The organism is Hungatella sp. SL.1.14 (genome assembly GCF_024460495.1).
Classification (GTDB): Bacteria; Bacillota; Clostridia; order Lachnospirales; family Lachnospiraceae; genus Hungatella; species Hungatella hathewayi.
Window position 1 is genome coordinate 57,672 of sequence record NZ_JANFYJ010000003.1, and the last position, 115,343, is coordinate 173,014.

97 protein-coding genes (2 of these 97 cut by a window edge) are annotated in these 115,343 nt (G+C 49.1%); 77 read left to right on the forward strand and 20 right to left on the reverse strand.

Translation table 11 applies throughout. The features are described from left to right. On the reverse strand, positions 1–848 hold the 5' portion of the coding sequence (locus tag NE473_RS04225) for a sensor histidine kinase (protein ID WP_055649267.1). 571 nt of this gene lie to the left of the window's left edge; 848 of the gene's 1,419 nt are visible here — the first part of the coding sequence; the start codon lies at positions 846–848; the stop codon falls past the left edge of the window. Then, positions 849–1,556 carry a response regulator transcription factor gene (locus tag NE473_RS04230; protein ID WP_055649268.1) on the reverse strand — a complete coding sequence of 236 codons (708 nt, stop codon included), beginning with the start codon at positions 1,554–1,556 and terminating at the stop codon, positions 849–851. 192 nt (positions 1,557–1,748) lie between these two features. On the opposite strand from NE473_RS04230, the gene NE473_RS04235 reads away from it, so the two are divergent. The 9 genes from NE473_RS04235 (at position 1,749) to NE473_RS04275 (ending at position 16,265) form a co-directional block, all read left to right on the forward strand. Further along, positions 1,749–3,023 (forward strand): ABC transporter substrate-binding protein, encoded by a 1,275-nt coding sequence (locus NE473_RS04235; RefSeq protein ID WP_055649269.1) that lies wholly within the window; start codon positions 1,749–1,751, stop codon positions 3,021–3,023. Continuing rightward, positions 3,020–6,370, forward strand: a complete 3,351-nt coding sequence (locus tag NE473_RS04240; RefSeq protein ID WP_055649270.1) for a response regulator — start codon at positions 3,020–3,022, stop codon at positions 6,368–6,370. The genes NE473_RS04235 and NE473_RS04240 overlap by 4 nt, the downstream gene beginning before the upstream one ends. A 28-nt stretch (positions 6,371–6,398) precedes the next feature. Beyond that, positions 6,399–8,096: a methyl-accepting chemotaxis protein gene (locus NE473_RS04245; RefSeq protein WP_243138589.1), complete on the forward strand. Its 1,698-nt coding sequence runs from the start codon at positions 6,399–6,401 to the stop codon at positions 8,094–8,096. 254 nt (positions 8,097–8,350) lie between these two features. Continuing rightward, positions 8,351–11,509, forward strand: a complete 3,159-nt coding sequence (locus NE473_RS04250) for a response regulator (RefSeq protein ID WP_055649271.1) — start codon at positions 8,351–8,353, stop codon at positions 11,507–11,509. Positions 11,510–11,605: 96 nt separating this feature from the next. Next, positions 11,606–11,833 (forward strand): hypothetical protein, encoded by a 228-nt coding sequence (locus NE473_RS04255; protein ID WP_055649272.1) that lies wholly within the window; start codon positions 11,606–11,608, stop codon positions 11,831–11,833. A 268-nt stretch (positions 11,834–12,101) separates the two neighbouring features. Then, the gene (locus tag NE473_RS04260; protein ID WP_055649273.1) at positions 12,102–13,436 is read left to right on the forward strand and encodes an ABC transporter substrate-binding protein; all 1,335 of its coding nucleotides are present in this window, start codon (positions 12,102–12,104) and stop codon (positions 13,434–13,436) included. Positions 13,437–13,512: 76 nt separating this feature from the next. Next, on the forward strand, positions 13,513–14,421 hold the full coding sequence (locus NE473_RS04265) for a carbohydrate ABC transporter permease (RefSeq protein WP_006774472.1): 909 nt from the start codon (positions 13,513–13,515) through the stop codon (positions 14,419–14,421). After that, positions 14,411–15,256 (forward strand): carbohydrate ABC transporter permease, encoded by an 846-nt coding sequence (locus NE473_RS04270; RefSeq protein ID WP_006774471.1) that lies wholly within the window; start codon positions 14,411–14,413, stop codon positions 15,254–15,256. The genes NE473_RS04265 and NE473_RS04270 overlap by 11 nt, the downstream gene beginning before the upstream one ends. A gap of 82 nt (positions 15,257–15,338) precedes the next feature. Further along, positions 15,339–16,265 (forward strand): nucleoside hydrolase, encoded by a 927-nt coding sequence (locus NE473_RS04275; RefSeq protein WP_055649274.1) that lies wholly within the window; start codon positions 15,339–15,341, stop codon positions 16,263–16,265. Between the two features lie 137 nt (positions 16,266–16,402). Here NE473_RS04275 and NE473_RS04280 read toward each other — a convergent pair whose 3' ends face one another. Both NE473_RS04280 and NE473_RS04285 read right to left on the reverse strand, forming a co-directional pair. Then, entirely contained in the window at positions 16,403–17,320 is a 918-nt protein-coding gene (locus NE473_RS04280; RefSeq protein ID WP_055649275.1) for an alpha/beta fold hydrolase, read from the reverse strand. 201 nt (positions 17,321–17,521) lie between these two features. Further along, positions 17,522–18,532: a LacI family DNA-binding transcriptional regulator gene (locus NE473_RS04285; RefSeq protein WP_006774468.1), complete on the reverse strand. Its 1,011-nt coding sequence runs from the start codon at positions 18,530–18,532 to the stop codon at positions 17,522–17,524. Between the two features lie 228 nt (positions 18,533–18,760). On the opposite strand from NE473_RS04285, the gene NE473_RS04290 reads away from it, so the two are divergent. From NE473_RS04290 to NE473_RS04315, 6 genes are all read left to right on the forward strand, one after another. Further along, positions 18,761–20,170 carry an L-fucose/L-arabinose isomerase family protein gene (locus NE473_RS04290; protein WP_006774467.1) on the forward strand — a complete coding sequence of 470 codons (1,410 nt, stop codon included), beginning with the start codon at positions 18,761–18,763 and terminating at the stop codon, positions 20,168–20,170. Positions 20,171–20,261: 91 nt separating this feature from the next. Next, positions 20,262–21,128 (forward strand): transketolase, encoded by an 867-nt coding sequence (locus NE473_RS04295; RefSeq protein WP_055649276.1) that lies wholly within the window; start codon positions 20,262–20,264, stop codon positions 21,126–21,128. Further along, complete coding sequence (locus NE473_RS04300) at positions 21,121–22,053, forward strand: transketolase family protein (protein WP_055649277.1); 933 nt, start codon at positions 21,121–21,123, stop codon at positions 22,051–22,053. The genes NE473_RS04295 and NE473_RS04300 overlap by 8 nt, the downstream gene beginning before the upstream one ends. After that, positions 22,050–23,567 carry an FGGY-family carbohydrate kinase gene (locus NE473_RS04305; protein ID WP_055649278.1) on the forward strand — a complete coding sequence of 506 codons (1,518 nt, stop codon included), beginning with the start codon at positions 22,050–22,052 and terminating at the stop codon, positions 23,565–23,567. Before NE473_RS04300 ends, NE473_RS04305 begins: the two co-directional genes overlap by 4 nt. After that, positions 23,552–26,266: a family 78 glycoside hydrolase catalytic domain gene (locus NE473_RS04310; protein WP_055649279.1), complete on the forward strand. Its 2,715-nt coding sequence runs from the start codon at positions 23,552–23,554 to the stop codon at positions 26,264–26,266. Before NE473_RS04305 ends, NE473_RS04310 begins: the two co-directional genes overlap by 16 nt. 77 nt (positions 26,267–26,343) lie before the next feature. Then, positions 26,344–26,493 carry a hypothetical protein gene (locus NE473_RS04315; RefSeq protein ID WP_172682236.1) on the forward strand — a complete coding sequence of 50 codons (150 nt, stop codon included), beginning with the start codon at positions 26,344–26,346 and terminating at the stop codon, positions 26,491–26,493. 165 nt (positions 26,494–26,658) lie between these two features. Here NE473_RS04315 and NE473_RS04320 read toward each other — a convergent pair whose 3' ends face one another. Then, positions 26,659–28,551, reverse strand: coding sequence for a PfkB family carbohydrate kinase (locus NE473_RS04320; RefSeq protein WP_055649280.1), 1,893 nt, complete (start codon positions 28,549–28,551; stop codon positions 26,659–26,661). 262 nt (positions 28,552–28,813) lie between these two features. On the opposite strand from NE473_RS04320, the gene rbsK reads away from it, so the two are divergent. The 33 genes from rbsK (at position 28,814) to NE473_RS04485 (ending at position 66,335) form a co-directional block, all read left to right on the forward strand. Further along, entirely contained in the window at positions 28,814–29,746 is a 933-nt protein-coding gene (gene rbsK, locus NE473_RS04325; protein ID WP_055649281.1) for a ribokinase, read from the forward strand. A 19-nt stretch (positions 29,747–29,765) separates the two neighbouring features. Further along, on the forward strand, positions 29,766–30,734 hold the full coding sequence (locus tag NE473_RS04330) for a nucleoside hydrolase (RefSeq protein WP_055649282.1): 969 nt from the start codon (positions 29,766–29,768) through the stop codon (positions 30,732–30,734). 39 nt (positions 30,735–30,773) lie between these two features. Beyond that, positions 30,774–31,868, forward strand: a complete 1,095-nt coding sequence (locus NE473_RS04335; protein WP_050797768.1) for a BMP family ABC transporter substrate-binding protein — start codon at positions 30,774–30,776, stop codon at positions 31,866–31,868. 38 nt (positions 31,869–31,906) lie between these two features. Further along, entirely contained in the window at positions 31,907–33,430 is a 1,524-nt protein-coding gene (locus tag NE473_RS04340; protein WP_039891269.1) for an ABC transporter ATP-binding protein, read from the forward strand. A gap of 1 nt (position 33,431) precedes the next feature. After that, the gene (locus NE473_RS04345) at positions 33,432–34,556 is read left to right on the forward strand and encodes an ABC transporter permease (RefSeq protein WP_055649283.1); all 1,125 of its coding nucleotides are present in this window, start codon (positions 33,432–33,434) and stop codon (positions 34,554–34,556) included. Then, complete coding sequence (locus NE473_RS04350) at positions 34,540–35,457, forward strand: ABC transporter permease (protein WP_055649284.1); 918 nt, start codon at positions 34,540–34,542, stop codon at positions 35,455–35,457. The genes NE473_RS04345 and NE473_RS04350 overlap by 17 nt, the downstream gene beginning before the upstream one ends. A gap of 179 nt (positions 35,458–35,636) precedes the next feature. Next, positions 35,637–36,662 (forward strand): LacI family DNA-binding transcriptional regulator, encoded by a 1,026-nt coding sequence (locus tag NE473_RS04355; protein ID WP_243138588.1) that lies wholly within the window; start codon positions 35,637–35,639, stop codon positions 36,660–36,662. A 396-nt stretch (positions 36,663–37,058) separates the two neighbouring features. Then, positions 37,059–38,495, forward strand: coding sequence for an ABC transporter substrate-binding protein (locus NE473_RS04360; RefSeq protein WP_055649286.1), 1,437 nt, complete (start codon positions 37,059–37,061; stop codon positions 38,493–38,495). Positions 38,496–38,589: 94 nt separating this feature from the next. Further along, entirely contained in the window at positions 38,590–39,459 is an 870-nt protein-coding gene (locus NE473_RS04365; RefSeq protein WP_022031070.1) for a carbohydrate ABC transporter permease, read from the forward strand. 9 nt (positions 39,460–39,468) lie between these two features. After that, on the forward strand, positions 39,469–40,311 hold the full coding sequence (locus NE473_RS04370; RefSeq protein ID WP_022031069.1) for a carbohydrate ABC transporter permease: 843 nt from the start codon (positions 39,469–39,471) through the stop codon (positions 40,309–40,311). Positions 40,312–40,403: 92 nt separating this feature from the next. Next, positions 40,404–42,587 carry an ADP-ribosylglycohydrolase family protein gene (locus NE473_RS04375; protein ID WP_242866071.1) on the forward strand — a complete coding sequence of 728 codons (2,184 nt, stop codon included), beginning with the start codon at positions 40,404–40,406 and terminating at the stop codon, positions 42,585–42,587. 5 nt (positions 42,588–42,592) lie between these two features. Further along, on the forward strand, positions 42,593–44,701 hold the full coding sequence (locus NE473_RS04380) for an ADP-ribosylglycohydrolase family protein (RefSeq protein ID WP_055649288.1): 2,109 nt from the start codon (positions 42,593–42,595) through the stop codon (positions 44,699–44,701). A gap of 58 nt (positions 44,702–44,759) precedes the next feature. Then, positions 44,760–45,710, forward strand: a complete 951-nt coding sequence (locus tag NE473_RS04385) for a carbohydrate kinase family protein (protein ID WP_055649289.1) — start codon at positions 44,760–44,762, stop codon at positions 45,708–45,710. Next, positions 45,700–46,602: a nucleoside phosphorylase gene (locus NE473_RS04390; protein ID WP_055649290.1), complete on the forward strand. Its 903-nt coding sequence runs from the start codon at positions 45,700–45,702 to the stop codon at positions 46,600–46,602. Before NE473_RS04385 ends, NE473_RS04390 begins: the two co-directional genes overlap by 11 nt. A gap of 1 nt (position 46,603) precedes the next feature. Next, on the forward strand, positions 46,604–47,746 hold the full coding sequence (locus NE473_RS04395) for an SIS domain-containing protein (protein ID WP_055649291.1): 1,143 nt from the start codon (positions 46,604–46,606) through the stop codon (positions 47,744–47,746). A gap of 14 nt (positions 47,747–47,760) precedes the next feature. Then, positions 47,761–48,168, forward strand: a complete 408-nt coding sequence (locus NE473_RS04400; protein WP_006772596.1) for a secondary thiamine-phosphate synthase enzyme YjbQ — start codon at positions 47,761–47,763, stop codon at positions 48,166–48,168. 62 nt (positions 48,169–48,230) lie between these two features. After that, a complete protein-coding gene (locus NE473_RS04405; protein ID WP_006772595.1) occupies positions 48,231–49,184 on the forward strand; it encodes a nucleoside hydrolase in 954 nt (317 codons plus the stop codon). A 15-nt stretch (positions 49,185–49,199) separates the two neighbouring features. Further along, entirely contained in the window at positions 49,200–50,342 is a 1,143-nt protein-coding gene (locus NE473_RS04410; RefSeq protein WP_055649292.1) for a nucleoside 2-deoxyribosyltransferase, read from the forward strand. Between the two features lie 18 nt (positions 50,343–50,360). Next, a complete protein-coding gene (locus tag NE473_RS04415; protein ID WP_055649293.1) occupies positions 50,361–51,236 on the forward strand; it encodes a ribokinase in 876 nt (291 codons plus the stop codon). Between the two features lie 276 nt (positions 51,237–51,512). Further along, positions 51,513–52,805, forward strand: coding sequence for an alkaline phosphatase family protein (locus NE473_RS04420; protein ID WP_022031060.1), 1,293 nt, complete (start codon positions 51,513–51,515; stop codon positions 52,803–52,805). Positions 52,806–52,844: 39 nt separating this feature from the next. Next, the gene (locus tag NE473_RS04425) at positions 52,845–53,891 is read left to right on the forward strand and encodes an ABC transporter ATP-binding protein (protein WP_055649294.1); all 1,047 of its coding nucleotides are present in this window, start codon (positions 52,845–52,847) and stop codon (positions 53,889–53,891) included. Between the two features lie 5 nt (positions 53,892–53,896). Further along, entirely contained in the window at positions 53,897–54,838 is a 942-nt protein-coding gene (locus tag NE473_RS04430; protein WP_006772590.1) for a carbohydrate ABC transporter permease, read from the forward strand. A 3-nt stretch (positions 54,839–54,841) separates the two neighbouring features. Beyond that, the gene (locus NE473_RS04435) at positions 54,842–55,690 is read left to right on the forward strand and encodes a carbohydrate ABC transporter permease (protein WP_006772589.1); all 849 of its coding nucleotides are present in this window, start codon (positions 54,842–54,844) and stop codon (positions 55,688–55,690) included. Positions 55,691–55,715: 25 nt separating this feature from the next. Continuing rightward, on the forward strand, positions 55,716–57,059 hold the full coding sequence (locus tag NE473_RS04440) for an ABC transporter substrate-binding protein (protein ID WP_118042902.1): 1,344 nt from the start codon (positions 55,716–55,718) through the stop codon (positions 57,057–57,059). Positions 57,060–57,113: 54 nt separating this feature from the next. Next, positions 57,114–57,926, forward strand: coding sequence for an HAD family hydrolase (locus NE473_RS04445; protein ID WP_050797767.1), 813 nt, complete (start codon positions 57,114–57,116; stop codon positions 57,924–57,926). Positions 57,927–58,079: 153 nt separating this feature from the next. Continuing rightward, a complete protein-coding gene (locus tag NE473_RS04450; RefSeq protein ID WP_022031057.1) occupies positions 58,080–58,844 on the forward strand; it encodes a GntR family transcriptional regulator in 765 nt (254 codons plus the stop codon). 75 nt (positions 58,845–58,919) lie between these two features. Next, positions 58,920–59,732 carry an HAD family hydrolase gene (locus tag NE473_RS04455; RefSeq protein ID WP_039891252.1) on the forward strand — a complete coding sequence of 271 codons (813 nt, stop codon included), beginning with the start codon at positions 58,920–58,922 and terminating at the stop codon, positions 59,730–59,732. Positions 59,733–59,997: 265 nt separating this feature from the next. Beyond that, positions 59,998–60,996: a hypothetical protein gene (locus NE473_RS04460; protein ID WP_242866072.1), complete on the forward strand. Its 999-nt coding sequence runs from the start codon at positions 59,998–60,000 to the stop codon at positions 60,994–60,996. Between the two features lie 289 nt (positions 60,997–61,285). Then, on the forward strand, positions 61,286–62,722 hold the full coding sequence (locus NE473_RS04465) for an ABC transporter substrate-binding protein (RefSeq protein WP_118041290.1): 1,437 nt from the start codon (positions 61,286–61,288) through the stop codon (positions 62,720–62,722). 41 nt (positions 62,723–62,763) lie between these two features. After that, entirely contained in the window at positions 62,764–63,621 is an 858-nt protein-coding gene (locus tag NE473_RS04470; protein ID WP_022031053.1) for a carbohydrate ABC transporter permease, read from the forward strand. Continuing rightward, positions 63,621–64,448: a carbohydrate ABC transporter permease gene (locus NE473_RS04475; RefSeq protein WP_006772581.1), complete on the forward strand. Its 828-nt coding sequence runs from the start codon at positions 63,621–63,623 to the stop codon at positions 64,446–64,448. Before NE473_RS04470 ends, NE473_RS04475 begins: the two co-directional genes overlap by 1 nt. Before the next feature lie 16 nt (positions 64,449–64,464). Beyond that, positions 64,465–65,226 carry an SPL family radical SAM protein gene (locus NE473_RS04480; protein ID WP_138312937.1) on the forward strand — a complete coding sequence of 254 codons (762 nt, stop codon included), beginning with the start codon at positions 64,465–64,467 and terminating at the stop codon, positions 65,224–65,226. A 95-nt stretch (positions 65,227–65,321) separates the two neighbouring features. After that, positions 65,322–66,335, forward strand: coding sequence for a LacI family DNA-binding transcriptional regulator (locus NE473_RS04485; protein WP_022031050.1), 1,014 nt, complete (start codon positions 65,322–65,324; stop codon positions 66,333–66,335). 137 nt (positions 66,336–66,472) lie between these two features. Here the strand turns inward: NE473_RS04485 and NE473_RS04490 are convergent, their stop codons facing one another. Together NE473_RS04490 and NE473_RS04495 are read right to left on the reverse strand one after the other, a co-directional pair. Continuing rightward, entirely contained in the window at positions 66,473–67,120 is a 648-nt protein-coding gene (locus tag NE473_RS04490) for a hypothetical protein (protein WP_055649299.1), read from the reverse strand. 13 nt (positions 67,121–67,133) lie between these two features. Then, positions 67,134–67,514, reverse strand: a complete 381-nt coding sequence (locus tag NE473_RS04495; protein WP_242663941.1) for a hypothetical protein — start codon at positions 67,512–67,514, stop codon at positions 67,134–67,136. A 326-nt stretch (positions 67,515–67,840) separates the two neighbouring features. Between NE473_RS04495 and NE473_RS04500 the strand changes: the two genes are divergently transcribed. After that, a complete protein-coding gene (locus NE473_RS04500) occupies positions 67,841–69,190 on the forward strand; it encodes an amidohydrolase family protein (RefSeq protein WP_055649300.1) in 1,350 nt (449 codons plus the stop codon). Positions 69,191–69,260: 70 nt separating this feature from the next. Here NE473_RS04500 and NE473_RS04505 read toward each other — a convergent pair whose 3' ends face one another. Further along, the gene (locus NE473_RS04505) at positions 69,261–69,830 is read right to left on the reverse strand and encodes a nitroreductase family protein (RefSeq protein ID WP_055649301.1); all 570 of its coding nucleotides are present in this window, start codon (positions 69,828–69,830) and stop codon (positions 69,261–69,263) included. Positions 69,831–70,036: 206 nt separating this feature from the next. Between NE473_RS04505 and rfbD the strand changes: the two genes are divergently transcribed. The 5 genes from rfbD (at position 70,037) to NE473_RS04530 (ending at position 75,698) form a co-directional block, all read left to right on the forward strand. Next, positions 70,037–70,900, forward strand: a complete 864-nt coding sequence (gene rfbD, locus NE473_RS04510; protein WP_055649385.1) for a dTDP-4-dehydrorhamnose reductase — start codon at positions 70,037–70,039, stop codon at positions 70,898–70,900. Then, complete coding sequence (locus NE473_RS04515) at positions 70,890–72,173, forward strand: dicarboxylate/amino acid:cation symporter (RefSeq protein WP_055649302.1); 1,284 nt, start codon at positions 70,890–70,892, stop codon at positions 72,171–72,173. Before rfbD ends, NE473_RS04515 begins: the two co-directional genes overlap by 11 nt. Before the next feature lie 134 nt (positions 72,174–72,307). After that, positions 72,308–73,411 carry an ROK family transcriptional regulator gene (locus NE473_RS04520; protein WP_055649303.1) on the forward strand — a complete coding sequence of 368 codons (1,104 nt, stop codon included), beginning with the start codon at positions 72,308–72,310 and terminating at the stop codon, positions 73,409–73,411. Between the two features lie 287 nt (positions 73,412–73,698). After that, the gene (locus tag NE473_RS04525) at positions 73,699–74,844 is read left to right on the forward strand and encodes an MFS transporter (protein ID WP_055649305.1); all 1,146 of its coding nucleotides are present in this window, start codon (positions 73,699–73,701) and stop codon (positions 74,842–74,844) included. Positions 74,845–74,939: 95 nt separating this feature from the next. Beyond that, entirely contained in the window at positions 74,940–75,698 is a 759-nt protein-coding gene (locus tag NE473_RS04530) for an SH3 domain-containing protein (protein ID WP_055649306.1), read from the forward strand. Positions 75,699–75,785: 87 nt separating this feature from the next. On the opposite strand, the gene NE473_RS04535 is transcribed toward NE473_RS04530, so the two are convergent. Then, positions 75,786–77,369, reverse strand: a complete 1,584-nt coding sequence (locus tag NE473_RS04535) for a putative polysaccharide biosynthesis protein (RefSeq protein WP_022031037.1) — start codon at positions 77,367–77,369, stop codon at positions 75,786–75,788. Between the two features lie 224 nt (positions 77,370–77,593). Between NE473_RS04535 and nifS the strand changes: the two genes are divergently transcribed. The 4 genes from nifS to NE473_RS04555 all read left to right on the forward strand — a co-directional run bounded on the left by nifS (position 77,594) and on the right by NE473_RS04555 (position 81,672). Then, positions 77,594–78,778 carry a cysteine desulfurase NifS gene (nifS, locus tag NE473_RS04540; RefSeq protein ID WP_006775481.1) on the forward strand — a complete coding sequence of 395 codons (1,185 nt, stop codon included), beginning with the start codon at positions 77,594–77,596 and terminating at the stop codon, positions 78,776–78,778. 178 nt (positions 78,779–78,956) lie between these two features. Next, positions 78,957–79,394 carry a Fe-S cluster assembly scaffold protein NifU gene (gene nifU, locus NE473_RS04545; protein ID WP_006775479.1) on the forward strand — a complete coding sequence of 146 codons (438 nt, stop codon included), beginning with the start codon at positions 78,957–78,959 and terminating at the stop codon, positions 79,392–79,394. 47 nt (positions 79,395–79,441) lie between these two features. Beyond that, on the forward strand, positions 79,442–80,521 hold the full coding sequence (mnmA, locus tag NE473_RS04550) for a tRNA 2-thiouridine(34) synthase MnmA (protein ID WP_039892431.1): 1,080 nt from the start codon (positions 79,442–79,444) through the stop codon (positions 80,519–80,521). Continuing rightward, on the forward strand, positions 80,518–81,672 hold the full coding sequence (locus NE473_RS04555) for an N-acetylmuramoyl-L-alanine amidase family protein (RefSeq protein ID WP_155521562.1): 1,155 nt from the start codon (positions 80,518–80,520) through the stop codon (positions 81,670–81,672). Before mnmA ends, NE473_RS04555 begins: the two co-directional genes overlap by 4 nt. A gap of 80 nt (positions 81,673–81,752) precedes the next feature. Here NE473_RS04555 and NE473_RS04560 read toward each other — a convergent pair whose 3' ends face one another. The 4 genes from NE473_RS04560 to NE473_RS04575 form a co-directional block, all read right to left on the reverse strand. Next, positions 81,753–82,082, reverse strand: coding sequence for a type II toxin-antitoxin system RelE family toxin (locus NE473_RS04560; protein ID WP_055649307.1), 330 nt, complete (start codon positions 82,080–82,082; stop codon positions 81,753–81,755). Further along, complete coding sequence (locus NE473_RS04565) at positions 82,079–82,399, reverse strand: type II toxin-antitoxin system Phd/YefM family antitoxin (protein ID WP_070102758.1); 321 nt, start codon at positions 82,397–82,399, stop codon at positions 82,079–82,081. The genes NE473_RS04560 and NE473_RS04565 overlap by 4 nt, the downstream gene beginning before the upstream one ends. A 105-nt stretch (positions 82,400–82,504) precedes the next feature. Then, entirely contained in the window at positions 82,505–84,751 is a 2,247-nt protein-coding gene (locus NE473_RS04570; RefSeq protein ID WP_256265167.1) for a helix-turn-helix transcriptional regulator, read from the reverse strand. 13 nt (positions 84,752–84,764) lie between these two features. Then, the gene (locus NE473_RS04575; RefSeq protein WP_242866075.1) at positions 84,765–86,240 is read right to left on the reverse strand and encodes a sulfatase family protein; all 1,476 of its coding nucleotides are present in this window, start codon (positions 86,238–86,240) and stop codon (positions 84,765–84,767) included. Between the two features lie 302 nt (positions 86,241–86,542). On the opposite strand from NE473_RS04575, the gene NE473_RS04580 reads away from it, so the two are divergent. Genes NE473_RS04580 through NE473_RS04600 form a run of 5 tightly spaced genes read left to right on the forward strand, consistent with a single transcriptional unit; the run spans position 86,543 to position 92,626 of the window. After that, positions 86,543–87,478, forward strand: coding sequence for an ABC transporter permease (locus NE473_RS04580; protein ID WP_022031030.1), 936 nt, complete (start codon positions 86,543–86,545; stop codon positions 87,476–87,478). A gap of 11 nt (positions 87,479–87,489) precedes the next feature. Further along, the gene (locus NE473_RS04585) at positions 87,490–88,389 is read left to right on the forward strand and encodes a carbohydrate ABC transporter permease (protein WP_055649310.1); all 900 of its coding nucleotides are present in this window, start codon (positions 87,490–87,492) and stop codon (positions 88,387–88,389) included. A gap of 29 nt (positions 88,390–88,418) precedes the next feature. Next, complete coding sequence (locus NE473_RS04590) at positions 88,419–90,044, forward strand: extracellular solute-binding protein (protein ID WP_006775469.1); 1,626 nt, start codon at positions 88,419–88,421, stop codon at positions 90,042–90,044. After that, a complete protein-coding gene (locus tag NE473_RS04595; RefSeq protein WP_055649312.1) occupies positions 90,045–91,418 on the forward strand; it encodes a sulfatase family protein in 1,374 nt (457 codons plus the stop codon). Positions 91,419–91,447: 29 nt separating this feature from the next. Further along, entirely contained in the window at positions 91,448–92,626 is a 1,179-nt protein-coding gene (locus NE473_RS04600) for a glycoside hydrolase family 88 protein (RefSeq protein WP_055649313.1), read from the forward strand. Positions 92,627–92,722: 96 nt separating this feature from the next. Here NE473_RS04600 and NE473_RS04605 read toward each other — a convergent pair whose 3' ends face one another. From NE473_RS04605 to NE473_RS04615, 3 genes are all read right to left on the reverse strand, one after another. After that, positions 92,723–93,517 carry an Rpn family recombination-promoting nuclease/putative transposase gene (locus NE473_RS04605; RefSeq protein WP_050797853.1) on the reverse strand — a complete coding sequence of 265 codons (795 nt, stop codon included), beginning with the start codon at positions 93,515–93,517 and terminating at the stop codon, positions 92,723–92,725. Positions 93,518–93,582: 65 nt separating this feature from the next. Continuing rightward, positions 93,583–94,362, reverse strand: coding sequence for an NYN domain-containing protein (locus NE473_RS04610; RefSeq protein ID WP_006776192.1), 780 nt, complete (start codon positions 94,360–94,362; stop codon positions 93,583–93,585). A gap of 204 nt (positions 94,363–94,566) precedes the next feature. Further along, positions 94,567–95,148 carry a LysE family transporter gene (locus tag NE473_RS04615; protein ID WP_055649314.1) on the reverse strand — a complete coding sequence of 194 codons (582 nt, stop codon included), beginning with the start codon at positions 95,146–95,148 and terminating at the stop codon, positions 94,567–94,569. 149 nt (positions 95,149–95,297) lie between these two features. On the opposite strand from NE473_RS04615, the gene NE473_RS04620 reads away from it, so the two are divergent. Next, the gene (locus tag NE473_RS04620) at positions 95,298–95,849 is read left to right on the forward strand and encodes a helix-turn-helix domain-containing protein (RefSeq protein ID WP_022033615.1); all 552 of its coding nucleotides are present in this window, start codon (positions 95,298–95,300) and stop codon (positions 95,847–95,849) included. Between the two features lie 139 nt (positions 95,850–95,988). Here NE473_RS04620 and NE473_RS04625 read toward each other — a convergent pair whose 3' ends face one another. Then, positions 95,989–97,218 (reverse strand): argininosuccinate synthase, encoded by a 1,230-nt coding sequence (locus NE473_RS04625; RefSeq protein WP_006776197.1) that lies wholly within the window; start codon positions 97,216–97,218, stop codon positions 95,989–95,991. A gap of 342 nt (positions 97,219–97,560) precedes the next feature. Here NE473_RS04625 and argC point away from each other — a divergent pair, with 342 nt between their 5' ends. The 6 genes from argC to NE473_RS04655 are packed head-to-tail and all read left to right on the forward strand — an operon-like array spanning position 97,561 to position 102,880. Beyond that, positions 97,561–98,601 (forward strand): N-acetyl-gamma-glutamyl-phosphate reductase, encoded by a 1,041-nt coding sequence (argC, locus tag NE473_RS04630; RefSeq protein ID WP_055649315.1) that lies wholly within the window; start codon positions 97,561–97,563, stop codon positions 98,599–98,601. A gap of 48 nt (positions 98,602–98,649) precedes the next feature. Further along, positions 98,650–99,096, forward strand: coding sequence for a GNAT family N-acetyltransferase (locus NE473_RS04635; RefSeq protein ID WP_006776200.1), 447 nt, complete (start codon positions 98,650–98,652; stop codon positions 99,094–99,096). A gap of 20 nt (positions 99,097–99,116) precedes the next feature. Further along, the gene (argJ, locus tag NE473_RS04640; RefSeq protein ID WP_055649316.1) at positions 99,117–100,340 is read left to right on the forward strand and encodes a bifunctional glutamate N-acetyltransferase/amino-acid acetyltransferase ArgJ; all 1,224 of its coding nucleotides are present in this window, start codon (positions 99,117–99,119) and stop codon (positions 100,338–100,340) included. 44 nt (positions 100,341–100,384) lie between these two features. Further along, positions 100,385–100,756: a DUF6483 family protein gene (locus NE473_RS04645; protein WP_006776202.1), complete on the forward strand. Its 372-nt coding sequence runs from the start codon at positions 100,385–100,387 to the stop codon at positions 100,754–100,756. 17 nt (positions 100,757–100,773) lie between these two features. After that, positions 100,774–101,670 carry an acetylglutamate kinase gene (gene argB, locus NE473_RS04650; protein ID WP_006776300.1) on the forward strand — a complete coding sequence of 299 codons (897 nt, stop codon included), beginning with the start codon at positions 100,774–100,776 and terminating at the stop codon, positions 101,668–101,670. Then, the gene (locus tag NE473_RS04655; RefSeq protein WP_022033612.1) at positions 101,660–102,880 is read left to right on the forward strand and encodes an aspartate aminotransferase family protein; all 1,221 of its coding nucleotides are present in this window, start codon (positions 101,660–101,662) and stop codon (positions 102,878–102,880) included. The genes argB and NE473_RS04655 overlap by 11 nt, the downstream gene beginning before the upstream one ends. Before the next feature lie 59 nt (positions 102,881–102,939). Here the strand turns inward: NE473_RS04655 and NE473_RS04660 are convergent, their stop codons facing one another. Continuing rightward, positions 102,940–104,562 carry a SulP family inorganic anion transporter gene (locus tag NE473_RS04660; RefSeq protein WP_055649317.1) on the reverse strand — a complete coding sequence of 541 codons (1,623 nt, stop codon included), beginning with the start codon at positions 104,560–104,562 and terminating at the stop codon, positions 102,940–102,942. A 92-nt stretch (positions 104,563–104,654) separates the two neighbouring features. Between NE473_RS04660 and NE473_RS04665 the strand changes: the two genes are divergently transcribed. From NE473_RS04665 to NE473_RS04680, 4 genes are all read left to right on the forward strand, one after another. Then, positions 104,655–105,734 (forward strand): helix-turn-helix domain-containing protein, encoded by a 1,080-nt coding sequence (locus NE473_RS04665; RefSeq protein ID WP_242866076.1) that lies wholly within the window; start codon positions 104,655–104,657, stop codon positions 105,732–105,734. A 208-nt stretch (positions 105,735–105,942) separates the two neighbouring features. Continuing rightward, on the forward strand, positions 105,943–106,569 hold the full coding sequence (locus NE473_RS04670; protein ID WP_055649318.1) for a cyclodeaminase/cyclohydrolase family protein: 627 nt from the start codon (positions 105,943–105,945) through the stop codon (positions 106,567–106,569). A gap of 19 nt (positions 106,570–106,588) precedes the next feature. After that, a complete protein-coding gene (locus NE473_RS04675; RefSeq protein WP_055649319.1) occupies positions 106,589–107,428 on the forward strand; it encodes a bifunctional 5,10-methylenetetrahydrofolate dehydrogenase/5,10-methenyltetrahydrofolate cyclohydrolase in 840 nt (279 codons plus the stop codon). A 265-nt stretch (positions 107,429–107,693) separates the two neighbouring features. Beyond that, entirely contained in the window at positions 107,694–109,586 is a 1,893-nt protein-coding gene (locus tag NE473_RS04680) for a sensor domain-containing diguanylate cyclase (protein WP_055649320.1), read from the forward strand. Positions 109,587–109,696: 110 nt separating this feature from the next. On the opposite strand, the gene NE473_RS04685 is transcribed toward NE473_RS04680, so the two are convergent. Both NE473_RS04685 and NE473_RS04690 read right to left on the reverse strand, forming a co-directional pair. Continuing rightward, a complete protein-coding gene (locus tag NE473_RS04685) occupies positions 109,697–110,812 on the reverse strand; it encodes a glycoside hydrolase family 88/105 protein (protein WP_006776311.1) in 1,116 nt (371 codons plus the stop codon). A 24-nt stretch (positions 110,813–110,836) separates the two neighbouring features. Continuing rightward, positions 110,837–112,114, reverse strand: coding sequence for a metal-dependent hydrolase family protein (locus NE473_RS04690; RefSeq protein WP_055649321.1), 1,278 nt, complete (start codon positions 112,112–112,114; stop codon positions 110,837–110,839). A gap of 253 nt (positions 112,115–112,367) precedes the next feature. On the opposite strand from NE473_RS04690, the gene NE473_RS04695 reads away from it, so the two are divergent. The 3 genes in view from NE473_RS04695 to NE473_RS04705 are tightly spaced (at most 28 nt apart) and all read left to right on the forward strand, a layout consistent with a single transcriptional unit that may run on beyond the window. Continuing rightward, positions 112,368–113,723 (forward strand): ABC transporter substrate-binding protein, encoded by a 1,356-nt coding sequence (locus tag NE473_RS04695; protein ID WP_006774292.1) that lies wholly within the window; start codon positions 112,368–112,370, stop codon positions 113,721–113,723. A 28-nt stretch (positions 113,724–113,751) separates the two neighbouring features. After that, positions 113,752–114,681: a carbohydrate ABC transporter permease gene (locus NE473_RS04700; protein ID WP_006774293.1), complete on the forward strand. Its 930-nt coding sequence runs from the start codon at positions 113,752–113,754 to the stop codon at positions 114,679–114,681. Then, positions 114,681–115,343: the 5' portion of a carbohydrate ABC transporter permease gene (locus NE473_RS04705; protein ID WP_118076704.1), read on the forward strand. It continues 195 nt past the right edge of the window; only the first 663 of its 858 coding nucleotides appear in the window; it begins with the start codon at positions 114,681–114,683; the stop codon falls past the right edge of the window. The genes NE473_RS04700 and NE473_RS04705 overlap by 1 nt, the downstream gene beginning before the upstream one ends.

Consider the following 115,343-nt stretch of genomic DNA (forward strand, 5'->3'; position numbering starts at 1 on the left):
TCCTGCCCGGCGTTTCCATCCCGTATGATCTCCGCATAGCCTTTGATCGGGGAGAGAGGAGTCTTCAGATCGTGGGTGATATTGGTAATCCATTCTTCGCGCATTTTCTCCGTCTCTTCCCTCAGGCGGTCGCTGGCTCTGATCTCGGAATCCAGTGCATTTAAGCCGGCGTATAAATCCTCGAATGTGCCGCGGCGGTGATCGGGAAGATAACAGCGAAGCGAGATATCATGAATGGAGGCAGTCAGCCGTTTTAACTGTCTGGCAGTCCAGAAGCCATAGAGCGCGCCGGTGATGAGAATGACCGGGAGCAGCACGCATAAGAGCGTCAGAATGACGGTCCTGCCGCCCGAAAACCGTTCGCCGTTTAAGTACATGGTGACGGCGGAGATTCTCATGGGGAAGCAGAGAAGATAGACGTAGTCTTCCCCCGCGTTATGGGCCGTGCCGGCAAATACGGAGATGGTGCGCTGTCCGGCGGCAGGGAATCCGTCCCGGGTAAGTTTTAGCAGTTCTGCGGCGGTATAGGATTCGCGGGCAGAATCAGGCTTCCCATAGCTGTACGCTTCCCGGCCATCCGGGTTCAGAATCTGGAGACCTGCGCCGTTGTCCTGAAGCAGGGCAGTTCCGGCCTGTGTAACGCAAGGCACGCCGTTTTGGAAGATAATCTGTTCTGCAAAACGGTCTGTAAACGCTTTCGGCCAGTCACTTCGGATAGGAGATCCGTCCGGCTTCTGAACCGTGATCAGTAAGAAAAAGAGTGAAACAGCCGCCAGTATGGTGCCGAGCAGCGTCAGGAGAAAGATAAAATATATATGGAATGTGGTGCGGTAACCGGATTTTTTCATCTATTCGATCCTCTTTTTAAGCTTATAACCCAGGCCTTTTACGGTGATGAGCTGCTGCGGCTTCGAAGGATCTGCCTCTGTTTTTTCTCGGAGATGGCGGATATGTACCATGATCGTGTTGTCGCAGATACAGCTGCTTTCCCCCCAGACCTGCTCGTAGAGCCGTTCTTTGCTTATGATTTTGTCCGTATTTTCCATAAGATAGGAAAGCAGGAGGAATTCGCGTCCCGTAAGGCTGATCTCCCGGCCATTCTTCCAGACACGTCCGCTCTCCTGATCCAGGGAGAGCGGGCCTGCGGTTAAGACAGAGGACACAGCAGGAGAAGGCGCGTTCTGATAGCTCTGGCGGCGAAGCTGGGCTTTTACACGGAAAGCGACCTCACGCGGGCTGAAGGGTTTGGTAATATAATCGTCTCCCCCGGAGGAGAGACCAAGAATTTTATCGATATCATCATTTCTGGAGGAAAGAAACAGGATGGAGCAATAAGAAAACTCCCGGATCCGGCGGCAGACCTCCAGACCGTCCATATCCGGAAGCATGACATCTAAAATGACGGCATCCGGCTGAAATTCGCGGCAGAGCGTTACCGCTTCACTGCCTCTGTAAGCTCTTCGGATTTCCAGAAAGCCGTCCTGACGCAGAACTTCCTCCATGAGATCTACAATATCTTTTTCGTCGTCTACTAATAAAATTTTACTGTCTGTCATGGCCGCCTGCTTTCTGATGCGTGATTTATCTGTTACTGCCTTGCCGTTTCCTTATTATAACATGATTCTGCTGCCGGCAGCAACCGGAAGCGGAGGAATCGATTGCACTAAAAGTTCTGTTGTGGTAAAATCCAAATAGTATGTGTACAGAGGCGCCGCACCGAGGTGCTGCAAAAGACGGGAGAAATTACAATGCCTAAAAAATTACTCGCACTGTTCCTTGTTCTTACCTGCGCAGCATCGGCCATTACAGGCTGCAGCAGCAGTAAAAACAGAGTAGTGAATGAAGATAACCAGATTGATCAGGAGATCGTAACCATCACATTTTTCGGCAACAAATATGAGCCTGAGAATGTAATTGTAATCGAGCAGATTATATCGGATTTCATGAGGGAGAACCCGTCTGTCCGGGTGTCCTATGAAAGTCTGAAGGGGAATGATTATTTTGAGGCTTTGGAAAAGCGAATGGAGCATGGCAGAGGCGACGATATCTTTATGGTGAACCATGATGTACTTCTGAAACTGGAAGCGGACGGGCAGGTCGCGGATCTGTCAGGACTTTCCACACTGCCTGATTTTACGGATGAGATGAGGAGCCAGATGGGAGAGGGGAAAATCACCTGGGTTCCGACAACCGTATCGATCTTCGGCCTTTACTGCAATCTGGATTTACTGAAGGAACATAAACAGGAGGTTCCCGGGACACTGTCTGAATGGGAAGCCGTCTGCGAATATTTTGTAAACTGCGGGATTACACCGGTTATAGCCAATAACGATATCTCATTAAAGACACTGGCCATTGGCCGGGGCTTTTGGCAGGTATATCAGGATAAGCGCCAGACGGAGGTGTTTGGCCAGCTTAATCACGGCAGGGAGACACTGAGCGAATACTTAACAGACGGTTTTTCGATTGTGGAGACGTTTATCCGCAGGGGATATCTGGACGCGGAAAAGACGTTAAACACCAAAAAGACCTCCGACGATTTGAACGATTTTATCCGGGGAGAGTCCCCTTTTCTGTTAACCGGCGCCTGGGCGGCCGGGCGTGTGGCCGGTATGGAACCGGACTTCCGGTTTGAGGTGGCTCCGCTGCCGATTCTCGACGAGGGCAGTATGCTGGTGATTAATCCCGATACCCGTCTGAGCATCAATGCGCAGAGCGATCATTTTGATGCTGCCATGAAGTTTGTGGAGTATTTTACAAAAGCCGAAAATATACAGAAGTTTGCCGACCAGCAGTCTTCCTTCAGTCCGCTGAAAGGGGGGAGCCCCTCCTCCGTTTTAGAGATTCAGCCCCTGATTGCCTGCTATGAATCAGGACAGACGGTGATTGGAACCGACGATCTGCTGAAATTACCCATATGGGAGCTGACGGCGGAAGTCTCACGGAAGCTGCTGGCAGGGGAAGAACTGGAATCTGCCATGAGCTGGATGGATCAGCAGGCTCAGGAAAGGATTGTACCATGATAAAGCAGCAGGAGGGAAAAGCAAGGATAAAAATAGCCATGGTAGCGCTTCTCGTCAGTGCGCTCATTGCATTCATCAGTGTCTTTTTTGTGAGCGCAGTGCGCGAGCAGCTCTGGCAGCAGTCTGTCGGTACCATTCGGGAGAGTACCCAGCAGGGAATGAATACACTGCGGGTTCAGCTGCAGGAAGAGTATGGGGAAATGGAATCCATGGCCGGTTATCTGAACCAGTACGACGCCGGCCAGCAGGAGGAGCTGAACGTGCTGATCAGCAGTTATGACCGTGTGGACGGCAGAATTTCATTCTATCTGGAAGACGGCCGTATTTTTCCGGAAGGGAATCCCGGTGACACGGCAGCTGCGGAGTTTCTGGCCAGTGCTTCCGGGGAACAGGGGATTATTGATCCCCATATCTGCAGTGCCAACGGGGTCAACGAGTTTAACCTGTACAGAAAAGCAGTGCTTAAGGATGGAACCGCAGGGTATCTTTTAAAGTCCTACGATGTGGGAGAGATTGTGGACAGCTTTACCGTCTCATTCTATCACGACGCGGGCTTTTCCTACGTGGTGGACATGGATGGGAATGTGCTGATCCGTCCGCCGCATCCGGGCAGCAACAAGACGGTGCAGAACCTGTTTGACATGCTTCCGGACTCTCAGAATGATTCTGATAAACTGGCGCAGTTTGCGCAGTCCCTGATCGATAAGCGGACAGGCTGGGCTACCTTTACCTATCAGGGGGAAGACACGGTATTCTGCTATATACCGCTGGGACTGAATTCGGACTGGTATCTGATTTCGATTATTCCCCAGGATGTGGTGGAAGCGCAGACGAATCAGATTTTAATCCGCACCTTTATTCTGATTGCGTTTATTCTGATCGGACTGGCTGTGCTGGTGACTGTTTACTTACGGTACGTCAATCAGATGAACCGGAAGCTCAGGAGCCAGGCCGGTTATATCGCGCATCTTTACAATGCGATACCGGAAGGGATCGCGCTGATGTCAGTGGAGGCGCCTTACCGCCTGCTGCAGCTGAACCGGGAAGGAATGCGGCTGCTGCATGTTCAGGAGGAGAACTCCAATGGAAAGCAGCTGATCGATTTCGTCCATCCGGACGATTATCCGATGGCTGCAGATATCTTCCGGGCGGCGGCCGGAGATGACAGGAAGCACTCCTTTGAGAACCGTGTCGTGAGGGAAGACGGGAGCTTTTTCTGGTCAGGCGGCCTGGTGGAGAAAACGCTGAACGAAGACGGAACGCCGATCCTGATCGCCACGTTTCATGACATTACCATGGAAAAGCTGGCGGAAGAAGAGGCGGAACGGGAGAAGCTTCAGGAGCGCAGGATGCTGATCAGTGCGATCTCCAACGTGTTCCCCGTCATTATCAGTCTGAATTTAACCAGCGATACTTTAAACTTTATCTATCTTCAGCCCGGCCTGCTGGCTGAAATGGGCGGACAGGAATCCTTCAGCAGACTGTACCAGGATTTCATGGAGGCGGTACATCCGGACTTCCAGGAGGATTTCCGGAATCGTCTGTCACCGGAAAATCTGAAAAAAACACTGGGCAGCAGCCGGCAGGAAGTGTTTTTGGAGGCCAGGATTTTATTGACGGATGGCCGGTATCACTGGACCTCCACCCAGATTATCTACGTGGAAAATCCTTATTCCGGCGACCAGCTGGCGATTCTTTTATCACGCCGGATTGATGAACAGAAGCATGAGGAGGAACAGCACCGCCAGGCGCTTCAGAGCGCTCTGGAGAGTGCAAAGGCGGCCAGTGTGGCAAAGAGCCGGTTCCTGTCTAATATGAGCCATGATATCAGAACGCCGATGAACGCCATTATGGGAATGACTGCGATCGCAGCCTCACATATGGACGATCAGGAGCGGGTGCGGGAGTGCCTGAGAAAGATTAATCTGTCGAGCAGCCATCTGCTCAGCCTGATCAATGATATTCTCGATATGTCTAAGATTGAGAGCGGAAAGATATCCCTGCGGGACGAACCGTTTAACTTTGCGGAGCTGGTGGCAGAGGTGGCGGAACTGATACGCCCTCAGGCTGACGCGGGTCACCTGGATATGAACCTCAGTCTGATGGATTTAAAAGATGAACTGGTAGCTGGAGATCCCCTCCGGGTCCGTCAGATCTGTTTTAATGTTCTGAGCAACGCCGTAAAATATACGCCGGAAGGCGGTCACATCAGCGTGAGGCTGTATCAGAGGGACAGCGGGCGAAGAGAGTATCAGAATTTTATATTTGAGTGCTCGGATACCGGCCTTGGCATGAGTCCGGAATTTCTGGATAAGCTTTTTCTGCCGTTTGAGCGGGTGCAGGATTCCACCCACAGCAGGGTAACCGGAACCGGCCTGGGTATGGCGATAACGAAGAATATTGTGGATATGATGGGCGGCGATATCCAGGTGGAGAGTGAACTGGGAGAAGGCTCTGCATTCACCGTGACGCTGCCGCTCCGTTTACAGAATGTTCCGCCGGAGGAGGTTTCTTCAAAATGGCTGGGCATTCACTGTCTGATTACGGATGACGACGTGCAGACCTGCAAAAGTGTCACGGAGCTTCTTGAGGATATCGGGATGCGTGCGGAATTTACGACAGAGGGAGTCACGGCGGTCAGCCTTGCGGCTCAGGCCATGGAACGTGAGGACCCGTTTGAGCTGATGATCATCGACTGGAAGATGCCGGATATGGATGGAGTGGAGATCACGAGGCGCATTCGAAAGACAGCGGGAGATGAAGTGCCGATCATCATTCTGACGGCATACGACTGGTCCGAGATTGAGGAAGAGGCCAGAGCGGCGGGAGTGACGGCTTTCCTGGCGAAACCGTTCTACCGCTCGAAGATCTGCTATCTCCTCCGGGAACTGGAGGAGAAAAAGAGTCCGGCGGATGATAAGGAGACTGCGGTCAGCCACGATTTTAGGGGCAGACGCGTCCTGCTGGCGGAAGACAATCTGCTGAACCGGGAGATTGCCCATACTCTCATTGAAGAGATGGGAGCATCTGTGGAAGATGCATGTGACGGTGCGGAGGCGGTTCGGAAGGTAGCCGCTTCGGAAGAGGGATACTACAGCCTGATTCTGATGGATGTGCAGATGCCTGTCATGAGCGGGTACGAGGCGACGAAAGCCATACGGAAGCTGGAACGCCGGGATGCCGGGAGGATTCCCATCGTTGCCATGACTGCCAATGCATTTGAGGATGACAGGCAGGAAGCGCTCCGTGCGGGGATGAACGCCCATTTTTCCAAGCCGATCGATGTCAAAGAGCTGGAGATGCTGCTGAGCCGGTATCTGGAGAGAACAGAAGAGAATGAGGAATGATAATTCAGGAAGCGGAGGCGGGGGCGCGATGAAGGATTTTAAAGTATCAAAGAAGCTATTTATCTCATATGCAGCCATCATGATCCTGTTTGTGGTAAGCTGTTTTGTGAGTATTACTGATTTTGTCAGTCTGGGGAAACAGATCGAGGCGTTCTATACCGGACCATTTACGGTAAATGAGAGCGCCAGTATCATCAACTCGAACTTTGAACGGATGCAGAAGGCTGTTTACAGATCCATTTCCAATACGGATCCTGAGATTACAAGCGAAGCGATTGCCAATGCCAGGGAATGCGCGGTTGCCATACAGGAACAGGTACCGGTTGTTAAGTCGCATTTTAAGGGCGATCAGCAGATCATAGACCGGCTGGAGGCTGCGCTGGAGAAACTGGAGCCGATGAGAGAGACGGTTCTTTCCCTTGCGGCAGAGAATAAAAACGCCGAGGCGGCGGACTATATGGAACACAACAACATCCTTGTGATTCATGAGGCACAGGAACAGCTGAATCAGTTAATAGAGAGCGGAAACCGGATGGGAGCGAGCCTGGTCTCCGGATTGAAAGAGAAACAGGCGCGGGCCGTGGTTAGCCTGATACTGCTGGGAAGTGCAAGTATGGCGGTCAGTATCGTCTTCGGGATCTATATAACACGCGGGATCACACGGCCGGTCAGGGAGCTGGAGCAGGCGGCTCTTGCCATGGCAAGGGGAGAGTTTTCTACTGTCCGTGTCGAATACGAATCCAAAGATGAACTGGGAAATCTTGCTTTCAGCATTCGCAGCATGGTGGATACTCTGGCGAATGTCCTTCAGAGCGAAACCCAGATGCTCAATGAGATGTCAGAAGGGAATTTCAGTGTCCGCAGCGGCAAAGACGAGTACTATATCGGGGAATTTGAGCGGCTTCTGTGTTCCATGCGCAAGATCAATCACGGATTAAGTGCGCTTCTGCTTCAGATCAGCCAGTCGGCAGACAGCGTGGCGGCCGGTTCAGAACAGGTATCCTCCAGTTCGCAGAATTTGGCCCAGGGAGCCACAGAACAGGCTGCTTCCGTAGAAGAACTGACCGGAATGATGAACGAAATATCGGATCAGGCGTACCGGAATTCCAGGGATGCACAGGAGGCCAGTGAAAAAACTCAGACTGTCAGAGACAATGCGGCGGAAAGCAGCCGCTGTATGCAGGAGATGCTGCATGCAATGGCAGAGATCAGTGATAAATCCGATGAGATCAGAAAAATCGTTAAGACGATTGAGGACTTTTCATTCCAGACCAACATCCTGTCGCTGAATGCGGCGGTGGAGGCTGCCCGTGCCGGGGACCGGGGCAAGGGTTTTTCCGTCGTGGCCAATGAGGTGAGGAGTCTGGCAAGCCAGTCGTCCGCTGCTTCCAGAAATACCGCAGCCCTGATTCAAAGTTCTCTCCAGGCGGTAGAGAACGGCAGAAAGATAGCCAATGAGACGAGTGAGGCGCTGACGGCAGTGGTCCAGGGGATTGAAACGGTGTCAGAGCTGCTGCACCAAATCACAGAGGCGTCATTAAAGCAGTCTGACGCGAACCGGCAGGTCACTGAGAATATCAATCTGATCTCCGATGTGGTTCAGACAAACTCATCCACGGCGGAAGAATGTGCCGCCGCAAGCGAGGAGCTGGCTTCCCAGGCACAGTTATTAAAGGAACTGGCCGGTAAGTTTCGATTAACGGATATCAATGATCGGAAGGTGTGAGAGATCGGGCAGAATATGGAACCCCGCCACCATTCCTATGCGTAACAGAAAACACCGGGGAAAGTCCGGCGGCTTTGAGTGAAGGCTCAAAGCCGCCGGACTTTTTGTGCTGCCGAAGCCCCTGCCGGAGGATACGGAAGCTGCCTGAAAGCTTCTCACTGTGAAGTATTGTGTTTTCTTTAAAACTGAATTATAATTGAAAGAGTCGTATATGAACAAGCTTTGTATCTGACAGATTATGGGGGATAAAACGGATGGAAGTGAATTTAAGCTATGACCAGTTGAATGATGAATACAGCATGCTGATGAGTGTGTTGGGAGCCAGTGTCAGCAAGCATCTGATCGATGAACACTATACCTGTATCTGGGCGAATGATTATTACTATGAATTAATCCATTATTCCAAGCCCGAATACGAAGCATTGTTTCAAAATCACTGTGATAAATATTTTTATAATAACCCGGAAGGCTGGAAGCTGCTCACGGAAAAGATTAACTCTGCGCTGGAGAAAAAGGAGAAGAGGTACACAATCTTTCTGCCCATGATTTATCCGGATGGAGAAAAATTCTGGGTCAAGCTGCAGTCGGTATTTACAGATGAGTGTATTGACGGATATCCCGTCGCCTACACTACGATGACGGATGTGACTGAGATGGTGCTGGCGCGCCAGGAGCAGGAGTATACGCAGCAGGTCGTCGAGAAAGTGACGCAGGAGCAGGAGATGTTAATGGGGGCGCTGAATGTCAGCGTCAGCAAGCATCTGATTGACGAACATTTTACGTGCGTCTGGGCCAACGAGCATTACTATAAACTGATCGGCTATCCGAAAGCAGAGTACGAGGCACTGTTTCACAATCATGCCGATGAATATTACAGAAATAATCCCGAGGGCTGGGAAATGCTTGCGAATAAGGTTCAGTCCGTTCTGGAAAGAGGAGAAGACCAGTATGAACTGATTATACCCATGAAATATAAGGATGGAACCGGATACTGGGTGAAGGTGTTCAGCTATTTCACAGACGAATATATCAACGGCATCCGCACATCCTATACCGTTATGACCGATGTGACGGAACTGGTACATATGAAGGATGAGCAGGAGATGCTGATGAAAACGATGAAGGTCAGCGTCAGCAGGCATCTGGTGGATGAACATTTTACCGTGCTTTGGGCCAATCATTTTTATTACGAACTGATTGGGTATTCGAAGCAGGAGTATGAAACATTGTTTCACAACCACTGCGATGAATATTTTCAGAACAATCAGGACAGCTGGAACGCGATTCACCGCAAGATTAACCAGATGTATGAGAATGGGAAAAAGAGCTATGAGGTCTTTCTTCCCCTTAAGATACCGGATGGCTCTACCTGCTGGGTTAAAATGGTGGGCTTCTTTACAGATGCCCGTCAGGACGGAAAGCAGCTGGCCTACACCACCATGGTCGATGTCACGGATATGATACAGATTCAGCAGGAAAAGACCATCGCCTACGATAATATCCCGGGTTTTATTGTCAAATACCGGGTTCTTCCGGAACGGCTTGAAATGATTGAGGCAAGTGACCGCATCACGGATATCTTCGATGTGGATCTCAGCCGTCTTTCGGCCCTGGACTGCTACTCCATTCTCCAGCCGGAGAGCAGAGCGGTGCTGGAGGCCAATCACCCCAGCTTTCTCAGGCGGGAACCTTTTGAGGGAAGTATCTGCGTGAAGGATAAGTATGGCCGGGACCGCTGGTTTCAGATTCACTGTGCGTGTATTGATTTCGTCGCGGATGATCCGGTCTATCTGACTGTCTTTATCGATATTACCGATATAACGGAACTTCGGGAGCTGCAGAGCAAGCTGGAAGAGCGCACGGTTATGCTGAACACCGCCCTTGAGGAAGCGAAACAGGCCAATGAGGCCAAATCGGATTTCCTTTCCCGTATGAGCCACGACATCCGCACTCCGATGAACGTGATAGCGGGTATGACAGAGATAGCCGGTTCTCACGTATATGAGCCGGAACGCGTGAAGGACTGCCTTCAGAAGATACGCCTTTCCAGCCACCATCTTCTTGGTCTGATCAATGACGTTCTGGATATGTCCAGAATTGAAAACGGGAATTTCCATATTAATATGGTGCCTGTTTCGCTCCCGGCAGTTTTAAGAGAAGTGATTATGATTACGCTGGCCGGAATCCGCGAGAAGGCTCAGATCTTCGACGTTCATCTGGTGAACCTGGAGGATGAGCAGTTTTACAGTGATGCACTCCGTCTTCGCCAGATCCTGTTGAATCTGCTGTCCAACGCCTGCAAATTTACGCCGGTGTCGGGACGGATCGTCTTTGAAGTGGAGCAGAAGGACAGAACTGCGCTTATATTTACCGTTTCTGATACCGGCGCGGGAATGAGTCCGGAGTTCCTTGAACATATATTTGAAGCGTTCACCCGCGAGCAGGACAGCAGGACAGACCAGATTGAGGGAAGCGGTCTCGGGATGTGCATCACAAAAAGGCTGGTGGATATGATGGAGGGAACCATTACCGTCAGCAGCTGCCCGGGAAAGGGAACCACGTTCCAGGTGACACTTCCCGCGGCGGTTGTCCAGGAGGAAGAAGAGACGGCATTCCAGGGAGTCCGTGTTCTGCTGGCCGATCATGATCCGGCAGTCCTTCAGTATGGCTGCCAGGCACTTTCTTCGCTGGGAGCAGAGGCGGAAGGTGCTGGAAGCGGTGAAGAAGCGGCCAGGCTGGTACTTTCCCGGCACAGGGAAGGCCGCGAGTTCAGTGCCGTGATTTTGGATTTGGATTTATCGGAGCCGGATTGGCTGGAGACGGTAAGAAAGATTCGGGAGGCCGGAGACGGCAGCCGGCCGCGCCTTATTCTATCCGCGTATGACTGGAACGACAGGAAGGAAGAGGCGATGCGCGCAGGAATCTGCGGATTCGTAGAAAAGCCGCTGTTTCGCTCCGCGTTAAAGGAGTGTCTCCTGGAACATCTAAACGGCAAAAAGCAATCGGAGCATCAGCAGATGTCCTTTGATTTCAGCGGAAAGACGTTCCTGCTGGCGGAGGACAATGAGTTAAACCGGGAGATTGCACTGGAGCTTCTGGGCAATATGGGAGCCGGGATGGAGACTGCGGTCAACGGCGAAGAGGCTGTAAAACGGTTTAAGGAGAGTCCGCCCAATTATTATTCTCTGATTTTAATGGATATACAGATGCCGGTGATGAACGGCTACGAGGCCGCGCGCGCAATCCGCTCGATGGACCGGCCGGATGCGAAAGCCGTGCCGATCATTGCCATGACGGCTGACGCCTTTGTAGAGGACATTCAGAATGCAAAGGCTGCCGGTATGAACGGACATATGGCCAAGCCCCTGGATTATGAGGGGCTGTCGCAGGAGATCAATAAGTATCTGAAGTAACAGCGGGATGCCGTGTTTAAAATTTCCTTTCTCTGCCAATACTTGTTACTATCAAACGAATATCAAAAACAAGCAGGTGAAAGTGAGGAAACAAGCATGAGCAGGCATTACCTTGTGTATTCCCTGTCAGATCCCTCGAAGGCACAGCGGATTGTCAGCGAGATCGGAAAAGTGGCAGGGGTGAAAATGGTGAATATCTCTGAGGACTTAAGAGAGTTAAAGATTGATGCGGAGGCGGCAGAGTTCAGCACGGTCATGGACCGGGTGGTAAACATCTGCAGTAAGGTATCCTACGGCTGCGAAGTGAAATACAAATTCACGTAAAATTCGTGAAAGGTGGTATAAGCGATATATGGGCTTATACCACCTTTTTTTGAAAAAATTAAATAAAAATTTAATAATATTAAGCCCATATCCTGAAGCCTTCAGGCTCGTGTCAGATCCTATATAAGGAATAGACGAAAATGCAAAAGAAATATTACAAAATTTAGTAAAATCATATTGACAAAACTTAATTACTGGTGTATATTTTAGATATAATTTAATTACTAATTAAATAAAAATTCAATAGTGTTTAACAAGGAGGAGAATCGTGAAAAGGAAATTAACAACAGTTCTTACAGTTGCCCTGGCGGCGGGGATGATGATGACGGGGTGCGGCAGTTCGAATTCAGGTACAGAGACAAAGGAAAGCGCAGCGACTGCGGCGGCAGATTCCACCGCAGCAGATACTACAGCAGCAACGGAAGCGGCAAAGAGCGGAGAGGTGACCACCATTCGTTTCTATGGCTCTGATTCCGAGTATAATCAGAATATCGTGGCAGGATTCCAGGCAGAGAATCCGGACATTAAGGTAGAGATCGTTCCGGTAGACTTTGATAACGCGGAGCAGGTCATCAAGACAGGTATTGCCTCCGGCGATCCGGTAGACGTAAGCTTCTTCTGGGGCAGCCAGATCAATGCGTTTACAGAGGACAACATGGCGTATGACTTAACTCCATATTTAACAGAGAACAACAACGAGTGGAAGGATATCTTCGTTCCGGCTTACATAGATGCGGGTATGGTGGATGGAAAGTATTACGCAGTCAGCTACCAGCCGGTTATTGAGACAATCTTCTATAATAAAGATTTATTTACCCAGTATAACGTAGAGCTTCCGACTACCTGGGACGAGATGGTGGAAGCATGTAAGGTGTTCAAGGATAACGGCGTGTACGGTATCGGCAACTGGAACGGCCAGAACCATCAGCTTCTTCAGTTCGCCTATCAGTATATGGCCAACGACGGAATCCTGGAAGAGTTTGTTTCCGGCAAAGGCGATTTTACACAGTGTGAAGGCTTAAAGAAATGTCTTGAGAACTGGAAGAGCGTATACGATGCAGGATACTGGTATCCGGGCGAGGGCGCGTTAACCTCCACGAAGGATCAGACACAGGCCGCATGGTATCAGGGAAAGGTTGCCATGATGTTTGACGCAGGCTCCAACGCAGGCGAATATACGAAGAACAGTGAATTTGAAGTTGGAATCCTTCCGTTCCCGTACGTAGCAGAAGGCGGAAAATACGCTCTGAACACAGTAACAAACGCACTGTTTATTCCGGCCAATGCAAAGCATCCGGAGGAAGCGGTAAGATTCATGAAGTATTATACAAGTGATGCAGGAATTGAAGAGATCATTAAGAGCGGAAGACTGCCTGCTACCATTTCCATGCAGGATAAGGTTGACAGCCAGATCTTAAAAGACCTTCTTGCCACAACTGTAGGCGACAACGTAGTGGGTTACAAGCAGATGCAGGGACTTTCTTCTGAGATCAATTCCTTCCTTCAGAATGATATGATCGGCATGGTCTGCAGCGGCACCAGTGTGGAAGACACACTGCAGCAGCTGGAAGATTTAAGGCAGGGAACCGTGAAAGGCGAATAAGGAAGAAGCAGGAAACATGCGCTGAGAGGGGAGTGCTGGCGGCGCTCCCCCTTTTCCTTACATAGAGGTAAAAAATATGCAGAAATCAAAGAGAAAAATGAGCAGTATCGAGAAAAAGTATATGGTTGCGGGATTTGCGTTCCTGATGCCCGCCATCGTCATCTATCTTATATTTGCCGTCATTCCTTTTTTTGACAGCTTTATCCTGTCATTCCAGGAGTGGAGCGGTTTCGGGCCGAGAAGCTTTCTTGGTTTCAAGAATTATATCTCCGCATTCCGCGATAAAACGTTTCTTATGGCCATCAGAAACAGCGTTTATCTCGGTGTGACATCGGCCTTTTTCAGCGTCATCATCGGTGTCCTGATGGCATGGCTGCTGCTTTATGTGGGGAAAAAATGGGGCGGTTTTTTCCGGACGATTCTATTCTCCCCGAGTATGATTCCGGCGGTTATCACAGCGCTGATCTTCGCGTTCGTGTATGAACCGGAAATCGGTATTTTAAATAATATTCTGGGGGCTGTCGGCCTGGAAAATTTACAGCACGCGTGGCTGACCAACAAGGGAACCGCGTTAAACTGTATTCTGTTCGTTTCGGCGTGGAAACAGGTGGGGCTTACCATGGTACTCTGTTTCGCCGGTATGCAGGGAATCGACAACTCGCTGATTGAGTCTGCCAGACTGGATGGGGCAACCGATTTCCAGATATTCAAGAAGATTATTCTGCCGTTGATTATGGCGTTTGTTCAGTTGTCAACAATCTTTGCGGTTATGAGCGGATTGAAGATTTACGATACGGTTGTGGCTTTGACCAACGGCGGTCCGGCCAAGGCGACCACGGTTATGCCGTTATGGATTCTTCAGAACTCTTTCTCATTTAACAATTACGGCTACGGTTCCGCGATGAGTATGATCTTCGTGCTGATCGTGCTGATCGGCATGATTCTGGTCAAGAAGCTGATAAAAGGAGGTAACGATGAGCGATAGAATGTTCAGTATGAATAAAGGTATGAAGGTGCTGGCCTACGCAGTGCTGGGCGCTTATACAATCGTGGTTGCCTACCCGATTTTATTCATGTTCTTTACTTCATTTAAGTCTAATAAAGAGTTCTTCGTGAACTTATTCGGTCTTCCGCAGAATGTGGAGATCATGAACTACGCGAAGGCGTGGAGTGTGGGAAAGCTGGGAACGTATTTTGGAAACAGTGTGTTCGTAACCGTCGTGTCTGTTGCGGTTACCACCATCGTTTCGCTGCTGGGCGGGTATGCTCTGGCTAAATTATATATTCCGAAGGCGAATATGATCATGGATGCATTTATGGTGTTCAATTTCATTCCGGGAATTGCCATTTACATTTCACTCTATTCCATGATGAGCAAGATGCATTTGACCGGAGGAAGAGCCAGCCTGATTTTACCGTATATTGCGTGGCAGATTCCATTTTCCATGTATATCATCAAGCAGTATTTTGAGACGATTCCGGAGGAATTGATCGAGAGCGGTCGTATCGACGGTTGTACGGAGTTTGAGGCGTTTTTCCATATCATGCTTCCGCTTGTGAAGCCGGCGATCGCTACCATTATCGTATTTACCTTTATCGGAAACTGGGGCGAACTGATGTGGGCCAATATTACGACGGCTTCCAACGCATTGATTAAGACGCTTCCTGTGGGACTTTTAAATTTTAAGACTGAGATGGGCGTTGAATGGGGGCAGTATACGGCCGGTATCTGTATGGTCACGCTGCCGCTGATGCTGGTGTTCGGTTATTTCCAGAAGTACTTTGTGTCCGGTCTGACGAATGGGGCCGTGAAGGGGTAACAGGGCTGCCGGAGCTAAACGGCTGAAAACTGCTGAATGGAAATTACCGAAGACGAATAACAGAATAAGGAAGGTGATTCGGATGAGATACACAGATTATAAGTTTCATGTGCCGGAAGAGAAGATTGTACGGCTGATCGTAGATACGGATGCCAAAAACGAGGCGGATGACCAGTTTGCCATTGTCCAGGCTCTGTTAAGTCCCAAATTTGAGAATGTGGGAATGGTGGCGGCCCATTATGGAACGAGACACGCAGATTCCATGGAACGCAGTTACCGGGAGCTGGAGGTTATCTTTGACAAGATGCATTTCCCGAAGGAAGGCATGATTTACCACGGTGCGCCTCATGCAATACCGGATAAGACGACTCCGGTCGTCAGCGAGGGTGCAGAGCTGATTGTGAGAGAGGCCATGAAGGAGGATGACCGGCCGCTGTTTGCCATTTTCCTGGGGCCGCTTACGGATCTTGCAAGCGCCCTTCTCATGGAGCCGCGGATTGCTGCCCGAATGACAGCGATCTGGATCGGCGGCGGAAGATATCCGGCCGGGGGTCCTGAGTTCAATCTGGGAAATGATATCCATGCGGCCAATGTGGTCTTCCAGAGTAAAATGGAGATCTGGCAGGTTCCGAAGAATGTCTACGAGATGATGCCGCTGTCACTGGCGGAACTGGAGTATAAGGTGGCCCCTTATGGAGAGATCGGTGAGTATTTACTGCAGCAGCTCGATGAGCACGCACAGGAGGAAGGGCCGAGAAACAGCGCATTCCGTACCGGCGAGACCTGGGTGGTCGGGGACAGTCCGGCCGTGGGGCTTCTGTTATATGAACACCGGTTCGAGTTTGACTGGTTAGAGGCTCCGCTGGTGACGGAGGATATGGCTTACATTCATACGAAGCTGAACAGGCCGATCCGTATTTACCATTCCATTGACAGCCGGTTGATTTTGGATGATTTCTTTGCGAAGCTGGCGTTGTTTCATGAGAAGCATCCGAAAGGGCTTATTTAGAGAAGTAAACCTTATTAGACGAAAGACCTCCGGATGATCTGTTTGGAGAATAATAAAATCCACTATCAATGCATGGTAGTGGATTTTATTAAATTTAAGGCAGCCGTTCAGACTCCGCTTCCGGTTACTGCTGCGGCTTACCTGTTTTTTAATTCTGTCATAAGTTTATGAAACCGTCTGTTTTCACTCCACTGCGGAAAGTGGCACGACTCTTCAAACCAGAAGAATTGTTTGTCCGTCTCGATGGTGTCAAAATATTCTTTTGCCAATTCCGATGAGACATGCATGTCATGTCTTCCTTCTATCAATACAACCGGTACTTTGTATATGGTTTTTTCCTCAAAATTGATCCCCATGAGCTCCGGCCATAAGCGTTCAATGGACTGGAGACTCCCCTTCTGCCTGCGGATTAAATCCGGTATCGAGTAATAGCGGGAAAACAGGAAGGGGATAATCAGATCATTATAATTGTTTCTTCCATAAAGCGAGCCTCCGTGTTTCACAACCTGTCCCGTCACGAAAAGCAGATCGTCCAGCCAGTTTTCTCCGGTATAGGTGCAGTCTGTGTGCTTCAGCCGTTCCAATGCCCTGGGGCCGGCGTGGGCTGCCGCAAAATCATAGGAAAGGCGGCAGGATTTTTTCATGTTTACGACCTGGCCGCAGCCGATATAAGCGTGCAGCATCTCCGGGTGGTCTGCGGCGTAGGTGAGCCCCAGCACACTTCCCCAGGAATGGCCCAGCAGAAAAAGCTTTTTTTGATGAAAGCGGTCGGTGAGAAGCATGATCAGGGAGTGAAGATCCTGCAGAAACGTGTCGATTGTGATGATGCTGTCCCCAAAATCGTAATAGGATTTTCCGGCTCCGCGCTGTTCCCATACAGCCACCGTGAAATGGCTTTCCAGCTCGCGGTTATATTTTAAGACCAGTGGAAGCGCGGCATCCCCGGGACCTCCGTGAAGATAAAGCAGAAGAGGCAGTCCGGCCTCTTCTGCCCGTATGGATACGTACTGCAATACTCCGTTAATGGGAAGTTTTAATTGTTCGTTGATCTGCATGGTTCCTCCGGTATGGCTGTATCAAACTGCGCACGCCACTGCTGCTGAATTTGCTGTTGGTTTCCTTATACTTTAAGTGCTGGGGGAGGGAATGTCAATATAAACTTGCGGAGATCCAAAAAGCCGCCCTCCGGAACTTCCGGGGACGGCTGATTTAATCAGTATTTATTTCGGTATTCAACTCTCTGTCCTGTTCTGCGCCTATTCCCGAACACTCTTCCTCTCGTGGAGCTTCACGGAAACCTCCGTCTTAATCATCACCTTCGTCTCTCCGCCAATCTTCTGTAAAAGCCGTAAGACTGCCAGTTCACCGAGGCGCTTTTTAGGAACCTCCATGGTGGTGAGGGGCGGCTCGAGGAAATCGCAGATGGGAGTGTCATCAAAGCCGATGATGGAGATATCTTCCGGTATCCGGTATCCGAATTCCTTGAATGCCCGCATGGCGCCGGCGGCGATTAAGTCATTGTCAGCAAAGTAGGCCGGGGCGACCGGCGTTTTTTCGCGAAGAAGTTCCGCCATATCGGTGTACGCGCCCTCCATGGAAGGGGTGAGTCTGTGGACGTAGGGATGGCCTGTGGGCAGGTTGTGATGGCGCAGCGCCTTGTAATATCCATCTGCCCGCTCTTCGAAATTGCCGATGGGGTAGGAGGAGCGCAGATAACCGACGTCTTTCAGCCCTTTTTCGATCAGATAGTTGGCCGCCAGATATGCGCCCTGCACATTATTAATCAGAACCGAGTCACAGGCAAGCTCTTCAAAATACGTATCCAGAACAACCATGGGAACCTTCAGCCTGGTAAACGGCTGGAAGTATTCCACACCCATCTCTGTACCCAGCAGGATAATCCCCTGACAGTTTTTCTCGGAAAGCTCCTGTATCTGAGAACTGATATCCTTGTGCTCATAAAAATAGGTAATCTGGAGTTCGTAGCCTTTCCCCTTGCAGGCCTGTTCGATGCCTTCGGTCAGCAGGGAAAAGAACGGCGTGTCCGCGACGACAGTTCCGTGCTTTTTATAAATAACATATAGGATACTGCCTTTTTCTTCGCCTGCATCCCATTTCTTTGAAAAATCGTATCCGTATTCTCTGGCAGCCTCCAGGACGAGATTCCTGGTCTTTTCGCTGATTCCAGGTTTGCGGTTTAATACCATGGAAACTGTAGCGGCTGATATATTTAACTTCTGAGCCAGCTCTTTTGCTGATATTGACATACTTGGCCCTCCTGATCCTTTTCATTCCGGTTCATGATCGAAAATCTTCTTTATATATATGATTTAATCATACAGGAATTCATTGAATTCGTCAATAGATAGTTCATACAATATTTAAAAAAATTAAGTTGAATTCAATTGACATTTCAAATGAAATTTAATATAATTAAGTTAATAATAAAGATATAATTTAATACAATTTAATTGCAGTTTAAGAGGAGGAAGCATATGGTATCGATCAAACTGGGGTTTGCACCTACACGAAGAAGTATTTTCAGCGCACCGGATGCACTGAAATTTGCAGGATTAACGAAGAAACGCCTGGAAGAGCTGGGAGTAGAATTTGTAAGTCTGGACGGGATCAATGAAGAGGGACTTTTATATGACGACAATGATCTGGAGGCCGTTGTAAAGCGTTTTGAGGAAGCCGGGGTAGACGGGCTGTTTCTGCCTCACTGTAATTTTGGAACGGAATACGTCTGTGCAAGGCTTGCAAAGCGTTTAAACGTGCCGGTGCTTTTATGGGGGCCGAGAGACGAGCGGCCGGATGAGAACGGAATCCGCTTAAGAGACAGCCAGTGCGGTTTATTTGCCACCGGAAAGGTTCTTCGCAGATTTCAGGTTCCGTTTACCTATTTAACAAACTGCCGTCTGGAAGATAAAGAATTCGAGAACGGCATTCGTAATTTCCTGGCGGTCTGCAACGTGGTAAAGGTATTCCGCCATACGAGAATTCTTCAGATCGGGCCCAGACCGTTTGACTTCTGGTCTACCATGTGCAACGAAGGCGAGCTGCTGGAGAAGTTTAACATTCAGCTGTCTCCGGTTCCGATTCCGGAGCTGACGTCTGAGATGAAGCGGGCGAAGGCGGAAGGCGCGGAGGTACAGGCCGTGATGGAGTACTGCAAAAGCAGTATGTGCGTGAAGATCAATGAGGAACAGCTGGAAAATGTGGCTGCCTTAAAGGTCGCCATGAAGCGTCTGGCCGGAAAGTACGGCTGCAATGCGATTGCCATCCAGTGCTGGAATGCCCTTCAGGGAGAAATCGGGATCATGCCGTGTGCGGCCAATTCTTTATTAAATGAGGAAGGAATTCCTGTAGTCTGTGAGACGGACATTCACGGAGCCGTCACGGCTGTTATGGCTGAAGCGGCCGGTATGGATGAGGCGAGAACCTTCTTTGCGGACTGGACGGTGCGCCATCCGGACAATGAAAACGGCGAGCTGCTTCAGCACTGCGGCCCGTGGCCGGTTTCCGTGGCAAAAGAAAAACCAGCCATCGGTTATCCTCTGGCCTTCGACTATCCGGGAGCAGTGGAAGCGGAAGCAAAGCACGGGGATATGACGCTGTGCCGGTTTGACGGAGACAATGGGGAGTATTCTCTGCTTCTGGGGCATGCGAAAGGCGTGGAAGGGCCGTATACCAAGGGCACGTATGTGTGGGTCGAGGTGGAAGATTTAAAACGGCTGGAAAACAAGCTGGTCTGCGGGCCGTACATCCACCACTGCGTGGGGATTCATAAGGATGTGGTGCCGGTGCTCTATGAAGCGTGTAAATACATAGGGGTTGCCCCGGATTTGTATGACCCCATTGAGGAAGAGGTAAAAGCGGCCATATACAGCCCATCCGGAAAATAGAGCGGAACGTTTGGCGAGACATGGAGAATGGATTACGCACGCAGGCGGCCCGAAAGGCGTTGGCCGGTGCTCATAGCGAGGAGAACAGGCAATGAATGAAGAGTTAAAAGCGCTGGCGTATGCGCTTCGTAAAAATGTGCTGGACATGGTATACCGGGCAAAGACCGGTCATATCGGCGGAGATTTCAGCGTGATGGAAATTCTGACCAGCCTATACATGAAGGAAATGAATATCAGCCCCGAAAATCAGGACGATCCGGACCGCGATTACTTTGTAATGAGCAAGGGCCATTCCGTAGAAGCTTACTACTCGGTTCTGGCTGCAAAAGGATTTCTGGATATCGGGGATGTCATTCAGAATTTTTCCAAATTCGGTTCCGGATATATCGGCCATCCCAACAATAAACTGCCCGGAATCGAGATGAATTCCGGTTCCTTAGGACACGGGCTTCCGGTCTGTGTGGGCATAGCAAAGGCGTGCAGAATGGATGCACGCCCCAGCCGTGTCTATACGGTTATGGGGGACGGAGAACTGGCGGAAGGGTCTGTCTGGGAGGGCGTAATGGCTGCGTCCCAGTATAAACTGGATAATCTCTGTGCGGTTGTAGACAGAAACAGACTGCAGATATCCGGCTCCACGGAGGACGTGATGCACCACGACGATCTAGCTGCCCGCTTTGCGGCGTTTGGCTGGAATGCACTCAGCGTGCCGGGCAATGATATTGACGCCCTGCTGGAGGCGTTTGAACAGGCAAAGAAAACGAAAGGCTGTCCGACCGTTGTGATTGCCAATACAACGAAGGGCTGTGGCGTATCATTTATGGAGAACCGTGCGGAATGGCATCATAAGGTGCCGGATGAGGCACAGTATCAGGCGGCTGTCAGAGAACTGAGCCAACGGGAAGCCGGTGAACACTCGCGGAGTGCTCATAACAAGGAGGTTTTACGTGATGAATAAAATACCAAACAGACAGGTGATCTGTGATGTTTTGATGGAACGGGCCGGGAGCGACAGGGATATCGTGGTCCTGTGCAGTGACTCCAGAGGCAGCGCCTCCATGACGCCGTTTGCGGAAACGTATCCGGAGCAGTTTGTGGAAACCGGGATTGCGGAACAGAACTTAGTCAGCATATCCGCCGGTATGGCGAAGGCGGGAAAGAAGCCTTACGCGGCATCTCCGGCCTGCTTCTTAAGTACGAGAAGCTATGAACAGGCCAAGGTGGATGTGGCCTACTCCAACACAAATGTGAAGCTGATAGGAATCAGCGGAGGAATCAGCTACGGGGCCCTGGGAATGAGCCATCATTCGGCCCAGGATTTTGCGGCCATGTGCGCGATTCCGAACATGAGGGTCTACGTGCCAAGCGACCGCCATCAGACGAGAAAACTGATGGAAGCACTGGTTCAGGATGAGAAACCCGCCTATATCCGTGTCGGCAGAAATCCGGTGGAAGATATCTACGAAGAAGGCCGGGTACCGTTCGAGATGGACCGCGCGACGGCTGTCTGCGAGGGAACAGATATCGCCATAATAGCCTGTGGTGAGATGGTGCGTCCTGCGAAACAGGCGGCAGAGCTTTTGAAGAAGCACGGAATTTCAGCCTCTGTTCTTGATATGTACTGTTTAAAGCCGCTGGATGAGAAGGCTGTCATTGCGGCGGCAGAAGGAGTGCGGGCTGTGATTACGGTGGAGGAGCATGTGCCGTTCGGCGGTCTTGGTTCCATGGTCAGCCAGGTGCTTGGCAGGAACTGCCCGAGAAAAATGGGCATACTTGCCTTACCGGATGCACCGGTGATTACAGGTACCTCAAAGGAAGTATTCGACTATTACGGCCTGAACGCAGAAGGAATTGCGGCAAAGGCGATGGAGCTGTTGGCATGAAGCAGAACTATATCATAGGAATCGACCAGAGCACCCAGGGGACGAAGGCAATGCTGTTTGACGGAAACGGAATTCTGTTATGCCGTGCGGACAAAAACCATGCCCAGCTGGTCGATGAACGGGGCTGGGTGGAGCACAATCCGGAAGAAATCTATCAGAATACACTTCTGGTGGTAAAAGAACTGATGAAAAAAAGCGGTGTGGACACCAGCGCAGTCGCCTGTGTGGGAATCAGTAATCAGAGAGAAACGGCCATGGCGTGGAACCGGAGCACCGGAAAGCCTGTGTATAACGCGATTGTCTGGCAGTGCGCCAGAGGAGAGGAGATCTGTAAGCGGATCACACAGTTAAATCCCGGCGCGGGCGAAGAGGTGAGAAGAAGAACGGGCCTTAGACTGTCCCCGTACTTTTCTGCCGCAAAGCTGGCCTGGATTCTGGAGCATGTAAAAGAAGCTGCAAGTCTGGCCGCCAGAGGAGAACTCTGCTGTGGAACGATGGACAGTTATCTGGTATACCGGCTGACGAAAGGGCGGGAGTTCCGAACGGATTATTCCAATGCCTCCAGAACCCAGCTGTTTCATATCCGTGAGTTAGCCTGGGATGAAACCCTCTGCGGGATATTTGGGATTCCGAGCGCCTGCCTGCCCGACGTAACCGATTCGGATGGATTTTTCGGAATGACGGATTTCGAGGGGATTTTGCCGGGAGAGGTGCCGATCCATGGCGTGATGGGGGATTCCCACGGCGCGCTGTTCGGACAGGGCTGCCTTTCGAAGGGGATGATGAAGACTACATACGGAACCGGTTCTTCGATTATGATGAATATCGGGGAAGCGCCCATTTTTTCAGACCTGGGAATTGTGACCTCGCTGGCGTGGAAGACAGGCGGCCGGGTCCAGTACGTACTGGAAGGGAACATCAATTATACGGGAGCCGTGATTACCTGGTTGAAAGACCAGCTGGGGCTGCTTGCGAGTGCGGGAGAGTCGGAAGAACTGGCGAAAAGAGCCAATCCGGCGGATCATACCTATCTGGTTCCGGCATTTTCAGGGCTGGGAGCACCGTACTGGCGCAGCGATGTGTCGGCGGCCTTTATAAGTATGAGCCGGACCACCGGCCGGGCGGAGCTGGTAAAAGCGGGACTCTGCAGCATTGCCTATCAGATCGCGGATATTGTGGAACTGATGAAGGAGGCCTCCGGAATCCATGAGGTAGAACTGCGGGTAGACGGAGGTCCTACAAAAAACAGCTTCCTCATGCAGTTTCAGAGTGATATACTTAACAGCAGGATCAGGGTGCCGGAGGTAGAAGAACTGTCCGGGCTGGGAGCCGCCTATGCGGCCGGGCTGGGAGCCGGTATCTATGACGAATCCCTGTTTGGAAACTTAAGAAGTAGGGAGTACGTACCTGCAATGGGGCCGGAAGAACGGGAAGAAAAGCTGAAAGGATGGACGGCGGCTGTAAAAATGGTGCTGGCCTCCGGAGAAGGAGATCAATCATGTTGGAGATCGTAAAAGTCTTAATGGATTATGAGAAGGACCCGGTGGGCGTAGAAGAAATGCCTCAGTTTAGCTGGAAACTGAAGTCGGATAAGCGGAACGTGGTTCAGAGCGCATACCGCCTTCAGATTGCAGAAAACAGGGATTTTCAAACGCCTGTCTATGACAGCGGAAGGGTCGAAAGCAGTGAATCTGCCCACGTCCGCCCGGCAGGGACAAAAGGGGACTCTGCCGCAATTCTCAAATCAGCAGTCAGGTATTACGTCCGGGTCCGCGTATGGACGGAGGAAGAGGAAAGCGGCTGGTGCTGCGGCGAATTTGTGACAGCACTGCTTGACAACGGGGAGTGGAAGGCGCCGTTTGTATCTGCGGAATCCGCACCGGCCTGCAGGGAGGAGTCCAGGGGCACTCTCGTAAGAGGGGATTTTTCCGTTGGAAAAGGCCTGACTGAGGCGTATGCTTTTACTACCGCGCTGGGGCTATATCAATTTTACTTAAATGGAAGCAAGGTGGGAACGGATGAGATGACACCCGGATGGACCTCCTACCGCAGGCATTTGCTTTATCAGACATACGATGTAACCGGCTGCCTGAAAGAGGGCATCAATACGGCGGGCGCGATGGTTGGGGCCGGCTGGTATAAAGGCGTCATGGGGCTTACGAGATCCCGCAATAACTATGGGGACCAGACGGCATTTGCCATGCAGATGGTGTTAAGATACGATGATGGCCGGGAAGAGGTGATCCGTACCGGAGAGGACTGGAAGGGTGCGGATGCACCTGTTGTATTTTCGGAGATATACCACGGAGAAACGTATGACGCCGCCCTGGAGATCCCGGGATGGTGCGGCGGTGAAGAGGCGGGAGAGGACCGGGCGTGTGAAACAGGGCGCGGCGAAGACCCGGAGACCTGGCATAGGACGGAGATCGTTCCGTTCGACGCTTCCGTCCTCCATGCGCAGGGAGGAGCAAGAGTAACGGTCATCGACAGGATTCCGGCAAAAGAAGTATTTGTCACTCCGAAAGGAGAGACGGTCATTGATTTCGGCCAGAATATGGCCGGCAGAATCTGTGTGACCGGATGCGGCAGGAAGGGCGATGTGATCGAGCTGCGGTGCTTTGAAATTCTGGACGCTGAAGGAAATGTCTATCTGGACAACCTCCGGAAGGCAAAAACGACCATGAAGTATGTGTTCGGGAAAGATGGGGAGATTACATATCATCCGTACTTTACCTATATGGGATTCCGTTACGCCCTTATAATCTCTTATCCGGGCACTCCGACTGCCGAAGCGTTTACAGCGGAAACCCTTCATTCGGAAATGGCGCCGGCGGGAGAAATCACCTGTTCCAACCCGCTGTTAAACCAGCTTCACCACAATTACCTGTGGGGCTTAAAAGGCAATTTCCTGGATGTTCCCACCGACTGTCCGCAGCGGGACGAGCGTCTTGGCTGGACGGGAGACGCCCAGATTTTCTGCCGGACAGCGTGTTATCTGATGGATACGTATACCTTTTATAAGAAATGGCTGTGGGATTTAAAGGCAGACCAGACTCCGGAAGGCGGAGTGCCCCACGTAATCCCCAATATCGAGGAGGAACATGCGGAGGGGAACTGGCTGTTAAAGCAGGGACCGCATTCCGCCTCGGCCTGGGCAGACGCGGCGGTGATCATTCCCTGGACCATGTATCTGATGTACGGCGATACGGCGATACTGGAGCGTCAGTATGACAGTATGAAGCGGTGGATTGGATTTATGAAGGAGCATTCGGAGGACTACATCTGGAATTACAGGCTCCAGCTGGGCGACTGGGTTGCGCTTGACGCCGAGGAGGGAAGCTTTTTCGGAGCCACACCTACCGATTTGACCTCCACCGCCTATTTTGCCTATTCCACCGGCTTATTTGCTAAAATTGCGGCCATATTAAAGAAAGAGGAAGCGGCGGAATACGAAGAGTTATATGGCCATATCGTGAAGAAATTCCAGGACACCTTTTTCCATGAAGACGGAACGATGACGGCTCAGACACAGACGGCCCACATCGTGGCCCTTTTCTTCGGACTGGTGCCGGAGGGGAAGAAGGAGACGGTTACCGATGGCCTGAAACGGCTTCTGGAGAAAGAAAACGGCCATCTTGTGACCGGTTTTATCGGAACCCCGTATTTCTGCCATGCATTGAGTCAGAATGGCTGTCTGAAAGAGGCGTATGACCTGCTCCTGAAGGAAGATTACCCTTCCTGGCTGTATCAGGTAAAAATGGGAGCCACCACGATCTGGGAACACTGGGACGGCATCAAACCGGATGGAACCATGTGGAGCCCGGGGATGAATTCTTTTAACCATTATGCTTACGGCGCCATCGGTGAATGGATGTACCGCGTCATGGCGGGAATTGATACGGATGAAGCAGAGGAGGGAGCCGGATTCCGGCACCTGGTGATCTGGCCGCGCATGGGCGGAGGACTGAGCTATACGGATGCCGTTCATGAGACGGTATATGGTCCGGTCCGCGTCCGTTGGGAGGCAGAGGGCAGCAGGATTTCGCTGCTTGCAGAAATCCCGGCCAACACCAGTGCATCCATACGCCTCGACCGTGCAGTTCGTGTGGAGGAAGCCGATGGACTGGAATTTCGGGCTATGGAAGGATTCATGGAGGCCAATACCGGTTCGGGGAGGTATCGGATTGTATTCGAACAGCAGATGACAGATTAAAATATAATTTATCATGATGCGCAGTATTCTGATATAAAATGACGCCTGGCTGTCCATACTATCCCTGAGGTGATAAGATGGAGAAAGAGAGTCATGAACTTGAAAAAGAGGTTGCAAAGGAAGTTGATACCTTTAATAACCACTGGGAAACCGGCCATTTTCTGGGACCCAACACACTGAGGTATGAAGAGAACAGGGAAGTTTATGAGGAAAAAGACAGCGAATAGCTGTCTTTTTCCTGTTCTAACATTTATCCAGGCAGCACATGGATAAGGGAAGCGGGAACCAGTTGATCCGGGATTCCAGACTCAGACGGTTTCTCATATCGTGGCGGTCAGGTGAAAAGAAGAGACGCGCTGCTTCTGTGCTGGACAGCTGCCAGGAGGTATAGGCTAAAGAATATCCGGTTCTATCCGTTTGATATAGGTTTCCAGTGAATTACGGTCAATAAGCGCCGGAATAACACCCTGCCGTGACACACAGAAACCGGCTGCGTAGGTAGCGATCTTGGCCGCTTTTGCAATCGTATGTCCGGAAGACAGATAGACGGCGAGAGCTGCAATGAAAGCGTCTGCCGCACCGGTTGTGTCAACCGGCGTAAAATCCGCAGCCGGAAGATAACCTGTAAATTCAGGGGCCTTGATGTAGCAGCCGGAATGCCCCAGGGTAATGATAACGGTCTTCGCTCCTTTTTTTAAGAAAGCCTCGGCTTTTCCCTCAATATCCGGAACTCCAGGACAGAGAAGTTCGGCTTCTTTCCTGTTTGGAACGAAAATATCAATGAGTTCCATGAGGGAATCACTGATGCGGTTCATGGCAGCCGGTTTTAAAATGTTGCAGACACCATGGCTGCGGGCCAGGAGAGCTGCCGTTTTTATGGCTTCTTCAGGAACTTCTGTCTGAAGAAGACAGTAACCGGCGTTTTCAAAAAGTTTGCCATAGGGAGTGATATCGGATGGCATCAGGTGCTGGTTTGCTCCGGTCAGGATGGTGATCATACTTTCGCCGTCATTCTGTACATGAATGTAGGCCTTGCCCGTTTCTGAATGGGGATCACGGCGGATACCCTGTACATCCACATGATTTTCCTCCATGCATGCGTAGACGATGGTGGAGTCGTAATCATTACCAACCTTTCCTATGAGGGATACTTCATTGCCGAGCTTTGCAGCCCCAACAGCCTGATTGGCCCCCTTCCCTCCCGGTATTACGGAGTGTTTGCTTGTGCTGACTGTTCTTCCTGGCTGGGGCAGTTCATCTACATTCAGAGTAACATCGATATTGATGCTGCCTACGACGATGATTTTCTTTGCATGGGAAGAAAATGGAACATCGATACTGCTGGTGTTTTCCAATGGATAGGCGGTGGAAAATACGGTAGCGGACGGTCCTTTCTTTTCGCATTTCTCAATGAGGCGTTCGCAGACAAAGGAACCGAATTCATAGTAGGGTATCTTGATGCTGGAGATTTCAGGAAAGGTCAGATTTTCTCTTACATCATCCCGGAGGCTTATGAGCGATAAATCGTAGGGAACCAGAAACTGGATTTTTGCCAGCTGCTTCATCAGAATCAGAGAGGAGGCATAGTGGGTACTGACAATTCCGGTTGGAGTGTGGGACAGCATGGCATTATACCAGTCATCTTTTTCCACAGGAAGATTCATCGTGTCGTAAAACGGGATGCCATGATCAAACAGACATTTTTTAAAACCGTCAAAGACCATGGCGGAACGGGCGCTGTCCTGTTTGGTGAGACATCCCAGTTTTGAATGGCCGTGGCGGATCAGGATCTGAGCTGCTTCATATCCCATCTGCGCGAAATCAATGGAGTAGGAGGCTGGATCATCGGGTCCATTGATGCGGCAGGTTTCGATGCCCTGCTCATTAAAATAACGCTCGTATTCCAGGCTTAGGTGACTGACCGGCTCCCAGATGACGCCATCAACGTTGTTCTTGCATAAAGATGTGATATTTTTTAATTCAACAGAAGTACTCTCTGCGCTGTCATATAAAAGAATGCTGTAACCGTTTTTTTGCGCGGCGAGGATGATTCCGTTTAAAAACAGGTTTGTTTTTGGCGTTGATTTTAACAGTACGCCAAGAATAAACGTTTTGGCCTCAGAAGTGTTTTTTGCAGTGCCATAGGGCGTATAATTATAATCTTTGACAATTTTTAATACTCTGTTTCTTGTCTCGACATTGATGTTCTCGTCTTTATTATTAACAATTTTGGATACGGTTGATATAGATACGCCGGCCAACTGGGCAATTTCCTTGATCGTCATGAAGCTCCCTCTCAGTCATTTACAATATTTGCCTTTTTCTGGCAATGATTTATCTCTATTATGGTATAGAAGATAAGCTTTGTCAATGTTAAAGTAAAAATGTGATATACAAAATATACAAGAAAACTATTTACAAAAATATTTTTGTAAAATAAAATGCATAAAAAGTATTGACAAGATAAAAAAGTATGATAATATAAAACTAAGAAAAAGATTTAGGAAAACATTTTCCTTGGCAAAATGACTTAAAAAGGAGGAAGAGATGAGTAAAGGCATATTGGTAGTGGGAAGCCTGAATATGGATATGTCTGTAAACCTTGAAAAAATTCCGACAGTCGGTGAAACGGTCCTTGGAAATGACTTGTCTTACAGAGCTGGAGGCAAAGGAGCGAACCAGGCGTGTGCTGCCGGCCTGCTGGGAGGAGAAGTAAGGATGCTGGGATGCGTTGGGAAGGATGAATTTGGTGAAAAACAGATAGAAAATCTAAAAAAGGCAGGGGTTGACACATCTTATTTGAAAAAAAGTGACGATCAGCCTACAGGAACTGCGGTTATCTGTGTGGATTCCCATGGTGATAATAATATTGTTGTGATTCCCGGCGCTAATAAAGAATGTGACGCGGAATATTTGAAGAGACAGAGAGAATTGTTTGAGTGGTGCGATTATGTTGTGCTTCAGATGGAGATTCCGTATGATTCCGTACTTTGTGCAGCGATGATGGCTAAGGAAGCGGGGAAGACGGTGATTCTCAATCCGGCCCCGGCGCCTGATGAACTGCCGGAGGAATTGTGCCGGAACGTTGATTATCTTACACCCAATGAAACAGAGCTGATGAAATTAAGCGGCGTGACAGACTGCAGCGTAAGCAGTATGAAAAAAGGAGCCATGATACTTTTGGAAAAAGGAGCGGGGTGCGTTATTGTTACACTGGGTGAGAAAGGAGCGCTTCTCGTTAAAAAAGGTGAGGAGTGTCTGTACCCTGCCAAAAAGGTTAAGGCGGTTGATACGACTGCAGCAGGAGACTGCTTTAACGGAGCGTTTGCGGCCGCGCTTGCGGAAGGAATGGAGGAAGGTGCCGCGCTGGGATTTGCTAATGCAGCTTCGGCTATTGCCGTGACGAGAAAAGGAGCACAGGAATCACTGCCTGCAAGAGAAGAATTGAAGGATTATCTGGGGGATGTGCTGGCGGTTTAAAAAAGAGGAGGATTTAATCATGGAGAAAGTGATACTCGATGTTGATACTGGAACGGATGATGCGATTGCCATTATGACTGCCCTGCAGTCACCGGAACTGGAGGTTATGGGCATTTGTTCGGTAAACGGTAACCGCGGTATTGAATTTACCACGGAAAATACTCTGCGGGTAGTAGAGTATATGGGGGCGTGCGATGTACCGGTACATAAAGGCTGCTCGCTTCCGATGGTGGTGTCGTTGACGCCGGGACGCAGGAAGGAAATCCCATATACGGGGCCGGAGGATCCGGAAGATAACGTTCATGGAGATTATGTGGAGCTGCCGCCGGCGACGATCAGTGCGGCGCCGGGGAATGCGGTGTCATGGCTGGTGGATACCCTGATGAAATCTGCTGGGGATATTACCCTGATACCAGTAGGGCCGCTTACAAATATAGCGATGGCACTCAGGATAGAACCAGCCATCGCTGCTAAGATTAAGCGGATCGTCCTGATGGGCGGAGGCTGCAGGGAGGTGAATATTACTCCTACCTCAGAATTTAATTTCTGGATTGATCCGGAGGCGGCAAAGATTGTAATTGACAGCGGCTGCGATATCACGATTGTGCCTCTGGACGCAACACATGCGGCCGCGGTTTCTATTGAGGACGCAAAAGAGTTAAGACGCATGGGAACAAAAGCTTCTGTTGTCTCTGCCGACATTATTGAACGGCGGTGGAGCGCTTATAAGAACTGGCAGCCGATGGATGATATCAATACAGTGCCGGTTCATGACGCGCTCGCTGTATGCGCGGTAATTAATCCGGCAGTTTTGAAAAATGTGGTCTCTGTTCATGTTGATGTGGATATAAATGGGGGTGCTTCCGATGGACAGTGTATCTGCGATGTCGGAAAGAGAAATAAGAGGGATGTCCCTAATGCAAAGGTTGCGTTGGGAGCGGATAAAGAGCTTTTTGCAGCGATGCTTAAGGAAATCCTTGGAAAATAGTAAATGTATTGAGATAAAATAATGATTGGAGGAAAAAACATGAAAAAATTAATGAAGGTAACAGCGTTACTTATGGCGGCGGCTATGACGCTTACTGCTTGCGGTGGGAAGACAACGAGTACAGAGACAGGCAAAGACACAACGCCGGCTAAGACGGAAAGCCAGGCGGAAGGCCAGACTGAGGCTGCAAAAGAAACAAAGAAGATGAGAGTGGCTTATGTGACGGCAGGTGCGCAGGGAGATAATGGTTTTACAGATTCTGTGGTACGGGGCATGAACCGGATTAAAGATGATTTTGGCGCTGAAATTACGGTGATAGAGAATAATAATGATGCGGCAAAATATGCAGAGTCCATGGAGGCCTGTTTCCAGTGGCAGCCTGATGTGGTGTTTGCAGACGCATATGGATTTGAGGAATTGTTTGCACAATATGCAGATCAGTATCCTGACGTTACGATGGTAAATCTGGACTTTGTCATCGAAAATTCCAATAAGACAGTCAGCAGCTATACCTTTATCAGCGAAGAAGGTGCGTTCCTGGCTGGTGTGCTTGCTGCGAAAGTGACAACCAGCGATCTGCCTTATGCAAATCCGGAGAAAACGGTTGGATTCGTAGGAGGACAGGAAATAACGGTAATCAAAGGCTTTTTGTCTGGATTTAAACAGGGAGTTGAATTTGTAGATCCGGAGATCAAAGTTCTTGTTTCTTATGTAGGGGATTTCTTTGATCCTGTAAAAGGCAAGACAGCAACGAAACAGCTGTATGCACAGGGGGCGGATATTGTATTCCAGGCGGCAGGAACCTCCGGAAATGGGGCTCTTGAAGCGGCAAATGAAGAACAGAAGTATGTGATTGGTGTAGATTCTAATCAGAACGGTTTATATCCGGGACATGTTGTTGCCTCCGTAATCAAGGATCTGGATGGAGCGGTTTATGATACCTTTTCGAAGATAGAGGACGGAACATTTGAAAAGGGTACGGTCTATTCGAAAGGTGCAGGCCCTTCCGGCGTTTATCTTGCAATTGACGAATACTCCAAAGAGATTCTGACTCCTGAAATGATCACGGAGATCAATGCGGTACAGGATGATATCGTAGATGGAAAGGTGACCGTAGAACGCTATACAGAGTAATTAATACAGAATAGATTTGTGAAAGGGGTATGGGCACTGTGGCTGATTCTTATATTGAGATGAGGAATATTGTTAAAGTGTATCCGCCGAATAATGTGGCTTTAAAGGATGTAAGCGTGGATATTACTCTGGGGGAGATTCATTCGATTATCGGAGAAAATGGCGCAGGAAAGTCAACTCTGATGAAGGTTTTGTTCGGGATGGAAAAATTGAATGAAGGGGAAATCGCAATAAATGGAAGCAAAACCGCCATTGGTTCTCCTAAAGAAGCCGTTGCAAAAGGAATTGGCATGGTGCATCAGGAATTCATGCTGATTGGCGAATATACAGTTTTGGAAAATGTTGTGCTGGGGAATGAACCTACGAAGAATGGACTGCTCAATCTGTCTGCAGCGAGAAAAAAGCTGGAGAAGATTATGACTGATTTTAAGTTTGATATTCCTCTGGATGAAAAAGTTAAAAATATCTCGATCGCGGCACAACAGAAAATTGAAATTATAAAATTGCTTTACCGTGATGTAGAAACATTGATTCTTGATGAGCCAACCGCAGTGCTGGCTCCTCAGGAGGTGGATGAACTTTTTGGACTTCTGGACCGGATCAAGTCGGAGGGCTGTACGATTCTGTTTATCAGTCATAAGCTGGATGAGGTACTGCGTATTTCTGACCGCATTACAGTTATGCGAGCTGGAAGACTGATATGGACCAGAAAGAATGAGGGACTTACAAAGGCTGATTTGGCCAGTGCCATGGTAGGAAGGGAAGTCATGCTTACCATAGATAAGAAAGCTGCAAAACCGGGAACAGCTGTACTGCAGATTGAAGATCTGGCGGTTGAAAATCCGGGGATACCAGGGAAGATGGATTTAGACCACGTTTCCATGACGGTTCATAAGGGAGAGATTGTCGGTGTTGCAGGTGTGGAGGGGAATGGCCAGTATGAGATGGTTCAGGCGGTAATGGGACTGATGGAATCGAAAGGCAGAGTACTGCTGGAGGGGAAAGATATTTCGAAAATGGATGTCCATGGAAGAAGACGTCTCATAGCCTATGTACCCCAGGACCGGAAGATCAGCGGTAGTTCTCTGGAAGACAGTATTGAAACAAATGTTATGATGACACATCACTACGTCAGTGACCGGCTGGTAGGAAAAACACGCCTTCTGGACAAAAAGAAATGTCGCCAGCTGTCAAACCAGATTATCAGTCAATATCAGGTGAGCTGCCAGGGCCCCCGAATGCCGATTGGCGCATTATCGGGAGGAAACCAGCAGAAGGTAATTGTCGGACGGGAGTTTGAACTTGACAGTTCTCTCCTGGTAGTTGACCAGCCGGTACGCGGCCTGGATGTCGGGTCGATCGAATACATACACCGAAAAATTGTTGATAAGCGGGACGAGGGCGAGGCAGTGCTTCTGGTCTCTGCAGACCTTGATGAGCTGTTTAATTTATCTGACCGTATAGTGGTTATGCACAAGGGAAAGATCGCTGCGGAGAAGCTGGCGTCGGAAACGACCAGAGAAGAGATCGGCGAATACATGCTGGGGGTGAAGAGTGACTGAAATGGAACAGAATAAGACGAATGTAAGCTTTGCGAAAAGGATTACTGCATCGCCGGAAGTGAAAAAGGGGTTTACGGTATTTCTCGGAGTAGTGACGGCGATTGTAATCGGTATGCTGATGCTGGCGTCTCAGGGATATTCCCCCATGGAAAGCTATGCAAGCATTTTGAAATACAGTTTATCCACGAGCGTGGGAATTTCCAATACAATTAACCGGGCAGTATTTTTGCTGATAGCGGGGGCATCGGCGTCGATTGCCCTTGGCTCGGGAGCCTCAAATCTTGGTCAGTTTGGCCAGCTTCTTATGGGGGCTATGGCGGCAACACTGATCGGGCTGTATGTACCGCTTCCTTCCTGGCTTTTGATTCCGCTTATGATAATTGGCGGGATGGCAGCGGGAGCGCTTTATGCGGGTCTTGCAGCACTCGGACGCCAGCGCTTTGGAATGAATGAATTTATTATAACGTTAATGCTTAATTTTATTGCAGATTATTTTACCAGATATTTGATTACAAATCCATTAAAGGATCCAGGGGCATCCTGGCCTGCCAGCCCGGTTGTGCCGGGAGGTGCGATTTTACCGGCGATGGGAAAGATAGACTGTGCTGCATTTATTATGATTGCCGTTTACATCATTGCAGTGTTCTATATGAAAAAAAGCCGAACAGGGTATGAAATGCGGATCATGGGGAAAAACGGGCTTTTTGCCCGGGTTGGCGGGTGCAAAACCGACAAAAATTTTATGAAGGTGATGTTAAGCAGCGGCGCTCTGGCAGGGCTGGTAGGAGTCATGATGATAATGGGAGCCAGCCAGCAGCATCGTTTCCTGGGCGGCCTTGGGCAGAGTTATGCTGATGACGGCCTCATGATATCCATCGTGTCTGGCAACCAGGTCACGGGTGTGTTTATCTATGCAATTATATTCTCGATTTTCCAGTCGGGATCTACGGGGATGCAGCTGGATACCGGAGTACCATCAGAATTCACAAAGATGCTTATCGCAATTACAGTTCTGTCGGTTGTGGCATTCCGTTCCTATTCCGGAATCTTTTTGGATAAGCTGGCTGCATTCAAGAAAACACGCAGTTTACATAAGGGGGTGAATCAGAGTGAATCTGTTCGTTGAAATTCTAAAATCGGCCTTACCGGCCATGATACCGGCGCTGCTTGCTGCTCTTGGAGGACTGTTTACCTGGCATGCTAACGTATTTAACATTTCTATGGAAGGGATGCTGCTGGTCAGCGCGTTTACTTCCGTTGTGGGATCGTACATGTTCGAATCCTGGGCTATGGGACTTTTGTTCGGAATTCTGGGAAGTATGTTGATTTCCCTGTTATTTGCTTTTTTTGTATTAAAGATGAAAACGGGTGAATTTATCACAGGTATTGCAATTAATACGTTTGTGCTCGGGGCGACAACCTATTTCCTGCGGCAGCTCTTTCAGGTAAAGGGATCTTTAATCAGCCCGAGAATTGAAGCGCTTCCGCGATGGAATATTCCGTTCGTTAAAGACATTCCTGTGCTGGGACAGATTGTCAGCGGCCATGCGTTTCCTCTTTATATTACCCTGATTGTTATTGTTCCCCTTGTGTACATATTGATTTATAAGACGTCTTTCGGCCTCAGGCTCAGGGCTTCGGGATTTGATGCGAAGGTAATTGACTCGGTGGGAATCAAATCTGAACTTCTGAAGTTTATTTCTATTTTAATATGCGGTTTTCTGTGCGGTATAGGAGGTACGTTCCTGTCCCTGGGAATTATGAGAATGTTTACAGAGAACATGTCCAATGGACGTGGCTGGATCAGCCTGGCTATCATTATTCTCTCGAAGGGGCACCCGGTCAAAGTTCTGGTTACCTGTCTGATTTTTGGCATGATGGAGGGCATTGGCCTTACGCTGCAGCAGGTTAGTATACCGAATCAAATTACGGATATGCTTCCTTATATTGCAGTCCTGGTTGCACTTTTTATCAACAGCCGAAACTGGAAAAAGGGAAGCAGCGCAGGTATGGAAATGTCGATTTAATGAATGCTTCTGCTGTGCGCCTTATGCTATCCGGTAAATACTGATGAGTCAGATTTACCGGATAGTTTCGCTTTGCATGAAAGAATTATGAGAAAAGAAGAAAACAGTTGACGCCACCTGATAAATATTATATATTATTGATAAATATATTTATCAACTAACCATTGGGAGGGATAACATTGAAAGTAAAAGTGAAAGACATTGCAAAAGCGGCAGGGGTATCGCCTACCACGGTGTCGCTGGTTTTGAATAACCGCCCTTCCAGAATTGCGGAGGACACGAAGGAGCACATTCTCCGTGTCGCCAGAGAAATGCAGTTTCAGAAGGAATCGGAGATTGACTTTTCGGAATTCAAGAAGGTGAAGACGCTTGGCATGGTGGTGCCGGATGTGATGAGTTCCTTCTATCACAGGCTGGCGGAGGAGACGTCGAGACATGCGTTTTACCAGGAATACACGGTCTTTCAGTGTTATACGAATGATGATATCCAGTGCTTTTATATGGCAATCGAAGGGCTGATGGCCAAGAATGTGGATGGGATACTTGTCATACCGCCCAGAACGATGGATAAAGAGAATGTAAAATTGTTAAAATCCCTTCAGAAAAGCGGAGTCCCCATGGTACTGCTGGACCGGGCCGCCTATGCGGTTTTCTGCGATTTCGTGACGGCGGATAATAAACACGGCGGCCGGATTGCCGCAGAGTACTTAATAAAACACGGCCATACCAGAATCGGCTGTCTCGTCGGTGAGATGAATGTCTATACTTCCAGAAAGCGGGTGGAAGGGTACCGCGAAGCGCTGGCTGCAGCAAAGATCCCTTTTGACAAGGATCTTGTGTATTATGGAAATTATGACATAGAGTCAGGGCGGGCCGGGATGGAGGTTCTGTGGGAGAAGGGCGTCACCGCAGTGGTTGCCGGAAATGATCTGATGGCTTACGGTGTCTATCTCTTTGCAAAGGAACACCGGCTTTCCATACCCGGCGACCTGTCTGTGATCGGCTACGATAACACGGAATTGTGCGGCCTCATGGATGTGCCCCTGACAAGCGTGGACCAGAATACGGATACAATGGCCTCCAAGGCGGTTGAAGTTCTGCTGCGCAGAATCGAGGCGCCGGCCTCTGATGAACCGGAGCCGGCCAGAAACTATTATTTCACACCGTTTGTGGTGGAGCGTGATTCGGTGGGAAGATTAAAATAAACAGATAAGATAAATAAAAAGATAAATAAAAGATAAATATCATACATCATAAAGGCGGAAAACGAAGAATACAGCATCGTTTTCCGCCTTTATTTTTTTTGGAATTTTTCATTTGAGAATTAAATGTGAAAACTAGGATGAAAATAAAGAATGTGATTTAACTTGCGTTTATCTGAGTGTATTTGGCTTATTTGCACAAAAAATATAAATAAAAGACTGATAAATAAGAATAAAACACGAATTAGAATCCATATAAATATGAAAATTCTGAATTTATTTTTCGTATTGACAAAAGTAGATAAAATGATATAATGAAATTACACAAATATTTATCATAAATTTATCAAAAGTCGACGGGTATCGTGAAAAAATCAGTGAAAAAGGAGAGAAAAGGAAATGAAAAAAAGACTTTTTGCAGCAGCTTTATCAGCGGCTATGGTAGGAACTCTTTTATCGGGGTGCAGCATATCTACCACCAGCACACCGGAGAGTGATGCATCGGGGGTAACAGCTGCAGGAGAGACAGCTTCGGCGGCCCAGGAGACGACAGCAGGCCAGGACTTAAAAGGGCGTGAGGAGATTACCCTGTGGTTCTGGGGAGCGGAGCCATACGCGCAGGAAGCGATGCAGCGGATTCTTGCAGATAAGTATAACAGTTCTCAGGATCAGTATAAGCTGTCGATTGAATTCAGACCTTCCGTTGATACGGATATGTCAACCGCTCTGGCGGCAAATCAGGGACCAGATATTGTATACGGTTCCGGCCCGTCTTTCGTTATGCCGCTTGTGGAGGCAGGCAAACTGGAGCCGTTGGATGAATACTCGGAAAAATATGGCTGGAGTGACCGGATTCTGAAACCTTTCTATGAATCAGGCACCGTAAACGGCAAACTGTACAGTTTAATCAGCGGGGTCAGCACGATGGGAGTCTTTTATAATAAGAAAGTACTTGCTGATAACGGCTGGGAAGTACCGAAGACCATCGGGGACATGGAAAAGATTATGGATGATGCCCTTGCAAAAGGACTATACGCTTCTGTCACGGGAAACAAAGGCTGGAAACCGGTAAATGAAAACTATGCTTCCGTATTTTTAACTCACGTTGCAGGGCCTGAGACCATGTACAAGTGTCTGACCGGAGAAGAAAAATGGAATAATCCGAATGTGACCGCGGCCATTGATAAGTCAAAAGAATGGTGGGATAAAGGATATCTCGCAGGCGATGATTATGTGAATTTGAATTTCAGCGAATCACTGCAGCTGTTGTCTGATGAAAAAGCGCCGTTCTTTGTTGGACCGTCAATCGCGTTCCAGTGGGCAGCCTCCTTCTTTACCGGGGATAAGACGGAAAATATTGCGTTTATTCCATTCCCTTCCACAGAAACCGTTCCTAACGAAACGTATACTCTGGGTGCTTCCTGCACGCTTTCCATCAATGCAAATGTGAGCCAGGAACATAAGGATGAAGCGGCCAAAATTATTGATATGATGTTCCAGCCGGAATTTATGCAGGAGATGACAGCTGCATGGCCGGGATACTGGGGAACGCCCCTGAAAGATTTATCCACGATTGACACCAGTCAGATGGGATACTTATCACAGTCTTTTGTTGATGTGGTAAAGAATATTTCAGCTGCAGTAGATAAAGGAAATTTCGGTTACTATGATAATGTATTCTTCCCGGCCTCCACTCAGCAGAGCATGGTGAATATTGAGGATGTCTGGTACGATACGGTATCGGTAAACGATTATCTGGATAAGGTAGACAAGGATTTTGCGGAAGCACTGGCTAAGGGCCTTGTACCTCCGATTCCAAAACCGGCAATGAACTGATAAACGCGATTGAAAAGGGATGAAGGGAGATGGCCGGTATGCAGAAATGAATCAGCATACCGGTCATTTTTCTCCAATGAAGAGGAGGTTTCCAATGAAGAGTAAAAAGATAAACTGGAATTATCTTTTGATTGCTCCGGCGCTGCTGATCAGCGTGTCCGTTATCCTGCTCCCGGGAATCATGACCATTGTCTATTCCTTTACGGATTATAACGGTATTTCACAGAATTTTAATTTCATAGGACTGCAGAATTTTAAAGAGCTGTTTCATGACAGGATTTTCTTTATGGCAATCCGCAATAATCTAATCTGGACCATTATGTTCATCACGATACCGGTGTGCATCGGCATGCTGGCGGCTATGCTTCTTCTCTCAAGGTCCAGGACGAGAAGCATCTATCAGGTGGCCTTTTTAATTCCCTACGTTCTGGCTCCCGCGGTAAATGCCATGCTGTGGCTGAACGTTATTTTCAGCCCGGTTGTAGGGGTCGTATCCTTTCTTAAGAACTTTGGGATTGATTTAGGCTCGCCTCTTGCCAGTATGAAAAGCGCGATATTTGCCTGCGCAGGCGTCGATATCTGGCATTACTGGAGTTATTTAACCGTAATCTACTTAGCGGCCTTAAGACAGACGCCGACCGATCAGGTGGAGGCAGCCAGAATCGACGGCTGTAATGGATGGCAGTTATTCCGCTACATTTATCTGCCGAATATTAAGTCCACGGTAAACCTGATGTTTGTAATGATAGTCATTGGTTCCTTCCTTGCATTTGATTACGTCAAGCTGCTGACCGGCGGAGGTCCGGCACATTCGACAGAGGTACTTGGTACATACGCCTACTCCTTTGCATTCAGTGAGATGAAAGTAGGCAAGGCGGCCGCGGTTGGTCTCTTTATGAGTTTCTTTGGGTTGATTGCTTCTCTGATTTATACGCGAATGAGCCGCAAAGAAAACATGGATTAGGAGGAGAATATGGGAGTTTCTTCGAAAAAGAAAAGAATATGGATCAATGTGCTGATTCATGTTGTATTGATTCTGCTTTTGCTTATCTGTCTGCTTCCGATTGCACTGGTGGTCATCAACGCTTTTAAGACAAATGCTGAAATCGTAAGGAATCCATTGTCGATTCCCAAAGTGCTTCATCTGGAGAATTTTATTCAGGCGTGGACGACGGGTAAATTTGCCCATGGGTTTATCAACAGTATCAAGCTGAGCGGCTGTACGATTCTCATTATTCTGGTCTGTTCCACTCTGGCGGGCTATGTGCTGTCGGGGTACCGGATCAAAGGGAGCGGCATCATCCTGACCTACTTTATGATGGCGATGACTGTGCCGATCCAGCTGTTCTTATTCCCGCTGTATTATGCATTTGCAAAGCTTAACCTGATTGGAAATATTCCGGCGACCAGTCTGATTCTGGCAGCCATGTTCATGCCGCTGTCAGTGTTCCTGATGAGAACATTTTTCTTAAATGTGCCGAAGGAACTGGAGGATGCCGCCAGAATTGACGGGGCAAACACCGGACAGGTGATCTGGCATGTCATGCGTCCCGTGGTTTCACCGGGATTGATTACTGTTGGGATTTTGATCGGCCTTCAGTCGTGGAATGAATATCTCGTATCCAGTACTTTTTTACAGGGAGAAAAGAATTTTACCGCGACGTTGGGATTCTTATCCATGAACGGAAGCTACGGCTCCAACATGTCCATTCTTATGGCCTCTTCGGTAATCCTGATTGCGCCGATCGTCGTTTTCTTCCTCTGCGCACAGAGATACTTTGTGGACGGCATGGTGAGCGGAGCAGTGAAAGGCTAGACGTACACATAAAACACGGCGGTACAGAGGCCGGCAATGAAAGAACTGGACTTGTCAGAGCCTGTTATTGACAGAAAATGGAGGGATTTAACGTGAAAAATATCATTCGTTTTAAAAATGACATCTATGCCGGAGTGCTCGGAAAGATCATCGGCGTCTATCTGGGACGGCCGGTAGAGGGGTGGACCTACGAGGCGATCCGGGACACCTTCGGTGAGATCAACTACTATAAAAATCACAGAACCGGGGCGCCTTTGATCGTTCCGGATGACGATATCTCGGGAACCTTCGCGTTTTTCCGCAGCCTGGAGGACAACAAATTCGATCCGGGGATCCGGGCGGAGCAGATCGGGGACAGCTGGCTTAACTATATCATTGAAAATGAGACCATCCTCTGGTGGGGCGGCCTTTCACGGAGCACGGAGCATACCGCATATCTCCGTCTGAAAAATGGCATCAGGGCTCCCAAAAGCGGTTCCATCCAGCTAAACGGGCGGAGCATGGCGGAACAGATCGGTTCGGAGATTTTTATCGATACATGGGCCATGGCAAATCCGGGGAATCCGGAGCGTGCGGCTAAGATGGCGAGGGAAGCAGCCAGCGTCAGCCATGACGGAATCGCAGTCGACGCGGCGGTTTATCTGGCGGTTATGGAGTCAATGGCATTTGTGGAGAAGGATATCGACAGGCTTCTGGACGCGGGGCTCGCTTATATTGAGAATCCGGAATTTATCCGTCTTGTGGGGGCTGTCAGGGAACAGTGTGCGAAGGCTTCCGACTGGCGGGAAGTGAGGCAGTGGATTGCAGAGAACCACGGATATGAGAAGTACCCCGGCAACTGCCCGATGGTCACGAACCATCTGACGCTTCTGACGGCATTCATCATGGGCGGTGACGATTTCCACAAATCGTGTATGATTGCCTGCAGCTCCGGCTGGGATACGGACTGCAATTCCGGCAACGTCGGCTGCCTCAATGGCATCCGTCTGGGGCTCGAAGGCTTTAAGAGGAGCACGGATTTGAGGAAAGCCGTGGCGGACCGTCTGTATGTGGTTACCAGCGACGGCGGTTCCTGCATTTCAGATGCGGTGCAGGAGTCACGGAAAATCTTAAAGGCGGCATGCCGTCTGGAGTTTGAACCGGTTGATTTCCCGGAGGAACGTCTGGCATTTGAATATCCGGGGGCCGTTCAGGGCGTGGTTCCCTATGATAAAAATACGGAAGAACAGGTGCTGTGCGGGATCGACAATCCCTATGAGGAAACGGGTGAGTACGGCTGCCGCCTTTCTTACCGCGGCTTAGGACCCGGAGTCCATGCGACAGCCTGCATCGATACGTTTATTGACCTTCAGCCGAAGGGGAAGGAAGGTACCAGCTATTTTGATGTGCTCTGTTCGCCTTCCCTGTACAGCGGTCAGGAGGTGAAGGCTGTGATTGCGGCAGGGGAAGGGGAAAATCCGGTATTTACCTTTTTTATTGAGTACTTCAATGAGAAAGATGAGCTGGAGACTGTATCCAGCAGCGCCTTCCGCCTTCATGCCGGGGATAATCAGTTAAAATGGCTGATTCCCGACGTGGGAGGCCATGCAGTTTACCGCCTGGGGCTGTCCTTAAGAAGCGGTGCACAGGGCGAACTGCCCGGAAATCCGATGGAAGGGCTGAGCGGAGCGGCAGGCTGTTCCCGTCTGGACGGTTCTGTGACCTTGAAATCACTCGACTGGTCGGGGGCTCCGGAGTGTTACCGCATGAGAAAATCCATGGAAATGACGCCGACTCTGACCCCGTGGACGACAACAACCGCGTGGCTGAAGACATTTGTCTCATCTGCAGATCATTTCTGCCCGGATTATACGACCACATTTTCGATCTCCCACTCAGCGCCCAACGGTGTTGCGACGACGGGAACCATGGACTGGGATAACTATACTGTGAGTTCTGTGATTACGTTTTCACAGCAGGATTCAGCGGGCCTGGTGGCCAGGGCGAAAGGACACAGAAGGTATTACGGGGCAGTGCTGAAGGACAAAAAGGCAGTGATCTATAAGCAGTGTGACGCAGAACGTACCGTGGTGGCAGAAGCTGCATTTGATTTTGAGATTGATGATACCAGGAAGCTTGCCTTTACGCTGGATGGCCCGGAACTTTCTCTGGCGGTGGACGGAAAAACAGTGGTGAGCGGGCTGGATGAGAGCTATCTGTGCGGCGGAGCGGGCTTCGTCGTAGATTCCGGGGCGATCCTGGCAGACGGCTTTGAAGTGAGAAAGATTGAGAGGTAAAAAGTGTGAGTGTATTAAAATTCAGAGAACAGATCTATGCGGGAGTGCTGGGGAAGATTATCGGTGTCTACTTGGGCCGCCCCGTAGAAGGCTGGAGTTACGATAAGATCCGGGAGACCTTTGATGAGGTGAAGTACTACGTTCACGAGAAAGTGGGAGTTCCGCTGATTGTGGCAGATGATGATATCTCAGGGACATTCGCGTTTTTCCGGGCCCTGGAGGACAATGGGTATGACAGAGAGCTGCCTGCAAAGGCATTTGGAGATACGTGGCTCAACTATATTATCGAGAACCGGACCATCCTCTGGTGGGGCGGCCTGGGCCGGTCGACAGAGCATACCGCCTTTTTGAATCTGAAGAACGGCATGAATGCACCGGAGAGCGGAGCCATCAAGACAAATGGAACGACGCTGGCGGAGCAGATCGGAGCACAGATTTTCATTGACGCGATTGCCATGGCGTGTCCCGATGATCCGGATCTGGCGGTCAGCCTGGTAAGAAAGGCAGCCAGTGTCAGCCACGACGGCATTGCGGTTGAAGCCGCCTGCCATTTAGCGGCGCTGGAGGCGATGGCATTTACGGAAAAAGACGTGAACGTGCTTCTGGACCGGGCTGGTGCCTATGTGAAAAATCAGGTTCTAAAGGATATGATCGGTGATGTCCGGGATATCTGCAGCAGAGAATCTGACTGGAGAAAGGTTCGGGATTACTTAGACCCGAAATACGGCTATGAAGTATTTCCGGGCTGCTGTCATATGATTCCCAATCACGCCATGGTGATCGCGGCAATCCTGCTGGGCGGAGATGATTTCCAGAAATCCATTTCCATCGCATCCTCGGCTGCCTGGGATACGGACTGCAATGCGGGCAATGTGGGCGCTTTTAACGGAATCCGGCTGGGGCTTGACGGGATTAACGCCGGTGCGGACTTCCGGACGCCGGTGGCCGATCTGATGTATGTCGTCACCTCGGATGGCGGATCGGTGGTATCGGATGCGGTGTCAGAGAGCAGGAAGGTGCTGAAGGCCGCGGGTGCCCTGCACGGGGAATCAGTTCCTGTGTCGGATAAACGGTACACCTTTGAATACCCCGGCTCTCTTCAGGGCTTTGCACCCTGTGACTATGACCACGGCAGCCAGGCCGCCGTCACGCTGTCCAATTATAATGAAAGATCGGGGGAGAACGGGCTGCTGATCAGCTGCCGCCATGTGGCGGACGGAGTGACGGCAAATGTTTCCACCCAGACCTTTATCGATTTCTCGAAGCTGGCACAGAACTTTTCCACGGTGGCTTCTCCGACCCTGTACTCCTCCCAGAAGGTGGTGACGGAGGCAGCGGTGGTCAGTTCTCCCGGAAGTTCCGGCCGGAATGAGGTGACTCTGCGCCCCTATATTCTCTATTATGATATTGAAAATCAGGTGAGAGCCATGTATGGGGATGCGGTTCTGCTGGATGAAACGAAGAAAACCTTTGAATGGACCGTACCGGATACGAAGGGCATGTCCATCTTTAAACTGGGCTATGAAGCTGCGAGCAGGAAACGCTTCGACGGTGATGTGGTGATCTGCAGCATCGACTGGAAGGGAGCGCCCACGGATTTTGCACAGAGGGGCATGCTGATGACTTCCATATGGAATACCAATCCGCTGTGGCTGGCCGGATTTGCCAGTTCCGCGGTTCAGTTTGCGGCTGATTTCAAACACACCTACTGTGTCTCCAATGTGGAGGAAGACGGGCTGGTAACGATCGGTACCAGGGAATGGGAAGATTATACCGTGTCATCGACGGTCTTTTACAGTCTTCACCAGGCTGGCGGTCTGGTTGTGAGGAGCAGGGGCCATAAACGATACTATGGAGCAGCGCTCATGGATTACAGCCGTGCCGTGGTATACGTTCAGAAGGACAGAGAACGGGTGATACTGGCGGAGGTTCCCTATTCTTATCAGGAGGACACGGGATATACGCTTACCTTTGGGGCCCACCGGGAGAAACTGGAATTCTCGGTAAACGGGGAAACGTTAATCGAGGTGACGGATGGCACCTATCAGGGCGGCGGAGCCGGATTTACAATTTCGAAGGGAACGATGACCTGCGACAGCTTTATTGTTTCATAGAAAACGTTCCGGCGCACGGCGGAGCAGAATATCCGGATTGCAGAACAGGAGGCAGGACATGGATTATATCATAGCATCAACGGTTGTGACTGACGAGATTAGATTTGCAGATAAAAAAACGGTGGTAAAAAAGGCTGGAGGAGCCGGAATCTATGCGCTGTGCGGAATCCGGCTCTGGTGCAGCAGCGTCATGCCTGTGACAGGTGTGGGAAGGGATTACGGGGAACTGTTCGGAGACTGGTATCAGAAGAACCATATTTCCATGGAAGGGCTGATTGAGAAGGATGAGAAAACGCCTTATAACATAATCCAGTATTTTGAGGATGGGGAGCGGAGTGAGACGGCCCTGTACGGAGCGGATCATTACCGGAAGATCGAGGTGACGCCAAACGAGCTGGAACCGTATTTTCAATCGGCAAAGGGGATCTATATTTTCAAGAATACCTCCCCGGATTTCTGGGAGCAGGTCCTTCCCATGATGGAGAAACGGAAAGCCGCCGCCTTGTGGGAGATCGCCAGCGATTCCACCTGTCCGGAATGCCTGGACGAGGTGAGGCGGACAGCCGGAAGTGTGGATATCTTTTCGATCAATTTAACAGAGGCCAGGAATTTATTCGGTACAGAGCGTTTGGACGAGATAATCGGAACATTCAGGGAATGGCTGGACAGTTCGAGTCACTCTGTACGGCAGAATCATTTGCAGATGGTTTTTCTGCGCAGAGGCTCTAAGGGAGCGGTGATGATCACGCAGGAAGAGACCGTGTACGTACCTACGGCAGACGGCGCGTATGTGGTGGACCCTACAGGCGGCGGCAACAGCTCGTCGGGTGCGGTTCTTTACGGCTGGTGCAGCGGCCATACTCCGGAGGAGTGCGGTCTGATGGGAAGCATTTCGGCCGCCATGTGTCTGGAGCAGTATGGCGTTCCTGAGGTAATCGGGGCGGAGAAGCGGGAGGCCGCGCAGAGACTTTTAGAGGCAATGAAAGGACGGAAGTTTAATGAAGAGTGAGGAAATCAGAAAGAAACCATCCATCAGACGGATTCACGAGCAGTATGAGTACTATAAAAATGTACCGGAACGGGGGCTCATGATCAAAGGACGCCCGGCGCTTACCCAGATTGACCACGAAAAGGTGGGGGATTTTGTCCTGATTACGGTGAGGGATCCCCTGTGTGCCTATGATGAGGACCCGGCGAAGAAGATTGCGGACAGACTGGACCATGCAGAGCTGATTGGCAATTCCGGGATGTTTACCTCTTATACCGGAACGTATAAAGGAGCGAAGATCACCGTGGTCAGCGGCGGCAGCGGATCGCCGGAAATGGAACTGATATTATACGATTTTATGGAATATACGGACGCGGGAACGTTTCTGCGGGTCGGCGGTTCCGGCGGAATCGGTGATGAGGTGAAGCCCGGAGACGTGGTGATCGCCAGCGGTGTGGTCAGGGAAGAGGCCATGACGAAAGCGTACATACCGGCAGGATATCCGGCGGTCAGCCACTATGAGGTGGTAGGCGCCATGGTGGAAGCCGCCGAAGCGCTGGGAGCGCCGTACCATGTGGGCGTGACCTTGTCTGTGGACAGCGATTTTGTGGGCGGAGGCAGGCCTGGCGTCGGCGGATACTTACAGCCATGGAATATTGAAACAGCCGGAATCTACAACCGGGCTGGTGTGCTGAACGGCGACCGGGAGTCAGCGGCGATCGTGACTCTGTCCGCGCTGTTTGGACGCAGGGGCGGTTCCATCTGTTCCGTTGCGGATAATCTTTGCACCGGAGAGAAGTTTGAAGCGGGCGGCGGCCATGAGTTTGCGATTGATATCGCACTGGAGGGCTGTGCGGTCTTAAACCGGTTAGATCAGGAAAAGAACGAGAAAAAGGCAGAGGAGAAACAGTGATATGAGTGAAAGACTGACGAAAGAGTATGACAATCCCATGTGCAGACAGGCGATGAGCCTTCCGGAGCTGATTCGGAGCCAGTATGAGGACCTGGAACCAAAGACCAGGAAAGTCCTGTCTTTTCAGGAGATATTTAATATTCAGCGTGTGGTGCTGACGGGATGCGGGGATTCCTATGCGGCGTGTATGGCCACAAAGCATGTGTTTGAGATGCTGACGGGGATTCAGGCTGAGGTGGTGACAGCCATCGATTTTGGCCGGTATTACAGTGAACGCCACATGGGCGTGGACTGTCAGAATCCCCTGGTGATTGTGGTCAGCAATTCGGGCCGCGTGGCCAGAATTTCGGAGGCGGTTCAGCGGGCGAAATTCCATGACTGTTTCGTCCTTGGAATCACAGGAAATTTGACTTCCCCACTGGCCCAGAACTCGGATAAGGTGCTGAAGCTGGATATTCCGCCCTTTGAGAGCGCGCCGGGAACGAGAAGCTATATGGTCAGCGTGATGGCGCTCCTTCTGCTGGCTGTCCGTATCGGTGAGGTGCGGGGCATGTACACCATGGATCAGGCCATGGACTACCGCTATGATATGAAAAATCAGGGGGATTTGCTGGAAGCGCTTCTGCCGCAGATGGCAGAAACGTGTGCCAAGATGGCGGAAGAATGGAAGGATTTCCCCTGCTTCGATTTTGTGGGAGCGGGCTTTGACTACGCGGCGGCATGGTTTGGCCAGGCGAAGATGCTGGAGGCCACAGGAAAATTTTCCATGCATATCAACTCGGAGGAATGGTTCCATTTGAACTGTTTCGCCAAGGACCCGGAACACATCGGCACCGTGGTGGTGTCCAATACCACGAATCCGGGGCTAAGCAGGACAAAGGACGTCATTCGTTATGGAAAGAAGCTGGGGCGGCCGATGTTAGTCATCACCGATGGAGCTGGAACGGAAGGCGTATCCTGTGTAACCGTGCCGTCTCCCAAATATCCGGTCAATATGCCGGTGACCCAGTTCGTTCCGATGTCTCTTCTCGCCGGTTACCTCTCCGCCATGTTGGGAGAGGAGTATGGGCGCGGATGTGAAGGACCATGGAGCTTCTGCGAAAATGGCTTCTGTGTCCAGAATAATGAGATCGTTTTGAAATAGCGGAGGATGGAAAAATGCTGAAAAACTTTAAAATAAAGACGAAGTATAATGAGGTTTACGATATTACGGAACACGTAAAGAAGGCGGTGGAGGAAAGCGGAGTAAAAGAGGGCACCTGCCTCGTTTACAACCCTCATTCCACAGCGGGGCTGGCGGTATTTTCTCCATGGGATCCGGACGGGTTCCTGGATCTGGACGAGGAGATCCGCAGGCTGGTGCCGACCCGGATTGATTTTAAACACCAGCACGATACTCCGCAGGATGCGGCGGGCCACGTAAAATCGGCGCTTCTCGGCATTTCCGGGAATTTTATCGTGCATGAGGGAAAGCTGTTGGTGGGTGGTTCCCAGGGGATCTATTTCCTGGAATTTGACGGACCAAGAAACCGGGAATTTTATGTGAAGATTCAGGCGGATGCATAGAAACACATCCGGTTCCTGAAAAATTTTCAGGAGCATTCAGATTAAGAAAAGAGGAGAATAAAATGGATAAGAAGAAAATAATCCTGGACTGTGATCCGGGTATGGATGATTCCATAGCCATTATTATGGCTTGTAAATCAAACGCTTTGGAGGTAAAGGCGATTACAGCGGTAAATGGAAACTACCGCGTCGATGTAACCAGCAAAAATGCATTGAAGGTGCTGGAACTGATCGGTAGAACGGATATTCCGGTTGGAAAGGGAATGCCGGAGCCCATGGTGAGAAAGTGCCCGAAGGACCCGTTTACCCATGGAAAGGATGGCCAGGCAGAAAATTATCTTCCCGATCCGGTGACTGCGCTGAGTGATAAGAATGCTGTGGAATTGATTATAGATACGGTAAAGGCAAATCCGGGAGAGATTTACATACTCTGCACCGGCCCGATGAGCAATGTGGCCATGGCTATGAAAAAGGCGCCTGAGATCAAGGAGATGATCGCCGGAATCTATGCCATATCAGGAGCGTTCGGACTGAACCGTTACGCATATACCAATGCTACAGGCGATACGCCGCAGAGCGAATGGAATGTGTATGTGGACCCGGAGGCGGCCGATATTGTATACAATTCCGGCGTGAAGCTGGTGGCTCTGGGCCTCGACGTGGCGACTCATTTCGATGTGAATTTGACAGATGAAGATATCCGTATGCTGGAGGCGAGCGATAAGCCGGAGGCAAAGTTCTTTTTACAGGCAGTTCATTTTGTAAATGAAAAAGGCTTTGAGGCGTACTGTGCGGTAATTGACTGTATGGCGGTGGGATACGCTATCGATGCTACCCTGGTAAAGACCATTTCCGGGCACGTGGGTATTGAGACGAAGAGTGATTTGACGCTGGGGATGACGGTGCTGGACCGGAGACACCATTTCGTATGGGAATCGCTGCCGGTTGTGGAAATCGGAGAGAGCGCCGATTATGAGAGATTCTTAAAGCTTCTCATGAAGCTTGTGCTGGCTTAAACGGGAGGTTTATACATGTTTGAAAAAGAAAAAATTTATATAGCCGGCCCCGAGTGCTTCTATCAGGGCGGACCGGATATTTTAAATGCAATGAGACGGAGGGCGGAGAGCCTGGGCTTTGGCGTTACGCTTCCCAACGAGCATCCGCTGGACATGGGGAATCCGGAGCTTCAGAAGCGGGCGGACAGTATTTTTGCGGATTTGAAAATGATAATGAAGGAAACTACGGTCATTATCGCCGACTTAGAGGCGTACCGCGGTTCTGAAGCGGACAGCGGAACCATCTACGAGATCGGAATGGCATATGCGGATGGATTAAAATGCTACGGCTATACGAGAGATAAGCGCCCCCTGGCATGGAAAGATCAGAAGTACGTGATGAAGGATGGCATTGTCTATGATGAAAATGGTAAAAAAGCACCTTACAGGGAACTGCCATTTTCACCAACCGTGGTAGGTTCGACGAAGATCGTAGAAGGTGATTTCGACGACTGCCTCGCCATGCTGATGACAGATTTGGAGGAGGAGTGGAAGGCAGAGGGAAGATCGGGCGCCATGGCCGCAGCGCAGGTTCCGGAGGCGTCCGGGGAGGCCAATAAGGCGCAGGGCCGGACTAATGAGACACATGATCCGGTCAACGCTCCGGTGAAGCCGAGAGTTTACTTATCCGATGTGATCCGGTATGAAGAGGACGCCAGGGAGGTCTACGGACGCCTGAAGGAGCTCTGCGCTTCTTACGGTCTGGAGGCTGTCACTCCCTGTGACTGGGCGGACGGATTCCCGAAGACAGAAAGCGCCAATCCCTATGTGAGGGCGGCTGCGCTGACGGAGAATTACTGCCGGCTGGTGAGAAGCTGTGATGCCGTCATCGCTGATCTGAATGATTACCGCGGCTATGAGTGCTCCAATGATGTGGGATTTGAATGCGGTATGGGATTTGAGATGGGGAAAAAGCTGTTTGGCTATATGAGAGATGCAAGGCCGTGCATCGAGAAGATTCCTCATCTGGGTGAAGCGGCAGAGTTCCGGGATATGACGGGATGCAATGTGGAGAATTTCAATTATCCGGCCAATTTGATGTTTGGAAGTTCCATGAAGATTTATGAGGGGGATTTTGAACAGATTATCGAGCGGGCGGCGAAGGAATTGAAGGAGTGAGAAAGGAAGTTTCAGAACATGGCTCGGATTTTAAATTATGGTTCGCTGAATATTGATCATGTGTACTCGGTTCCGCACATTGTCAGGCCGGGAGAAACCATTTCCGCTGTGGGATTTAAGGATTTCCCGGGCGGGAAAGGCTTAAACCAGTCAGTGGCGATGGCGAGAGCCGGAGCCATGGTCTTTCACGCCGGCAGGATTGGAAATGACGGCGGATTCCTGAAAGAGATCCTGGTGGCCAACGGCGTGGACTGTACCTGGCTGAAAAACAGCGAAGGGCCGAACGGCAGCGCCATCATACAGAAGGATAAGGACGGCCAGAATGCAATCATCTGTTATGCGGGAAGCAATGGAGAGATCAGTCCGGCGGAGATCGACGAGGTTCTGTCCCATTTCCGGGAAGGAGATATTCTTGTATCCCAGAATGAGATCAGCAATGTTCCATATCTGATTGAAATGGCGGGAAAACGGGGGATGCGGATCGCCTTTAATCCGTCCCCGATCGATGATACGGTGCTGCATATGGACTTGTCTCCGGTTTCCTGGCTCGTGATTAATGAGACGGAGGGATATGGCCTGACCGGAGAAGAGGAGCCGGAGAAGATAGTTAAAAATCTGATTACCCGGTATCCCGCTATGGCTGTTGTTCTGACGCTGGGAGAAGACGGCTCCATGTACTGCCAGGGGGACACGATCCTGCGGCAGGAAGCCTGTCACTTCGGAGTGAAGGATACGACTGCGGCCGGCGATACGTTTCTGGGGTACTTCCTGGGGACATATGAACTGGAAGGCGATGTGAAGGAAGCGCTCGATATGGCCGCCCGGGCGGCGGGGATCGCGGTGTCGAGAGAAGGGGCGGTGCCGTCGATTCCGAGGGGGGAGGAAGTCAGATAGTGATAACGGCAGGAGGACCCACCCTTCTCCTGCCAGTTACGGCGTTTCCAGGCGGTGGTATTTGTACGGAACAGTGTGTGGAAAGCAGGATGAAAATTATTTAAAAAAGTTATTGAAATATGAAAGCATATTCGGTATAATATAAATGTATTAAAGATAATACATTAAAACAAATAAGCGGAGGTAAAGACGAGATACAAAATCAGTTTTATTTTTTAGTATTAAATGTATTTATGTTAATACATTAATAACTATAGCTTAAAGGAGAGGAAAACTTTGGCAAAGAAAATGGTAATCATATCTGTGGATGCATTGGTAGGCGAAGATTTAGAACTTGCCTCCACACTTCCGGGGTTTAAAAAAATTATGGAAGGCGGAGCGAGAGTGGAGCAGGTCATGAGTGTCTATCCGACATTGACATATCCTATTCATGTAGTTCAGATGACAGGAAGAAATCTGATGAATCATGGAATTTACAACAATGAGCGCGTCATGCCGGGACGTCTTTCGCCAGACTGGTTCTGGCAGATCTGGGACTGCAGGGTTCCGACCATATTCGACGCGGCACACCGGAAGGGGCTTAAAACTCACGCCGTGATGTGGCCGGTGACGGCACAGGCGGACATCGACTGGCTTCTGCCGGAAGTATGGGATTTACAAAAATGGGAGGATCCTGCAATTATATATAAGAAAAACTGTTCCCCGCAGCTGTTTGACAAATATTTCGAAAAACACCGGTTTAAACTGGGCTGGCATCCGAAACCGGAGCTGGACGAATTCGGAGTATCTGTCGCAGAAGACGTGATCCGGAATGAAAAGCCTGATTTAACCATGATTCATGTGTCAGCAGTTGACATTGCGCGCCATGGAAACGGTATGTTTGGACCGGCGATTGACGATGCCATCCGGAAAGTGGACAGCTGGCTATGCAGACTGGAGCAGGCGGTTTCAGACAGCGGCTGGTTTGACGAAACCAATTTTATCATTGTCAGCGACCACGGGCACTTAAAGGTAGATAAGCAGGTGAATTTGAATGTACTTTTTAAAGAAGAGGGACTGATTCAGACGGACGATCACGGTGAGCTTGCAAGTTATCAGGCATACTGCCATTCTTCAGGGCTTTCTGCCCAGATTTTGCTGGCAGATGCGGCCGATACAGAGGTCCGGAAAAAAGTGGAAGCCATCTTGGAATATGCAAAAGACACAGAAGCATTTGGGATTCAGGCGATTTATACGAGGCGCGAAGCCGAGGAAAAATTCCAGCTGTCAGGTCCCTTTGAGTATGTGGTCGAGGGCGCAGGCGGCGTTGCATTTGCAGCAAAATGGGATGGAAGGGCCATTATCAACGAGGAAGATTCCGATTACGATTATGTGAAGACCTCTCATGGGCACCGGCCTCACTTAGGCCCGCAGCCGGTCTTGATGGCGAAGGGTCCGGATTTTAAGGAGAACATCGTAATCAGGGAGTGCAGCATTCTGGATGAGGTGCCGACATTTGCAGCAGTTCTGGGCGTAGAGATGGAAGGACTGGAAGGCAGATGCTTACATGAATTGTTAGCACACTATTGATACGGCATACTAACCTGGCCAAAAGAAGGGGGACTTTAAGTGGCTGAGATTATACTAAAGGATATTTGTAAGAGCTTTGGGGAGACTGCGGTGGTGAAGCACGTGGATCTGACGATCGAGGATGGAGCGTTTTCGGTAATCGTCGGGCCTTCCGGCTGTGGGAAATCTACGATTCTCCGGATGATTGCCGGGCTGGAGCAGCCGACTTCAGGAGAAATATGGATTTCGGGGAAATGTGTCAACTATGTTCCGCCGGGAAAACGGGATATCGCCATGGTTTTCCAGAATTATGCGATCTACCCGACGATGAGCGTGAGAGATAATATTGAATTTGGACTTAAGAACCGAAGGGTTCCGAAAGAAGAACGTGACAGTCTGATCGGGGATGTCAGCGAAATCGTGGGGCTGACAGAATACCTGGGCAGAAAGCCGAGCGAGCTTTCGGGCGGTCAGCGTCAGAGGGTTGCCCTGGCGAGGGCCATGGTGAAGAAGCCCAGTGTGTTCCTTATGGACGAACCATTATCCAATTTGGATGCAAAACTGCGTAATCAGATGAGAAGCGAGCTGATTCAGCTTCATGACAGACTGGGTACGACATTCATCTACGTGACTCATGACCAGGTAGAGGCGATGAGTATGGGCAATAAAATTGTTATTATGAATCAGGGAGAGATCATGCAGGTGGGAAAGCCAATGACGGTATACCACTGTCCTGAAAATATATTCTCTGCCCAGTTTATCGGAACACCGCCCATGAATATACTGGCGGCAGAGGGGCTTCATGATGCGGTGTGCTGTCCGCCGGGCTGCCGGTATGTGGGGTTTCGGCCGGAACGGATCAGCCTTGACAGGGAATGCGGCGAGGCGCTGGTCCTGTCGGCTGTCGTGCAGACGAGAGAACTTCTGGGAGCGGAGGCGGTCTATACCTTCGAGTCAGAGGCGGGTAAGATTCAGATGAAGAATTATTCAGAGTATTTGCCCGAGCCGGGAGAAAAGGTGAATCTGATCATAGAACGAAAACATCTCTTTTTCTTTGATGGCAGCGGAAAAGCGTTTGGTATGGACTGCGGGAAAAGAGAGGTGTAGAGAATATGAGAGATAAGCGGAAAGCTTCCCACGCATTTTGCAGGAGGAAAGCAAAGCAGACACTTCTGAAACAGACCTCATTCCGTGATGGGATCCGGCCGTATATGATGGTTCTGCCGTCGATTGCAGTTTTTCTGTTCTGTTATATTTATCCCATTTTCTACATGATTTACTTAAGTCTTTTTAAATGGGATTTTATAAGTCCAACCAAGGATTTCGTCGGCCTGAAGAACTTTATCACCCTGTTTTCCAAGGCGGAATTTCATCAGGTGCTGTCCAATACACTGATTTATACATTCTGTTCCGTTGGAATAGCGATCGTACTTGCCCTTGTGCTGGCGGTCTGGTTAAACCATCCGGGAAAAATGTTTGCTTTTGTACAGGGAGCAATTTTCAGTCCCCACATTATATCTCTGGTATCCGTGTCCTTTATCTGGATGTGGATGATGGAACCGTCCTATGGGCTCTTAAACTGGCTGCTTGGGCTGTTTGGCGTCAAGCCCTCCATGTGGCTGCAGCGGCCGGACACGGCATTGATGTCGCTGGTGCTGGTATCTGTCTGGAAGCTGATTGGATACGATACTCTGATCCTGATATCGGCGCTGCAGAGTATTCCAAAGTCGATTTACGAAGCAGCACTGCTCGATAAGGCGCCCGGAATCGTCACCTTTTTTAAGATCATTCTCCCGATGATTTCGCCGAATCTGTTCTTTTTGGTGGTCATGAATACCCTGACCTCATTTCAGGCGTTTGAGACCGTGTCCATCATGACAGAGGGAGGACCAATGAATTCCACCAATACACTGGTTTACTATATCTACCAGAATGGCTTCCGTTTTTATAAAATGGGATATGCCTCTGCGGCGGGAGTCGTGCTGCTGGTACTGGTCGGAATTATGACGATTATTTATTTTAATTTACTGGGAAGAAAAGTACATTACCAATAGGGGGTGAAACGATTGCAACTGACATACCGATTGAAAAAAATAGTATTGACGGTGATACAGTATATCGGGTTTGCCATACTGCTGGTGCTGTTTATTATTCCATTTGTCTGGATGGTATCCACGTCAGTCAAGTCCATCGGGGAAACTCTGACAAATCCACCGATTTTTATTCCGTCTGATTTTCATTTTGAGAACTATATAAAGGCATGGAAATCGGGGCCGTTTCTCCATTTCTTTTTAAACAGTGCCATTATTACATTTTCCAGCATGATTCTGCAGCTGCTTTTTGTTGTTCCGGCTGCTTATGCATTTGCCCGGTGTAAATTCCGGGGAAAGACAATCCTGTTTGGAATTACGATGATGACGCTTATGATACCGGGACAGTTGATCTTTATGCCGCTGTTTTTGATCTTTTCCAGGATGGGGCTGATTAATTCCTATGCCAGCATGATTCTTCCGTTTTCTACTAGTGCGTTTGGCATATTTATGCTGCGGCAGAGTTTTATGCAGATTCCGGAAGAACTTTTAGAGGCGGCCAGGCTGGATCAGGCCAGCGAGTGGCAGATCATCCGGCACATTATGGTTCCGATGGCGAGACCAACCATCGTCACGCTGATGCTTTTAACATTTATCAGCCGCTGGAACGATTATTTCTGGCCGCTTGTTATGACAACCAATGATAAGGTCCGCACGCTTTCTATCGGTGTTTCCATGCTGAAAAACACGGAAGGCGGCGCTTCCTGGAACGTATTAATGGCAGGAAATGTGATTTTGGTTCTGCCGATTTTAATAGTCTTTGTTTGTGCCCAGCGCCAGATCATACGGGCGTTTACATATACAGGAGAAAAGTAAACAGAAAGAAAAGGAGAGGTGTAAGATGAAGAAAACATTAGCTATGATGTCAGTTTTGCTGGTTGCCGGCACCCTTTTAAGCGGCTGCGGAAAGAAGGCTGTTGAAGAGACGGCTGCGGTGCCTGATAATACCCAGGGAACCACACAGGCGGAGAACGTGACAGCGGCAGCCGATAACGGAGGAGAAAAGGTAAAAATCGAGTTCTGGTATGCCTGGGGAGATAAGATCGGAGAGACAAACGAGGAGCTGGCCAGACGGTTTAACGAGTCCCAGGATAAGATTGAGGTGGTGGCCTCCTATCAGGGCAGCTATGACGATGTGCAGTCCAAGACACAGGCCGCTTTTGCAGCAGGGGAGGCACCAGCCATTACGATGAACGAAACGGCTTCGGTAGGTACGTTCGCCCGGTCGGGAATATCAAGGGATTTAACGGATCTTGTCGCCCGGGACGGGTATGATCTGAACAACTTTAATACAGGTCTGATGACGAATTCCTATGTGGACGGAAAGCTTTACGCGCTTCCGTATATGCGCAGTACGCCTCTGATGTTCGTAAATACGGATATGCTGGAAGCCGCAGGACTCGATCCAAAGGGACCGGAAAACTGGGATGAGCTTACCCATTACGCGGAAGTGATGGCGGAGCAGGGGAAAGATGCCCTGTGCTTCCCGATCGTAAATGAATGGTATTTTGAGGCATTTTTAGGACAGGCAGGCGGAACCATTTTTAACAAAGAAGAAAATGGCTTTGACTTTAATAATGAAGCCGGTGAATCTGTATTAAATTATTGGAGAGATCTGCAGAAGACAGGAGGAGTTAACATTCTCTTTGGAAGCGATTCCAGCAATATGTCGAAAGCGGAATTTGCATCTCAGAACTGTGCCATGCTTTTTGCTTCAGTAGCGGATATCAATTACTTTCTGGATGTGGCAAAGGACAACGGATTTAACTGCGCGACTGCATTTTTGCCGGGAAATAAAACGTTTGCAATTCCAACCGGAGGCGCCAATTTAATTATTACCTCCAATAAGAGCGAGGAGGAAACCAATGCAGCATGGGAATTCATGAAATGGGTGCTGGAGGATGAGCAGACGATTTATGCGTCGCAGAATACAGGATACGTTCCGGTGACAAACAGTGCTGTGGAGAGTGATGCCATGAAGGCCTTCTACGCGGAAAAGCCGCAGTTTAAGGTAGCGGTGGATCAGCTGCAGTACATTCTGGCCAGACCGATTTCAAAACAGGGACCGGAAGTGCATAAGGCCATCAAAGACATGGTCACGGAGTTCCTTATGGACGAGAATGTCTCTGCCAAGGAGGTTCTCGATAAGACGGAAAAGCAGTGTATGGAAATTTTAAATGAGTGATAATCAGATATGGCTGCCGCAAAGGTGCGGCAGCCCGCAGAAGCAGGAGGAACCATGGGGGTAAAATTAATTGTGTGCGATGTGGATGGCACTTTGATTGATCATTCGGAAACCGTAATCCCGGAGCTGATTCAGATTGTGGATCAGTGCAGAAAAGAACACATTTATTTTTCTCTCGCTTCCGGAAGAACGAAGGAATTAATCGAGGATATCCGGTTGAAGCTGCATGTCACGGAACCGTATATCGCAGCAAACGGAGCGTGTGTGTTTGTGGATGACACCTGCGTCCTGATGAAAGGCTTCTGTGCAGATCCAATCAGGGACATCATAAGTGACGCAAACCGGGTGGGGCTTACGGTAACCTGTTCCGACGCTTACCAGGAGCGCGCTCTGAGTGTTACTGATTACGTTGCGGAGCACCGGAAATTAGGAAACCGGTTTAAGCAGCTGCTGGATTTTCATGCAGTGGACTGGAAAGAACAAAAATTTGTTAAAATCATGTTTATGGATGAACACAGAACAGGAAAAATAGAAAGGATCAGGAAGGCTTTAAAGCCATATTCCTCTCAATACTGGATAACGACGTACTCCGATGTAGCGGTTGAGCTGGGGCCGGTACAGTGTAATAAAGCGACGGGAGTCCGGGAACTGGCGGGACTTATGGGGATTGGTATGGAAGAGGTGATGGCCTGCGGGGACTTTACAAATGATCTGGAAATGATCCGGGAAGCGGGAATCGGAGTTGCGGTGGCAAATGCCAATGAAATTCTGAAGAGTTCGGCGGACTATGTCGCCGCTTCCGCCTGCGCCTGTGGGGTGATTGAGGCGGTGAAAAAGTTCTGTCTGTCAGGCAATGGAGTTCCATAATCTGGGAAATTATGATATACTGAATGTGTATAAAAACTGTTTTCTGCCGGATGTGCGATGCACAGACGGCGGGAATAATTGATCGAGTGCCGCCCGGCCCGGGAGTACTTGGCGAAGTGTTTCACTAAAATGATCAGAAGAGGAATGAAATAAATGGGGAACAGCAATGGTATCATGAATGAATCACCTATTCCACTCTACTACCAGATCTATGTCGATCTGAAAAACAAGCTGTTGATTAACAAGCTTGTAGATGAAAACGGAAAACTTCCGGCGGAAAAGGAACTGGCAGAATCATATAAAGTGAGCCGGGTTACCATGCGGCAGGCCATTGCGGAGCTGGAAAAGGACGGTCTGATTGTCCGCTACAGAGGCCGCGGATCTTTCCTGAAATCGCAGCCGAATCCGATTCTTCATAAGCTGGGACTGCCGGGGCAGGCGGGCAGAGTACAGATTGACAAGAGCCCTGAGATTGTGGAACTGAGCCATTTTGACACGACGTATGAGTATATTGGCCGTGCATTAAACTATGAGGGAGATATTTTCTTCATTAAGCGGATTTTCCGCGTCGATGGCAACCCGGTTGCCATTAACCGAATCTGGATTCCTGCGGTCTTCACCCCGGAACTGGATAAAAAAGGCTTATGTGTGGAAGGCTCTCTTTCGAAGACATTGAAGGAAGTATATCATTTGAAGATAGACCGCAGAGAAAATGTTATCGAGGCTGTAAGACCTTCGGTATCTGACATAGAACTGCTGAAGATCACGTATGACACACTGATTCTCCAGATCACGAGCAAATCCTTTTTAAAAGACAATTTACCGTACGAGTATTCCGTCACCTCCTGGATTGGAGATGCCATCAGGCTGGAGGTGGATGTGGAAGACATAGAACACGGTATTACATTTTTGAAATAAAGAACCCGGCAGATGTGTATTCTGCCGGGATTTTCTGTTGCAGAGGGAGTATTATTAAATCAGGAGGTTTTTAGAATGAATAAATTTCCGGTACAATTGGTGGTAAGTGATATTGACGACACTTTGATTCACAAAGAAGATCACTTAAATGAAAAGATAATTCAGACAATCGAGGAACTGAAAAGACGGGGGATCCAGTTTACGCTGGCGACAGGAAGAATGCCTTACCGCGCAGAGTCCTATGCAGGAGATGCAAAGCTTACGGTACCGTTTATTGCAAATAACGGAAGTATTTTGTATGACAGGGGGAGGATGATCTGGTGTAAGATGCTGTATGCAAAAATAATCCAGGAGATTACACAGCGATATATGGAAAGGAATCCCCAGTTTACGGTTATATTTAGTTTTACAGACCGGGAATGTCCTCTGGTAAGAACGGAGTGGATCAGGAAGCGCCTTGGTAAATATAAAGGATATGATCAAACTCTGGGAAACACGCCGGATGTCTGGAATCAGACCGTGCATAAAATTTATGTCCTGGACGATGCGAGATCAGGTATCATTGGAGCTTTTGCAGATGAACTGGAATATTATCGGAACGAGATCAGTTTTTTTCAGTATGGAGAGTTTTCGATCGAGATAGTGGCAGGCGGCTGTTCCAAGGCATCAGGCCTTACGAGACTCTTAGAATATCTTTCCATACCGGCTGACTGTGTCATGGCGGTAGGAGATCATACGAATGATATTGAATTGATCAAAAAGGCCGGTATTGGTGTGGCGGTGGCAAATGCTGATTCGCAGCTGAAAGCGGCGGCGGATTACGTCACTGCCGGAGAACGGGATTTGGGGGTAAAGGAGGCGATTGAAAAGTTTGTGCTTAGTGAGTGAGGGGGAGGCAAAGAAGAATATTAAGATTACTCACTGGGAAAGCACCGGCATACCTTTGACAGATTTTTATGATTAAATAGTTTGAAAGTAAAAAAAACATTTATTACTTGTGTTTTTCCTGAGGCCATGTTATACTATAATCATTCCATAGAAATTCTTATTCTGTGATAATCATGTAATCTGGCAAGTCTGCCAATTTTATTCCATGATACGAAAGAAACTAAATTATGAGGGAGTGATAAAAGTGGCAGAGCAGGATTATTATATGAAAATACTGCTGGAGGACAGAGACAGGTTTGCTGATTTTATCAATGTCAATGTTTTTCACGGAAAACAGGTGCTGGCAGCAGATAAATTAAGCCTGCTTAAGAATGAAGCGGGAATTGTGGTCGTTGATGAGGACGGGGTGAAACGAACGATTCAGAGACGTCGAGATGTCGTCATGAAAGCAGAGTTTGGGGCATACTTCTGTGTTGTGGCAAGTGAGAATCAGGGGAAGGTCCATTATGGCATGGCCGTTCGGGAAATGATGTATGATGCACTCGATTATACAGAGCAGATACGAAAAATCGAAGAAAAGCACAGAGCAGAAGGGGATAAGCTGGAAGGTGCTGATTTTCTGTCACATGTTACGAAGGCTGACAGACTCATACCTGTTGTGACCCTGACCCTTTACTATGGGAACGAAGCCTGGGATGGGCCGAAAAGCCTGTATGAAATGATGGGAATCGATGAGGGATGGGAAGAGACAGCACTGGTGAAAAAATGTCTTCCTGATTATAAGATTAACCTGATCGATATCAGGGAAGGAGAGAAACTTGATCAGTATAAGACCAGTTTACAACACGTTTTTGGGCTGGTAAAATATAATAAAAGCAAACAAAAACTCTATGAATATACAAGAGTTCACAGGGAAGAGATCAATCGTATGGACCGTGAGTCCAAGGCGGCGGCCCTTGCATTGATTGGAGAACAGAAGAGGCTGCAGAAAATTCTGGAGTCTAAGAGAGAGGAGGAGATGGATATGTGCCAGGCGATCGATGAGCTGATTGCGGATGGGGAAGTACGGGGAGAAGTACGGGGCATATTAATGGGAATGGAAAAAACAAAAATTAATTTTATCAGGAAGCAATACAAGAAGCAATTATCAAGCAGCCAGATAGCAAATATTCTGGATTTGGATGAGCGGTATGTGGAAAAAGTAATAAAACTTTTTAAACAGTATCCGGCTGGCTCCGATGATGAGATTGCCGGGTATCTATAAATATTAAGAAGTAAAAAGTATGATGTATGAATACATACCTTAGAGAATATATACAAAATCAGAAGTGAAATGCCTCTCTTCCGGCAAAACCAGTAATCAAAGGTTTTTTGCGGAAAGGAGGTATTTTTGTTATATTCCGCCTGGCCGCAGGCGATGCCCTAAATCTGGTTAAATATAAGATAAATTGTTAAAGAAAATCGACAAAATGCTGGACAACAAAAGGAGGAAAGGTGTATAATGAGGGAAAGTTGCTAAAGCGCTTTAGCATAAGAAAAAAGGAGGTATTTCTATGAAAAGGAAACGGTTATATTCAGCAGTACTTGCAGCTGTCATGGCAGGGGTGATGATAGCGGGCTGTTCTTCCGGAACAGGGAAGGAAACTGCAGATGCCCATGCACCGGAAGGAGCACAGACAGAGAATGCGGGGGAACAGAGGGACGCGCCGGCACAGGAGAAAGAATTGATTATGTGGCACAACCGGGGCGGCTCCAACGGAAAGTTTATCGAAGAGCAGCTGATTCCGGAGTTTAACGACACCGCCGGTAAATTGGCTGGAGTGAAGGTGGTGCCGGTCTATCAGGATGAAGACATTGTAAGTAAGCTAAAAGCGCTGATCCTGGCAAACGATGTAGCGAATATGCCTGACCTTGTCACTATTTATGCCGGCGATGTGGAGTACATGAGCACAGTAAAGAATGTCGTTCCTCTGGATTCGTTTCTCGAGACGGATGCAGATTTTAAGAAGGAGGACATGGTACAGTCCCTGTGGGATACGTATAATTTCAGAGGAAAACAGTACAGTATCCCATTTACAGGCGACGCCATGATCTTCTATTATAATAAGACTGCATTTGAGAAGGCGGGGCTCGATCCGGAAAAACCGCCGAAGACCATTGCGGAGATGGCTGACTGCGCGGAAAAACTGCTGATTAAAGATGGTGATACGGTGAAACAGTACGGAATCACCCTTGGCCTTCAGAATGTATATTTAAACAACTGGATCGGCGGCCAGGGCGATTACCATTTCATCGGCAACAATGAGGGCGGCAGGACAGGGCGCATGACGAAGGTGACCTTTGATGAGGATGGAACCATGCTGACGCTCCTGAATGAGTGGCAGAAGGTTCTCGATACGGGGGCTGTGCAGAGTGTTGATGTGGACGATCAGCCCAAGGACGAGTTCTGTTCAGGCTTAAGCGCCATGTTCTGCGGTGGAAACTGGGCTATGACTTCAATCATTGAAGCGGCCAATGAGAATGGATTTGAGCTGGGCATTTCGGAACTTCCCAGGGTTTTGGATACGGATAAAGGCGGAGTATGTCCGGGGGGAACCTCCCTTTATATTCTGGACAGAGGTGATTCAGATGTAGTGAATACCGGATGGGAATTTATGAAATACTGGTCCTCGGCAGAGACGCAGACAAAACTGTGTATCGCAACCGGCTATATACCGACCAATGGAAAAACTATGGAAACGGAAGAGATGAAAGCGTTTTTGAAAGACAATCCCAGCTACCGTGTGGCATTTGACTCCCTTATGAAATCCAACCCAAAGGTGCAGGAGCATCTGGCGCCGACTCAGCAGGAGTTCCAGCTGATTTTCAGAGATACTTCTTTGAGATGGGCCAAAGGAGAGATCACGGCACAGGAATGCGTGGACAGCATGGCGGAGCAGTGCAACAGAGCGCTGGATGAATACAATGAGGCGAATCCGGTCGAAGAGTAAGATCCTTCGCGAGAGTATATACGGGGAGAGGGGCGGAAACGTTGAAAAGAAAAAAGAAAATAACTCCATATCTGCTGATACTGCCATCCATGTTTTTCCTGGTGCTGTTTATTTATTATCCGGCAGTTAAGACGCTGTTTAAGAGTCTGTTTTTAATTAATTCCGGTAATATGCCTGTGAAATACGTAGGGCTGGGAAATTATCGGAAACTGTTCAGTGATGAAACATTTTTAAAATCCATTGTTGTAACATTCGAGTATGCACTGGTTGTCATACCGGTGACAATTCTGATGGGGTATCTCCTGGCGCTGATCTCCGCGTCCGGGAGACGCCTCTCTCCCGTTTATGAACTGATGTATGCAATGCCCATGGCGGTGTCCATGTCTGTAGCTTCTGTCATTTTCAAGCTTCTTTTAAATGGGAATCTGGGACTGGTCAATCATGTGTTTCACTTAAATATTATGTGGTTTACGGATAAGAAGTATGCGCTGTGGGCGATCATTATCATTGGCATCTGGATGGGACTGGGGCTGACTTACATATTCCTGTTGTCCGCAGTCCGGTCGGTATCGGAAGAATTGCTGGAAGCAGCCACCGCAGAAGGCGCCGGGATGTGGCAGAAGGTGCGCTATATCTATACCCCCATGATAAGTCCAACCCTGTTTTACCTGTTCTGTGTCAACGTAGGAAGCGCACTGATGATGTCAGGACCCGTGATTATCCTGACCCAGGGAGGACCGGACAGTTCCACATCTACCATTATGTACTATATGTACCAGAAAGGATTCTACGTATATAATTATGGTCTTTCGTATTCGGCGGCTGTGGTAGGTTTTATCATTGGATTTACGGTTATTCTTATTTCGTTTATCTGGGAGAAGAGAGGTGTTCATTACTGATGGGAAAACGCAGGATATGGAAGAGCGTGCTGTATCAGGCCGCGGCGACAGGAATCGGACTTCTGGTCATATTTCCTGTGTTGTATGCACTGGGCACCTCCTTTATGAAGAGTACGGAGATCCTGAGCCTGAATCCAGGAATGATCCCGAGGCGGATCGACTTTTCCAACTATCATGCGGTTTGGGAAAATACGATGATGCTGCGGTTTATCTGGAACTCGCTCTTTGTAACCACAATCACGTGCTGTCTGCGCGTGGTGACGGCGGCCCTGGCCGCTTATGGATACGCCTGCTTTGATTTTAAGGGAAAGAATCTGTTTTTTTATTTGACTGTGGGGACTATGCTTATTCCCGGTGAAGCGACGCTTCTCACCAATTATGAGACCATATCGAAGCTTCATATGATTAATACTTATCAGGGGATTATTATTATGTTTATTGGCTCTGCGACCAGTGTATTTATTATGAGACAGTATTTTCTGGGGGTCTCGGTTTCTATAAAAGAAGCGTCTGAGATGGACGGGTGCGGAGATATCCGCTTCTTTACCAGAATTCTGATTCCGATTTCAAAACCGATTCTGGTTACCGTATTTATCACAGCATTTGTTGAAATCTGGAATGTGTACTTATGGCCCATGCTGATTACGAACCGTAACGAGATGAGGACGGTCCAGGTAGGAATCGCTCAGCTGAACAGTTCGGAGGGATCCGCTTATGGCGTTATCATGGCGGGGGCTGTAATTGTCCTCATTCCGTCGCTTCTGGTATTTATCATCTTTCAGAAGCAGATTATCAATGGAATGGTAACTGGTTCGGTAAAAGAATAAAGAAAGATTGGAGAACATGATGATCTACGAGACCAGGGTGGAAAAAGCAATAGAAATAACGGAGAACGGCCAGCCTTACATCAATCCTTACGATGGCTGTGTGTCCGGCTGTCCGTTCTGCTACTGGCTGGAACGGGAGGGATGGGAAGGCAATATCGCCATTAGAATCAATATCGCAGAGGTACTGGACCAGGAGTGCGGGAGATGGCCGCAGGGAGTCCGGCTTTACATTGGCGACTACTGCGATCCGTACATGCCGGTGGAGGAGACGTACGGGCTGACGAGACAGTGTGTGGAAGTTATCAAAAAACACGGTATACCTCTTACCATCTGTACCAGCGCGAAGTCGCTTCTGATTGAGCGTGATCTGGATTTAATGAGGGGGATGAAAGAGCTGTGTATCGTGACAGAACTGTGCCGACTGGATGAAATAGAAAAGCTTAAGGCTGGAAAAGGGCATGCGGGGATTGAGACGGGAAACCGGCTGAGAGAAGCGGGGCTTCCGGTGATTGCGACATTTGCGCCCATCCTGCCGGGAATCACGGATGTGGATCTGGTGCTGGACGCCTTAAGACCGGATATTCCGCTCTATATTGACCGTTTCTACATGAAACCGGATTCCATACAGGAGATCAGGCTAATGGAATATTTGAGGGAAAAACGCCCGGAATTAATGGAGGAATACAGACGTCTGATCCGGGAGGGGAGCGACGCAGAATATGAGGCAGTGATACACCGCTGTCAGGGAAGCGGCCGGGTAAAGCAGCTCCCGTTCTGATTGACTGGAACCATTGCTTTTTAGGGGATTTTCATATACAATGATAGGTACACTTTTGTAAAAATATGGAAGTACTGTTAGACTGGAGACGTTATATGAAAATCACTGCAAAAGATATTGCCAGGGAAGCAGGGGTCTCAGAGGCCACGGTTTCCATTATTTTAAATAACAAGGCCGGCCACTACCGGATTTCTGAAAAGACGCGGCAGAAAGTACTGGAGATTGCGGAGCGTTACGAATTTACCTGCAACCCGATTGCGGTATCTCTGGCAACCCGGAAAACACATACGATAGGCCTTATTCTGCCAAACCTAGTGAACCCTTTTCTGGCCAATATATCTACGGGAATTGAAAAGTGTGCTCAGGAAAATGAGTACGCCCTTCTGTTGTGCAACTGTGAGGAAAATGTGAAGCAGTGTGTGAAGTACCTGGATATTCTTCAGAAGAGGTATGTGGACGGGATTCTGCTTGTTCTGCCGAGGGAAAAAGAAGTGAATGCCAATCAGAGACTGGTCGAGGCGGCACTGCGAAAATGCCGGGTACCGGTGATTCTGATTGAACATTACTTACAGAAGGCACCCTGCGATTTCATGGCTGTTGACAACGTGAAGGGAGGCTATCTGGCGGCCGAGTATCTTCTGAAAAAAGGACATACCAGGATCGGTCATATTGCGGGAGAGCAGTTTACCAGACAGCGTACCTGCGGCTATCTGAAAGCGTTGAAAGATTATGGTATACCAATGGACAGCGGTCTGGTGATGCAGGGGGATTTCTCGATTGAATCCGGATATGAATGTGGAAAACGCCTTCTGGAGCAGGGGGTGACGGCTGTCTTCGCGGGAAATGATTATATGGCGCTCGGTGTATGGCGGGCGGCCAGAGAACTGGGCCTTCGTATCCCGGAGGATGTATCTCTGATTGGTTTTGATGACGATCCGGTGGCGGTGGTGATGGATGTCCCGCTGACCACGGTCCGTCAGCCTGGCACCACGCTTGGAAAAGCTGCCAGTGAAATGCTGGTACAGAAGATAGGGGAAGAGCGGGGCACATATCAGCAGTATTACTTTGCACCGCAGCTGATTGAGAGAAGCAGCGTGGCAGCCCGGTAAGACGACAGGAAACCTGCATGGAGCTGTAAGTATAACAGAAAGTGGAGTCTGAACAGGAGTGAGTACATAAATACTTCTGATGCTCAGACTCCACTTTTGTTTTTTTCCATAAAACAGTGGTATGATCTGTCTCCAGACTACAGGTTATAGAATTTCTCCACAGACTGTTCGATGGTTTCATCCGCACAGATCAGTGAGATGCCTTTCTTTTTATGTTTCCGGTAGACCACAAGGATTTTGGAGAGATTCCAGGGAACCAGGATGCGATCCTTGTCGGATGCGGGGATGGTTACGGTTTTCGTAATCGTTTTTTCTTTTGTGTCTGTGGTCTCCGTACTGTAGCTGTAGCCAAATTTTGTCTCCAGCTCTGTGGTGAGCTTCAGTGTCAGGCCCTTCAGCAATCCGGAGGCTTCCCCCTTAATCAGGGAACGGACATCGACGGAGCATACATTTGTCTGTTTTAAGACGGATACCTGAGAGATTTTTATGGTAGTCGTCTGCGCCTGGCCCGCCGGAAAGGTCTGAATATTGGAGGGCGCGGTATAGGCCACATACAGGACGGCGCCAAAGTAGCTGTCAACGAGCTGCTGTTTCTTCATCATATTGTCGTACATCGGATCATTGATAGCCGGCCAGTATTTCTGAGGGATATCGCAGGGATCGGACAGGCTCAGGAAAACCGGTTTTGGGGGATAGCTGTACGGAATATTCAAAAGCTGGCTCAGCGGTTTGCCTGTATTTTCTCCCAAATCATGTTTTAATGCTTCCCAATTGGATATATCCATGGTATGTTCCTCCTTAATCCACTTTTGTAATGGTCAGCAGGTGATCGAAGTGGTGGCCCCTTGGCGGCAGTTCATTCCAGCCGTCTACGTTATACATTCCGGATACTTTTAATGAGGATTTATTGTCTTTTGAGTATGGAACTTCGATGGAAAGAGTCAGGGAACCACTCGCCCCAATCCAGGTACACTGGCCCTGATAGCCGGTGGCGGTACCTTTGGATGCCCGGATTCCAAATACTTCTTTGGTTTCTCCTGCGTTGATGGAGACAGGGGCGCTCTTATCCTTTCCTCCAAGGTACCAGATTCCCCAGTTCCGTTCCTCGTTATGTGCTACGAGTGTTTCCCCTGTCTGATTGCTGATTGTCATGTGGTAAGTCCATTCTGTACTGCTCATATTTTTTTGAAAGCCTGTCGTGAACAGGCCTTCTTCCTCCTTTCAAGAGTGGTGTGTAATTGGTGTCTGAATCAGTAGCGCTACACTATTAATCCAATCAATCGAACATATGTACGAATAAAGATAAAAAATAATTGAAAGATGCTCTGGAATTTTTCAATTTGTGCCTGTTGATCTGCGCACAGAAAGCTGTAGAATAATTCTGCAAATTATCCCATCTGTCCTTTTTCACCCCCGTCTTTTTTCCTATAATAAATACAGACAATATCTGCCGGAAGCGGCGGGATTTAAACTCATTACAGGAGAAGAGAAGGGGGCGTTTCTTTATGTTGCCATGTGATATTTTAATTAAAAATGCAGCGGTGCTGATGCCCGATATGAGCATTGCGAAAAATCAGACGATTGCCATTTCCGGCAGCCGGATTCTGGAGATTGCGGACACGGATAATTCAGATCAGACCATCAGCTGCCAGGCCGAAACGGTGATCGATGATCCGCATCTGCTGTGGATGCCGGGCCTCACTGACGGCCATCTTCACACCAGCCAGCAGTTCTTAAGGGGAAGTCTGCTGGACGAAAAGCCGGTGATCTGGAAGCGGATCAATGTGCCGTTTGAAGCATCTCTGACGGAAGAGACCATGGCGCTGTCAGCCAGACTTGCCGGTGCAGAGATGATAAAATGCGGAACCACATCCTTTGTGGATGCCGGAGGTCCTCATATCGAAGCAGCGGCAGAGGAGTATTTGAAGATGGGGATGCGCGGCGCTCTGACCTGGCAGACCACCGACGGAGCAAGCGTTCCGGATGGCCTGCGGATTGACACCAGGGAGGCATTGCCCCGCCTGGAAAAATTTCACAGGGAATACCACGGGAAAGGTGGCCTGCTTAAAGTATACTATTCCGTAACTTCTCTGATGGCCTGCACGGAAGACCTGTTTTATACGATATTTCTTGCGGCGAAGGAGCAGAACGTGACGGCAGAATGCCACATGAACGAGTATGCCAGCGAAGTGCTGGATTTTATTGAACGATACGGGGAACGTCCTTTCCTCTATCTGGAACGAATCGGTGCGTTATCGCCGCAGTTTGTTGCCGCCCACTGTATCATGCTGTCCGAATCCGAGATTCAGATTGTGCAGGATCGGGGGATTAAGGTGGTACACTGCCCGTTCAGCAACTGCGGCAAAGGCGTTCCCCAGACGCCGCGTCTCCTCGCGGCCGGGATTCCCGTGGCTTTTGGCTCCGACGGCGCAGGCCATGGGGGCCTGGATTTATTCCGTGAGATGCGGGCATTTCGATGCATCATGAATGTGGCCTGGGGAATCACCACAGGAAATCCTGAGATTATGCCTGCCAGAACCCTTCTGGCCATGGCTTTGGAGGGAGGAGCACAGGCACTGATGAACAGCAGTATCGGAAGTGTCCGCCGTGGAAATTTAGCGGACTTAATTGCCATTGATTTGGACCAGCCCCATTTGACGCCGACCGGGAGTATTGTCAATACCCTGATTGAGAGCGCCTCGGGAGCCGATGTAAAACATTCCATTATCAACGGAAAACTGGTAATGAAAGATCGGAAGCTTTTGACCATTGACGAAGAAAAAGTGTTGTCTGAGGCAAATCAGGCGATGAAAAGCCATGCTCTGTTTACAAAAGCTGGAGCATACACAGGCTGATTGAAGCACGACGCAAAAAAAAACAGCATTCCGGAAGAACATTCCGGAGTGCTGTTTTCGTAATAAAGGATCATAGAATCATCTCGTCCAGACTTCGTTTCGGTACGTAGTGCACCTGCTCCTCGTCCCGGTAATAGCGAACATCCCCATCCGCCCCAACCGGCACTACCACAACTTTCTCCTTTGGCTTCCCGAGAGCCAGTACGAGATCAATGGAGTATTTTGCGGTATCAATTCCCAGATGCTCCGCCAGACGTGTCCGCTCGACATTGCCGAGCATACAGCCGCCGTACCCCATCTCCACCGCTCCCAGCATGATGGTCTGGGCAGCGATTCCGTCATCCTGAAGCTTATTCTTCCCCAGGGCAAGGTCACAGAGGATAATAATATAGGCGGAAGGCCGTTCTCCCTTTTCAGGTCCATCCCAATCAGGCAGTGCGCCCGCCCATTTCAGAGTACCGAATACCTGCTCATTTTCCACTGCCGTATTGCAGATTCGAAACTTTAGCGCCTGAGAGTTCGCAGACGAAGCGGTCAGTCTGGCTAAATCCACCAATTCCCGCAGCGTCTCCGCCGATATTTTTTCTTCCTCATAAAAACGCCGGTAAGACCTGCAGCGGGTCACTAAATCCTTTAACATGGTAAATCCTCCTTTTATGACAATCCATATCTTTCCTCATTATACCTGTTCCTGAGCCATTTGTGAATCTGTAATTTTATGATATACCGGAAGCGGAAGTTGCAAAAGAACCCTGAAAATTTTTGCTTTCCACCTTGGCAGCCCCCTGCTGTCTGTGGTACAATACCTTGTCACGATTTTAGAATGGAGGATATTTCATGAATCATATGCAGAAGGTTTGGATTTGCGGAGCAAACGGCAGAGTCGGCCGCAAGATGACGGAACTTTTGGAGAATACACCGGTAGAGCTTCTGCTTACGGATCTTGATGCTGTCGATATCACCGATCCGAAAGCAGTCAGGGATTATGCCGGTATGAACCGGCCGCATTTCATTGTAAACTGCGCAGGGCTCACAGATGTGGCCATGTGCGAAGAGAATAAAGAGGAAGCATTTAAGGTCAATGCCCTGGGAGCCAGGAATTTAAGTGTGGCGGCCCGAATGGGAAAGGCCCGGATGATACAGCTTTCTACGGATGATGTGTTCGACGGAAGCGGACAGACTCCATATACGGAGTTTGATACGCCGAATCCGCAGACTGTTTATGGAAAATCAAAGCTTGCAGGGGAGAATTTCGTGAAGGAATTCTGTAACCGCCATATTATTGTCAGGAGTTCGTGGATATTTGGGGAAGGCAGCAGCTATTTTTCAAAGATCCTGAAGCTGGCCGGTGAGGGGAAGACGATCTATGCGGCTTCTGATCAGACCGCTGCGCCGACCGGAGCATCGGAGCTGGCAGAGAAGATCATCGAACTGATGGATTCTGCGCCGGATGGTCTGTACCATGTGACCGGGCAGGGCAGCTGCAGCCGGTTTGAATTTGCACAGGAAATCGTGCGCCTTTCCGGACATAAGGCGGAGGTGGTGCCGGTTGCGGCTGTGGACGATAAGCTGACCGCCATGCGGCCGTCGTATTCCGTTTTGGACAACATGATGCTGCGCATGTCCGGAATTGCCCAGCTTCCGGAATGGAGACTGATGCTGGAACGCTTTATGAGAGACAGGAAGGATTTTTTATCGTATGAAAAATAGAAAAAAACCAGGATTGACAACGAAGATATTCATTGGCCTGCTGGCAGGCGCTGCGACGGGAATTCTGCTCCATTATGCCGTGCCGGCAGGTGCCATACGCGATGAGTTTCTGATCGGCGGTATTTTCTACGTCGTTGGAAACGGATTTTTGCGGCTGATGCAGATGCTTGTGGTGCCGCTGGTGTTTTGCTCGCTGGTCTGCGGAAGCATGGCCATGGGAGATACGAAGAAGCTGGGAACGATCGGAGTGAAGACGCTGTTCTTCTATCTTTTTACGACGGCGCTCGCCATTACGGCCGCCATACTGGTGGCAAACGTGATTAACCCGGGCGTAGGCCTCGATATGTCCTCCATTGAGAGGAGTGAGATCGCTGTTGCGGATAAGGTGAGTCTGCCGGATACACTGCTGAATATCATACCAACCAATCCGCTGGGAGCGCTGGCCAGAGGGGATATGCTGCCGATCATCTTATTTGCGCTTATTGTGGGGATTATTCTCGCAAAATTGGGCGAGAGTGTGGAAACTGTCGGCAATTTCTTCAGCCAGTTTAACGATGTGATGATGGAAATGACAACTATGGTCATGAAACTGGCGCCTTACGGTGTGTTTTGCCTGATTGCAAAGACGTTTTCAGGGATAGGGTTCGATGCGTTTCTGCCGCTTCTCAAGTATATGGCGGGCGTGCTTCTGGCGCTGGTCGTACAGTGTCTGGTGGTTTACATGATGATGCTGAAAGGCTTTACGGGGCTGAGTCCCTTCCTTTTTATCAAGAAGTTTCTGCCTGTAATGGGCTTTGCGTTTTCCACGGCGACCTCCAATGCTACAATTCCCCTGTCCATCGATACCCTTCATCAGAAAATGGGGGTCTCCAAGAGGATTTCTTCTTTTACAATTCCTCTCGGAGCCACCATTAATATGGACGGAACGGCCATCATGCAGGGCGTTGCCGTGGTATTTGCCGCACAGGCATTTGGAATCAGCCTGTCCGTGGCCGATTATATAACCGTGATTCTGACGGCTACCCTGGCTTCAATCGGGACTGCCGGCGTACCGGGAGTGGGCCTGATCACCCTGTCCATGGTATTTACATCCGTGGGACTTCCGGTGGAAGCCATCGCGCTCATCATGGGAATTGACCGGATTCTCGATATGTGCCGGACTGCCGTCAACGTTACCGGCGATGCTGTGTGCACGACGATTGTCGCCTGCCAGGAAAAGGCAGTAAAAAAAGAGGTATTTCTAAATCCGGAGGCTGGTAAGCTGGCGGACTAAACTACACGATTGTAAGCTGCTGAACTGCTACGCTCCGCTGCTGAAATAATCGTATTCCCTTGCCATTCCCTCTCCTCTCCTGTATAATACTTAGATAAAACGATTCATAAAAGAATGCTTACGGAGATGATCCCATGATAGAGAAAAAAAAGCAGAATAAGGTCAAAATCGCAAAATTTATCCGTTATAAAGGCCATACATCCAAACCGGAGATAGCCGCAGAATTAGGAATCAGTATGCCTACAGTCCTGCAAAATGTAAAGGAACTGACAGAATCCGGTATTGTAGAGGAGATTGGGGAATACGAGTCCACCGGCGGCAGAAAGGCGAAAACCCTTTCTATTACCGCCTCATGGAAGATGGCGGTGGGCCTGGATATCACGTTAAACCATATCAGCATGGTCATGCTGGATTTAAAAGGAACCATAACAGGGAAAAAGCGCATCAGAAAGAATTACGAGAATTCCTACGAGTATTACCGGGAACTGGCGGATGAACTGGACTGTTTCGTGGAAGAGACGGGCACCGCGCCGGAAAAGATTCTGGGAGTTGGAATCTCCATACCGGGGGTGATTGACCAGAGCCGGGAACTGATTACCAGATCCCACGTTCTGCATCTGAACAACGTGAAGTTCCAGGCAGTCAGCCAGTTTATCCGGTATCCCGTGTCGTTTGAGAATGACGCCAACAGCGCGGCTCTGGCAGAGTTTGTCCACCGGGAACGGGACGCGGTGTATCTATCCCTGAGCAATTCGGTTGGAGGGGCAATCTATGTGAACCGGGGAATCTATGCGGGGGACAATTTTAAGAGCGCGGAATTTGGCCATATGATTCTGGAACCGGATGGAAAACTGTGCTACTGCGGAAAAAAAGGCTGTATGGACGCCTACTGCTCGGCCAGGGTCTTGTCGGATCACACCGGGGACAGCCTGGAACTGTTTTTTCAGAGGCTGGAGAGCGGTGATAAAACCATACGGGAGATCTGGAATTCCTACTTAAGCTATCTGGCGATAGCGGTGACAAATCTGCGTATGGCTTTTGACTGCGATATCATTCTGGGGGGATATATTGGGGAATATATAAAACCGTATATGGTCGAGTTAAGCCGGAGCATGAGCGGCTACAATATGTTCGAACAGGATGCCCTTTATCTGAAGAACAGCCGCTACGGCATGGAGGCGGCTGCAGTTGGAGGGGCCATGAAATATATTGAAGCTTATTTTGAAACACTATCATAAGAACTATCATAAAGGAGGGATCAGGCGGGCGCCTGGTCCCTTTAAAAGTTTAACGGAGTGTATGAAGCCGGGAATCGTAATCCGCGGTCTTTCCTTTACAGCCTCCAGGAAGTATGCTATACTGAAAAAACAGGCTGACCGGCCTGTTAAGGAGGCGGCTTATGAAGAACCATTCTATTTCCAATCTCAATAATCCCACGTAGAAATGAACAGCTTAAGAATTGTAATGCGTTTTGGCGCTGTATCCTGCAGGGCTTATTTTGTGTACCTGAAATGGAGTGGAAATTATGAATATAAAAAGAAATATCTATCTGATGTACGGAATCTCCCTTTTGCAGGGAATGGTGTTTTATGGGCCGATTGCCACGCTTTACCGGCAGGCGGCAGGGGTTTCCGTGTTTGAAATAACTCTGATCGAGAGTATTTCACTGGTCCTGTGCATCGCGCTGGAGATGCCGTGGGGAGTTGTGGCCGACAGGATCGGATATAAAAATACGCTGGTGATCAGTTCCCTGATCTATGTGGCGTCAAAGGTGGTATTCTGGAAGGCAGGAGGGTTCGGAGGTTTTTTGCTGGAACGGGTCATGTTAAGCGTTGTGATGGCAGGAATGTCGGGCTGTGACGTGAGCCTTCTGTATCTGTCCTGCCGCGAGGGGGAGAGTCACCGGGTGTTTGGCGTGTATAACCTCTTAAATACGGTGGGACTGCTGGCGGCGGCGTTACTGTTTTCCGTGGTGGTCGGCGATGATTACCGGCTGGCGGGATTTTTGACCGTACTGACCTATGCGGCAGCGGCGGTGCTGTCCTTTGGTTTAAAGGAAGTAAAGGAAATAGAGCGCAGTAAGCCGGTAAAAGGCCGGTTCCTGACTTGTCTGAAAGAGGTGGCGAGGGATAAGCGCTTTCTGCTTCTTCTGGTGGGGATGGCGTTTCTGGGGGAGACGAATCAGACGATTACGGTGTTTTTAAATCAGCTGAAATACGAGGCGTGCGGGATTGCTCCGGCCAGCATGGGATATATCTATATCCTGGTGACCGTAAGCGGAATGGCCGGAGTCTGGTCGGCCAGATGTACGGAGCAAATAGGAATGAAGCGGTTCGCACTCCTTTTATTTGGTGCCGCAGGGATTTCCTGTGTGGTCCTGGCCCTGACCGGAAGCCGTGTGCTGGCGGTGGGCGGCATCGTACTGCTGAGGCTGTCCGCCAGTCTTTTCGTGCCGCTTCAGACGGAAATACAGAACCGCCATGTGAAGGCGGCGGACCGGGCCACTGTTTTAAGTATTTATGCAGTTCTGGCGGAAGGGACCGGAATCGCCACCAATCTGCTGTTTGGCGCAGCGGCTCAGGCTGCTCTCCCGGCAGCCATGCTCTGCGGGGCTGTGATGTGTGCGCTGGGGGCAGCATTTTTCCTGATCTGGCACAGCTCGGCAAAATAAGATGGTCCGCCGGTGGTTGCGCGCTGCCTGCCGGGATGATATACTGAAAACATCTGGAGTTTAACTAAGATGAAAATCAGGCGGAGGTGACCGACATGAAAAAGTATCCGGGAATTATCCTGGCAATGACAACGGCGGTGATGATCACATCCTGCTCGTCTGTCATTAACGGGGGGAACACAAAGAGTACAGGGGAACATGCGGCCAGTGAGAGTGGTACCACGGAAGCGCAGACCGATATGATAAAAATAGAAAATGAGACGGATCCTGAGCCGTCTTCGGAACCGGAGACATCGCCTGAGGCGGAAACGGAAGCTCCGGTTCAGGAGTCGAAGCCCCGAGAGACAGAAGCGCTGCCGGTCTATGCCGTGACGGCGGTTCAGAAGACCATGTATGTGACACAGCCGGTCCATGTGAGGGCCAGCTATACCACGAAGTCCGATGTTCTCACAAGCTTTGGAACAGGCCAGAAGGTCGCTGTCACGGGCCAGTCGGCCAATGGCTGGATGCGGATTACTTATAAAGGCGGGGAAGCTTATATCTATAAGAAGTATTTAAGCAGCTCAAAGCCGGAGAGCGGCACCCGGGAGACGGCAGCGGCGTCTTCCGGCGATAATGCGGGATCCGGCCAGAAGGACTCGAATTCGTCCGGTTCCCAGAAGCCGTCTGCGCCGTCCGGTCCTTCGGTACCGGGCGGGAATGACGATATTCCTATTGTGGAGCCGTCGCCGCTGACCCCTTCCGTGGGAACGCAGAACACGAATTCTACAGCAGGTCCGGGCTCATCGACGGCACCGGGGAGCGGTAACGGCAGAGGAACCGGAACGATCACGGCGATTGGGCCGGGGATGTAAGCGGCAGGGAAGACAGACGGGAAGGAAGGCAGCTGCTCCAGGAGAAGAAATGCTCCCGGAGTAACTGCCTTCTTCTGTTTTTTTTACTTAATCCGCCTGAATCTCTCTCTTAAAGAAGTGGGCACCGGCCAGAAGCAGAAGGTAGCAGAGGGACAGAATCAGAATGTGAAAGCCGGTCCGGATAAACAGCGGAAGCGCTGCAAATGGATCGCAGACGGAGCCAGCAGCATAGTAGATACCGATTGCCATCACCATCAGCAGAGCCGGCTTTACGATCATATCCCATGCGTTCCAGGAAAAGGCCACCTGTTTTTTCAGGGAAAAGATGTGCATCAGGGCCAGGAGAAGTTCGCTGGCCAGCATGCCGATCAAATACGCCATGATACCAAATTTCGGAATGCCAAACAGCACGAATGCCAGGCGGACGAAGAGAGCCGTCACATTTTGAATAAAGGTAGTCGAAGTCTTTCCGAGGCCGTTTAAGATGCTGCCCATGGTGGTAACCAGATAAAGGAAGGGGCACAGCCATGCCAGAGTCATGATGAAGGAACCGGCATTTTCATCCTTAAAGACGCTGACTCCCAGATCATTGCCGAACAGGGTGAAGATTCCGATGCAGAGGATTCCTACGTACAGGCAGTAGCGCAGGGACATGGAGATGGTGCCTGCGATCCGCCGCTCATTTCCCTCCGACTGGGCCTCGGCTACCGTGGGAAGCAGCAGGACGGCCAGGGAATTAAAGATCGTGGAGGGAAACAGGATAAATGGCAGCGCCATTCCCGTAAGGACGCCGTAAATACTGAAGGCTTCCGAGTTTGACAGGCCGAACCGGTTTAAGGAGCCGGGAATCCAGATCGCCTCTGCACTGGAAAGAATATTCAGGACGAGACGGTTGCCCATGAGCGGCAGCGCCAGCGCCATAAGGGCCGGTGCTGTCTGGCGGAAGGAATCGGCCGCCGCTGTCAATCTGCGGCCTTTGGAATCCGGCTCAGCTGCATCGGTGCCATCCGGCAGCTTCGGCGGGAAGAACTGACTGGCTGCGACGGTATAGAGGGTGGAGGCAATCTCTCCGATCAGATGGCCGGCGACAGCCAGCTGGACGGTGATCTCCACACCGGCTTCCATCATAATATCCGCGATCAGGAAGACGGCACCGATGCGGACAGACTGTTCAACGACCTGAGCGAATGCCGGAACCCGGGTTCGCTGCATACCATAATAGTAGCCATTGATGCAGGCATGGATGGCGGCGCAGGGGACGGACACGGCTATGTAGGTGAGAAGCGGTGCACAGCGCGGTTCCATCAGGATGCTGCCGGCCAGAAAATCCTGGAACCGGATGATGAGCCATGCCAGGATAAACGAAGTGGACATGGAAATGACGAGTCCGGTTCGGAAGATGGAACGGCCTTTCCTTACATTGGCGGCCACAGACTGGGAGATGGCCGTCTGGATGGAACCTGCGCATAAGGCAAAACAAATGCCGAATACCGGATGGACCATGTTGTAGAGTCCCAGTCCTTCCGCACCGATGGTTCTGGAAAGAAAGATTCGGTAAAAGAACCCCAGCACGCGGGTGATGAGCCCTGTAGAAGTAAGGAGGAGAGTGCCCGTAAACAGGGCATATTTTCTTGGCGAAAGTTTTTGGGAAATCTTTAAAGAATCCTTCATGAAAACTCCATGATATGGGAATTATTACAATATATTTCACAGGAGGCCTCTTCATGACATTTTCTCCCTTCACTTTGCAGACAGCACCGTCCGCCCTTTGACGGCGCCGGAAATATAATGAAAACGATAACTATTCCTATTGAAATTATAGGAAATCTGTGTATAATAGAAAATGTAGATGAAGCTTTTAACTTTAGGACTACAGAAAGGCGGAACTAACAGGTATGAAACGATTTATTTATCTTGACAATGCAGCTACGACAAAGACACGGCCGGAGGTTGTGGAGGCGATGCTGCCGTATTTTACGGAATATTATGGGAATCCATCTTCCGTATATGAGTTTTCCAATGAATCCAAGAAGGCGATTAACCGTTCCAGAGAGACGATTGCAGAGGCCATTGGAGCGAAAACCAATGAGATTTACTTTACTGCAGGAGGCACCGAGTCGGATAACTGGGCGCTGGCTGCGACTGCTGAAGCCTATCAGGCGAAGGGAAATCACATTATTACCAGTAAAATTGAACACCATGCGGTTCTTCATACATGCGAATATCTGGAGAAACGCGGGTTTGAAGTGACTTATTTAGATGTGGATGAGAATGGCGTCATCAAACTTGATGAGTTAAAGAAGGCGATTCGCCCGACTACCATCCTGATCTCCATCATGTTTGCCAATAACGAAATCGGAACGATTGAACCGGTGAAGGAAATCGGTGAGATCGCAAAAGAGCACGGAATCATCTTCCACACCGATGCGGTTCAGGCCTTCGGCCACGTTCCGATCAATGTGGATGAGTATCATATAGATATGATGAGCGCCAGCGGCCATAAGCTGAACGGCCCCAAGGGAATCGGATTTTTATATATCCGTACCGGCATCAAGACCCGTTCCTTCATGCATGGCGGCGCCCAGGAGCGGAAGCGCCGCGGCGGTACCGAGAATGTACCGGGCATCGTCGGCTTTGGAAAGGCCGTGGAGATTGCCGTGAACACGATGGAAGAGCGGACGAAGAGAGAGTCGGAGCTGCGGGATTATCTGATGAACCGTGTAATGGCGGAGGTTCCCTATGTGAGAATCAACGGCCACAGAACCAGCCGGCTGTCCAACAATGTAAACTTCGCGTTCCAGTTTATTGAGGGAGAATCTCTGCTTATTATGCTGGATATGGATGGAATCTGCGGTTCCAGCGGATCCGCCTGTACGTCAGGATCCTTAGATCCGTCTCATGTGCTGTTAGCCATCGGTCTTCCTCATGAGATCGCACATGGATCGTTAAGACTGACACTGAATGCGGATAATACCATGGAAGAGATGGACTATGTGGCAGAGTCCATCAAGAAGATTGTAGAAAAGCTGCGCGGTATGTCACCTTTATATGAGGATTTTGTAAAGCGCCAGAACCGGTAATCGGGGGATTTTTACCTGGATTGACCACACATAAATTACTAAATGATAAAAATTAAATGCGGATATATAAAGAAATTGTCATCATAAATGAAACTGCCGGCCGGAGAAAAGGCGAATGGAGTCGGTAAAACGGCAGTCAATTGTCGATATATTACTGAAAATAGGAGAAAAATAAAAAATGTATACAGAAAAAGTTATGGATCATTTTGAACATCCAAGAAATGTAGGAGAAATTGAGAATGCCAGCGGCATGGGTACGGTGGGAAATGCGAAGTGCGGAGATATTATGAGAATTTATCTCGATATCGATGACAACGGAATCATCAGGGATGTGAAGTTTAAGACGTTTGGCTGCGGTGCAGCGGTAGCCACCAGCAGTATGGCAACGGAGATGGTGAAAGGCAAGTCGATTCAGGAAGCGATGGAAGTGACGAACAAGGCGGTATGTGAGGCACTTGACGGACTGCCGCCGGTTAAGGTACACTGTTCTTTACTGGCAGAAGAGGCTATCCACGCTGCCTTATGGGATTATGCCCAGAAGAACGGGATCGAGATTCAGGGGCTGAAGAAGCCAAAGTCTGACATCGGTGAGGAAGAAGTGGAAGAAGAATATTAAAGACGGCGGTGAACCGGATGCCGGCAGAAGAAACGGAATGTGATACGATGAATAAACCAAAAGTAGTAGTAGGAATGTCCGGCGGCGTGGATTCCTCCGTGGCAGCATGGCTGCTGAAGGAGCAGGGATATGATGTCATCGGCGTCACGATGCAGATCTGGCAGGACGAAGAGACGGAAGTCCAGGAGGAGAGCGGAGGCTGCTGCGGCTTAAGCGCAGTGGACGACGCCCGCCGCGTTGCCTGGGATTTGGGGATTCCATACTATGTGATGAATTTTAAAGAAGAGTTCAGAGAGAATGTAATTGATTATTTTGTGGACGAATACAGGAACGGCCGTACTCCCAACCCCTGTATCGCCTGCAACCGGTATGTCAAATGGGAGTCGCTGTTAAAGCGAAGCCTGGATATCGGGGCCGATTATATCGCTACAGGCCACTATGCCAGAATTGAACAGTTAGAAAACGGGCGTTACGCCCTGAAAATGTCCGTGACGGCGGCGAAGGACCAGACGTATGCGCTCTATAATTTGACGCAGTACCAGCTGGCCCATACGCTGATGCCGGTCGGCGCTTATTCCAAGGATCAGATCCGCGAAATTGCAGACCGGATCAATCTAAAGGTGGCCCATAAACCGGACAGTCAGGAGATCTGTTTCATTCCCGATCACGATTACGCCAGATTTATTGAAGAAAACACGGGAAAAGAGCCGGCGAAAGGAAATTTTGTGGATCTGGATGGCAATGTACTGGGCCGGCATGAGGGAATCACCCACTACACGGTCGGCCAGCGGAAGGGATTAAACCTGTCCATGGGCCATCCTGTTTTTGTCACGGAGATCAGACCGGAGACCAACGAGGTTGTCATCGGAAACTCGGCTGATGTCTTTTCTGACACGCTCCGCTGCAGCCGGATTAACTGGATGGCAATCGACGGGCTTCACGGCGGAGAGATGCGGGTAACCGCCAAAATCCGTTACAGCCACAAAGGCGCTCCCTGCACCATCCGGGAGGTGGGCGAGGATCTGGTGGAATGCCGGTTTGATGAGCCTCAGAGGGCGATTACACCGGGACAGGCCGTTGTATTTTATTTGGAGAACTACGTTGCCGGAGGAGGTACGATATTGTGAGCAGGAAAAAAAGAACCGGAATCTATATCATGGCCGCTCTCGTGTGCCTCCTGACGCTGGCCGGATGCGGCAGGAACTATGAGCCTGTCGAGGTACCGGCACTGGAGGAGGCCTCCGGGGATATCACGCCGGAAAACGGAGAAGAGACAGCGGTGGTTTCCATAGAAGCAGAGACCGGAAACGGGAAAAAGGATGCAGCTAAGCCGGGGAGCCAGGCGGGGACAAGCGCCCATGAGGCCGCGGTGACGACAGAGACGGCTCCTGCTTTTTCACCGGTGGATGAAACCGTATACGTCACAGGAAGCCAGGTTAATATCAGAAAGAGCGCGGGAACCAACGGTGCGGTTATCACTACGGTTTCAAAGGGAACGGCTCTGAAGCGGACCGGGTACAGCGACAGCTGGAGCCGCGTCATCTATCAGGATCAGGAATGCTACATATCCTCCCGCTTTGTGTCAAAAGAACAGCCGGCTCCGGAACCGGAGACAGCGGCACCGGCAGTGACCGGCAACGGTTCCGGCAAGATCATTGCCATTGATCCGGGACACCAGGCAAAGGGCAATTCCGAAAAAGAACCGATTGGACCGGGGGCATCGGAGAAAAAGGCCAAGGTTGCCTCCGGAACTCAGGGAAATGCGACGGGAATACCCGAATATAAGCTGACACTGGCAGTTTCCTTAAAGCTTAAGGAAGAGCTGCTAAACCGGGGATATCAGGTATATATGATCCGGGAGACGGACGATGTGAACATCAGCAATGCAGAGCGTGCCGAGATGGCCAACAGGAGCGGAGCGGATATTTTCGTCCGGGTCCACGCCAATTCGTTAAGTGATACCAGCGTTCACGGTGCGCTGACCATGTGCCAGACATCCAAAAATCCCTATAATGGAGATCTGTACAGCAAGAGCTCAGCACTGTCAAAGGCAGTGGTGAAGGGAATCTGTGATACAACAGGCTTCAAAGACCGGGGCGTTCAGGAGACTGATACCATGAGCGGAATTAACTGGTGTAAGATCCCGGTAACGATTGTAGAGATGGGATTTATGAGTAATGCAGAAGAAGATAAAAAGATGGCAACCGACGAGTACCGTGCGAAGATCGCAAAGGGAATCGCGGATGGGATTGATGCCTATTATGCAGCGGGGAATTAAAAAATCAGAAATGGTATATAAGATGCAGAAAGGTTTTATAAACAAAAAGAAACGGCAGATCCTTTGCCGTTTCTTTTTGTTTATAAATCATGTTTAAGGACACGTTTTTGTGCGATTTCATATACTTCGTCATCTTCCCGGACGCCGATTACAATAACCAGCATATGATCACTGCGTCGGATAAGCTGGTATACGATACGCAGACCAGCTCCACGGAGTTTTATTTTTAAAAAGCCGGATAGATTGGTGTTGTTTTTATTTCCCAGGACTTTGCCATAGCCGCCTTCGTTTTCTGGCAGTGGATTGCTGCAGACCTTCTGAATTGCTTTCCGTATCAGTATTTTCTGGCTGCCATCCAGTTTGCGGAGGTCTTCAAGGGCTTCAGGCAGGTATTTAACATTCCAACTCATTCAAATTCAATCCCCTCCGTATCTTCATAATCAAGAGGTGTGAATCCAAATTCCTGATCCACCTGTTCCTGGGAGATTGCAGTGGAAGGATTAAATTGTGACATCCGTTGTGCAGCGGTGGCTAAAAGACGAGCATCATTCGCTTCATCCAAAAGCCGGATATATTCTTCCGGAGAAAGGAGAACACATTCAGGAATATTGTTTTTCATGACAACTTTGGCGCCATAACGTTTTACCTCTTCAAAGATTTTACCAGCCAGACCACGGTTGAATTGGGAAATGGGAATCGTATTTTCAAGCGCACTTCTGATATTCATTATCATCACTCCTTTGATATAACGTATATGATATCAGTATAAATATTGATGTATTTACTGATAAAATAACTGATATAAATAGTATATGCTATTTTGTATATTTTATCAACTAAAACTGGAACTTTTTAAGGATTCCATATACGCTTTTGGGGTAACTCCAGTATATTTTCCAAATACCCGGATAAAACTGTTTGCGCTGTTAAATCCTACCATCAGGCTTACTTCTGCGATTTTAATCCCCGGTTTTTGCTGCAGCAATTCTTTGGCTTTTTCAATTCGATAGCGGTTTAGATAGTCTTTGAAGTTCTGGCCGCTCAGCTGTTTGAACAGAATTCCGCAGTATTTTGGTGAGATGTTAAACTGGTCTGCCATGTCGTTTAACATAATATCATCGGTGTAATTCGTGTGAATATAATGGATCATCTCATTGAGAAGCTTCTCATCATTGGTCTCTCCACGGCAGTTTACAGCGGTGAGAATGTCCTGTATCGCATGACGGAGCGTGGTGATGGTTACCGAGTCATTCCAGTGCTCGTATAAATATTTGAAGTTTAAGTCTTCCTTAAGAAGGGCCTCCGGCGATGTCTTCAGCTCCTGGAAGACACGGCCCAGTGTGCCGATCAGGACATAAACGAAGCTTTGAATTGACTCGATGGACAGTGTTTTGTCTGCCAGATTCGTTCGGATCAGCTGATCGAAGATCTGGAGCGCTTCCTCCTTGCCTTCCACGATACAGTGAACCAGCCTGTTCTCCATGGAGAGAGGATAGGAATAAGTGACTGCATCCACGGAACGGATCTGTTCAAAGGTCAGGATATTGGCATGGCCGTATACGTGTTTGTATTCCAGAATCCGCAGCGTCTCCTGATAGGCCAGCCATATCCGGTTTAAGCCGCTTCTGGGATTGCTTAAGGCAATCCACTGGTTGATCGTCTCATCCTCGGGCTTCTGTGTCAGATAGCGGAGCAGTTCGTAAAGCTGCAGGAGAATTTCATCCGTGCCGCCGTTTTTTACGATCAAGGCGCACCGTGCGGAATCCAGGTCTACAAATGTCATATCCGGTATATTCATGGTAAACTCATGGACATACTGCTTTAAAATAACGATACAGCTGGGGGAGGAGCCCTCGTTTACCGGCTGGAACTCCACGACTGCCACGCTGTAATCCTCTTCCGGCTCCCCGCCGCATTCTGCATGGCTCTCCGGCTGGGGTGCGAAGAGGAGACGGCGGTATTGCTGCTGGGAGGCGAGGCGTTCGTTCTCGTCCATGGCCTCCATCAGTGTCTTGCTCAAGGATTTTATCTTCTCCGAATTCTGTCGTAAGATCTTAAATTCATCAATGGGTTTTCCGTCTTCGGGAGATTCCATGGAATCTTCCACAACTTCCCGGATTGGCTTATAGAGTGCTTCTACCAGCAGCGCGATGAAAAAGGTGAAAATGCAGGCCGCCGTGACCAGAATCAGCAGAAAGAATACGATCTGGCCGGAATCCAGCATGTAGCTGTCATAGATGTAGGCGATTTCCCAGCCAATGGCGGGCAGGGTTGTGGGAAATACGTATTCCTTCCCCAGCTTGAAGTATTCCTGCTGTCCGATGCCGGAGCCAGCCGCTTTCATTCCCAGATTTATCAGCTGGGAAAACAGTTCATCCATCTCGTCATCCCGATGGCTTACCGCCAGCAGCCGGTCGTCGCTGCAGAGCAGAAAACGGCCTGGCCTGGCAGAACCTGTGAGGGTTTCAATCGGAATGGTTACAAAGCAGAGAAGGCTGGAGGAATACCGGTAATCTTTTACGATATAGTAAACGGATTTTAACCGGTCCTCCTCGTAATGCGGCAGGCAAAACGGCCGGTTGGAAGCGGAAAAATGGTGATCCATGGATTCCATTTCTTCTACCGATAATCCCTTGATGCGTCTTAAAAACTGATCTCTGTCCACGGTTCCCGACTGATCCAGGACCATACCGTAGGTGTTTCCGTCAAATTCAAGCGGTCCTACCGTGGTAACGGCCAGCTCATAATTGAGCATGGAGGAGTCCGTCGTGATGATTCTCAGCTGTTTTAAGGCAGTGATGGAGTTGAAATAAAAATCATTGGCGGAAGAAGAATTTACCCATTTTGTGATGCTCTTATCACGGCTGACATCATTAACTGCCCGTGAAATCAGATTCATGGCAATATTGGAATTGGCTTCCAGCGCCGCCGTGGAGTTTGACAGATTGTGAATATAGCTGCTTTTTTGCTGCAGATGAAGGTAACTGCCCGACAGTACCGCAAGCAGAGTGATAACAATAGTACCGGTTGTAATCAGAATTTTATACAGGCGGTTTTTATAGATACCAGATGAAAACATAATGTCAGACCATCTACTTTCGTTTAATCTCCAGGGCGTACTTCTCCACCGCGCTGAGACCCTGATGATGCTCAAATCCCAGCGGATGGCGGCGGTAGCCTGCGGTACCTGCCGTCTTCAGGGAGAAGAAAGGGTCGTCGCTCTTTTTAAGATGCTGTTTCAGCAGGGAACGGTATCGTTCCAGAACCGGGGCGTACTCCTGTTTTCCTGCCAGGTTGGTTTTCTCATATCTGTCCCGTTTCATGTCGTAGAGCTCCTCGCTGTCCGGTTCCAGATAACAGATATACTTATACTCTTCATCGCAGATCATGCGTCCGGGGACGGTATAATCACGGAATTCATCGTACCATTCCGCCACGGCTGCGGTTCGGTCGGAACGGGTCTTTGCCCCCGTGATCTGTGGCATGAGGGAAATCCCTTCCACTCCAGCCGGGCAGGGAATGCCTGCATAGTCCAGAAGCGTGGGAACCAGGTCCAGAAGAGAGGTGATGCCGCCGATGCGGTTCTGTTTTTTGTACAGTGGGGCTGCATTCTTATTACAGGAGCCGGGAGTACCGGATTTGTTATCTCCGGCAGGGAGCGAGAAGAAAAATGGTACCCGGTTTGTCTCCTCGTAAAAAGCGCCATACTTTGTCACAAGGTGGTGAGACGCCATCCCTTCCCCGTGATCAGCCAGAAATACAACCATAGTCTGGTCTGCAGCTCCGCTTTCTGCAAGCGCTTCGAGAATCTGCCCGATCTGTTTGTCCACCATGGCCAGATAATAGTAATAGGCGTATAAATAGTGGCGGAAATCATCCTCCTTCCAGCCGCTGGCCTGGCGCTGTCTTCTGTGGGCACAGCAGAGATACTGGATGAATTCCGGCCGGTTGGCAATATCGTTAAAATCGTAATTTTCCGGCAGAGGCGGAAGCTCCCGTTCCAGCGGGAAATCCCCGTATCCTTCGCTGTGTTCTCCGATATAGGCACAGATATTGTGCGGATTCTGCAGGTCTGAGACCATGAGAAACGGCCCTTCTGGTCTGGAAGACAGGTACTGGACGGATTTTTCCGTGGTATCGATATCCAGGAAGGTTTCATAGTCGAATTTGATGGCTGGATTCGTGCGGGGAACGTGGATTTCCTCGGATTCAATCACCTGAAATCCTCTCAGAGCCCCATAGTCATGAGTCTTGCCAAAATGTACACAGTCATAACCGGCACGGGAAAACAGTTCTCCCAGCGTCGGAATCCCGTCGGAAACCGCGGGAAAGCCCTGATCCGGCAGGTTGGAGAGCACGCCGGTCTGGTGCGGATAGCGGGAGGTCCAGAAAGAGGCCCGGGCTGGCTGACAAAGAGGACAGGATGTATAGGCATACTCCATGACGGCGCTCCCGGCCGCCAGTCTGTCGAGATTCGGTGTGTCAGAATATGTATTGCCATAGGCACTTAACGCCGTGGCGGAAAGCTGATCGCAGATGATGATTAAAATATTTTTGTGCTGCTGCATGATAGTTACCCCCATTCATTTACTGTAACAGAATACTTTCACTGAAAAGCATGTAAAACGAGTATAAGGGAACGCGCAGTAAAAATCAACAAAATGACGCGAATCGGGTGAATTGGTGATGAGTTGAAAAATGAATATAAAAAAGCAGTCCTATTGCAGATGACCTGAAAAACAGTGATTTACTTTTCCTGCAGAACCGGTATAAAGTGGATTTCAGAGAAACGCTTCAGCCGCAAATCTGCCTGTTTTAATTTTGAGCTGAACCATTTCGAACAATATTCATTATGAGAGGGGAGTTACAAATGCTTAAGCAACCGGGTGGAAACAACAAGAAACAATCCTGCCTGCACCAGGTCAGAAAGAACTGGGATTTATACCTTCTTCTGCTTCCGGGTGTCCTGTGGTTCCTGGCTTTTGCCTACAAGCCCATGGCCGGTCTGGCGATTGCCTTTTACGATTACAACATATTTAAGGGAATCTCGGGAAGCACCTTCGTGGGGCTGGACAATTTTATTACCTTTTTAACAGGAAGGGATTTTTTAAGGGTTCTGAAAAACACACTGATGATCTCCTTCTGGCAGCTGGTAGTCTGTTTCCCGATACCGATCATTCTGGCAATCGCGGTTACGGAGATGAAGAACAAGTTTGTCAGCAAGATGACACAGATGACCACGCTTCTTCCCCATTTTGTATCAGTCGTAGTCGTATGCGGTATTGTGGTCAACTTTCTGTCTCCCAGTACCGGTATCGTCAATATGATCCTGGAGAAGCTGGGAATGGAGCCGGTATACTTTATGGTACAGCCTCAGTATTTCAGAGGGATCTACACGATTATGACCCTGTGGCAGAATGCGGGCTTCAATGCGCTGGTCTTTATAGCGGCAATCATGGGAATCGATCCGCAGCTGTATGAGGCGGCCACTGTGGATGGCGCCGGAAAATGGCAGAAAATCAAGAATATTACCGTACCGGCGATTCTTCCGACGATTGTCACCATGCTGGTGTTAAATATCGGAAAGATGGTAAAGGTGGGATACGAGGCTATCCTCCTGCTGTACCAGCCGTCCACGTTTGCCAAAGCAGATATCATCGCTACGTATTCCTACCGTCTTGGATTTGAAAATGGGAACTACGGCCTTGCCACCGCGGTCGGTATGTTCGAGGCGGTCGTTGCGCTGATACTTGTCACCATGGCCAACCGGTTAAGCCGTAAGCTTTCCGATACGGCACTTTGGTAAGGAGGAGCGAGATGAAAAAGAAAAAAAACCATCAGGGACAGGTAATCGGAACAGGCGAGAAGGTATTTAACATCGGTATGGCAATCCTTGGAATTCTGATCAGTCTGGTTGTGCTTTATCCGATCTATTACGTGCTGATTGCTTCGCTCAGCCAGCCGTATTATGTGGAGAGCGGCGATGTGATGTTTGCAGTCAAACATTTTACACTGGCAAGCTACAGGGAGGCAGTGAAGAAGAGCGGCATCTGGCTGGCATATGGAAACACCATATTCTACACGGTTGCCGGTGTGGCGGTAAATATGCTTTTTACGACGACCATGGCCTATGCTCTCAGTAAAAAGAAGCTGGTTTTCCGCAAGTTTTTTACTTTATTTACCATATTCACCATGTGGTTCAACGCGGGAATTATCCCCATGTACTTAACCTTCAAGGATTTCAGTCTGCTAAATACCAGAACGGCCATTGTCCTTGGATTTGCGATCAACACATACAACCTGATTATTATGAAGAGCTTCTTTGAGCAGCTTCCCGAGGCGCTGGAGGAAGCGGCCTTTATCGATGGAGCCAACCATATCATCACATTTTTCAAGATTTATTTGCCGCTTTCCAAGCCCGCGCTGGCTACGGTGGGACTGTTTTACGCGATTAACCGGTGGAACAGTTACTTCTGGGCCATGCAGCTGTTAAATGATGACAGAAAGGCGCCGCTGCAGGTACTGTTAAAGAAGATGATTGTAGACAGGGTGGCCAATGCCTCGGAGGCGGCAATCGTAACACAGAATTCATTAAGTTCTCCAACCACGGTAATTTATGCTATGATAATCATAGCCATTGTTCCGATGCTGGTGGTATTTCCGTTTGTGCAGAAATACTTTAAGACCGGTGTCACCGTTGGAGGCGTGAAGGGTTAAAACTAATATATCTATGAGGAGGTAACACAATGAGAAAAAGAAGACTTATGGCGGCGGCAATGGCGGCAGTAATGCTTGCGGGTACACTGGCAGGCTGTTCTGCAAAGAGCGGCAGCGATGGCACTGAGGCAGCAAAAGAGGAGAGCGGTACCGGACAGGCCGCTGCGGAGGAGACGCTGGAAGGCAGTCTGGTGAGTAAGGAGCCAAAGGAGTTTACCGTATTTTTAAACTTTAACAATATGCCGTTCGATTCCAGCTGGCAGGTATGGCAGGAGGCGGCAAAGAGAACGAATGTAAGCCTGAAGGGCACTATTTCCCTTTCGAATTCCAATGAAGAAGAGGCATTTAACCTGATGATGAGCTCCGGCAATCTGGCGGATATCATCGGTTACGTAGATGCTTCCTCACTGGAAAAGCTGGGGCGCGACGGCGGCATGATTCCGTTAAATGATCTGATTAAAGAGCATGCGCCCAATATCCAGAAGGTGCTGGATGAGGATGCCAGATTCCGCCAGACGGCGTATTCCCTGGACGGAAATATCTACCAGATTCCCAAAAATCAGGAACTGAAGGCCGCTGAATTCTGGTGGATCAGACAGGACTGGCTGGATAAGCTGAACTTAAAGGCTCCGACTACGGTCGATGAGCTTCATGATGTGCTGTACGCGTTCCGCAATGAAGATCCCAACGGAAACGGATTAAAGGACGAGATTCCGCTGTTTGACCGTGCCGGATGGAAACAGCCGGATGAGTACCTGTATCTCTGGGATACCAGCCTTGAATTTTATCCGAGAGACGGGCAGATGAAATACGAGCCTCTGGAAGAAAACTTTAAAACAGGCGTTACAAATATGATCAAATGGTATCAGGAAGGCTTAATTGATCCGGAAATCTTCACGAGGGGGGCATCCTCCCGGGATACTCTGCTTGGCGGAGATGTCGGGGGCTGTACACACGACTGGGTAAGTACGGCAAACTATAATACCACGCTTCAGGAGACCATTCCGGGATTTCAGATGGTGGCCATCGCACCGCCGGCTGACCAGAACGGCGTCGTTAAGGAACGTGTATCCAGATATCCTGGCGTAGGCTGGGGAATCTCTTCCCAGTGCAAGGATCCTGTGACCGTAATTAAATTTATGGACTACTTCTTCACGGAGGAAGGAAGCGACTTAATGAACTGGGGAATCGAGGGAGATACCTTCACAAGGGATGCCGATGGCAGTAAGCACTTTACTGACAAGGTTCTTCAGTCTGAGCTGACTCCGATCGGATATCTCCGCTCCATCGGCGCCCAGTACCGGATTGGTATGTGCCAGGATGGAGACTACGAGTATGCGACCATGAAGGAAGACGGAATCGAGGCAAATAAGCTGTACAACGGTCATGACGAGTGGTTCGACGATTCCCTGCCGCCTTACCTCGACGGAAAAATGGCGTTAAAGTATACGTCAGATGATGAGACAGAGTATAAAAACATCATGGCAAGCATCAAACCTTATGTAGATGAAAAATTCCAGTCCTGGATCCTCGGTGTCAATGATTTTGATTCGGAATATGATTCCTTTATCAAGGAGTTAAAGGCGAGAGGCATCGACCGGGCGCTGGAAATCAATCAGAAGGCGTATGAGACATTTCTGGGAGAAGACCGATAAATGAAAAAGAAGAATCTGTTATACATCTTTGCCGACCAGTGGCGTGCCCAGGCCATTGGTGCGGCGGGAGAGGATCATGTGAGCACGCCTCATATGGACCGTTTTGCCGGGGAGAGCATGGCATTTGACCACGCGGTCAGCACGTATCCGCTGTGCTCGCCCCACCGTGCCTCTCTGCTGACCGGGAAGTATCCGTACTGCTGCGGCATGTGGACCAACTGTAAGACCGGTCTGGACGAAGCTGTCATGTTAAGGCCTCAGGAGGTAACCATCTCCGATGTCCTTCATGAAAACGGGTATGAGACCGCTTATGTGGGCAAATACCATCTCGACGCCAGCGAGATGAACTTTCATGAAAAGCCGGAATCCGGCGCGGTGAACTGGGATGCCTTTACTCCTCCGGGAGAGAGACGCCATCACTTTGATTTCTGGTATTCCTACGGAGCAATGGATCAGCATATGTCGCCCCATTACTGGAGAGACGACCCTCAAAAGATGGAAGGCAGAACCTGGTCGCCGGAGCATGAGACGGATGTGGTGCTGGATTATTTGGACAACCGGAATAAGGAGAAGCCGTTCTGCCTGTTCCTGTCCTGGAATCCGCCCCATCCCCCTTACGATCTGCTTCCGGAAAAATACGCGGACCATTACCGGGGAAAGGAACTTGTATTTCGCGGAAACGTTCCGGAGGAGTTAAGATCCGATGAAGCGTTCCGAAAGAAATTCGCAGAGTACTACGGAGCCATAGAAGGACTGGATGATAATTTCGGCCGGATCATGGAATATCTGGACCGGGAGGGCCTGGAAGAAGATACGATTGTCGTACTGTCGGCGGATCACGGGGATTGTATGGGTTCCCATGGCCTGATGGGAAAGAACATCTGGTACGATGAGTCGATCCGGATCCCTCTCTATATCAGGGGGCCCCGGATAGCGGCCGGACGCACTGATGCCCTGATTGCCAGTCAGGACCATATGCCCACACTGTTAGAACTGCTGGATGCAGCGGTTCCCGACACGGTTCAGGGAAGAAGCTTTGCCTCCCTGGCCCGGGGGGAATCCATGGAGGAGGAACCGGAGCATGCCTTTCTCTGCATGATACCGGGCATGCCGGAACTGGTGGAAGAGTACCGGAAGCTGGGATTAAATAACAAGGCATTTGGCTGGCGGGGGATTAGGACGAAGGACAGTACCTATATTATTGACAATGGAACATCTCCATCTGCGACACAGAGACGGCTGTTTTACGATAATCAGAAAGATCCTCTCCAGTTAAATCCCATCGAACTGGATAAGGGGTCTGCCCTGGCCAATGCTTATGATGAGGTGATAGAATCCTATTTAAGGAAAACGAGAGATCCGTTTCTGATGTAAAAGAGGAACGGAGAGAGAGGAGACAGAATATGGCGCAGACGATGGAACGAATCCGTCAGTATCCGGGTACGGATGCGGCGATGAGGAAGAAATATATGGATGCGGCTGCGGAGATCATACGATCCAATCTGCCGGAATTTACTGAGTTTTTTGAGAGTTCCAACAGCGAGGGCGGCTTTTATCTGCCAACAGAAAATGTTGAATGGACGACCGGATTCTGGACCGGCGTGATCTGGCTGGCTTATGAATATACAGGAGAGGCATGTTTTAAAGAGGCGGCGGAATCACAGGTCGAAAGCTTTTTAAAACGGATCAGGGAAAAGATCGATGTAAATCACCATGACATGGGATTTCTCTACAGCCTTTCCTGCGTGGCAGCCTATAAGCTGACCGGCAGCAGTCATGCCAGAGAAGCAGCCCTTCTGGCAGCGGATCATCTGGCCGGCCGTTACCGGGAAAATGGCCGTTTTATCCAGGCATGGGGCAACGTCAATGAACCGTCGGAATACCGTCTGATCATCGACTGCCTGCTGAACCTGCCGCTGCTCTACTGGGCCAGCGAGGTTACCGGAAATCCTGATTACGCCGATAAGGCGGCAAACCACATTAGAACAGCGATGAAGTGTGTGATGAGACCGGACTGCTCCACCTACCACACCTATTTTATCAATACGGTGACCGGAGAACCGGACCACGGCGTCACCCATCAGGGAAACCGGGACGGTTCTGCCTGGGCAAGAGGCCAGGCGTGGGGCGTATACGGCATCGCCTTGAGCTACCGGTACCTAAAAAAGCCGGAATACCTTGAGTTATTCTGTAAGGTCACCGATTATTTTATCACCTATTTGCCGGAAGATCTGGTTCCGTACTGGGACTTCGATTTTGATACGGGAAGTACAGAGCCACGTGATTCCTCAGCTTCGGCCATCGCCATCTGCGGAATTCTGGAGATGAGCCGTTATCTGGACGAAGAGACGGCAGAAAAGTATCTGACAGCCGCCGATAAGATGCTCCGGGCTCTGCTGGATCACTGCGCCAACACGGATAAAACCCGCTCCAACGGCCTTTTGCTTCATGGAACGTATGCGCGGGATTCCGAGTATAATACATGCAGAAACAGGGGCGTTGATGAATGTAATACATGGGGTGACTATTTTTATATGGAAGCGCTGACCAGGAGAATGAAGGACTGGAATCCTTACTGGTAGAAGAGAACAGAACTTTATAAAGCTTTGATAAAGAAATGGGGAACCGTGGCCGAATGCCGCTGGTTCCCCATTTCTTTTCTGACGGCTGTCGTTGTTTTACCCGATGTTAAAGTGCCTGTATAACTGTTCCCGATAATCCTCATCTTTAATTGCGCGTTTTAAATCATCGGTTCGTTTCTGATCTAAGAGAAGTTCTGTGAGAGCAGCCATCCTTCGTTCGCCCTGTTCAATATTCTCCCTGTCTCTCTGCATCAATGTCATATATTCCGCCTCCATTTCTTTGTTCTGTTTTACCGCGGTTACTCTCTGATGGATCTTTTTGACCAGTGGACTTTTAGCCTGCCGGGCAAAGGTGTCGGTGGTGTTTTCTATGTAGGCCAGAAATTCTTTCATCTCATCATCTACGTCGTCAAGGGTTCCTCTTGTATTTAAAAACAGTTTCGTTGCCTCATCTCCCAGGAGAAGCCCGGGGCTTTCGAGACAGGTGTTCTGAAAGGTGTAGATATGCCGGCCTTCTGTAAAAGGGTCAAAGGTACAGATAAAAATAATGTAGCTTCGGCGCAGGCGGGTATAGGGTTCGCCTTTTGAAATAGCGTCCAGATCAATATTACCCTGGTAATAGCGGCTGCGCTTGGGAAGCGGTCCGCGCTTACCGCGCTGCATTTCACAGTTATAGATGGTTCCGATGTCATCATTCACATAGATATCGAGTCTCACGCCTTTGCTGTCCGGCAGTAAATCGATGGTTTTCTGCTGTTCGGGAAGGACGATTTTTCTGATAGATATATTCAAAATTTTCTCCAGTACACAGCGGCAGATCTCTTCGTCACACATAACTCTGGAAAAAAGGAAATCATCCTCCAGATTTAAGTCCTCCATTCGTTTTTCCATGGTATATTCTCCTTCTATTTTATCATAAACACTGAAATCATGAAAGACCAATATAACGGATCAGTTCAGACTGCCGGAAAAAAGCCGGTGTGGCCTGCGTCGTTGGAGGTTTCGCGGATTAGATTGTTGTCCTTTAGATAAGTGATAATACGGCTGGCAGCACGGGATGAGATCTGGAGTTTTTCACAGAGAAGGCGGTTAAGCCATTTACCGCCCAGCATCATATCGCTGTTTTTTCTGACGGAATACCAGGCTGCAATTTCTGTCAGGGCGCGGTCCGTCCAGAATTCCGGATTTTTTCGCTGGGGATCAATTTCGAAGAGGGTAAGCAGATCGCATTTGAAATGGCAGAATCGGGAAATATCCTGATAGTGGGAGGTGTGATCGTCGATGCAGAATAAGTGGATGTGCTTTCCTTTATAGGTGAGGCGGCTCATGATGGGAATCATATCACTGTCGGAGGTGAGGAAGACGAAGGTATCGATCTCGGGGGATCGGTAGTAGATTTCAAGGGCGTCCACGGAGAGCTCAATGTCGGAAGCATTCTTCCGGTATTCTTCTTCCAGACCGTTTCCATAGACATTCTTTATCTGTACCCGCATTTCCTGGAGATGCTTTAGGGATACACCTACCTGGTCGTAATCGGCGTACGCCCGCAGGGTACGGATCTTGTTGATGGAATAAATCCGCTCCATCAGCGAAAAGACGCAGTATTCAGGGGATTCGGGATTGACACCGTATTCCTTCAGACTGTAATAGATGTTGTCAAAGTCGACGAAAATGCCTACATTTTCAGACGCAGAGTTGCACTGCTGCATACATGTTTTTAAGATTGCTTCGTTCATGAGGATTCTCCTTCAGATGTGGTATTAGACCGTTTAAGAAAACGGAAGATAAATAGATATGCCAGAATATGGCTGATAGAATTAGAATACCAGAGGACGGAGACAATTGCAAGGATTTCTTTCATAAATCACAAAGCAAAATCATAAAGCAAAATTATAAAACCCCGCGGGTAACGGGCCCAGGAAAGACGGCCGGGCATTCCGTCATATAAACAGTACAGCAGCACAGTAAACGAGCAAAAGTGCCATAACCAGATTTACAGCCTTCGTATGTCTGGAGAAAAAATTACAGAATGCAGCCCCGAACAATGCCCACACGAAGGAACCGGAAGCACCGATCAGCGACAACAGTACGGCGAAGCCGGCCAATGCTCCTGGTGAATGGAAGACTGGAAGAATATAAAGAGATATTGTGGTTATTGCATAAATATATATCTTGGGATTGAAAAACTGCAGGATCATGCCGGAGAGAAAACCGGCTCCGTCTTTTTGTCCGGCATCTAAATCAGCCGTACTCTGTAAGACTTTCCATGCAAGATACAGCATATAGACTCCTCCTGCGATCTGCATGACAGGTTTTACCTTTGGCAGCAGGGAATAAAGCGCTGCACTGAAGATGGTACAGACGGCCATGACCACTGAGAAGCCTGCAAGGATGCCGAAATTAAAACGGATGCTTTTGCGGAAGCCGAGCCGTACGGCATTGCTCATAGACAATAGGTTATTAGCTCCAGGCGTATAGGCGGTGATAAAACAATAAATTAAAAAATCAGATAAATGAAACATATGGAGCCTCCTTATTCCCTGAAAAAGTTCCTTCCGCTTTACAAATCTCAGGAAGAACTATATAATGATATAAAATGATTAATATATTGTACTGTACGATATAATAATACAATATGTACGATATAATGTCAATAGAAGGAGGCATTTTTATGGACCCCATGAATACAATTGTTGCTAAAAATATAAAACGGCTGCGGGAAGAGAAGAAACTGAGCATGGAGGAACTTTCCAAACTGAGCAGTGTAAGTAAGAGTATGCTTGCACAGATTGAACGCGGGGAGGGGAATCCGACTCTGTCCACATTATGGAAGATTTCCAATGGCATGAAGGTTCCGTTTGACGCCCTCACCGTACGCCCTGAGCGCGTATATGAGATCGTGAAGACGTCGGAAGTTCAGCCTCTTTTGGAAGACAGCGGAAAGGTTAAAAACTATTCTATTTTTCCTGATGACGAGAATCGCAGATTTGCAGTGTATTATCTGGAACTGGAGGAAGGCAGTTATTGGGAATCAGAACCGCATCTGAAGGGGACAACAGAGTTTATTACCGTATTTGAGGGCGGGATCGTCATCCGGGTGGATGGGCAGACGTTTCCGGTTGAAAAAGGAGAGAGTATTCGGTTTCGGGCAGACAATCCCCATTCCTACCGGAATACAGGAGCTGGGAAAGCGGTTTTGCATATGATTCTTTATAATCCTTAAGCCGGTTTTTCTGTACAGGGAACAGAAGAAAAAACGGAGCAGGCATTTTCTGTCTGCTCCGTTTTCAAGTATGAAATATGATCGGTCTGATACAGGCGGGCAAGCCGCTCTTCCCGGCGAAAATGCCGGTTTTTTCGCTTTATTTCCCGTTCTTCTTCTCCAGCTCCTGCATCTTCATGGCGCGTACCTTTAACGGCAGGCCGAATAAGGTGATGAAGCCGTCAGCGTCGTGGTGATCGTATAAATCGCCGGTGGTGAAGGAAGCGAGGGACTCGCTGTATAAGGAGTATGGGCTTGTAGTGCCGGCCTTGATGATATTGCCTTTGTAAAGCTTGAACTTAACTTCGCCGGTTACATACTGCTGAGTAGATTCCACAAAAGCCTGGATTGCCTCACGGAGAGGGGTAAACCATTTTCCTTCATAGACGATCTGGGCGAATTTGTTGCCCATGTCTTTCTTGACTTCCATGGTGGCGCGGTCTAACACCAGCTCTTCTAACTGCTGGTGAGCCTCCATCAGGATGGTTCCGCCGGGAGTCTCATAGACGCCGCGGGACTTCATGCCTACGACACGGTTTTCAACGATATCAACGATGCCGATGCCGTGCCTGCCGCCCAGTTCATTTAATTTCCGGATGATATCGGAAACCTTCATTGCTTCGCCGTTTACGCTGACGGGAACGCCTTTTTCAAAGGTCATGGTAACGTATTCGCCTTCGTCCGGAGCCTTTTCAGGAGAAACGCCGAGAACCAGTAAATGATCGTAATTCGGTTCGTTGGCCGGATCCTCCAGTTCCAGACCTTCGTGGCTGATATGCCATAAGTTCCTGTCACGGCTGTAGCTGTTGTCTGCGGAGAACGGAAGGTTGATGCCGTGCTGTTTGCAGTATTCGATCTCGTCTTCGCGGGACTGCATGGTCCATACATCGGTCATACGCCATGGAGCGATAATCTTTAAATCAGGAGCCAGAGCCTTGATGCCCAGCTCAAAACGGATCTGGTCGTTCCCTTTTCCTGTGGCGCCGTGGCAGATGGCGGTAGCGCCTTCCTTGCGGGCGATTTCGACCAGCCTTTTAGCGATGGCCGGACGTGCCATGGAGGTGCCCAGTAAATATTTATTCTCATAGACGGAATTGGCCTGAACACATGGAACGATGTAGTTGTCGCAGAAATCATCGACTAAATCTTCTATGTATAATTTGGATGCGCCGGATAATTTGGCTCTCTCCTCGAGGCCATCCAGTTCATTGCCCTGACCGCAGTCGATGCAGCAGCAGACAACTTCATAATCAAAATTTTCTTTTAACCACGGAATAATAGCAGTTGTGTCGAGTCCGCCTGAATAGGCTAAAATAACTTTCTCTTTCATATTAAGAATCCTCCTGAATATAGATCGTGAACATTTCCCCAAAGCCTGTAAAACTCTGTTTCCTGGCTTCTTGAACTTTCATAAATATACACCATTATCAAGGAAAATGCAAGAGTAAAATAAAAATATTCAAAAAAAACTTGCATAATATGCATTTGCAATGTATAATTATGAACTATCATTACCGGAGAAAACATGGCTTCGGTAAAGCGGTATAAAAAAGAATACAGGAAAACCCCAAAAGGGACTTTTCTTTCAGAAGGAAAGTTACTATAATCAAGGCAGGACAGTAACAGGCACGGAGTATGAACTACGGTAATCCAATAGAAGAGGAGAATGATTATGATGAAAGCAGGAATCATGGGAGCAACCGGATATGCGGGCGGTGAGCTGGCAAGGCTGCTTTTGCAGAGAGATGATGTGGAAATTACATGGTACGGGTCCAAGAGCTACGTGGGCCAGAAGTACGCGTCGGTATTTAAAAACATGGTACAGTTTGCAGATGATGCATGTATGGATGATAATATGGAAGCGCTGGCAGAGCAGGTCGATGTCATATTCACGGCCACACCCCAGGGATTCTGTGCGTCTCTCATGAATGAGGCGGTTTTATCAAAGGCCAAGGTCATTGATTTAAGCGCTGACTACCGGATTAAGGACGTGGCAGTGTATGAGAAGTGGTATAAAATAGAACATAAGACACCGGAATATATTAAGGAAGCCGTATACGGACTGCCGGAAATCAACAGGGACAAGATCAGAGACGCCCGTCTGATCGCCAATCCGGGCTGTTATCCCACCTGCTCTTTCTTATCGGTCTATCCGCTGGTGAAGGAGGGACTCATCGACCCCAACACGGTGATCATCGACGCAAAGTCGGGAACATCAGGCGCGGGGCGCGGGGCCAAGATCGATAACCTGTACTGTGAGGTCAATGAGAGTATCAAGGCCTACGGCGTCGGCGTTCACCGCCATACACCGGAGATTGAGGAGCAGCTGTCCCTGGCGGCGGGAAAGCCTGTGACCATCAGCTTTACACCGCATCTCGTTCCCATGAACAGAGGCATTCTGGTGACGGCCTACGGAACTTTGCTTAAGAGCGTGACCTATGAAGACGTGAAGGCAGTCTACGATAAATATTACGAGAACGAGTATTTCGTGAGAGTGCTGGACCGGGATGAAGTACCTCAGACAAAATGGGTTGAGGGCAGCAACTTTGTAGATGTGAACTTTAAGATTGATCCGAGAACGAACCGGATCGTCATGATGGGAGCCATGGATAATCTGGTGAAGGGAGCCGCAGGGCAGGCGATCCAGAATATGAACATCATGTTCGGCCTTCCGGAGAATCAGGGACTGAAGCTGGTTCCAATGTTCCCGTAACGGAAGCAGGCATTTCTAAGCAGGAAGGAAAGCGTAAGGGAAGAGCGTATGACAATCAGGACAATGACGATAGACGACTACGACCAGGTCTGGCATTTATGGTCTGGAATCAAAGGATTTGGGATCAGAACCCTGGATGATTCCAGAGAAGGGGTAGAAAAGTTTTTAAAGAGAAATCCATCCACCAGCGTGGTGGCGGAGGAGGCTGGGACTGTGATCGGAGCGATTCTCTGCGGCCATGACGGGAGGAGGGGCTGTATGTACCATGTCTGTGTGGCTGAGAAGTACAGGAAACACGGAATCGGCCATCAGATGGCGCTGGCAGCCATGGATGCGCTGAAGGCGGAGGGGATTAACAAGGTGAGTCTGATTGCATTTAAGTCCAACACCATCGGAAATAAATTCTGGAGAAAAGTCGGCTGGACATTCCGGGATGATTTGAATTACTATGATTTTACACTGAATGAGGAAAATATCACAAGATTCATTGAATAACAGAGAGGAGCAGGTCAGGTATGAAGAAGACAGACGGCGGCGTAACTGCCGCGAAAGGATTTTTGGCCGCATCGACAGCTGCGGGCATCAAGTATAAAGACCGCATGGATATGGCGATGATATACAGTGAGAAGCCGTGTAAGGCGGCGGGAACCTTTACGACGAATATCGTGAAGGCGGCTCCTGTAAAATGGGATCAGGAGGTGGTATCTGCTTCCCCGTATGCCCAGGCTGTCGTGGTAAATGCAGGAATCGCCAACGCCTGTACCGGAGCGGAAGGGTACGGATACTGTCTGGATACGGCGAAGGCGGCCGCGGAAGCTTTACAGATTCCGGAGAGTGCAGTTCTCGTGGCTTCTACCGGTGTAATCGGCATGCAGCTTCCCATGGACCGGATTACGGCTGGAATCAAAGCCATGGCCCCCGGCCTTTCCGGTACGCTGGAGGGGGGAACCGCCGCGTCGAAGGCGATCATGACCACCGATACGGTGAATAAAGAGGTGGCGGCAACCTTTACGGCGGGAGGAAAGACCGTGACCATCGGCGGCATGTGCAAAGGCTCCGGTATGATTCATCCCAATATGTGCACCATGCTCAGCTTCGTCACCACGGATCTGGCCATATCAAAAGAACTTCTGACGGAAGCACTCCGCGAGGATATCAAAGATACATACAACATGATCTCTGTTGACGGAGACACTTCTACCAACGATACCGTTCTTCTGCTGGCCAACGGCATGGCGGGGAATCCTGAAATCACGGAGAAAAATGAAGATTACCAGGAATTCGTGAAAGCCCTGAACTTCATCAATGAGACGCTGGCAAAGAAGATGGCCGGTGACGGTGAAGGCTGCACAGCGCTGTTTGAAGTGAAAATAGTGGGGGCGGAGACGAAAGAGCAGGCGGTGACCCTGGCCAAATCGGTGATTACCTCCAGCCTGACAAAGGCCGCAATCTTCGGCCATGACGCAAACTGGGGCAGAATTCTCTGTGCCATGGGATACTCCGGCGCTGTGTTTGACCCGGAGAACGTGGATTTGTATTTTGAGAGTGCAGCGGGAAAACTCCAGATTATTGAAAATGGGGTTGCGCTTCCCTACAGCGAGGAGGAGGCCACGAAGATCCTCTCAGAGCCGGAGGTGACGGCCACTGCCGATATTAAGATGGGATCGTGTTCGGCGACGGCGTGGGGCTGTGACCTTACCTTTGATTATGTGAAAATCAATGCGGACTACCGTTCCTGACAGAAAACACGGTACCGGAATTTTGTGAGAAAAGAGAAGGAACGATGGCAGTAAAAGATGATTACATCATGCGGATGATAGAGGATATGGCGAGAGTTCTGGCCCGCCTGATTCTCGGAAAAGACGATATCAATTACGTTCTGCCGGAAGATGAGAAATTTACAGCGACCCACAGTCTATACAAGAAGCTGATCACCATGGCAGACGAAGGACAGATCAACGAGGCGGAGAATATCCTGCTCGATGAACTGGTGGATAAGAGTTCCGGGTATTTTGAAATGGCGGCGTCATTTTATCTTCATTTGAATGAATATGATGACGAATTTCTCGATTCGCATCAGTTTTCCAGGGAAGAGATTCAAGAGGGAATTGAGCATTTGGGTAAAGAATTTGGCGTAGATTTGCCATTCCACTAACAAGGAGGAGCAGAGAAATGGATTTAGATCAGAGCATTATGCAGAAGGCGGAAGTACTGATAGAAGCACTTCCATATATTCAGCGGTTTAACCGGAAAATTATCGTCGTAAAATACGGCGGCAGCGCCATGGTGGATGAAGAACTGAAAAAGCATGTGATTCAGGACGTCGTCCTGTTAAAGCTGGTAGGCTTTAAACCGATTATCGTCCACGGCGGCGGCAAGGAAATCAGCAAATGGGTCGGAAAAGTGGGCATGGAGCCGCAGTTTATCAACGGCCTGCGTGTGACAGACGAGCCGACCATGGAAATCGCCGAGATGGTGCTTAACCGGGTGAACAAGAGCCTGGTGCAGCTGGTCAATGAGCTGGGAGTGAAGGCGGTCGGCATCAGCGGCAAGGACGGCATGATGCTGCAGTGTAAAAAGAGATACGCGGACGGCGAGGATATCGGTTATGTGGGCGATATCACCGGAGTGGACCCGCAGATTATCTATGACCTGTTAGAAAAAGATTTTCTTCCTATCATTTGTCCGGTGGGATTTGACGAAGAGTTTAAGACGTACAACATTAACGCGGATGATGCAGCCTGTGCCATTGCTACGGCGATGGAGGCAGAGAAACTGGCATTTCTGACTGATGTGGAGGGGGTATACAGGGATTTTGAAGATAAGGAATCCCTGATTTCCGAAATGACCATCGACGAGGCCCAGGATTTTGTGAGCAGCGGGACACTGGGCGGGGGGATGCTTCCAAAGCTTCAGAACTGTATTGATGCCATGAAGCAGGGGGTTTCCAGAGTCCATATTATGGATGGACGGATTCCACACTGTCTGCTCCTGGAAATCTTTACGAATAAGGGGATTGGAACTGCCATATTTAAGACGGGAGATGAGAGGTATTACCATGCCGAATAAACAGGAATATATCCAAAAAGCGGAACAGGAATTTTATAAGACATACAACCGTTTTCCGGTCATATTTGATCATGGAGACGGCGTATTCCTCTATGATACGGAAGGCGAAGAGTATCTCGACTTCGGGGCGGGCATCGCGGTCATGGGCCTTGGTTATAATGACAAAGAGTACAACGAGGCTGTGAAGACACAGGTAGATAAGCTTCTTCATACCTCCAACTTATTTTACAATGTGCCTTCCATCGATGCGGGAGAGAAGCTTCTGGCGGCATCCGGCATGGATAAAGTGTTCTTTACCAACAGCGGGACCGAAGCCATTGAGGGCGCTCTGAAGATCGCCAGAAGGTACGCCTACAATAAGGCGGCCGGAGAGAAGCGGGGAGAAGGCTGCGTCCACGAGATCATTGCCATGCGCCATTCCTTCCACGGAAGAAGCATGGGAGCATTGTCGGTCACAGGTAATGACCATTACCAGGAGCCGTTTAAGCCGCTGATTCCGGGAATTAAATTCGCTGATTTTAATGATCTGGACAGTGTGAAGGCGCTGGTAAATGAGAATACATGCGCGGTTATCATGGAGACTGTTCAGGGCGAGGGAGGGATCTATCCTGCAGAAGAGGAATTCTTAAAGGGTGTCCGGGCGCTGTGTGATGAACACGGCATGCTGCTGATCCTCGATGAGATCCAGTGTGGTATGGGGCGTACCGGTTCCATGTTTGCGTGGCAGCAGTACGGCGTGAAGCCGGATGTCATGACGGTGGCCAAAGCGTTGGGAAACGGGGTGCCGGTGGGCGCATTCCTGGCCTCCGGGAAAGCGGCAGAGGCAATGGTTCCGGGAGATCACGGCACCACCTACGGCGGAAACCCGCTGGTGACAGCGGCGGCTGACACCGTGTTAAGTATATTTGAAAAGCGCGGGATTGTGGACCATGTGAATCAGATCGGCGGCTATCTGTGGAAAAAGCTTGATGAACTGGCTGACCAGTTTGACTGCATTACCGGCCACCGGGGCATGGGGCTGATGCAGGGGCTGGAGTTTCATATGCCGGTTGGACCCATTGTGCAGAAGGCGCTTCTCGAAGAAAAGCTGGTGTTAATCAGCGCGGGCAGCAGTATCATTCGATTTGTACCACCGCTCATTATAGAGAAGGAACACGTGGATGAGATGGTAAAGCGTCTGGCTAACGTGCTGAAGCAGACGGAAATCTGAACGTGAACGTAATATGGAAAAGACTGAGGCATTGCACTCCAGGGGGCAATGCCTCAGTCTTACTTATGTAAAATTGCTTTCTCCACGCTCCAGTAAAAATTCTCTTCGCCAATCATATCATAGATATCGGAGCGTTTCAGCATTGCCATCGTGCTGGTGGGGACTCCGCACAAAAGAATGCGTTTTCCTTCCGCCTGCAGATCAGACAGTACATGCATGAAAGCAATTGCTCCCGAGATATCCATATAGGAAACGCCGCGCATGGACAGCAGTACCGTATCATACTCCTTTGTACAGGTTTCCATTTCTTCGATTGCCTGAGTATTGGCAAAGATGACGGAGCCGGTCAGATAGGCAACGACTGCGTTGCCGAACTCCTTTGCCAGCGCCGCATCCGAGCTGCGGACACGGTCCATGTTTACCTTTTCATAATTAATTTCAATATTTGCCAGTCGGCTGACGAGAAGAACCAGAGCGGTGACGACGCCGATCAGGATTGCGGTTGTCAAGTCGAATACGATGGTGGCCGCCATGGTGATCAGATATTTGGCGGCGGCTCCCTTGAAATGATGGGAGAAGATATACCTGATTTCCTGCCAGTCATTCATACGGAACGCGGTAACCATCAGTACGCCCGCAAGAGCGGAGAGCGGGATTTTTGCCATTACAGGCCCCAGGATAAACATGAATGCCAGAAGTCCCAGCGCGTGGAAGATGCCGGTCAGCCTTGTCCGGGCGCCGGATTTCAAAGCGACGCTGGTACGTGCGATGGCGGCAGTGGCAGGGATTCCTCCGAAAAAGGGAAGGATAATATTGCCGATCCCCTGCGCCACCAGCTCCTGGTCGCTGTTTAGCCGTACATTTGCCATTTTTCCTGCGCTGGCACCGCATAACAGGCTTTCGATCATTCCCAGCATGGCGATGCTGACGGCAGGTCCGATCAATCCGCTGAGATGATCAGGTGTAATTGCGGATAAGTCTAACCGGGTGTCCAGAAAAAGTGTTTTCGGGATCGCTCCGACGGTCTGAATGTCAAGGTTCAGGATGACGGACAGTACCGTTGCAAAAATAATACTTAAAAAAGAAGCGGGAACGACTGCATTCCATTTTTTCGGAAAGAAAACCATAAACAGGACAACGAAGAGGCCCAGGGCAGCGGCCTGGATATTGACAGGGAATCCCAGCTGGCCATAGCTTAACAGTTTTAAAATGGCGCTGGAGCCCTCTGAGGTGACACCAAAGAAGTTGTCGATCTGTCCCAGTGCGATGATGACGGCGATTCCGGAGGTAAAGCCTGTGATAACGGGAGCGGGAATGAAGCCCGTCAGTCTGCCGATATGAAAAATGCCGCACAGAACCAGCAGAATTCCCGCAATCAGTGTGGCGGTGAATACACCCTGCATTCCATACCGTGCGATGATGGAAATTAAGATGGCGGCCATGGCTCCCGTGGGACCTGATATCTGGTAATATCCGCCGGAAAGCGTACCGATGACGAGGCCTGCGATAATCGCGGTAACGAGGCCGGCCGCAGCAGTAGAGCCGCTGCTCACGCCAAATGCAAGCGCCAGGGGCAGTGCCACTGCCGCAACCGTCAGCCCGGCCATGAGATCCTTCATGCAGTCGGCGCCGCTGTAGTTTCGAAATTCAGATTTTAGCTGTGTTACGTAATTCTTGATCATTGTAATCCTATCCCATTCTCTTTGTTTTTGTGGTTCCAATGCAAAGCTGCCTTAAACCGGGATGAGTATAGCAGAAGAAAGGCAGGAAATCAATGAGATGGAGGCAGGGATGGAAAAAAATACAGGAGCGCAGCAGGAAGAAGCTCTGCAATTCAGCAATTGCGGAACAGCGTCAGCCCTTTCCGGTCGTATATAATAAAACTGTCAGGAAGAAAACGAAAAAGGAAGTGAGAGTGTTGGGACAGAAAGAGATCCTTATGGAGTGTGCGTTATATATCCGCTCGCATGCGAAAGAGCCGCTGTCAGTTCAGGGGCTGTCGAACCGGTTTGGGTATTCGGCCTGCCATTTTTCCCGGATGTTCCGGGCGGAAATGGGGGTTACCTTAATGGACTATGTAAAGCAGCAGCGCCTGTTCGGTGCGGCCAGGGAAATACGGGAGGGACGAAAAATTCTGGATGCCGCGCTGGATTACGGCTATGAGACACACAGCGGCTTCACCAGAGCCTTCCGGGCTCAATTCGGATATTCTCCCGCACTCCTCCGGGCATTTCGTGTCGGAGAGGCTTTCGAGAAAGGAGACTGGGAGAATATGGGGATTTATCTGAGAAACACACCGGTTCATGCACAGCCAGAGGAATTATATGGGCTGCTGTTTGAGGTGCTGGGGGAAGCCGGAACAGCGTACGGGAGAGGAAACGTGGAGGCCGTTTACGAGCTGGCCGAAAGAGTTTACGAAGGAAAAAAACGCCGCTCGGGAGACGAGTACGTGACGCATCCCCTTAATACTGCGATTATTCTGGCAGATATGGGGGCTGATGAGGACACGGTCTGTGCCGGTCTGCTCCATGATGTGTGGGAAATGGCAGACGAGCCGGAAACGTATTTGTCAGATCCTGCCGTCACACCGGCTGTGAAAGAGATTTTAAACGAATACAGAGAATTTGATAAGTACGCAAGCTGTGATGAGCGGGTGGTTCTGGTTGCACTAGCCGACCGGCTCCACAATATGAGAACCATCGATTTCGTTGATCCGGCTACATGGGAGGAGCGGGCGAAAATGACACTGGAGGTATTTGGTCCCATGGCGGCGGAATGCGGAAAGGTAAAATGCCGGATGGAGTTTGACGATCTGGCAGAAAAGTATTTAAGTAAATACGGGCCTGCACTGTAATTGTATGGACAGAGAAAGGAACGAAAAAAATAGTCTTTCCCGAATTTTGTGATTATGGTATAATGGCGGCAGACGTAATACAGGCGCCGGTTTGCCGCCGTTTAAAGGAAGGCAGAACAGAAGCGAAACCGTACGCTTCCCGCGGAGGGAATATGGCCGGGGCACAGATTAACTGCAGGCATTTAGTGAGACGGATCAGGAGGGAACTATGATCAAAGAAATGGTGACAGAAGAATTTCTGGCGGAATTATCATCAAAGAAACCAACTCCCGGGGGCGGCGGTGCGGCGGCACTGGGCGGTGCAACGGGAGTATCTTTGGGGCAGATGGTGATCAATCTGACTCTCGGCAAGAAAAAGTATGCGGACGTGGAAGAGGAGATGAAGGACCTTAACGGGCAGCTGGAAGCTCTGAAAGCAGAATTTCTCCATCTGGCCGATGAGGATGCGCAGGTGTTTGCGCCTCTGGCTGCGGCCTACAGTCTGCCAGGCACTACGGATGAGGAAAAAGCGCATAAAGCTGCGGTGCTGGAAGGACATCTCCTGACGGCAAGTCTCGTTCCGATCCAGGTGATGGAGGCTGCAGGGAAGGCTCTGCATATCATGGATATTCTGGCGGATAAGGGAAGCCGGATGGCGGTCAGCGATGTGGGCGTGGGTGTTCAGTTTATCAGAACGGCTTTAACCGGTGCGGTCATGAACGTGTGGATCAATACGAAATCCATGAAAGACCGGGAGAAGGCCGAAGAATTGAATCGATATGCGGATCAGATGATGCAGAGTGGGACCGCAGCGGCCGACGCGGTCTATCAGAAGGTGGAACACGCACTGCGCTGAAGAGGAGAGGAATAAAAAGATGATCACATTAAAAGGTGCAGAAGTTTCTGCAAAGATAAAAGAGGAGACGGCGGAGCTGCTGAAGCAGTGCGGCGGCAGGATACCGAAGCTTGCCATTATCCGTGTGGGTGAAAATCCGGACGATTTGTCGTATGAGCGCGGGGCGGTGAAGAAGATGGCGGCCTTTGGCCTTACGGCCGAAGTCTATGCCTATCCTGCGGATATTAGGGATGAGGGATTTAAAACGGAATTTCAGAGGATCAATGGAGATCCGGAGATCGATGGAATTCTTCTGCTCCGTCCGCTGCCGAAGCAGATCTGTGAGAAGGACATTGAGCGCATGATTGATCCGAAAAAGGATTTGGACGGAATATCGCCGGAGAATATCGCAAAGGTGTTTGCAGGTGACAGCACAGGCTATGCGCCGTGTACCGCGGAGGCGGTGGTCGAGACGTTAAAAGCGTATGAAATCCCCATTAACGGAAAGCGGGCGGTGATTGTAGGACGCAGCATGGTAGTCGGTAAACCGCTGGCCATGCTTCTGTTAAAGGAGAATGCAACCGTCACCATCTGCCACACGCGGACTGTGAATTTAAAAGAAACCTGCCGGAATGCTGAGATTCTGATAGCGGCAGCGGGCCGGGCGAAGATGCTTGATAAAGAGAGCGTCGGAAAAGACGCAGTGGTGATCGATGTGGGGATCAATGTGGACGAGAACGGAAAACTCTGCGGCGACGTGGATTTTGAGACGCTGGAGGGAACCGCGTCCATGGCGACGCCGGTGCCGGGCGGAATCGGTGCAGTGACGACAGCAGTGCTTGCAAAGCATCTGGTGATGGCGGCTGTCCGGAACGAGTAAATGAAAAACGGATCATACCAGTTTTTAAATTCATTGCCCTGAAAGAGATAAGAAGCTTTCATGGAATTCAGTGTTTTACAGCACATGATTTTCCGTGGGAGCTTCTTTCTTTATTGTTCAGGCGGAAAACCGTAAGAAACTGTCTTATTTAGTAAAGCAGACAGATTTTAACTTTATAAGAACGTATTGTGTGGTATACTTAAATACAGGGAAGGAATATCAGAAATAGAACAGTGGGATTCAGGTCAGATTAAGGAGGCTCGTTGTGGGAAAAAATCGGGAGCTTTTAAAGACAAACGTACTGGTCAGTGTGATCTTGATTTTTGGTTTTGTGGTAACTGCATTTTTTAGCTATCAGGCTAATTATGAGGCGTCTCTTAATAATATCGAACAGGTGGCGTCATTGACGACAGAAGGGATTTATTATCAGCTTACGGCTCTGTTTACAAAGCCGATCAATATTTCCATTACCATGGCTCATGACAGTCTTCTGGTGGATCATCTGGAGAATGAGGCAGATAACCTGGAAGATGAAGCATACGCCTGGAAGATTAAGAATTATCTGAAGACGTATCGTGAAAAATACGACTTTGACTCGGTTTTTCTGGTATCTGCTCAGACAAACCGGTATTACAATTTTAATGGAGTTGACAGAGTGCTGACGGAGGATGAACCTGAAAATAACTGGTATTTCAGTATGCTTAAAAATGATTTGGAATACTCTGTAAATGTGGATAACGATGAGGTAAACGGTGCGGATAATGCGATAACTGTATTTGTGAACTGCAAGATATTCGGACCAGATGAAGACTTCCTGGGGGTTGTGGGAGTAGGAATGCGGGTCAGCTACCTGAAGGAATTTTTGAAAGAGTATGAGGAAAAATATCACTTAAATGCATGTCTGGTCGATGGAGACGGAAAGATTGAGATTTCTTCCGAGCATACAGGATATAATAAGACAGACTGGTTTGAGATCTGCGGACAGGAGGAGATTCGCGGCCGGGTTCTGGAATGGAAGGAGGACTCTTCCAACCTGGAATTGTGGACGAAAACGGGGGTGGGAGGTCAGGAGAGGAGTTATATTGTGTCCAGGTATATACCCGAATTGACCTGGCATTTGATTGTGGAACAGAATAACGGAATGATGGTCAGAGAGATAAAGGCGCGCCTGTATCAGACCGGATTCATTATTGCTGCGATTATTATTACGGTTTTGCTGGTAATAACGACGGTTCTCCGTAACTTTAACAGACAGATTACCCAGCTGATTGAAGAACGTCAGGATGCGTTTAAGAGAGCGACGGAGCAGTTATACGATAATATTTATGAGCTTAATATCACAAAAAACCGTTCTGCGAATAAATTGACGGAGCAGTACTTTGAGAGTCTGGGGGCCGGAAATCTGCCTTATGACCAGGGACTTAAAGTGATTGCAGAAAAACAGATTAAGGAAGAGTACCGGGCAGGGTATATCGCTGTGTTTACCCCCAAAAATGTAATCCGTGAATATGAAAAAGGAAACAGTCATTTAAGATATGACTTTATGATTACCCAGGATGGAAACGGATACTTCTGGATGCGGATTGATGCCTATATCTTCTTCTCACAGGAGGACGGCTGCCTCCACATGTTTACATACCGGAAAAACATAGAGTCAGAAAAGGAAAAAGAGATTCTGGCTTCCATTGATGAGATGACAGGATTCCTCACAAAGACAGAGACGGAACGGAAAATCGCCGCTTTGCTGTCTGCAAAAACAGATGGGATTTATGCGTTCTTTCTGTTTGACATTGATAATTTTAAGCAGGCAAACGATTCCTGCGGCCATGCATTTGGAGATTTCTGTATTAAGGAGTTTACGTCAATTATCAGAAAACATTTCCGGGCAGACGATGTGCTGGGGCGAATAGGGGGAGATGAATTTGCAGTATTTCTCTCAGCGCCGGATGGCGGCTGGATCGAAGGGAAGGCGAAAGAATTATCCCAGGCGCTGCAGGTAACGTGCGTGAAGGAAAACAAGAGCTGGAGTATGTCGGCCAGCATAGGAGTGTCCATCGCCCCCGGGGCAGGAGCGGATTTTGATACGCTGTATCAGAATGCGGACGAGGCGCTGTATCAGACGAAGCAGAGAGGGAAGAATGGGTATACGATTGTTTGAGGGGGCTTAGGGCTCTTGGAGGTAAGTAAAATCCAGCCGGAAGATTGTTATTGCTATTCCGGCTGGATTTTTTGATACTTGGTAGTAATTACTGCCGCTGTGGCGTCCGATCAGCCTTCTAAAGCTTCTGTCAGGGCCAGAATAGCCAGAGACTGGCCGTATGCCATTGGTTTAATCACAATATTTTTGTAGTGATCAGCATTCATACCAATGCCAGTTCCAGCTGATACGTTTAGTACGGTTCCGTCTGCAGCAATGTTATCACATACAGCGGAAATGGCCAGCTCTGCTGTGGGCAGATACGATGAATCCAGAATTCCGAGATGAATACCTTTTAAAATACCGGCGGCAATGGCGGAAGATCCGGATACTTCGCAGTAGCTGGCCGGATCGTCCAGCACTGTGTGCCACAGCCCGTTGTGATCCTGAAGGGAAACAAGTGTGTCCACCTGAGCTTTCCATGTGTTCACCAGGTAGCGGAAGATACCAGGACTGATGGAATCGTCTGAATCAGCAAGCAGACAGGGGATTCCATAGGTAAACCAGGCATTTCCGCGGCACCAGTATACGCCGCCAAAATTGTTGTTTCCATGAAAGGTCCAGCCATGGTGGATCAGGCTGTTTGAACGGTCAAACAGATATTTGATATGGGACAGATACTGGTAGAGTGCTTCCTGTGAATATTCAGGCCGTCCGAGTTTGCAGCCGGCCTGATTGAGAAACAGTACAGCCATGACCAGCGTATCCACCCAGATTTCCCCATCGTGAAGGTTCACCCCATTGCGGTCACCAAATGCTGAGGTCACATGCTGAAATACTTCGTATTTTGTACGGGGAAGTGTATTCATCAGCCATTCAGCCCGCTCCGTACACATCTGTCGGTAGATTTGATTACCTGTGAGCTCAGAGAGTGGAAGAAGAGCCAGATATGGAGCAGTGGTGTTAATATTTTTTGATGGAAGGCCGAGCGCAATATTCCGTTGAAACCAATGATCAAGAAATTCCATATAGCGGTTATGTTTTTTTCCCTGCAGACATTTAATCAAACCATATAATCCGAGACCCTGGGGCCAGTCCCATTCTTCAATTCCAAAATCCCGTTCGATCAATCCGGTAAAACGGTTGCCAGAATCCGCCATCTTGTCTTTGGCATAATCTGCTCCTCCCAAAGCCATAAGCCGATCTACAACCAGATCAATTTTTTGAGAAATCACTTCTCTGTCCATAGACGATCTCCATTCTTTATAGTATCATACACCCTCATTATGAAGGGTATTTTTGTAAATTGTGCCATCCTTCATAATAACGCGGAAGTTATTTTTATCTGTAAGCAAATCAACCTGCCTTACAGGATTTCCATCTACAATCAGAAGGTCTGCGAAGGAACCTTCTTCTAAGACTCCGATTTTGCCTTCCGGGTATGGATTCCGATATGTGGAAAGCTTAAAAAGGTCATGAGCACGTCCGGTAGCAGCCTGAAGTGTCTTGAAACTGCCGTAACGCCGTCCCCATGTGCCGAAGTCTTTAAGCTGATGCTCTTCACAGAAATATTTGTTAGTTGCCATATCCGTTCCAAAAACTACATTCAGGTGATACTTATCAATTAATTCCGTCTGCTGTTCCACTCCCTGTTTTACAATCCTGTATTTTTTCTGCATATCCTCCGTGGAGATGAAATCCATCATGGAATCTTCTGCGAATGCAGGGCAGGGGCAGACCCAGACGCCGTTATCACATATCATCCGGGCTGTTTCGTCATCCATCAGCTGAGTGTGCTCCAGACTCATGACTCCGGCCCTGACGGCTCTCTGCATTGATTCGCAGGTGTATAAATGAGCCATGACGTAAGTTCCGTAATCTTTGGCTGCCTGAACGGCTGCGCGAATTTCTTCCTCTGTATACTGGACCGTGTAGAGAGGATCAAAGACGGAAGCAATCCCACCGCCCAAAAACAGTTTGATTTGTGATGCACCTAAAAACAACTGGTCTCTGGCAGCCTTTAATACTTCATTTGCACCGTCTGCAAGAATCCAGATTTTATTGTCCATCACAGGAGACATATAGCCGGTAAGTGTGCGCATGGAAGCTGCTCCCGGGCGGTTGTCGCAGTGGCCGCTGGTCTGTCCGATGCCGGAGTGGCTGGGGAAAATCCTTGGGCCGATGGTATAGCCGGTATCTATACAGTGTTTAATTCCCCATACCAGTCCTCCGGCATCCCGGACGGTAGTAAAGCCGCGGTAAAGCATTTCTTCCGCGTTTTTCGCGCCTCTCACGGCGGTTTCGTCTGCCCGCATACACTCCATTTCAGAACCGCCTCCTGTTAAGGCTACGTGAACGTGACAATCCACCAGACCGGGAATAACGGTCCGCCCGCCGGCATCTATGATCTCGTCAAAATTTTCCGCTGAGACGTCGGAAGAGGAGATTTCAGTTACCAGGTTATCTTCTATTATGATGTGTGAGTGCAGTTTCAGCTGCTCATGGTTTCCATCGAATACATTACAGTTGGTAATAATTTGCCTTTTCATAGTGTCCTCTTTCTAAGTAAAATTGATATGATTACAAATATGAATAAAATGAATGGTACAAACGCAAAATGTTGCCTATATAAACGGATATTACCATTTGACATTGAAAAAGTCAACGAAAAATGCACTATTATAAATTAAAATAAAATATTTTGTTGTATATATTGACAATTAATAATATTAGTAATATGATTAATAAGAATATTACAAACGCAAGCAAGCGATACAAAATTATTATTTGAGGAGGTTACTTATGAAACGAAAAGGATTGGCATTTACTATGGCGGCAGTTATGGCCCTCAGCGTGGCGGGATGTTCTTCCAAACCTGATACCGCGGAAACTGAGAAACAGTCAGTCTCGAGCACACAAGAGGCTCAGGCAGATGCTTCCACAGAAGCTGTTTCTTCGGCGGCAGAGGGGGAACCGGTCACTTTAAAACTGTTCTGGTGGGGGAATCAGGTCAGGAATGATTTGACGCAGCAGGTGATTGATCTCTATATGAAGGATAATCCCAATGTTACGATTATGCCTGAGTTTACGGACTGGAACGGCTACTGGGACAAGCTGGCTACATCTACAGCAGGTGGTAATATGCCAGATATCATTCAGATGGATTACAGATACTTGGAAAAATATGTATCCAGCAATTCTCTGGCGAATCTTTCCGAATTTATCGATAATGGGACGATTAAGACGGATAAAATACCTGAAAGTGTAATTGAGAGTGGGAGCATTAACGGAACGTGTTATGCGATCTCTCTTGGCAGCAACGCACCAGCAATATATTATGATAAAGAGATTGTAGATAAGGCAGGTGTAACAATACCGGACCAAATGACGATCGAGGAACTGTATGAGATTGGACAGACGATTTACGAAAAAACCGGTGCGCTGACCTACTATGACGGAGGGTATGTGCTGATGGGTGAGATCGCGAGAAGCTATGGATCTCATTTATGGGACGAGCTGGAAGCGGGAGATGAGACTGCTGTTAAGAAGGATTTCGAGTATATAAAGAAATTCAGTGATGCGGAATTCAGTATATCTCAGGAACTTTTGGTTGAAAAAAATCCTAAGGTGGTTGAGACAAAGCCGATTATTGACGGTACGGTATGGAACGATTTCTCATTTTCGAATCAGTATTCGGCCATGGTCACCGCAGCAGGAAGAGATTTTGGAATGTCCATGTATCCTACAACCGAAGGGGCAACCCAGCAGCCGATCTATTTAAAGCCCAGTCAGTTTTTCTCTGTGGCCGAGACTTCTCAATATAAAGAGGAGGCCGCTAAATTTGTAGACTGGATTACAAATTCAGTGGAGGCCAACGAAATTCTTCAGGGTGAACGGGGCGTTCCGGTCAATACTGATGTACAGGAAGCGATTAAGGGAACGCTTGACAGCGCCAATGCCCAGGTATTCGATTTTGTAGCAAAAGTTGGAGAGGTTGCAACACCGGTCGATGCACCTGATCCGGAGGGGTCAAGTGATGTGACAACCAAACTCGATACATATGTAGAAAATATCAGGGATGGTTCCATGGACGTGGAGACTGCTGCAAAAGAATTTACAGAATACGCAAAAAAGACGTTAGAGGAAGCAAAGCAATAGAGCTTGATTACGGTTTGGAGGGATTGCCTTGAAAAAAACGCAGAAAACCCCGGGTACGAAGAAGACGTTGAAACAGATTTTAAACCAGGAGAAGGTTGCAGGATATGTATTTATCCTGCCCTTCATCATTGGTTTCATGGTATTCCTGTTTTATCCAATGGTAATGTCACTGGCGTACTCTTTCACCCGGTATAACATTTTGAAATCTCCGGTGTTTATCGGGCTGGACAACTATATCACCATGTTTACAGAGGATGATTTGTTCTGGAAAGTGTTAATGGTAACGGTTAAGTACGTGGTATTTGGAGTACCGCTCCGCCTCCTTATGGCATTGATCGTAGCCATGCTGCTGGTGAAGAATACAAAGCTTTCGGGCTTCTACCGGGCGGTTTACTATCTGCCGTCCATTATCGGTTCCAGTGTGGCAGTAGCAATTTTGTGGAAAAGGATTTGGGCCAGTGATGGTGTGATAAATGCACTTCTGGCGTTGATTGGTCTTCCTTCCAAAACTGTATGGCTGGGAAAAGAAGAGACGGCAATATGGGTTCTGATTATTCTGGCTGTCTGGCAGTTTGGTTCCTCCATGCTGATCTTTTTATCTGGTCTTAAGCAGGTTCCGGTCAGTCTTTATGAGGCGGCTACGGTAGATGGTGCCAGTGGGATCACAAAATTTTTTAAGATCACGCTGCCGATGCTGACTCCGACTATCTTCTTTAACCTGATTAATCAGCTGATCAGTGGGTTTATGGCATTTACCCAGAGTTATATCATCACAGAAGGAAAACCGAAAAATTCGACCCTTTTTTATGCGGTTTATATGTATCAGAATGCATTTACCAATGAAAAGCTGGGATACAGCTGCGCGATGGCGTGGTTTATGGTGGCGTTTATCGGACTGCTGACTTTTATCCTTTTTAAGTCGCAGAAGTACTGGGTTTATTATGAATCAGAAGGATAATGCGTATGAAAAATTATACTTTAAAACGAAATGCAATGAGAGTGATTTATCATCTGTTCACGTTTTCCTTTGCCTGCGTTATGATATATCCGCTGGTGTGGATGATTATGGGATCATTTAAAGACACGACAGAAATTTTCCGTCATGCGGAACATCTGCTGCCGCAGTCTTTTCATCTGGGAAATTACATAAAGGGCTGGAAGGGATTTGCCAATGTCTCTTTCACGGTATTTTTTAAAAATTCACTGATCATATCAGGTCTGGCCACTGTGGGAGCGGTATGCTCTTCTGCAATTATCGCTTATGGATTTGCCAGATGCAATTTTAAGGGAAAAGGAATATGGTTCAGCGCAATGCTTGTATCCATGATGCTGCCGTTCCAGATTATTATGATACCACAGTATATCCTGTTTAATCAGATGGGATGGGTGGGAACGTATCTGCCTTTGATTGTTCCGCACTTTTTTGGGCAGGGTTTTTTCATCTTTTTAAATATTCAGTTTATCAAAGGAATACCAAGGGATTTAGACGAGGTGGCAAAAATTGATGGCTGCAGCATCTACGGTATATTTACGAGAATTATTCTGCCGCTCATCAAGCCGTCCATTGTGACCAGCGCCATTTTCTCCTTTATGTGGAGATGGGATGATTTTATGTCGTCG

Coding starts and splice junctions, on each gene's coding strand:
- NE473_RS04230 (WP_055649268.1), bottom strand. CDS start 1,556: ATGACAGACAGTAAAATTTTATTAGTAGACGACGAAAAAGATATTGTA.
- NE473_RS04235 (WP_055649269.1), top strand. CDS start 1,749: ATGCCTAAAAAATTACTCGCACTGTTCCTTGTTCTTACCTGCGCAGCA.
- NE473_RS04240 (WP_055649270.1), top strand. CDS start 3,020: ATGATAAAGCAGCAGGAGGGAAAAGCAAGGATAAAAATAGCCATGGTA.
- NE473_RS04245 (WP_243138589.1), top strand. CDS start 6,399: ATGAAGGATTTTAAAGTATCAAAGAAGCTATTTATCTCATATGCAGCC.
- NE473_RS04250 (WP_055649271.1), top strand. CDS start 8,351: ATGGAAGTGAATTTAAGCTATGACCAGTTGAATGATGAATACAGCATG.
- NE473_RS04255 (WP_055649272.1), top strand. CDS start 11,606: ATGAGCAGGCATTACCTTGTGTATTCCCTGTCAGATCCCTCGAAGGCA.
- NE473_RS04265 (WP_006774472.1), top strand. CDS start 13,513: ATGCAGAAATCAAAGAGAAAAATGAGCAGTATCGAGAAAAAGTATATG.
- NE473_RS04270 (WP_006774471.1), top strand. CDS start 14,411: ATGAGCGATAGAATGTTCAGTATGAATAAAGGTATGAAGGTGCTGGCC.
- NE473_RS04275 (WP_055649274.1), top strand. CDS start 15,339: ATGAGATACACAGATTATAAGTTTCATGTGCCGGAAGAGAAGATTGTA.
- NE473_RS04280 (WP_055649275.1), bottom strand. CDS start 17,320: ATGCAGATCAACGAACAATTAAAACTTCCCATTAACGGAGTATTGCAG.
- NE473_RS04285 (WP_006774468.1), bottom strand. CDS start 18,532: ATGTCAATATCAGCAAAAGAGCTGGCTCAGAAGTTAAATATATCAGCC.
- NE473_RS04290 (WP_006774467.1), top strand. CDS start 18,761: ATGGTATCGATCAAACTGGGGTTTGCACCTACACGAAGAAGTATTTTC.
- NE473_RS04295 (WP_055649276.1), top strand. CDS start 20,262: ATGAATGAAGAGTTAAAAGCGCTGGCGTATGCGCTTCGTAAAAATGTG.
- NE473_RS04300 (WP_055649277.1), top strand. CDS start 21,121: ATGAATAAAATACCAAACAGACAGGTGATCTGTGATGTTTTGATGGAA.
- NE473_RS04305 (WP_055649278.1), top strand. CDS start 22,050: ATGAAGCAGAACTATATCATAGGAATCGACCAGAGCACCCAGGGGACG.
- NE473_RS04310 (WP_055649279.1), top strand. CDS start 23,552: ATGTTGGAGATCGTAAAAGTCTTAATGGATTATGAGAAGGACCCGGTG.
- NE473_RS04315 (WP_172682236.1), top strand. CDS start 26,344: ATGGAGAAAGAGAGTCATGAACTTGAAAAAGAGGTTGCAAAGGAAGTT.
- NE473_RS04320 (WP_055649280.1), bottom strand. CDS start 28,551: ATGACGATCAAGGAAATTGCCCAGTTGGCCGGCGTATCTATATCAACC.
- rbsK (WP_055649281.1), top strand. CDS start 28,814: ATGAGTAAAGGCATATTGGTAGTGGGAAGCCTGAATATGGATATGTCT.
- NE473_RS04330 (WP_055649282.1), top strand. CDS start 29,766: ATGGAGAAAGTGATACTCGATGTTGATACTGGAACGGATGATGCGATT.
- NE473_RS04335 (WP_050797768.1), top strand. CDS start 30,774: ATGAAAAAATTAATGAAGGTAACAGCGTTACTTATGGCGGCGGCTATG.
- NE473_RS04345 (WP_055649283.1), top strand. CDS start 33,432: ATGGAACAGAATAAGACGAATGTAAGCTTTGCGAAAAGGATTACTGCA.
- NE473_RS04360 (WP_055649286.1), top strand. CDS start 37,059: ATGAAAAAAAGACTTTTTGCAGCAGCTTTATCAGCGGCTATGGTAGGA.
- NE473_RS04365 (WP_022031070.1), top strand. CDS start 38,590: ATGAAGAGTAAAAAGATAAACTGGAATTATCTTTTGATTGCTCCGGCG.
- NE473_RS04370 (WP_022031069.1), top strand. CDS start 39,469: ATGGGAGTTTCTTCGAAAAAGAAAAGAATATGGATCAATGTGCTGATT.
- NE473_RS04385 (WP_055649289.1), top strand. CDS start 44,760: ATGGATTATATCATAGCATCAACGGTTGTGACTGACGAGATTAGATTT.
- NE473_RS04390 (WP_055649290.1), top strand. CDS start 45,700: ATGAAGAGTGAGGAAATCAGAAAGAAACCATCCATCAGACGGATTCAC.
- NE473_RS04395 (WP_055649291.1), top strand. CDS start 46,604: ATGAGTGAAAGACTGACGAAAGAGTATGACAATCCCATGTGCAGACAG.
- NE473_RS04400 (WP_006772596.1), top strand. CDS start 47,761: ATGCTGAAAAACTTTAAAATAAAGACGAAGTATAATGAGGTTTACGAT.
- NE473_RS04405 (WP_006772595.1), top strand. CDS start 48,231: ATGGATAAGAAGAAAATAATCCTGGACTGTGATCCGGGTATGGATGAT.
- NE473_RS04410 (WP_055649292.1), top strand. CDS start 49,200: ATGTTTGAAAAAGAAAAAATTTATATAGCCGGCCCCGAGTGCTTCTAT.
- NE473_RS04415 (WP_055649293.1), top strand. CDS start 50,361: ATGGCTCGGATTTTAAATTATGGTTCGCTGAATATTGATCATGTGTAC.
- NE473_RS04430 (WP_006772590.1), top strand. CDS start 53,897: ATGAGAGATAAGCGGAAAGCTTCCCACGCATTTTGCAGGAGGAAAGCA.
- NE473_RS04440 (WP_118042902.1), top strand. CDS start 55,716: ATGAAGAAAACATTAGCTATGATGTCAGTTTTGCTGGTTGCCGGCACC.
- NE473_RS04445 (WP_050797767.1), top strand. CDS start 57,114: ATGGGGGTAAAATTAATTGTGTGCGATGTGGATGGCACTTTGATTGAT.
- NE473_RS04450 (WP_022031057.1), top strand. CDS start 58,080: ATGGGGAACAGCAATGGTATCATGAATGAATCACCTATTCCACTCTAC.
- NE473_RS04455 (WP_039891252.1), top strand. CDS start 58,920: ATGAATAAATTTCCGGTACAATTGGTGGTAAGTGATATTGACGACACT.
- NE473_RS04460 (WP_242866072.1), top strand. CDS start 59,998: ATGAAAATACTGCTGGAGGACAGAGACAGGTTTGCTGATTTTATCAAT.
- NE473_RS04465 (WP_118041290.1), top strand. CDS start 61,286: ATGAAAAGGAAACGGTTATATTCAGCAGTACTTGCAGCTGTCATGGCA.
- NE473_RS04475 (WP_006772581.1), top strand. CDS start 63,621: ATGGGAAAACGCAGGATATGGAAGAGCGTGCTGTATCAGGCCGCGGCG.
- NE473_RS04480 (WP_138312937.1), top strand. CDS start 64,465: ATGATGATCTACGAGACCAGGGTGGAAAAAGCAATAGAAATAACGGAG.
- NE473_RS04485 (WP_022031050.1), top strand. CDS start 65,322: ATGAAAATCACTGCAAAAGATATTGCCAGGGAAGCAGGGGTCTCAGAG.
- NE473_RS04490 (WP_055649299.1), bottom strand. CDS start 67,120: ATGGATATATCCAATTGGGAAGCATTAAAACATGATTTGGGAGAAAAT.
- NE473_RS04495 (WP_242663941.1), bottom strand. CDS start 67,514: ATGAGCAGTACAGAATGGACTTACCACATGACAATCAGCAATCAGACA.
- NE473_RS04500 (WP_055649300.1), top strand. CDS start 67,841: ATGTTGCCATGTGATATTTTAATTAAAAATGCAGCGGTGCTGATGCCC.
- NE473_RS04505 (WP_055649301.1), bottom strand. CDS start 69,830: ATGTTAAAGGATTTAGTGACCCGCTGCAGGTCTTACCGGCGTTTTTAT.
- rfbD (WP_055649385.1), top strand. CDS start 70,037: ATGCAGAAGGTTTGGATTTGCGGAGCAAACGGCAGAGTCGGCCGCAAG.
- NE473_RS04515 (WP_055649302.1), top strand. CDS start 70,890: ATGAAAAATAGAAAAAAACCAGGATTGACAACGAAGATATTCATTGGC.
- NE473_RS04520 (WP_055649303.1), top strand. CDS start 72,308: ATGATAGAGAAAAAAAAGCAGAATAAGGTCAAAATCGCAAAATTTATC.
- NE473_RS04525 (WP_055649305.1), top strand. CDS start 73,699: ATGAATATAAAAAGAAATATCTATCTGATGTACGGAATCTCCCTTTTG.
- NE473_RS04530 (WP_055649306.1), top strand. CDS start 74,940: ATGAAAAAGTATCCGGGAATTATCCTGGCAATGACAACGGCGGTGATG.
- NE473_RS04535 (WP_022031037.1), bottom strand. CDS start 77,369: ATGAAGGATTCTTTAAAGATTTCCCAAAAACTTTCGCCAAGAAAATAT.
- nifS (WP_006775481.1), top strand. CDS start 77,594: ATGAAACGATTTATTTATCTTGACAATGCAGCTACGACAAAGACACGG.
- nifU (WP_006775479.1), top strand. CDS start 78,957: ATGTATACAGAAAAAGTTATGGATCATTTTGAACATCCAAGAAATGTA.
- mnmA (WP_039892431.1), top strand. CDS start 79,442: ATGAATAAACCAAAAGTAGTAGTAGGAATGTCCGGCGGCGTGGATTCC.
- NE473_RS04560 (WP_055649307.1), bottom strand. CDS start 82,082: ATGAGTTGGAATGTTAAATACCTGCCTGAAGCCCTTGAAGACCTCCGC.
- NE473_RS04565 (WP_070102758.1), bottom strand. CDS start 82,399: ATGAATATCAGAAGTGCGCTTGAAAATACGATTCCCATTTCCCAATTC.
- NE473_RS04570 (WP_256265167.1), bottom strand. CDS start 84,751: ATGTTTTCATCTGGTATCTATAAAAACCGCCTGTATAAAATTCTGATT.
- NE473_RS04575 (WP_242866075.1), bottom strand. CDS start 86,240: ATGCAGCAGCACAAAAATATTTTAATCATCATCTGCGATCAGCTTTCC.
- NE473_RS04580 (WP_022031030.1), top strand. CDS start 86,543: ATGCTTAAGCAACCGGGTGGAAACAACAAGAAACAATCCTGCCTGCAC.
- NE473_RS04585 (WP_055649310.1), top strand. CDS start 87,490: ATGAAAAAGAAAAAAAACCATCAGGGACAGGTAATCGGAACAGGCGAG.
- NE473_RS04590 (WP_006775469.1), top strand. CDS start 88,419: ATGAGAAAAAGAAGACTTATGGCGGCGGCAATGGCGGCAGTAATGCTT.
- NE473_RS04595 (WP_055649312.1), top strand. CDS start 90,045: ATGAAAAAGAAGAATCTGTTATACATCTTTGCCGACCAGTGGCGTGCC.
- NE473_RS04600 (WP_055649313.1), top strand. CDS start 91,448: ATGGCGCAGACGATGGAACGAATCCGTCAGTATCCGGGTACGGATGCG.
- NE473_RS04605 (WP_050797853.1), bottom strand. CDS start 93,517: ATGGAAAAACGAATGGAGGACTTAAATCTGGAGGATGATTTCCTTTTT.
- NE473_RS04610 (WP_006776192.1), bottom strand. CDS start 94,362: ATGAACGAAGCAATCTTAAAAACATGTATGCAGCAGTGCAACTCTGCG.
- NE473_RS04615 (WP_055649314.1), bottom strand. CDS start 95,148: ATGTTTCATTTATCTGATTTTTTAATTTATTGTTTTATCACCGCCTAT.
- NE473_RS04620 (WP_022033615.1), top strand. CDS start 95,298: ATGGACCCCATGAATACAATTGTTGCTAAAAATATAAAACGGCTGCGG.
- NE473_RS04625 (WP_006776197.1), bottom strand. CDS start 97,218: ATGAAAGAGAAAGTTATTTTAGCCTATTCAGGCGGACTCGACACAACT.
- argC (WP_055649315.1), top strand. CDS start 97,561: ATGATGAAAGCAGGAATCATGGGAGCAACCGGATATGCGGGCGGTGAG.
- NE473_RS04635 (WP_006776200.1), top strand. CDS start 98,650: ATGACAATCAGGACAATGACGATAGACGACTACGACCAGGTCTGGCAT.
- argJ (WP_055649316.1), top strand. CDS start 99,117: ATGAAGAAGACAGACGGCGGCGTAACTGCCGCGAAAGGATTTTTGGCC.
- NE473_RS04645 (WP_006776202.1), top strand. CDS start 100,385: ATGGCAGTAAAAGATGATTACATCATGCGGATGATAGAGGATATGGCG.
- argB (WP_006776300.1), top strand. CDS start 100,774: ATGGATTTAGATCAGAGCATTATGCAGAAGGCGGAAGTACTGATAGAA.
- NE473_RS04655 (WP_022033612.1), top strand. CDS start 101,660: ATGCCGAATAAACAGGAATATATCCAAAAAGCGGAACAGGAATTTTAT.
- NE473_RS04660 (WP_055649317.1), bottom strand. CDS start 104,562: ATGATCAAGAATTACGTAACACAGCTAAAATCTGAATTTCGAAACTAC.
- NE473_RS04665 (WP_242866076.1), top strand. CDS start 104,655: ATGAGATGGAGGCAGGGATGGAAAAAAATACAGGAGCGCAGCAGGAAG.
- NE473_RS04670 (WP_055649318.1), top strand. CDS start 105,943: ATGATCAAAGAAATGGTGACAGAAGAATTTCTGGCGGAATTATCATCA.
- NE473_RS04675 (WP_055649319.1), top strand. CDS start 106,589: ATGATCACATTAAAAGGTGCAGAAGTTTCTGCAAAGATAAAAGAGGAG.
- NE473_RS04685 (WP_006776311.1), bottom strand. CDS start 110,812: ATGGACAGAGAAGTGATTTCTCAAAAAATTGATCTGGTTGTAGATCGG.
- NE473_RS04690 (WP_055649321.1), bottom strand. CDS start 112,114: ATGAAAAGGCAAATTATTACCAACTGTAATGTATTCGATGGAAACCAT.
- NE473_RS04695 (WP_006774292.1), top strand. CDS start 112,368: ATGAAACGAAAAGGATTGGCATTTACTATGGCGGCAGTTATGGCCCTC.